Source organism: Thermophagus sp. OGC60D27 (assembly GCF_052400625.1).
Classification (GTDB): domain Bacteria; phylum Bacteroidota; class Bacteroidia; order Bacteroidales; family Marinilabiliaceae; genus Thermophagus.
The window spans coordinates 1-85,938 of sequence record NZ_JBQTGH010000014.1 but is presented as its reverse complement, the minus strand read 5'-3'; the positions used below and the strand labels follow the sequence as shown (position 1 = coordinate 85,938).

Here is an 85,938-nt window from a genome sequence, read left to right as displayed (position 1 = left end):
ATATAACACACGATTTAAAAGATACTCTGGAAAACCTGTGGCATTTTCAGCTTACAAACCTTAACTAAACGACATTGCCTGGCCCGGGTAATAGCAAAGATAGGATCACATGAAAAAATTGAAGGTCCTGCCATTTTGGGAGTGAGTGAAATAGAAAACCGGTCGGTATTGGAAGACCTTGTTCAATCCGAACATCTCAGAAAACTAAAATACCAAATCGTCCATTACGATTCGCCCGACAGAAGAGGAGTGGATGTGGCACTGCTTTATCAACCCCGATATTTTAGAATTACCGGTGCCCGGCATGTTCCTTTAATCGTTACCGGAGAAGATGGAGAACGCGTTTACACCCGTGACCAGCTGGTGGTATCGGGAAAATTTGACGGAGATCCCATGCATATTATCGTCAACCACTGGCCATCCAGATATGGCGGGGAAAAAATTTCGGAACCCCTACGCATTGCCGCCGCAGAGCTTTCCCGTTCTCTGGCCGACTCCATCCTGGCCCTCCATCCTGAAGATAAAATTGTGATTATGGGTGACCTCAATGACGACCCAATGGATAAAAGCGTAAAAAAACATCTTCAAACCTCGGGGAAACCCAAAAGAATCAAAGAGGGACAACTCTACAACCCCATGGAGAAACTCTATAAAAAAGGTATCGGCTCTTTAGCTTATAACGGCAAATGGAACCTGTTTGATCAAATCATTATAACCCCCAACTTCCTCGAAAAACAACAGGAAGGGTACCGCTTCCACTCAATACGGGTTTTCAACGATTCTTTTTTATTGCGGGAGACCGGGAAGTATAAAAAATATCCGCACAGAACCTTTGTGGGAAATGACTTTCAGGGTGGCTACAGCGATCATTTACCGGTTTATATGATTGTAACCAAAACCATCCAATAAAATTTGTCGTTCAAATCATAAAAAAGCCTGCAAATCCTATACAAAAGGGATTTACAGGCTTTTTTTATAACTAAAAACCAAGGACGATGTGCTAATCAATACCTCTCATCAGCTTTTTGAGCCAAGGAGAAATCAGGAACATCAGCAATGCAGCCGATCCGGAAGTAATCACCAGGAAGAGGAAAAGGTTCATTCCGGGGAGATAGGTTTCCAGAATACTTTTGAGTGCTCCTGCCAGGTAGTTGGCCAAGGCGGTAGATCCAAACCAGAGCCCCATCATCAGGGAGGTGATCTTTGGAGGCGACAACTTACTAATCATACTCAATCCAATAGGACTTAAGCAAAGCTCACCCATGGTATGCAGCAGATAAACAGCCACGAGCCACAAGGGACTTACCAAGTTGTCGGGAGAAGCTTTCGTATCGGCCATAAACATCACCACAAACCCTATAGCCAGAAGTGAAAGTCCCAACCCAAATTTCACGGGAGTATTGGGATTTAACCGTCCCAGCCAGATCCACAACATGGAAAAGACAGGTGCCAGCCCTACAATAAGAGCCGCATTTACAGACTGAAACCAGGATGCATTAATTTCAAAGCTACCGATCATTCTGTCGGTCAGGTCGCGTGCGAAGAGGTTAAAAGTACCACCTGCCTGCTCAAAACCCGACCAGAAGAAAATGTTGAAGAAACAGAATACCAGGATGGCACCAATGCGGCTCCATTCGGTCTTTCCGGTAGTGTTTTTAATCACCATATAGGCAATCACCGAGATGGCACCGAGGGCAACAATTCTGACGATCCATGAAGTAACCGCTTCGGGCATGATCCACCATGTTTTGACGAAAAGAAAGATGAATCCGGCAATGGCCAATACCCAGATCCAGACTTCACCCCAGTCGCGCAAATTCAACTTTTCCACTTCACCTTTGAACTGCCGTTTGGGACCAAAGCCAATGGTACCCAGTTTTCCTTGTTCCAGCCAGAACCAGATAACACCCAGCACCATACCTACCGATACGGAACCAAAGCCCCAGGCCCAACCAACCGATTCGCCCAGATAACCGGCGATAAAAGGAGCCAGAAAAGCACCCAGGTTAATTCCCATATAGAATATGGTGAAGGCAGAATCTTTTCGCGGATCTCCCTCGGCATAGAGCCGGCCTACCATGGTGGAAATATTGGGTTTAAAGAATCCGTTACCAAGAATCAGAAGTCCCAGACCAATAAAGAGCCAGAACTCACGAAGCGTCTGAATGGCCTCTCCGCCGCCCGGCACGGCAATATACTCTGAATAGGCCATCGCTGCCTGTCCCATAGCCATCACGATACCTCCAATGAAAACGGATTTACGTTGTCCAATGAAACGGTCGGCAATAATACCCCCCAATATGGGCGTCAGATAAACCAGTCCGGTAAAAATTCCGTAAATCTCGAGGGCATGATTCTCTGCGTAAGCAAAGCCGCCATTCATAATACTCGTGGTCAAATACAATACCAATAAGGCACGCATACCGTAATAACTGAACCGTTCCCACATTTCGGTGAAAAACAGTACCCATAACCCCTTGGGATGTCTTTTTGAAGATGTGTCCATTCTTTTGTTTTTTAAAATTGGTTTATTTGCATTGCAATTATTTTTTTTGTTACATTGAAAAAGCCGGAGGTTCAACCTCAATCAGAAAACAAACCCTTCTCAACACCTTTTCGAGAAGCATATCATGCGACCCCATGTAACAAATCTATATTCAAAAAGAGACGAAAAAATCAAAAAGTCTGATACAAAAATACATTTTGTAATTAAAGTTAAAAGCATCTTTTCTCATATTGTATGAAAATTCTCACTTCGTCACAAACAGGAGAGGTCGATCGTTTCACCATAGAAAACGAACCCATCGCTTCCGTCGACTTAATGGAAAGGGCTGCCACACAGGCGTATCGATGGATCTCGGATCATTATCCTTCCGCATCGTTCAGTATTTTTGCCGGACCTGGCAACAATGGTGGGGATGCCTTGGCCATTGCCCGCATGCTTTTGCAGGAAGGCCGAAAGACGGAAGTCTTCTTATACCGCTCGGAAAATCTATCACCGGATGCGACCATTAATCTGGAAAGACTTCGAAAGCTTCCGTCTGCAAAAATAACAGATTTATCGAAACAACCTTTTCCGGGAACCATTTCCTCCACCATGGTCGCCATTGACGGGCTCTTTGGGTCGGGACTGAACAGAATTCTTAACGAGCGAGCTGCTGAAATCGTATCCCACATCAATCAAAACTATTCTCAAAGAATAGCCATTGATGTTCCGTCGGGTCTCTTTTGTGAAGACAACAGCCAGAATAACCGCGACCGAATCGTAAGAGCCACCTATACCCTCACCTTCCAGATGCCCAAATTGGCTTTTCTATTTCCCGAAAACCGGGAACAAGTGGGCCAATGGATTGTGCTTCCCATCGGCTTAAATCCCCGAAAAATAAGAGCTACTTCCACCCCGTGGCGGCTCACGCGTGAGGATGAGATCCGGCAATGGATTGTCCGCCCCCACCGCTTTGCTCATAAAGGGACGATGGGCCATGCATTACTTATTGCCGGCAGTTACGGCAAAACAGGTGCCGCACAAATGGCCTCCAAAGCCTGTTTGAAATCGGGCGTGGGATTACTCACCGCCCATGTTCCCAACTGTGCCGTGGCGGCCATGCAAACGGCGCTGCCCGAAACCATGATAAACCCGGACCGATCGGATATCATCATCTCCGAATACCCCGATCTCTCGGCCTTTAGTGCTATCGGTGTGGGCCCCGGACTGGGAACAAAAGTCAACACTCAAAAAGCCCTGCGTCAGCTCATCATGGAGGCCCACGACAAAAAAATGATCCTGGATGCCGATGCCCTCAACATCCTGGCCGCCAACAAAGAGTGGTTGAATGATCTTCCGCCCCAATCGGTGCTAACGCCGCATCCCAAAGAGTTTGAGCGACTGGCGGGCCCCTCCCCAAATGACTTCCACCGTCTGCAACAGGGAATGAAGTTTGCCCAAACCTATAACGTCGTTTTGGTGTTGAAGGGTGCCTATACCGCCGTTATAGCGCCGCAGGGCGAAGTAGCCTTCAATCCTACCGGCAATCCGGGGATGGCCACCGCCGGCAGTGGAGATGCTCTGACAGGTGTTATTCTGGCCCTGTTGGCCAACGGTATCGAACCGGTTAATGCCGCCCGGGCAGGCGTTTATGTCCATGGCCTTGCCGGTGACTTGGCGGCGCAAAACGGCCAGCGAGGAACCATTGTTTCCGATATCATTGAAAAACTGGGACCTGCATTTGCCCTAACAACAGAAATGTAGCTTTCTATTCCTTATTTTACTAACTTTGAGAACCAAGAATCCCAAAAGGTCGTTTTTAAGTTCCAAACAACAAAGGGAATAATGGATCCTTAGGGGTATAATATTCAATCAATTTTATTTCCCGAGGGCCTATATGGTGGTGCACGAAGAAGAATATGACATATAATATTTGGATCACATCCGTTGGTTCGTTATAAAAATCAGACAAACGATAATTTTATAATTCATCAAACAGAATAGACTAAAACCGGAAAATTTGAGACTGATGAAGAATATACTTTATGGAATTTTTTTACTGGGTTTAATCTCTTGCCATCCCCAACAGAAGGTTTCGCAGGCGGTAGTAGTTCCTGCAAATCAACCGCTTCAACAAGAAGGCATTTATTACCATTTACCGGCAACGGTTATCAACGTGGAGGTGACAGCACGCAAAACAGTGGAAAAAAGAGGGCCATATTACCGCTACTCCCAACGATTTCTAAATCTGAATGATATCATCACAGAAGACCGTACCGAATGGGAAATTGTGGAGGCCCGTATTTATACTTCCGGAACTCCGGATCCAGAACGAATCTTCAGGATCACCTCCGAAGGCACTCCTTCGGCCGCAGCTGTTGCTCTAACTCCCGATGGCATTTTAAGGGGGCTTAACCTTTGGAACACGGCCAATAATGAGCCGGACAACCCAATGGCTTCATTGAACCCTCTGACATCGGATGGCCTCTCCTTTGATGATGTTCCCTTTACGGAGGAGCAGCTCATCAAAACATCCAGTGCTGCCACCGCCGAAGAAGTTGCGGCAGAGATTTATCGTTTGCGCGACGCCCGCAGAAGACTTCTGGAAAGCGACCTGGAAACGCTTCCTCCCGACAACGGAGCTTACGAAAGAATCCTCAACGGGATAAATAAACTTGAAAATCAATACCTCTCACTCTTTAAAGGGAAAAAAGAGATATTTACCGTCACCCGCACCTTCACAATAACACCTGCGACCTCAATGCCGGCGAGTCAGGTCCTTTTCAGATTCTCGGAACGAAAAGGCTTTACCGATAATCTGGACATGACCGGAACACCCGTTTACATAGAAATTGAAAATGACCCGGAAGTTAAAAAAGGCACCATCCGTCTGCCGGAAAAAGAGACGGAACGGATGGGACTGGTATATTGTAAACCTGCCCGGGCCCGAATCAAGGTTATCGATCGTACGGTTTTGCTTACCGAAGCAGAGGTGCTAATCGGTCAGTTCGGCACCCTTCACCAGCTTCCTGCCACGCTGCTCGACGACCCTTCGGTTTCTGTAAAACTGGATTCCCGCACCGGGGCTTTGCTAAAAGTAGAGACTTTATCATTTGACTAAATCAAAATAAACAACCAAAAAATGAACACCAATATTTCAAATCTGACGCCCCAAAATCTATGGCACTATTTTCATGCTCTGACACAAATTCCCCGGCCTTCCAAAAACGAAGGGGAAGCAGTTCGCTTTGTCGAAAAGGAAGGAAAAGCTCTGGGACTGGAAACATTCAAAGATGAAATTGGAAATGTCATAATCCGAAAACCCGCCACCCCCGGGATGGAAAAGGCGAAGGGAGTGGTTCTTCAGGCGCACCTGGATATGGTACCACAGAAGAACAGCGACAAACAACACGACTTCACCAAAGATCCCATCGAAGCCTATGAAGAAGAGGGATGGGTCAAAGCCAACGGCACCACGCTGGGAGCCGACAATGGTATCGGGGTGGCGGCAGCACTGGCCGTATTAGCCTCCAAAGAGCTGAAGCACGGCCCCATCGAAGCCCTCTTTACCATTGACGAAGAGACCGGCATGACCGGCGCCAACCATCTTAAACCGGGAATCCTGAAAGGCGATATTCTCATCAACATGGATTCGGAAGATGAAGGCGAACTCTATGTGGGATGTGCCGGTGGTACCGATGCGAATGCGGTATTTACCTTTATGGAAGAAGAATTCCCAGAAGATTATAAGGGGATGAAAATCAGGCTGACCGGTTTAAAAGGCGGCCATTCGGGCATGGATATCAACCTGGAACGGGGCAACGCCAACAAACTGATGTTCCGGCTACTGAAATATCTGGTTGCAAACGAAGAAGTCAGGCTCTCATCCATTGAGGGAGGCTCCCTTCGCAATGCCATACCTCGTGAAGCTTTTGCCATTGTTGGCGTACCCAAAGAGAAAGTGGAGAGTGCCCAAAAAACCGTTGCCAGATTCAAAGCGATTTATCTCGACGAGTTAAAAAGCGTGGAGCCTCATCTGGAATTAACGATTGAGCCGACCCAAGCCCCTGCCTTTTTGATGGATGAGATGACCCAGGATGATCTGATCAACGCCATCCAGGCATGTCCAAACGGCGTGATAAGGATGAGCACCGACATCCCCGGCCTGGTTGAGACCTCATTAAACCTGGCGATTGTTCAAACCATCCATAAAGAAGTGCATGTAAAAGCCTTGATCCGTTCCTCCGTGGATACCGCAAAAGAAGATGTGGAATCGACCCTGGAGAGCATTTTTCTGCTGGCCGGTGCCAATGTTTGGTTCGATGGTCAGTATCCGGGCTGGAAACCCAATCCCGATTCGGAAATATTGAAAACCATGCAATCGGTTTACCAAAACAAATGGGGAAAAACACCGGAAATAAAAGCGATCCATGCCGGACTGGAATGTGGGATTCTGGGCAGTGCCTATCCCAACTGGGACATGATTTCGTTTGGACCGACCATTAGGTTTCCCCATTCCCCAGATGAAAAAGTTAATGTGGAGACGGTACAAAAATTCTGGGAGTTCTTGATCGCAACACTGGAAAACATCCCCAACAAATAACCATTTTATGCTTATAAAATTTAAGCAATTCATTGGGCTGATGGAACTCGCATGACCATGGTTTATACATTTACTTGTTGTAACCACCTTGATTGGTCATGCCCGTTTTATCATTGCAAGCGATTTAACCTTGCTTTTATGAAAAAGGTATAATCATATGAACAATGTCGCCTTTTAAGGCAATCAGGTTATGATTAATCCTTTTTCAAAAGAGCAAGGATAAATCGTTTTCAGTCTTCCAACACAATTTAACACGCCAATTTTGAATTTCATTCTCTAAAGCAATACCTTTGCACTTCGAAAATTGGAATGAAATAAATGCCTGATGACCAGAAATCTTCACCTTACTTGCCAAGGCCATTCCGACAAACACTTTTTTCCAACAGATAAGACGGACACAAAAAATATTTCAGAATCTCCAAATGGAAACAGCATCTAAACTATTAGGACGATTTTTAATCTGGCGTGTAAAACACCTTTCACAAAAACATCTTACTCTGATTCTAAGTTTTATAATTGGTATCGGGAGTGGACTGGCGGCGGTAATTTTAAAAAACACCATCCATTTTACCAATCAATTATTAACCGAAGGATTTAATCTAGACAATCAAAATTTACTATACCTGGCCTATCCGCTTCTTGGGATTACGCTAACGGTATTGTTCACGCGATTTATTGTAAAAGACAAAATCAGTCACGGCATCACCAAAATTCTATATGCCTTTTCCCGGAAAGGAGGGTATTTAAAACCGCACAATTCCTACACCTCCATCATCGGAAGTACTTTTACCATTGGTTTTGGAGGGTCGGTAGGTGCGGAAGCCCCTATCGTATTAACGGGTGCTTCCATTGGTTCTTCGTTGGGAAGGATGTTTCACCTCAACCAGAAAACCATCACCTTGTTGGTAGGTAGCGGTGCAGCGGGTGCCATTGCCGGTATTTTTAAAGCCCCCATAGCGGGTTTGGTATTTACCCTGGAGGTCCTCATGCTCGACTTGACCATGGCCTCGGTCATTCCGCTATTAATTTCGTCGGTCACCGCCACCACCATAGCCTATCTCTTTCTGGGTAAAGGCGCGGAATTTGCCTTTCACCTTCAGGATCCGTTTTTACTCAACAATCTCCCCTGGTATGTGGTATTGGGCATTGTGGGCGGACTCATATCGCTTTACATGACCTGGGGTAGTATGTATATGGAAGGAAAAATTTTAAAGATTAAGAATCCCTTTCTACGGTTGCTAACAGGAGGCGCCATTCTCAGCCTGCTGATATTTCTTTTTCCGCCGTTATACGGGGAAGGCTATACCACCATCTCGGCGTTACTCAGTGGGAACGCCGATGCTGTACTGGAAAACACATTTTTCTATCATTTTCGGGATAGCAACCTGGTCATATTGGGTTTTCTGGGTCTTCTCATTGCTTTCAAGGTTTTGGCCACCGCGGCCACCAATGGGAGCGGCGGCGTGGGAGGAATATTTGCCCCCACCCTTTTCACGGGGGGTGTCGCCGGTTTTTTTATGGCCAGACTGTTGAATCAGATGGGTTGGGTCAATTTACCGGAAGCCCACTTTGCTTTGGCAGGCATGGCGGCATTGATGGCCGGAGTAATGCATGCACCTTTGACCGCCATCTTTCTTATCGCTGAAATCACCCACGGATACGCCCTCTTCATTCCGCTTATTCTAACCTCCACGGTATCGTATCTGACCATCATGTACTTTGAGCCACACTCCATTTATACCAAACGGCTTGCCAAAAAAGGAGAACTACTCACCCACCACAAAGACAAAGCGGTATTGACCCTTATGCGCCTCAACAAAGTCATTGAGACCGATTTCAAGACCGTGAGTCCGCAACAAACCCTGGGCGAACTGGTGAAAGTTATTGCCAAAGCCAGAAGGAATATCTTCCCCGTATTAAACGAAGAAGGGAAACTGCTGGGTATTGTATTGTTGGATGACATCCGGGAAATCATGTTCAATAACGAACTCTACAACCAAACAAAGGTGGAAAATCTCATGACCATCCCCCCCGCTTTTATTGAGGCCAACGAAAGCATGGATAAGGTGATGCGAAAATTTGAAGAGACGGGGGCCTGGAATTTGCCGGTAGTAGAGAATGGAAAATACCTGGGGTTTGTCTCCAAATCCAAAATCTTCTCTGTTTATCGCAGAGTATTAATTCACTTCTCCGATGAATAATGAATAGACGGCAGGTGAATCAGTTCGCAGCAAATTAAACTTTTCGCATCCTCCTTCAAACTACATTTTTAAATAGTTTTTTACCCCGACGCTGAAAGTTTTTGTTGCCTCTTTTCAAAAAGAGAGTGAAATGTTATACGGAAATATTGAAGCCCTACGGTAACATTTTGGGAATAGTGAAATTGCTGTAAGAATTGCCGATAAAATAAATGGAATTCTTTACCTTTGACAAAAATTATCAATTTATTTTCCGGCCTTTCATAATAGTAGATTGGTATTAACGCAGCAACATTAGAATTCATACACTTTTTCGCCGGAGGTTTTTCTTACCTCCTAAAAAAACCATCCGGTTCCGAGAAGAAAAATCGCTCAATGTTGTTCCCCTCATTCTTCAATCTATCATTAAAGGCATCAAACGATACAAAACTATGAAGAGAGACGACAAAATCTTTGCACTGATCGAAAAAGAGCATCAGCGACAGCTTAATGGCATCGAACTGATTGCCTCCGAAAATTTTGTAAGCGACCAGGTAATGGAAGCCATGGGTTCATGCATGACCAACAAATATGCGGAAGGTCTCCCCGGGAAGCGTTATTATGGGGGTTGTCAGGTCGTGGATGAAAGTGAAACGCTGGCCATTGAACGATTAAAAGAACTCTTTGATGCCGAATGGGCCAACGTACAGCCACACAGTGGTGCCCAAGCCAATATGGCTGTATTGATGACCGTTTTGAATCCGGGGGACAAATTTCTGGGTTTGGACCTGGCACATGGAGGTCACCTCTCTCACGGTTCACCGGTTAACAGTTCGGGAAAACTTTATCAACCCATTGCCTATGGCGTGAAAGAGGATACCGGACTGGTAGATTATGACATGATGGAAAAGCTGGCGCTGGAACATAAGCCCAAACTGATCATTGGCGGTGCCTCGGCCTATTCACGTGACTGGGATTATGAACGTATGCGTGCCATTGCCGACAAAGTGGGTGCGATCCTCATGATCGATATGGCACACCCTGCCGGACTTATTGCTGCCGGATTATTGAAAAACCCGGTAAAATACGCGCATATCGTCACCTCCACCACCCACAAAACACTGAGAGGTCCTCGGGGGGGAATCATCCTGATGGGGAAAGATTTTGACAATCCCATGGGCATCAAAACCAAAAAGGGAGAAATCAGAAAAATGTCTTCGCTGCTCGATTCTGCAGTATTTCCCGGTATTCAGGGTGGACCGCTGGAACACATCATTGCCGCCAAAGGAGTAGCATTCTATGAAGCGCTGCAGCCCGAATATAAAGAATATCAAAAACAGGTGCAGAAGAATGCCAAGAAAATGGCAGAGTGTTTTATTGCCAAAGGCTACAAAGTGATTTCGGGGGGAACCGACAACCACAGTATGCTCATCGATTTGCGGACCAAATTTCCTGAATTAACAGGAAAAAAAGCTGAAAACACTCTGGTATTGGCCGATATTACCATCAATAAAAACATGGTGCCATTCGATGATCGTTCCCCCTTCCAAACGTCAGGAATTCGTGTAGGAACGGCCGCTCTGACCACCCGCGGGTTGAAAGAAGAACATATGGTTCCCGTTGTCGATCTCATTGATGAAGTCTTGAGCAACCCCGATAGTGAAGCAACCATTGCCTCGGTTAGAAAAAGGGTGAATGAAATGATGAAAGATTTTCCCATTTTTAAATAATATATAATGGTTGGATGGTTGATGTGCTGATGATGAAGAACGGGAAGTCAGAGGCCGGAAGCCAAAAATCGTTTGGATACAGGTAGAAAAAATAGAAATATATTAGTCCATTGGCCTATTGGTCTAATTGCCTGGTAGCCTTATTGCTTGGATCAAGTTCGTTTCAATCATAACAAAAGTGTCGTGTACCGGCACTTTTTCTTTTTAGGCGACATGATCATACGCAGTATACATTCAATAAAACCATTCAAGAGCCGGCGGAAGGTCATAAGATCACATAAAGAGGTTTAAATTTCGATAGATATGCCAACACTGGAACCCATCAACGCCCTGTTATTGATATTGGCCGGATTGGCTGCGGGTGTGATCAACACCTTTGCCGGTAGTGGATCATTAATTACATTACCGTTATTGATGTTCATGGGCCTTCCACCGGCCATTGCCAACGGCACCAACCGCATCGGTGTGGTGGTACAAAACCTGGTTGCTACGGGTAATTTCGTACGACAAAAAGAACTGCAACCGAAAAGAGAATGGGCACTGATTTTCCCGACCCTTTTCGGTTCTTTGCTGGGTGCTACCTTGGCGGTTGAAATAGAAGAAGATTTTCTCAACTATTTCATTGGTGGACTATTGGTCGTAATGTTTTTTGTGATTTTACTGAAGCCCTCCAGTTGGATTAAAGGGAAAGCGGGGACAATGCCAACCACCAAGTCGAGATGGATCAACACCATTCTCTTTTTTTTCATTGGCATTTATGGTGGATTTATTCAGGCAGGAGTAGGTCTCTTTTTGCTGGCCGGACTGGTTTTGGGTGCCGGCTATGATTTAGTCCGGGCCAATGCCGTAAAAGTACTGATGGTTCTAGCCTTCACACTGGTGGCCGTGGCCGTATTTCTAAAGGCCGGGCAAATTGTTTGGAGTTACGGATTGTGCTTGGCAGCAGGCAATGCCGCGGGGGCCTGGATCGCGTCGAAATATGCAAGTAAGATCGGCGCCAAAAACATCAGATATATTCTCCTGGCAGTGGTATTATTTTCCGGACTAAAAGTATTAGGGCTGCTTTAAAAGGAAAACTTCGGAGGGTGTTCAGAGTCATTGGGGGATACTTCTATGGCTCTCATAAATTAATTTAAGTAATTGACCGAATGGAACTCACACGAACAATTAAGTTTCGAGGTAATGGTTTTAAGTTCAGAGTTCCCGGAAACCACTCTGTCGCAGTTCCGCAGCCACCACTCAACCATCCTACCAATTCCCTTTCGACCCTAACCGCCTCATCCCTTACCTCTAAAGTGACAAACTTCCATTATCATGCTCATTTCATTGTTTTGTTCCCCAGAATTAAACAGAATTGTTAAAAACTCACCGACGAGAATTCTTTTTACTTCATTTTCACTATTCCAAACTGAAATGATAAGTAATGGTTCCCACTTGTTTTGCGGGAGCATTGGGATCGGGATTAAAACGAGCCTTCATGGCTGCAGCCTTGGCCACTCTCCACAAATATGAGTTTTGCGTAGTGGTGCCTTTGAGAATTGGTACTGCATTTATAACATTTCCGTCAGGATCCACAGTAATTTGCACCACAACGATACCTTCTTCCTGAATATTATATTCGGGTTTAGGCAATGATCCTTTCAACGAACGTCCTCTCAAATCATACCCTGTCCCACTTTTTCCTTTTCCGGTACCGGTGTATGTTCCCACACCGGGTTCACCACCTGGGGCTCCTTGGTTTCCGACACCGCCGGCTTCACCCTGGGAAGCGCCAGTACCTTCTGTTTTACTGAAGGCATTAAGCACATTGTTTCGAGCTTCCTGAGCTTTTCGTTCCAGTTCTTCTTGTCTTTTTCTTTCTTCTTCCAGTTTTCGCTGCCGTTCCAACTCTTCCTGCCGTCTCTTCTCCTCTTCGATTCGTTTTTGTCGTTCTATCTCCTCCTGACGTTTGCGCTCCTCTTCCAGTCTTTTCTTTTCAGCCTCTTGTTTTGCTTTTTCTTCTTCACTGATGGAGGGAGCTTCTTCAAAATCCTGGGTGTTAACAGTCTCCTCCGCGGCTTCAGGCGAGGTGGTCGGGGGTGGACTCACCGGCTCGGGCTGACTGGTCGGTTGTTTGTTTTGCACACCTGCCGGCTGGCTGAGAATGGGTTCCGATGCTCCCATCCCGGTAGGGCCATCACCGAAATCGACCAAAATACCTTCCTCTTCCCTTGGCATACTGGAAAGCCCCAATACCATAAGAAGAATCAATAGAACCACATGAAAAATGGTGCTACCGATAACGCCTGCTCTTTTATCTTTTTTGGATGGATTGGTCATCTTCTAAAAATTATTCCTCTAAAAATAACAGTTCTAATTTTTTCTTGGCCTCTTTCTCAACAACTCTGTCAATACGAACTAATCGTCCTATAAACTAGGTTCTTGGAATAGTCAAAAGCCGATACAAGCTAACGACTAAATCTACCACTAAACCGGTTCCCTGCCACTCTACCTAACCTTTTTTTATAATATATCACAGTCCACCAACGCGTCCGAAATCTTTCTTGATATAAACGCACTAATTACATAGCGCCGATCTCATCCGGGCCAATGAGAAATGAATGAGAACAACTAAAACCCTAATCCTTAAAAGGCACTCTTTCATTAATGGCTTTCCTATCAAATAGGGCCCAAAGTTATTTCGCCCGAGTTGCCAAAATCAACTTATACTTATTGCGTTTGGCAATATTCATCACTTTCACCACTTCTCTCATAGGAACGTTTTCATCCACATGAAGAGAGATGTAAATATCGGGATTTTGTCCCACTTTTTCTTTCAATATGGGTTCTATCTGACTGAAACTGACTCTTCGGTCTTCCACATAATATCTGAGATCACGGGTGATGGAGACAGTGGTCTGGGGTTTTGCCGCCGTCTGGTTGGCACTTTGCGGCAATAATAATTTAAGCGCCGTAGGATGCACTAATGTGGATGTGATCATGAAAAAGATCAACAACAGAAAAACCACATCTGTCATCGACGACATACTAAATGTTGGATCTATTTTACTTCTTGACTTTAAAGCCATGACCTAAATTTGTTTCCGTTAATTAACCTACAGTCCGTCAAGGCACTGCCATCTACTATAACCCGACCGCTAACCGGCGGGTTCATTCAAAAGGTCCATGAATTCCATGGTTCTCGCTTCCATTTTAAAGACCACACTTTCAATCCGGGCCACCAGCCAGTTGTAGGCAAAATAGGCGATAATTCCCACAATCAGACCTGTTACAGTGGTCACCAGGGCGGTATAAATACCACCGGCAAGCATGTCCACTTCAATGTTACTTCCTGCATTGGACATCTCCCAGAACGATTTAATCATACCAATAACCGTACCCGTAAAACCAATCATGGGCGCCCCCCCTGCTACGGTGGCCAACACCGGCAATCCTTTTTCCAACCTGCTGACTTCCAAATTACCCACATTCTCGATGGCGGTATTGACGTCATTTAACGGCCTGCCGATTCGGGTGATCCCTTTTTCAATCATCCGAGAAATAGGATTGTCATGCGATTGACAAAGCGCCAGTGCTGAATCAATCTTTCCCTCATGGATATAGTCTTTTATGCGATTCATAAAGCTTTTATCTTCTCTGGATGCCCGCTTTATGGCCAGATATCGTTCAATAAAGATGTAAACGGCAACAAACGACAGCAAAAAAAGCGGAATCATAATCCAACCGCCCTGAATTAACAATTCGAAAAGATTAATGGTTGCTTTTTCTTCACCACCTGCCATTTCGCCCGCTTGGGCAGCGGCCTCACCGGCAGCCTGTATCATCAAAAACAGATTCATATTCATTCTTCTTGATAGTTCGACTCAATTTGTTTTGCCCGCCAAATTAGTGATTTTTTGGTACACTGAAAACAGATACATCTAATCAATATCCACTAAACGCTTAAAATTGATAAAATACTATTTTGAAGCACCACTAAAGTTTAGCAAAAAAACGCCTGGATATTACGCATATCCACAATATCGCGTCGGTTCCTGAGATTTAATTTTCAAAAAGGAAGGTACGCTTTTCTCATTCATATCTGATAGCATCCACCGGATTGCTTGTTGCAGCCTTCCAGCTATGCCAGCTCACTGCCAGCAATGCGATTAAAACAGCAATGACGGCGCTAACCATGAAATAGAGTGGTGTTAAATTGATTCTGACAACAAAATTTTCGAGCCATTGCTGTAAAACAAAATATCCGCTTAAACAGGCAATGGCAATGGCAATACCGACCATCGTTAATGTCTCGGACAAAAGTGTACGAACGACCTCTAATTCTGTGCTTCCGACCACTTTACGAATTCCGATCTCCTTTGTCCGCCGCGTAATACTCAGAATGGAAAGGGCCAACAAACCAACAAAACTAATAGCAATGGCCATCGCGGCTCCCGCCAAAACCAATTTCATCACACGTTCTTCGCCTTCAAACTTATTGGCATAAACATCGGTCATATCAAATTGCCCATAAATAAAGTCCGGCGAATAATTTTTAAATATTTGTGCGATGCGGGCTTGCTGTTCACCGGATAACTTACCACGAGTCCGGAGATAAACATTTCTGACATAAAACCAATAATTAGAAAGCACCAAAGGAGCAACGGGATCACCGGGATGGTCCTGAAAAATAAAATCTTTCGCGATGCCTATAACCGTCAGGGGCTCTCCGTGCATATCCACCAGACTTCCCACACCAATATCTCCACCCAGCATTTTCACGGCCGCCTGGTTAAGGATAACCCCCATTTTATCGGCTTCGGAGTTGGTAAAATATCGGCCTTCCACCAATTCAATCTGCATGGTTTTGTCAAAGCCGGGATTGACACGATATTCTCTAATTCCCAAATAATTGCCAGGAGCACCATACTTTTTTATGGCTTGTCCACTAGACCCATCCCCCATACTATGGGTTGAAGACCCCACACTTTCAACGAAGGGGAGCTGCCGCAATTCGTTTTCGATGGCATCGATGCTTTGAACAATTTTCTCATCAAGATTGGTTATTCCGATCACATTCTCGGGATTAAATCCAAGCGGCTGTTTTTTTAAAAAATTTGTTTGTGCCACAACAACGAGTAAAGCCGAAATCAAAAAAACAGAGATGGAAAATTGCAATATTACTGCAATCCGGGACAAAGTACTCTTTCTTTTAACTTTCAATGATTTTCCTTTTAAAGCACTAACCAAATTAAGGTTTGACAAATAATAAACGGGATAAGCACCGGACACAATGATTAAGATTGCCAGGATTGACAACACAACCAATAATCCGGACCATGAAAATATATCGGCATAGGTTATCCGACTTTGCATAATTTGAGCAAAAGAAGGCTGAAAGAATGCAGTAAGAATAACAGCCAATACAAAAGCAATCAGGGCGATGATGCCGGTCTCGGTAAAAAAGAGTTTTGCCAGAGTGGCCTTGGTGGCTCCCAGTGCCTTGCGGGCCGCGATTTCAGCAATCCTTTTTTCACCATGCAGAATATAAAGATTAATAAAATTGATTAGCGCAATCAGCAGAATAAAAAACGCGATGAAAGCCACAATGCTGATATGGCTTAAATTTGCCTTCGCCGATAAATCCATTCCAACAACAGAATGCAAATGCAGGGTAGGCAATTTTTCCACGCCGGAACGAACGGTGGCATTGAACGGTTTGGCCCAGGGTTTCATGATCCTATTATTGGCTTCGGCAATCTTTGCTCCGGCCATTTCGATATCGGCATTTTCTTTAATCCGAAAATAAGTAAAGGCTTCTAAACCACCCCACTTTTCCGGTTTAATGGTAGGCATCGAAACCAACAAATCGAATCTGAAATGGCTATTGCCGGGTAAATCTTTAATGACCCCGGTGACAATTATTTTTTCATCCGATAGGGTAATCACTTCTCCAAGACAATCGGTACGGTTAAATATTTTCTTGGCGGTTGATTCGCTAATCACCACCTTCCCGGATCCATCCAGTGCTTCATCAGGACTGCCGTACATCAATTCCAAACCAAACACATCAAAAAACGCCTTATCGACATACAAAACCCGAAAATTGAGATAACGTACTTTGTTGTAATCAACAATCGTCTCCCATCCGTTATAAATCTGAGTTGCAGATCTAACCTCCGGGACCTGGGATGGTATTTCAGTATAGGCGCCTCTTAAACAGAAGCCCATTTTTCTGGTCTGACCGTTTCTGGTTACGGCATTGTATAATCGCACTACTTGGTCTTTGGTTTTAAAATGCTTGTCAAAACTTAATTCATGTTTCAGGTAAACCGACAGTAGCAGTATAGCACTTAAACCAATTGCTAACCCTGGAATATTGACAAAGACCAACAGCGGATTGCGTTTTAGCATTCTAAAAATAAAAGAAAGGTTTTTCATTTTGTTGTTCTTTATTTTTTTCCACAATGATCATTATTCATACCGTAAAGATTTTACTGGATTCCGCATCGCAGCTTTGACGCTCTGCCAACCAACCGTCAATATTGCAATTAAGAGGGCCAATAGGCCTGCCAAAACAAAAATCCACCAGCTTAATACTGTTTTATAGGCAAAGTTTTCAAGCCATTGACTCATGGCATACCAGGTTATGGGGGTCGCAATAATGACAGCTAAGCCAACCCATTTTATGAATTCTTTACAAAGCAATTTGAGAATATCGCTTTCACTGGCACCATTCACTTTTCGAATGCCAATTTCTTTCGTTCGACGATCCAAAACATAATAAGTCAAGCCTATTAAGCCGAAACAAGACAGTAACAGCGAGATAAAAGTGGAATAAGAAAGTATCGACTGAAATTGAAAATCCTTGGCATAATGATCTTCCCATGATTGTTTAAGGAAATGATACTCAAAAGGAAAATTAGGAGAATTCTGATTCCAGGCCTTCTCCACCTGATTGATGGTCGCGTTAAACCTAGAGAAACTGCCGCGATTAATCTTAAGATACATTACTTCGTCGCATTTCCCGGAACATAGATAACCAGCCGCCCTGATAGGTACGTGCAAAGATTCGAAATTAAAGTCTTTAGCAATCCCAACAATTTTCCCATTTTGAGGTTCTGAAACAGCGATTCTTACATCAGAAAGATTGCTAATACTAAAATTTTTCCGTGCTGTTTCATTGAAAATAAAGTCCTGCTTTTCATCCGAATGATTATCAAATCCCGATCCCTCAACAATTTCAATTCCAAAGAAGTTGAAAAAATTGGGCGCAACCGAAAGCTTGGAAAAAAATACGTCGTCTTTCTCTCCTTTATTGATCATTTGCATCACCCAATTTTGACCATTATTTGTAAGCAGGGATTCAGAGAAGGTATAGTCCAAAACACCGGGAATTCTCTCTAATTCATTTTTAAAAACATCGATATTTTTATAAATATCATCATTGAGGATAAAAAACAAAATATTCTCCCTGGCAAACCCCGGATCTCGACTTTGCAAAAAACTATTTTGGCGATGAATGACAAGAATTGAGGCAACGAGTGCAACCGAAACAGAAAACTGAAATATCAGTAGAGTGTTTCTGAAAAAATTCCTTTTCTGCCCTAATTGCTTTTTCAATAAAAGAGAAGGAGATTGTTTGCTAACAATATATCCCGGCACAATACCCGTTAAAAAAGCCATAAATAACAACATCAATATCGGAATAATCAGATATTTCATTTGTAGCAACCCGGAAAGGGTAAATTGAGAATTGGTGAGATGATTCAATTTACTTAACGACATCCCACCAACAATAACCGAAAAAACAAAAGCCAATAGCAATAAAAGGACCGTTTCGGTGGTTAACAATCCAATGATGCTGATGCGACTACCCCCCAAAGTTTTCAGAAGTCCCACATTTTTATACCACTTTTCCCGTTGAGCGGTTATGATATTAATGTAGTTTACACATGTCAAGAGTAAAATTAGCATCCCTGTAATGCCAATTATTGAGAGAGTTATTCGATTGCCATGCTTTAGCAGGCTTAGTTCAGGTAGATCAAAGTAAACACGCGAAAACGGGAACAAACTAAAGCTAATTTTTTCAACAAAATCGTCGGGGACTTTATCTAATGAGATACTCTCAAGTTTTGCCTTAATTTTATCCAAAGAGGTATTCGCCCCTATTCTCACAAATCCCTTATAATTTCTTGTACCCCATTCCTTGACATGTTCATCATACCATTCAATTTTAAAATTGGTTTGGAATGATATGACGGCCTCAAAATCCCAAGAAGAATTATGTGGCAGATCTTCCACTACAGCGCCTATTTCCAATTCCTGGTTCTGAAGATAGGTGGCATTGTAAATAACGGATTTCCCCACCGGATTCTCATCTCCAAAAATCTTTTTGGACAATGACCGGGTAATAACCAATTTGTTAGCACTATTCAAGGCATCGACCGGGTTACCCCATACCGATTGGAACTGAAAAACTCGAAAAAAACAGGAATCGGCAGTTAGCATTCGGTCCACTTTATAACTGCGATTATCCCTTTCTAGAAAAATCTGAGGAGACCAATCTACCGTACAGAAAGTAACACTTTCCAATTCAGGAATCTCCTCTTTTACAAGGTTTACCATATTGTATGACAGATAAGTATCTCCTCCATTTGTCAGACAAAACACCTTGTCAACCTCCGGGATATATTCATCAACGCTCCGTTCCTTGGTGACAAAAATAAAAATCATCAAGCTCACCGTAATTCCAAGCGTAAGACTCAGAACATTAAACAGGGCAAACGTTTTAGATTTACTTAGACTCCTATAGGCCAGCCATATAGTCTTAAAAATCATGCTATTGTGATTTACAATTACATTCGTAAAAAATTAATTTAAGTTATTGGGCCAATGGAACTCGCATGAGCAGGAGTTTCTAGTTCTTAGTTCTTAGTTTCTAGTTCCTGATTCTTAGTTCCTACATTTCCACGATAAGCCTAATCATCTAATGGTCTAATAGCCTATTAACCTTACAACCAACCTTTTTTTCCTTCTGCCTGCGCACTCTATACATAATTCTTATCGTGACAATCCTACATTGGCAGGCTCGTTTTATTAGGTATTAAACTATGCTCATTCTTCATAATGCCATTCGTTTTTGTGCTCATCTATTCATCCCTAAGAGCATCTACCGGATTTTGGGTAGCGGCCCTCCAACTTTGCAAGGCTACTGTCATCAACGCAATAATCAGTATTAGGATTCCGGCACTCAAAAATATTGAGATGGTTAAGTCGATCCGAAAGGCGAAATTTTGTAGCCAACGATTCATCGTCCACCACGAAAGAGGAACCGCTATTGAAAATGCAATGCCACCTGAAATAAGAAAGGGCTTAATCAAACGTGTAACGATACTGAAAACCGGCTCCCCAATACATTTTCGGATTCCAATCTCTTTGGTTCTTTGTTCTGCCATAAACATAATCACCCCCAAAAGACCTAGAACAAAAACTATCACTGAAAAACCGGAAAAGACACTAACCAACTTTCGCAAATTACGTTCGGAGGCCAACATTTTTTCAATTTCTTCCTCAAAAAATCCATACGTCAGGGGTATATCCGGTTCAAACTTGCGGGCTACTTCCTCTATATAATTAAGGGTTGCATGAATGTGGTATCTATTGGTCTTAACAACAATAAAATTGGTAGACATCTGATCTCCTATTGCCTGAATGGCAAGCGGTTTTATATCTTCTGAGAGCGTATTGAAATGGATGTCTTTGATAACGCCCAGAATTGGAAGGGTCGTGCCATAAGCTTCAATATTTTTACCTTCAAACTGATTCCACCCGATCATATTGGCAAAAGTTTCATTGATAACAACCCCCTTTTGATCATTATTCCGGAAGAAAGTACCTTCCTTCAATTCAATTCCAAACGTCTTAAGCAAATCCGTATCGCCCTGCCAGTCTGTCACAAGCGGTTTAAAAGAGGGATCTTTCCCATCCCATTTCCATCCTTCGCCGTTATTTCCTATCGAAAAGGGAAGATGAGAAATGACGGTAGACGATTCAACATTTGTGTTTCGGTTTATTTCCTGTTTGAAGGCCTGATGACGATTTTTTAACTTTCCATTCAGATAGACATATATTAATTGACTTCTATCATATCCCAAATCCATATTTTGAAGATAATCGGTTTGTTTGGAAATGATAAATGTTCCACTAAGGAGCAACAGGGAAACAATAAATATGGCCACGACCATCGCATTTCGAAACCACCCCTTCGCCTTTACGGATCTGAAACCCGATTTCATGGTAATAGCGGGTCGAAAACCGCTAAGATAAAAGGCAGGATAACTTCCGGCCAGAAAAACTGTAAAAAAATAGATCGCCACGATGGCCAAAAGAGGCTCCCACGAAAATACAAACATCGGATCTATTGGCCTTCCGATGAAAGAAATAAACAGGGGAAGTCCCGCAAAAGCTAAAAAAATGGAAATAATAAAAGCCAGCAAACAAACCACCGCTATATCGGTATAAATAAGTCGGATCAGGCTCCATCTGGTGGCTCCCAAAGTTTTTCGAAGTCCCGACTCTTTAATCTGATTCACAGAACGGGCCGTATTAAGATTAATGAAATTCAAAGTTGCTGTTAATAATACCAGGAAGGCAATCAAAATAAAAATACGGACGTTTCGGATATTGTTATCTTCAATCAGATATTTATCTTTCCATTTATAGGCCCTGAGAAAATTGGTGGATTCAGGAAGCTCTTTTTGAATTCTATTGGTGATCGAAGAGGCCACTTTTTCGAAATCATCAGGAGATCTCAAGAGCCCAAACGTTGTAAAAGCATTATTATACCAAGTAAAAAGAAAATCATCGCGCTGAAAGAAGATCCTTGTTTTCTCTAATGGCATCAAAGCGGAAAAAGAAATAGAAGAATTCTTCGGGATGTCTTTGATCACTCCCACAACAATCATATTATCATTGTTATTGAATTTCATCACGCGTCCTACAGGATTTTCCTCTCCAAAATATTTACGGGCAGCTGTTTCGGTTAACACAATCTTGTTTTCAACATTTTCTTCGCCCCTGTTCCCGTACTTAAAGGGTAAAGTCATGATATCGAATAGGGAGAAATCGGCAAAGGCCGTTTTTTCCAGATACTTTTTATCTTCATATTGAAGCAAAAATTCCATGTAGGGCGGAAGAAATCGAGCGGTCCGAATCACCTCCGGATATTCGCTCGCCAAGGATGGCGCAACCGCCGGTGGACATCCCCTGAAAGGAACCTTTTCGGTGCCCCCTTCAAGAAAGGCATGCACTACGAAAATACGATCAAGCTTATCATTATATCTGTTGTATTGGATTTCATCCACAATCCAAAAAAAAATAAATAACACACAAACCAGGCCCGCCACCATACCGGACACACCTAACATCATTGCTGTTTTGTTCTTCTTCAGTCGCCTGAATATCATCAAAAGGGTCTTCATTAACGCAATTTTAAAATTGGTGGAATAAAGAGCCGCTTCGCTCCCACCAATATGTTTTTTTATTCTACTCTACACGCCGGCCTTTTAAAAAATCATCTCCCCCAGTTCCTTTTTCATCTCTTCGGTGATGATATGCCCATCAAAAAGGTTGACCACCCTGTGGGCATATTCGGAATCCCGTATGGAGTGCGTAACCATCACAATGGTGGTGCCTTCCCCATTCAGCTCCGAAAGCAGATGCATCACTTCTAATCCGTTTTTGGAATCGAGGTTACCGGTAGGTTCATCGGCCAAAATCAATTTGGGATTGGCCACCACTGCGCGTGCGATGGCAACCCTTTGCTGCTGGCCCCCTGACAGCTGTTGCGGGAAATGCTTTTTTCGATGTCCAATATTCATTCGGTCAAGGACTTCTTCCACCCGTTCTTTTCGTTCTTTGGCTTTATACTTAAGGTAGATCAGCGGCAGTTCCACATTCTCAAAAACATTGAGCTCGTCAATCAGGTTAAAACTCTGAAATACAAAACCGATGTTTCCCTTTCTCAGTTTGGTGCGCTGGCGCTCTTTTAAACGGCCCACTTCCGTTCCATCAAAATAGTATTCTCCCCCCGAAGGATTGTCCAGCAATCCAAGGATGTTGAGCAAAGTAGATTTGCCACAACCCGAAGGACCCATAATGGCCACAAATTCACCATTCTGAACATGCAGATTAATCTTGTCAAGTGCACTGGTTTCAATCTCTTCAGTGCGAAATACTTTGGATAAGTTGTTTGTTTTTAGCATAGTCTAAATATTGCAAAGAGCATGGGGCATGGGGCTTAGAGAAGGCTACCCTCACTAATGTTTATCCATACCTTCATAGCTCATGGTGATTATATATAAATCAATTCTTATACAGTTGCATAGGGGATAGGGAACAGATCATTAAATATGATATTATTCACCCTTATTCAACGTGCCATATCCTTATCTTTTTTTTTCTTCATTCATTCTTAATCTCATTCTTAATTTTGAAATCTTACGACTTAAAACATCCAAATCTAGCAACAGGCTATTCAAACAATTCGTATCAATATAACTTTGTTGATGAGCAATAAAAACAAGATTAGCCGTCTCAAATACAGAGCGCCTTGCTATGTTTAAAAAATTAGCAAAGTCTCTATCGGAATAAGATCCCGCACCCTCCGCTATATTATTGGATATACTTAACGAGGCTGCTCTTAGCTGCTCAGCAAAACGAAAACTTTTCGCATCACTTATTTCATCTGCCAAACTAAATAACTTTTCATTCAGGGTTATAGAATCTTTCCATATTTCTAATTCCATAAATCTAAATTGCGGCATAACCTACATAATTTAAGTCCTAACAATTTAGTATTCGGCGAATTGCATTCTTTCCAAAAATAAAAAATTCATAATATACAACATTGGATGACCTACCCTAAATTTCTTCCGTCTTCTTGCTCAATCTACTCTATGCTCTTTGCCCTATGCCCTGAGCAATTATCTTATTTCCAACCTCTCATTATCTCCAAACATCTCGTAGCCGGAAGTGATTACTTTTTCGCCCGGTTCAAGGCCTTCCAGCACTTCAAAGTAACGTGGATTCTGTTTCCCTATCTTCACCGGCCGTTTGTATGCCGCGGTTTCGGAATCATTTAAAACAAAGACCCACTGTCCGCCGGTACTTTGGAAGAAGGCGCCACGAGGTATTAACACTGCACGGACCGACTGCCCCAATTGCATTTTAATATGGTAGGTTTGACCTGTACGAATGCTTTTCGGTTTTTGGTTTTGAAACACCATATCAATTTGAAACTGTCCATCTCGCACTTCAGGATAAACTTTTTTAACAAGTAAGGAATATTCAGCCTCATTTCTGTTGAAAGAACAAGGCAGCCCGGTTTTGACTCGGTCGATATAATGCTCATCCACACTAGCCTTTACCTTAAAATCAGATAACACATGAATCATACCGATTCGCTGTCCCTGCGCAATGGACTGGCCAAGTTCCGCGTCGAGCATTCCCAGCTGTCCGTCCACCGGAGCTCTCACTTCCAGATGGTCCAGTCGTTCCCGAACAAGCCCCAACATCTGTCGCATTTTTTGCAAGTCATTGTCCAACGTTTTCATATTGGTCATTAGCATAATGGAATCGTTTTTGGCCTTTAAACGATTAATTTCCAACAAATCTCGCTCATATTCATAATCTTCTTTTGCCTGCAAATACTCCTCTTTAGCAATTAATTTTTCCTCGTATAACATTTGGGACTGCTCATAATTTCGTTGTTTTCTTTGTAGACTAAATCTATTATCCAGCATGTTTCGTCTTGATTGAATCATTTCCGCTTCAAAGCTAATGCGAGTATTGCGCAAATAATTTTCTTTTTCGGCCAGAGCTGCTTCACTGTTTAATATGGTTTGATAGAGCTGCCTGTTTTCCAGACGAAGAATGACATCCCCCTTTTTTACCATGGCCCCTTCTTCAATAATTTTTTCCTTTATCCTTCCACCCTCTATGGCATCCAGATAAATGGTAGCAATGGGCTCTACCTGACCGATAATGGTAATGTAATCGTTAAACAGCCCCTGTTCCACAGTGCTAATGGTCAACTTATCCTTATCCACCCGCATCACCGAACTATGATCGGCCCAAATAATCTGGTATATAAAAAACAGAAACACTAAACCGCCCATTCCCAAATACACATGTGGTTTTCTAATCCTCTTTCTTTTTTCAATTACTCGATCCATTAACTTAACGTTCTAAAAAATTTCAATATTCAGATATAGCATAATATTTTTTAACCAATCCACCTTTCCAACCGCTCACCTTTCAACCATTCCATATTCCACAACCATACCAAAACGATCAAAACACACACCCTCAAGCCTATAAAAAAACGCACAACCATCTTGGGTGTAAAAATTTCACACGCCAAATTGTAAAATAATTTGACACCTCGTTGAAATCCCATCCCCAAACTTCTACCTTTGAACCATCTTAGAATCACAGGCCGGAAATTGCCCCTGTTATTCGAAAGCTTTAGTCCCGACACAACTGCACCCCCCCATATATAAGCTATATTTTTAAACTCTAATAAAAGGATTAATGTCAAGTGGTAATATTTTAATCGTTGACGACAACAGGAGCATACTGACCGCATTGGAATTGTTGTTATCTTCCGAATTTGATCATGTGGAATGTTTAACCAATCCCAACCGGATTACCTCTTTTCTGGAAAAATATCCATGTAACCTTGTCCTCTTGGACATGAACTTTAAAACCGGCGCCAACACCGGAAACGAAGGTATTTACTGGCTTCAGCAAATAAAGGCCAAATATCCGCATATATCGGTGGTGATGATTACCGCTTACGGGGATGTGGAATTGGCGGTAAAAGCCCTGAAAACAGGCGCTACCGATTTCGTTTTAAAGCCATGGGACAATACCAAACTCCTGGCCACGGTTAAAGCGGCAGTTCAGCTCAGTCAATCCAGGAAGGAAGTTAAAGCCCTTAAGCAAAGAGAGAAAGATTTGAAAAGCGGTCTTAGGGCTCCGCAAAAACACATCATCGGCTCCTCACCTCAAATCATGCAAGTATTAAATTTGGTTCGCAAGGTAGCCAAAACCGACACCAACATTCTGATAACCGGGGAGAACGGAACAGGAAAAGAATTGATTGCCCGGGAAATACACCGTTTGTCCCATCGTAAGGATGAAATGCTCATCAGCGTAGACATGGGAGCCATTAGCGAAACGCTCTTCGAGAGTGAGCTGTTTGGACATGTAAAAGGCGCTTTTACCGATGCCAAAGAAGACAGAGCCGGCAAATTCGAAATTGCTAACCACGGAACCCTTTTCCTCGATGAGATAGGCAACCTTCCGCTGCATCTTCAGGCAAAACTATTAACCGCATTGCAAAACCGACAGGTGACACGTGTAGGGTCGAACCACCCCGTTCCTGTAGATATCCGGCTGATCAGTGCCACCAACTGTAACCTTCCGGCCTTGGTAAAGGAAGGTTTATTTCGGGAAGATCTCCTCTATAGAATCAACACCATACATATCGAAGTTCCGCCATTGCGAGACCGGGGTGATGACATCCTTGCTCTGGCCAACTTTTTTCTGAAAAAATATACTGCAAAGTATCATAAACCTCATTTAAAAATCAATCATCAGGCAGAAGAAAAACTTTTGAGATACCAATGGCCCGGCAATATTCGCGAATTGGAACATTCTATCGAAAAAGCCGTGATCTTAAGCGAAAGTAACATTCTCAAACCCAATGATTTTTTTCTCAAACCGGTAACCGGCATCGGACATGCCATGATCGCCCCCCCTCTCAACCTTGAAGAAATGGAAAAACACCTCATCCTTACTGCCTTGGATAAATATCCTTCCAATATTACTGCTGCCGCAGAACAATTGGGAATCACCCGACAAACACTTTACAACAAAATGAAAAAGTACAATATCAAATAAAATAAAGCATGATAATTTTGAATGATTGAGCATTAGAACTATTTCCTCTACCCCATGCCCAGCTATTAACTGACATATCCGGGCATTTATTCTCCGCATTCGATTATCATGAGAAGGATAGAAATCCGTTAAATCAGACAAATGATACTTTTATGAAACTCCCTTATCACATACACAGCCTATTGCTCTTATTACTAACTGTTGTTGTTTCAGTCTTAACGGGTTGGGCCATCTGTGGGCTGAAATATATTCAGGCCGGCCTCTTTGGCGGTTTCATCATCGTTTTTCTAATGGTTCGCTGGTACTCCTTACAGCAACGCTTGTTCAGAAAAATCAACTATTTCTTCGAAGCCGTTAAAAACGAAGACTCTGCCCTTTCGTTCCCAAATCCGACCCAAGACAAAATGATGAATCAATTAAATCATCATCTGCAAAAGTTAAACAACTATCTGCAACAATTAAAAACCGAAACCAGACAACACGAACAATACCTGCAAGCCATTATCGAACATGTGGATATCGGGATAATCATATTCGACTCCGGTGGATTTATTCTCAATGCCAACAAGAGTATAAAACAACTATTAAATCTGAGACAACTCACCCATGTAAGACAGCTGAAAAAAAACAATCCACAACTGGCCAATGTGATCGGGTCCATACAACCTAACCAACAAAAAGTGCTAAAACTGGAATTAAACAATCAAAAGGTTGCCAATCTCCTGATAAAAGCCACCATTTTTAAAAAAGGAGACCAAACTCTGAGGCTGGTTTCCATGCAAGATATCAACGATCAGCTCAACGAAAAAGAGCTGGATTCATGGATGAAGCTTATTCGTGTTCTGACGCACGAAATTATGAATTCCATCGCGCCGGTGACCTCTCTTTCCGAAAATCTGAAAAACTATTTTATAAAAGACGGAACAACTATTTCGCCCTCCGCGGTCAGTGAAAAAATGATCCAAAACACCGTCAAGGGACTTCAGGTTATCGAGCAGCAAGGAACAGGGCTCTTAAGTTTTGTAGAAAGCTACCGTCAACTGACACGGCTCCCGAAACCCAATCTGAAACCGGTTAAGATCTGTCAACTTACCGAAAACACCATCTATCTCCATCAGTCCGCCTGGCCAGCGATCCAAATCTCACTAAAATGTAATAACCCGCAAATAACAATTTTGGCCGATGAAAAAATGATTGCACGGGTATTGGTCAATTTGATAAAGAATGCAGCAGAAGCCATTGATGACCAAAAAGAGGGTAAAATTTCCGTTGACATCTCCCAAAACACGGCACAAAAAACTGAAGTTCAGATAAAAGACAACGGCCCCGGCATAACCCCCGACCTTTTGGAAGATATCTTTGTTCCGTTCTTCACCACCCGCGAGAAAGGCAGTGGAATAGGCCTTAGCCTGGCACGGCAAATCATGCGTATGCATGGTGGCCAAATCAATGTTCGTTCCATCCCCACAAAAGGAACGGTTTTCAGTTTGGTCTTTCCGCCGACCGTTTCTTAAACTTTCCTTATCGGCCTTATGCGTACAAGATTAATTTATGTTTATAGTCAAATAAAACTATAATATTTGTTCTTAAATTTTCGTTCATCGTTTCTGGTGGCTGGTTAAGTCGCAGTTGGGGGCAAATTACCGTTTTGTCGGTGCCCCCCGGCTTCCATTCCTCCTTTCTCCCTTGATCCCCGTGCGCCATGCCATAGGTCCCACGCAATCCATTGGCATATCTGCTCACGATCCAATCAATTCCACTCTGCCTGTATCTTTTAATATTCGTTTTTTTAGGCGTCAAACATTGCTGTTCTCGATTCATTTTCATTTTTAATGCAAACTGCCATACACTGGCTGCGTCGCCATAAGAGATGTCTGTAAAACATCTCACGCTTATTATATGGCCATCAGAACGCGGTAAAAACACCCTGACACTCGACACAAACCCTTCCGCGCTGAAAAGGAGATCTTTCTCTGCCTACCCCAATATTATCTACGCGAACTGTATACCCATTTTCGATGGTTGCATTACCTTCCGCATAGGCTGCAAGGCCATCTGCATTAATTGCAATCCTGTCTGCATTAACTGTAAACCCGGTTACATCGGTTGCAAAACCACCTGCATTGGCTGCAAAGCCTTCTGCAAAGGCTGCAAAACCATCTGCACTGACTGTAAAACCTTTTACATCGGCTGTAAGGCCATCTGCATTGATTGTAAAGGCTTCTGCATTGGCTGCAAGACCATCTGCAATGGTTGCAAAGCCATCTGCAACGGATGCAAAGCCATTTGCATTGGCTGTAGAAACATCTGCAACGGTTGCAATGCCATCTGTATTGGCTGTAGAAACATCTGCAGCGATTGTAATGTTATCTGCATTGGCTGCAAAGGGTGCCGCACTGGTTGCAAAACCCTCCACATTAATGGCATTACTATACGCACTGGTTGCAATCTCTTGTCCTGAGAATATTCACGGAACTGTGTCCCCATAAAAATAATCAGGACACAGATTGATGAACACTCCCTCAAAATTTATCGTCAACTGGAAATTCGGGCACGATAAATGTATATTTGATACTATTCTTTATTATTGTACTTCGAAAAACTTTCAAAACAGAATGATATGAGAACAATAGTCCTGTTTATCACCATTTTGGTTTTCACGTCGCTTCAGGCGGGAAATTTAAAAACTGTAGAATCGGAAATAAAAGAGGTTGTGGTTTACCTGAACGGCGCCCAAGTAACGCGGATGGCCCAAGTCAGCGTTCCTGCAGGAACCAGTGAGTTGCTCTTTAAGGGACTCACCTCACGACTTAATACCAATAGCCTGCTGGTGGCCACCGGGAAAGAAATCACCATACTATCAGTCAATCAAAGCTTCGATTATATGGAAGAAGCCACTTCCGATGCCCGGATTGACCGACTCACCAGACAACGGGATGCATTGAAAGACAGCATAGATCTGATGCAAAATTCCCGCAACGTTTTTGTGAAAGAACGGGAAATGCTTCTCAGCAATCAGACCATTGGTGGCGCAGAAACAGGCGTTGATGTGGACCAGCTCATCAAAGCGGCCGATTTTTTCCGGAAGCGGCTCACCCAAATAGAAGAATCAATATTTGCCAATGTGCAAACGACCCATAAAATGCAAGAACGTCTGGAGAAGCTGAACCGTCAGCTTGGTGAGCTGAACGCCACAAAGAACCAACCTACCAGTACGGTAAAGGTGGCTGTGTCGGCACCCCGGGCTGTAACTACTTCAATTCTTCTGACCTATACCGTTCGAGATGCGCACTGGCAACCGTTCTATGATATCCGCGTGGATGACACCAATGAACCGGTAACACTGGTCTATAAGGCAAAAGTATTTCAAAACACACAGGAAGCCTGGAACAACGTAAAGCTGACGCTCTCCACCGGCAATCCCTCAATCAGCAATTACAAACCTGAACTGCAACCCTGGTTCCTGGATTTCCAAAGACCTGCTCCCATGAAATCGATCCAGGTGACAGATGACGCTATGGAACTGAACGAAATGACTATTACGGCCGATGCCAAAAAAGGAAAGCCATTGCTCATTCGCGGTACCACCCCATTAAAACGTACCAATGTTACCGTTGCCCGCCAACCAACCACTACGGCTTTCCAAATCAACATTCCTTACACCATCCCATCCGATAATCAAGGTTATGATGTGGCAGTGCGTGATTACAGGATAGAGGCCGGTTATCAGTATGCGACGGTCCCCAAATTATCACCCCATGTTTATTTGCTGGCTCATATTTCTCAATGGAGTGATCTCGACCTGTTGCCCGGTGAAGCCAATATTTATCTCCATCAAACCTATCAAGGCAAAACCTTTCTCGATCCGTATACCTCAGAAGATACCCTAAAAGTGTCGGTGGGCCGCGACCCGGCCATTGTGGTTAAACGTGAGCTGTTGAAAGATTATTCCTCCAAATCGTTTTTGGGAAACAACCGCAAAGAGACCAAAGCATGGAAAATAACGGTTAAAAACACCAAAGACAGCCGGGCAAAGATTATGGTAGAAGATCAATATCCGGTATCCTCAAACAGTGAAATTAAAATAGATTTGGAAGAAAGCAGTGGCGCACGGGTCAACGCTGTATTGGGTAAGATCGCCTGGGAATTGAATCTGGCACCCGGCGAAACCAAAGAGCTGAGGCTGATCTATTCGGTAAGGTATCCTAAAGACCAAAATTTGATTCTGGAATAACATCGATTTGACACATAAAAGATTAGATGTTAGATGTTAGAATATATTTCGGAGAATAACACTGAGAACCTGGTTTTTAATACATTGACACCCCAAAACAAATATTATGGGATTGAGATTTTACCGAATATTTAGTAGTTTCGGCAAACTAAAAATAAAACTAAGATAGAAATGCGAATATTAGTGATAGGCACCGGTGGTGTAGGCGGTTATTTTGGAGGCCGTTTGGCGGTTGCCGGAAATGATGTAACCTTTATTGCACGTGGGGCCCACAAAGCGGCCATGGAAAAGGATGGACTGAAAGTAAAAAGCATCAATGGCGATATTCATGTAAAGCCGGTGAAAGTAACCGATAAGATCAGTGAAGCCGGCACCCCCGATTTGGTGATAATCGCCGTAAAGGCTTGGCAGGTTAAAGAAATTGCCCGCCAACTGGCACCGGTTATTCATGAAAAAACCATGGTATTACCGTTGCAAAACGGGGTATTGGCCAGCGATGAATTAAAATCCTTTTTACCTGAAAACAATGTACTTTCCGGACTATGCCGCATCATCAGCAAAATCGACGGGCCGGGAATCATCAATCATTTTGCCGTTGAACCCACCATTGTCTTTGGGGAATGTGACAGTTCTCAGACGCAAAGGGTTGCAGATCTTCAAGCGGTTTTTGAGAAGGCGGCTATTCAATCGGTTGTTTCAAAAGACATACAGGCGGATTTGTGGCGTAAATTCCTGGCTATTTGTGTCAGCGGACTCCTAGGGGTAACCCGTGCCACCTATGGAGAAGTGCGCGAACAGCCCGAAACACGTCAGATGATGCGCAACCTATTTGAAGAGATAGCACAGCTCGCCAAAGCCCTAAAGATCAATCTGGAACCTGAATTGGTGGACAAAACCATGGCATTTATTGACTCGTTTCCTTATGAGTCCACCTCTTCTCTCACCCGTGATGTATGGGAAGGCAAACCATCCGAACTGGAATATCAAAACGGAACCGTGGTAAAACTGGCCGACAAAGCCGGAGTGGATGTCCCGGTAAACCGGTTTGTCTATTATTCATTATTACTGATGGAAAAAAAAGCCAGGCAAGCAGAGCGGGATTAGAAATACAAATCCCTCTCCCCTTTTTTTATGCGATCCAGCCGTTGGGATAATTTTTCACGAAACTGTTCGTCCCGGTAGTCTTTCAGGTTTTCTTCGATCAGGTGATATCCCATCTCTTTTGTTTTCTGAGGCGCATAATCCTCAAGATATTCGGCCATGGTAAGTATGGCATTGGGCTGACAAAACCGTTTGATAAATCCGGGGACAGAGAATTCCATAAAATGTTCCCCGGTCCGTTTCAGTCGATAGCATGCGGTACAAAATGAGGGTAAATATCCATGGCCTATTAATTCCTCCATCACCTCGTTCAGGGAACGGTTGTCTCCGATGGTAAACTGTTCCTGATCGAGGTCTTGCTGATTCTTTTGTTTGGAATAGCCTTTCATTTCAATATTGGTACCGCCATCGATTTGTGAAACGCCAAATTGGAGCACCTCATCGCGGATATGTGCCGGTTCCCGGGCCGTAAGGATTAATCCGGTATAGGGGACAGCCAATCTTAGGATGGCCACTAAGCGCGTAAAATCCTCATCGGAGACATTGTAATCATCTCTGACTTTAAATCCTGATGCGGTTTTAATACGTGGAAAAGAAATGGTATGGGGACCGACATTATAAACGGCCTCAAAATGGTTTACATGCCGCAGCAGCCCCATCACTTCAAATCGCCAGTCGTAAAGCCCCAACAAAGCCCCAATGCCTACGTCATCTATTCCGGCCTCCTGAGCACGGTCAAGGGAGGTAATGCGCCAGTCATAGTCCCGTTTTTTTCCACCCAGATGCACTTTCAGGTAAGTATCCCGGTGATAGGTCTCCTGAAACACCTGATAGGTTCCGATGCCGGCATCTTTAACGGTTTTAAACCCATCCACGTCGAGGGGTGCGGCATTGATGTTAACCCTTCTGATCTCACCATTCAAATGTTTTACTTTATAAACCTGACGAACCGTATCGGCGATAAATTGTGGATCGTATTTGGGATGTTCGCCAAAAACCAGAATTAGACGCTTATGTCCGGCATCTTCGAGCATGGTCACCTCATCTCGGATTTCTTCGGGCGAGAGAGTCATGCGCTTTTGCTTTTGATTATCGGCCCGGAAACCACAATAAGCACAATTATTAACACACAAGTTTCCAATATACAGGGGCGCAAACAACACGATGCGTTTTCCGTAAACTTTCTCTTTCAGTTGGCGGGCCCCGTTTTTTATTTCTTCAATCAGCTCCGGGGTATTGGCATTGATCAGAACAGCGGTTTCATCCAGCGTAAGCCGGTTCTTATCCAAAGCCCGGGCAATAACTTCGCGCACTCTTTGGGGATCCGGATTTTCATTACGTTTGAGGATGTCCCATATTTCATTGGCATCCAAAAAATTCTCCATTGGACGATCATCAAGCTTATATTGCTGCGGATCATAAATATTAGGCATAGCTTAATCTTTAAAGGGATAAAGGTACGATGATTGCCGGGTAATGGAAACAAATGCGCCGAAAAAGAATGGGACATCTTTAGCACCGAAAAATGTCAGGCCCCCTGTATCAGGAACATAGTCTCTATCGCCGGTTTTTAATACTCATCCAGAATTTTCTTTACATCTTCAGGCGACACTCGTCCGTACACTCTTTCTCCGATGGTAATGACCGGGGCAAGGCCACAGGCACCGACGCATCTCAGGCAACTGAGGGAAAACTTTCCGTCGGGGGTGGTTTCACCCACTTTGATATCGAGCCTTCGTTTAAATTCATCCAATACTTTTTCCGCGCCACGGACATAACAGGCCGTACCCATACAGATGGAAATAGGATGTTTTCCTTTGGGCAACATGGAGAAAAAGGAATAAAACGTCACCACCCCATAAACATGAGCCACCGAAACATTTAATTCTTCAGCCACGATCTCCTGCACCTCGGCAGGAAGATAACCTAATAGATTTTGAGCCTGATGAAGAACATTAATCAGTTCTCCCGGTTCATTGTTGAACTTTTTACAAATGTCTTTCAGTTCTTGAACTTTATTATCGGGTATTTTGATTTTTGCCATATCGCAAGTTAATTTTCAATTACCAATGATCATTTAGCAGGTTAGAATTTAGATCCCTCCACAGTCCACCGTTATTCGATCTCTGTCTTTTTCTTCCGGTTGAAATAATGAGTATGTAATAATTCATGCGACAGATCACTGAGCGGTTTCCCGAGGAATTGGGCATATAATTCCTGAATAAAGGGATTTTTGTGAGATTTTCGGATGGTTTTTCCTGCATCTTCGGCATAAATGGCGCGTTGTCTTTTTTTAAGGATCTCCACATTGCCGTGATGATAGGGCTGTCCGCCCCCTCCGATGCAACCACCGGGACAAGCCATAATTTCAATGGCGTGGAAATCAGACTTCCCGGCCTTTACATCCTCCAATAATTTACGCGCATTTCCCAGTCCGTGAGCAATTCCGATATTTAGTTTCATACCGTTAAAATCCACGGAAGCTTTGCGCAGACCATCCATACCTCTGAGCTCCTCAAACTCTACTTTTTCAAGGTTTTTACCGGTATGCAACTCATAGGCAGTGCGCACGGCAGCTTCAATGACACCGCCGGTGGTTCCGAAAATTACTCCGGCGCCGGTAGATTCACCCAGCGGTTGATCGAATTCATCGTCCTCAAGGGCAGCAAAATCGATGTTGGCGTTTCGGATGAGCTGTGCCAGCTCGCGGGTAGTAACAGACACATTCACATCGGGGTCACCGTTTACGGAAAACTCATCACGTGTGCACTCATATTTCTTGGCCAGGCAAGGCATCACAGATACCACCACCAGGTCTTCTCGTTTCTTTTTAAGGATTTTGGCAAAATAAGTTTTGGCAATGGCCCCAAACATTTGCTGAGGAGATTTGGCCGTAGAGGGGATCTCTAACATTTCCGGAAACTGGTGCTCAAAAAACTTGACCCAGGCGGGACAACAGCTTGTCAGGATTGGCAATTTAACGCTTTGATCACCATTCAAGAAACGATTTAGCCGGTCGAGAAACTCGGTACCTTCTTCCATGATGGTGAGGTCAGCAGCAAAGTCGGTATCAAACACATAATCGAACCCAAGTTTTTTGAGTGCCGACACCATTTTCCCTGTAACCAGAGTGCCGGGTTCCATCCCGAATGCTTCTCCCAGGGCAGCTCTTACTGCCGGTGCGGTTTGAACCACCACCGTTTTTTGAGGATCGACCAGCGCATCGATCACCTTCCATGTATAATCGCGCTCGGTTAAAGCGCCGGTGGGACACACAGCCACGCACTGGCCGCAATAAGTACAAACCGAATGGTCCAGATCCATCTCAAAAGCGGGGGCTACCACCGATTCAAAGCCACGATTGACGGCCGACAAGACACCAACCGTTTGTACTTCGTTGCAGATGGTTTCGCAACGACGACACATAATGCATTTGTCCATTTCCCGGATGATGGCAGGGGACCGATCTCCTTTGTAATGAGATTGTGCGCCGGTATAGTGAATTTCCCTGATTCCCAAATTCTGAGCCAATTTCTGCAATTCACACTCTCCCGATTTGGCACAGGTCAGACATTCGGCAGGATGATCGGAAAGTATGAGTTCCACAACGGTACGACGTGCATTTATGACTCTCACGGTATGCGTTTTAACAATCATTCCTTCGGTACATTCCGTTTTGCAGGCAGGGGCAAGATTCCGGCGTCCTTCTACTTCCACCACACACACTCTGCATCCTCCCGGTTTGTTTTCGAAATTTAGGTCTTCCATCTTCATATAACACAACGAAGGAACGTTAATTCCGATGGATTTGGCGGCTTCCAGAATGGTAGTTCCTTGCTCTACTACCACCGGCTTGTCATCTATGATTAATTTTACGATGTTCATCTTAATACGATTTTCCAATGATTAAAACTCAGGCTACTGAACACTGATGGCACCGAACTTACATTTTTCCATGCAAGCCCCGCACTTGATACAAACCAGACTATTGATAAAATGAGGCAATTTTTTACTGCCGGAAATAGCATCGACAGGACAAACCCGGGAGCACAGAGTACACCCAACACATAAGTTTTGGTCGATCACATACTGCATGAGAGCCCGGCATTGTCCGGCCGGACATTTTCCATTTTTAACGTGTGCTTCATACTCATCGGGGAAATTATCCATGGTCGATAACACCGGGTTGGGGGATGTCTGTCCCAATCCGCAAAGAGCCGTATCTTTGATCACATTTCCCAAATTTCTGAGTCGGACCAGATCGCCCTCCTCGCCTTTCCCAAGGGTTATTTTATCGAGTAATTCATAGAGTCTCTTGTTTCCGATGCGGCAAGGAGAACATTTCCCGCAGCTTTCTTCCACGGTGAAGTCGAGATAGAATTTAGCGACAGAGACCATGCAATCGTCCTCATCCATAACAATCATCCCTCCTGACCCCATCATGGACCCATTGGCCAGCAATGTCTCATAATCGATGGGCAGATCCAGGTGTTTCTCTGTCAGACATCCGCCTGAAGGCCCTCCGGTTTGAACGGCTTTAAACTTCTTTCCGCCCTTAATACCGCCACCGATATCAAAAATCACTTCCCGTAAGGTAGTACCCATTGGCACTTCGATAAGTCCCACATTGTTAACCTTTCCGGCCAGCGCAAACACTTTGGTTCCCGGACTTTTAGGCGTCCCAATATTTCTAAACCAATCGGCTCCTTTCAAAAAGATGACAGGAATATTGGCAAGGGTTTCCACATTGTTGACATTGGTGGGTTGGCCCTTGTAACCACTTTGTGCGGGAAATGGTGGCTTTACGGTGGGTTCGCCCCGTTTCCCTTCCATGGAATGAATGAGTGCCGTTTCTTCGCCGCATACAAAAGCGCCGGCACCATAACGAATGGTCACATCAAACGAAAACCCGGAACCGAAAATATTATCACCAAGCAAACCATATTGTTGGGCCTGATCAATGGCTATCTTAAGACGTTTAATGGCCAGGGGATATTCCGCGCGGATATAGATCAGCCCTTTATCAGCCCCAATACAATAACCGCAAATAGCCATAGCTTCCAAAACAGAATGAGGATCACCTTCCAGTATTGACCGATCCATGAAGGCTCCGGGATCGCCTTCATCGGCGTTACAAACAACAAATTTTTGATTGGCATTTGATTTTCGGGTCAGCTCCCACTTCAGTCCGGTGGGGAACCCCCCCCCTCCTCTACCTCTGAGACCGGACTCCTTAACCACCTCAATGGCTTTTTCGGGGGAAAGTTGTTCCATAACCATTCCAAGGGCAGAGTATCCGTCCCGGGCGATGTATTCCTCTATATTTTCTGGATCAATAAACCCACAATTTCTTAAAGCTATTCTCAATTGTTTTTTGTAGAACTCCATATGTTTGGAATCGCTCACCGAAGCGTTGGTTTCAGGATCGACATAGAGCAGTCTGTTAACTTTTCGTCCTTTAACCAGATGTTCGAGCACCAACTCTTCAGCATCCTGAGGTGTCACCTGCACGTAAAAAGTATTGTCGGGGACCATTTTCACCACGGGTCCCTTTTCACAGAAACCGAAACAGCCGGTTTTGATCACCTGGACGTCGTTGGCAAGATTGTTATCCGCCACCGCCTTTTTGAGATTGGCGACGATGGCATCGCTTTGGGAAGCCCGGCAACCGGTACCTCCGCAAACCAGAACATGATACTTGAATTTGGCCATAGCTAAAAAAGGGTTTATTTATTGTCGATTGTCTTATAAGTGTCGGGAATGATGCCATCCACCAATTCCCCATTCTTAATGTATTTATCAATGATTTCTGCCGCTTTAGCCGTATCTACATAACCAAATACCACAGGTTTTTCACCGGGCAAAGTCACTTCAATGGTAGGCTCGGCATAACAATACCCCATGCATCCTGTTTGGGTCACTACAGCATCCACGTCCTGCTTATCCAATTCATCAATGAGGTAGTTCATGGTTTCGCGTGCGCCAGAGGCGATACCGCAAGTCGCCATCGACACTTTTATCTGCACCAGTTTTTCCGGGGCATTGCTTTTCTCACGCAAAAGAATTTTTCCTTTGAGTTCATCCCTCAAATCCCTGAGGTCCTGAAGATTTTTAACTTTATCACTCATATTCAACTTCTTTTACTTAAACAATTTCATTCAACATATTTCGAATCAAAACATTCACTTTTGGATGAGAAACAGGAATGCCATCCAGTATTTCCTTTATTTCCCCTGATGATATTTCAAAGAATTGATTTTCTTTAATAATCCTGATCTTGAAATCGATAAGTGGATTTCCGGAAATTATCAGGGCCAAAGTTTTTGCCAGATCCCCTTCCGGGATGCAATCGATGTGACTGGTTATAAATGTGGCCGCAATGGTGGTTCCTTTTTGAGGTTCGGAGAGAACCGTCACCTTTCCTCCCGTCCGCTCGGCGTTCATCTTTAAAAAGGAAAGCCCCAGCCCCACGTTCCGAGATGTTCTGGAAGTAGTATAAGGATCTGTCACACGTTCAATCATAGCAGGATCTATCCCGCATCCATTGTCACGGATGGTCATCTCCAGAATGTTACCGCGATAATTCAGTTGCACTTCGACATGGGTTGCTCCGGCATTTACTGAGTTGTCAACAATATCCATAATATGCATTGCCAGATCCTTCATAAGCTTCCTTTATTTGTTGGGAAGAGCCAGGACGCCACGTCCCATCTCACCCTTAAGCGCTTTTTTAAACTCATTCAGCGTTCTATTTTTCATTTTCAAAAGCGTAATGCCTGTTCCCAATTGTTCGGGATAGTGGGCATCCGAACCACCAATAAGAGGTTTAATGCCTGCCCATCTCATCCTTTCAATGGTCTCACCTTTTACCCCTTTGCAAATCTCCAATGCATCAGCCTTTATATCGGGGGATACAAACCCTAACTGACTGATCAGGCTGTAGCTTTTTCGGTTGATATGAGCCGGGATAAAGATGCCACCCAGCCGATGCACCTCATCATATGATTGTTCCATACTCCGATCCAACGCAGCAATCAGCAGGCGGTCTTCCACCCCCAGAATATTTTCCTTTTCGTCGACCCATACCTGATGCCCGAAATAGTCAGGCTTGTTCCGTATCACCGTGAGCCACCGGTCCAGCCATTGCTGAAACGCCTCCAGTGCCTTCCAATCATCAAACAGTGCCAGACAGTGCACCTCCTCACGGGTATTAATTTCGGCCCCACCCCACACCGTTATTCCGGCCTTTTGCCCCAATTCCATAATCACCTTACACTGTCGGGTCGAATTATGATCGGTAATTCCCAATATGTCAATTTGCTTTTCTCTGGCTTCGCGAATAATCCTTACCGGACTCATATCCAAACTGCCGCAAGGTGACAAACAGGTATGGACATGCAAATCGGCCCGAAACACACAGAGATCATCCATTCTTATTTTTTAAGGAATTCATAAAGTTGTCCGGCCACTTCAAAAGTTTCCAATGTGGTTCCCAACAGAGGGATCCCCTCCTTTTGGCTTTGGGCAAGGGTGTCGGCATCCGGCTTCAAGCCTTTAACCAGTATCACTGCCGCCACCTCCTTCAGGGAAGCCACGGCCATTACATTTTTATGGGTTTGAAGAGTAATCCACACATCCCCTTCGGACGCATTTCCCATCACATCGCTCAATAAGTCGGACACATAACCGCCTGCGATGGGCCGATGAAGGCCATTTTCACCGCCAAATACGGTTAATCCCAGTTTATTGATCATCTCACTGACTGTCATTTTCGGCTCCTTTCTTATTACAGTTTTTATCCAATCGGTTTTCCCCCCAGATTTTTTCAATAATTCTCAACGCATGGTCACCACTTAATTTTCGATGCTTCTCCATCATTCGTTGAATAAATACACAGGCCGAAAGCTGGGCTGTGCCTCTTACAACATCCTGTGCCAAGCTCTGACAATTAGGTGCGCCACATGCGCCACAATCAATCCCCGGCAAAAAGCACATCAAGTGACGTACCTGCTGAATCTTTCTTAATGCTTCGCCCACATCCGGATCCAAAGCCAACATTGAACGAGGTTTTAGCTCGTCCCGTGCAATGCTGTTACCGCCCAAAAAACCGGAATAGGCTTTAATGTCTCCCGGTATGTCGGCTACCCCTTGAAAACGATGCGCCCTTTTGTTGAGTCGTTCGGTGGTCAGGAATCGGTTTCCTCCCACCAATACACCTCCTGCACAACTCTGATCGCAGGCTCTGAGTTCCAGAAAATCGAGATCGCTGAATTCATCGTTTTCCAGTTTTTCCAAGAATTCAATGACATTATGAATGCCATCAATGGCCAGGCAGCGTCCTTCCATAGCGTTTGCCTCTCCTCCCGTCAAGCTGTATTTTATGGATCGCGGGCTAAGTAACGGAAGCATTTCACCAGGTGAAATACTGTTTCTGTTTTTCCGGTTTTTAATCAATCTGTATATTCTATTGTAGATGAAGTCCATATTAATCACGCCATCCAAAGAGGATCTTTTCTCACCGACAGGACTTTTCACTGCAGCAATCTTGGCGGCACAAGGGGTGACATAAAAAATGCCTATATCGTCGGGATTGTGTCCTTCATCTTCCAGCCGTTTTCTAAAATAGAGTGCAGAAACATCGATGGGGGGTTTTATTCGCATGACCTGATGCAGCAAAGCAGGAAATTTAATTTGAATCAACCGGACGATGGCCGGACAAAAGGAAGAAATAACCGGTTTATCCTCTGTGTCCCGTGCAGCTTCAAGCATAGATTTAATGATGGACCCAGCGGTGTGTTCGGTTTGGAACACGTGGGTAAACCCCAGTTCGCGCATAACCGAGAAAATTCCGGCTTCAGTCACTTCGGACGGAAACTGGCCAATTAATACCGACGGCACGAGAGCGACTCTGCACTTGAAACGAAATATCCGTTCAAAATCGTCTTGCTCAACAAAGATGGCGTCCACCGGACAGACGCGCATACACTCGCCACAGTCCACACACCAGTTGTCCAGAATCAATGCTTTCCCATTTCGAATCCTGATGGCCTCCACCGGACACGCATTCAGGCAATGGGTGCATCCGTAACAAAGGTCTTCATTCACCTTCAAAGCGTGATAAATTCTGACATCGGCCATTAATTTTTTTTATTTAAAAAGATTGATATTTCTACCACCGTACCTTTTCCCACTTCGCTGGAAATATTCAATAAGTCTGCATTTTTCTTCATATTGGGGAGTCCCATACCGGCTCCAAATCCCATTTCCCGAACTTCCTGGGAAGCAGTAGAAAAACCTTCCTGCATGGCCAGATCGATATCGGGAATTCCGGGACCCTGATCTTTTATAATTACATAAATCCTCTCCGGCTCAATCTCCACACAAATCCATCCTTTCCAGGCATGTGCCACCACATTCACTTCGCCTTCATAAAGGGCCACGACGAACCGTTTTATCGTTGCCGGAGGTACATTAATCTGTTTTAAAATTTTTTTCACGGCGCTGCTGGCGTTCCCGGCTTTTGAAAAATTTCCTCCCTCTATTTCATATTTTAAAATCATACTCCCATCCATTAGTATACAGGTTTCAATCCTGCCTCACTCAGTCTGGCAACAGCCCTGAACATGGAAAAGCGGCATTCCACAAGCACCATTTGATGTTCAAGGGCAACGTCAATCATCGGTGGATGGATACGCTTATTTCTTGCAAAAACAATACATTCAATATCTGCCATTTCTGCCGTCCGAATGGTTTGTAAATTATTCAGTCCGGTTATCAAGACAAGCTTATCAATGTCCAAGGTCAACACATCGCTCATTAAATCGCTGGCAAAACCATACTCCACTTCTCTTTCGAGAAATTCCTCTCCACAAACAATCTTTCCTTCCAGTATTTCCACCAACTTTCTAACTTTCATACGTCTACATATTGATAAAAACATTCATTCACCTCCTGAACCACAGCCACTTCACAGAATTAATTCATTTAAAGAATTTTTTCTATAATACATATACGAAACTACAATTTTTAACGAATTAAAAAAATGGAAAAAGACATTTTAGACAATCAATACTCAATCTAAATAACTTTAACAGTGATAACTAGAACACATCATCACAGCACAATTGCAAGGCAACAACCGATTTACAAAATTATCTTCTTTAAACACTATTTTATCTAAATTAACCCCACATTTTCCGGACTAAAAAACGGTTCCTCATAGTCAGCAAAAACTCCAAACCAATATTTTCTCAGCCCTCTCTCAAGCATAAAATTTACCCTTTTCACGGATCGAATGGAACGAACACGACTTGACCTATAAATTAATCCAATTAATACCCCATTCCCCTGTCATCGTCTTTTTTTAATTTGTAAACTTGCCAATTGGCAAGAAAAAAACTTTTTCTTCTTCTAGCTTCTGCAATTTTCCATATTTTTGACCGGGAGGAGCATTGCTGCTTCAAATCACGAAAGGTTCAGGCAACAGCAGATTAAATCTCAAACTTCCTATTATCATGAGTGCACTTCTGGTTATTCTAAGTCATAAGGAATCACAACCAAAATCCATTGTAGAGCTGGGGCGTCGTTTGGCAGGCATTTTGAATTTCAAACCTTTATTCACCACCTGCGACGATAAAAACCTACACTTTCAAAAGCAATTGATAAAAGAAGGATATGATGTTTCGGGATCGGAAGAAACCTTTTTTCAAACGCTTAAATGGCAAACCGAGCATGCCGATACTGAGCTCTCTCTTGTGATGGTTTCCCAATCGCTTGTGCACCTCGAAAAAAGATTTAAAGCAACCCGGTTTTTCACACAATGTCGAATGTTAAAAATACCCTACCTTATATTACCTGAAAAACCGGATGTTAGCTGGAACCCACAACAAATATTTTTTCCGGTTTGCGGCCGTGAAGGTGAAAAAGAAGCCTCAGCCTGGTGCTTGTCATGGAGCAGGGCCTACAACAGCGAACTCACCATTTTTCATCCGGAATTCAAAAATAAAGAAAGCCAAAGGAGACTAAAACAATTGCTCCGTTTCACAACCCGATTGTTGGACCATTCAGACAATGCCTGCAAAACCATGAAATGCGTCACTTCCAAAAAAGAAACAATTAAAACGGCTGTAAAAAATGCGCAAATCACGCCAAACAGTCTGCTTATCATGCCGGCCACCCGCTTAAACTCTCCGGAATACGTATTTACAGGTCCACCGGAATTGAAATTGCTAAAGCAACGAGGCAATACCCCGATCCTGTTTGTCAATCCCCGTCACGATTTGTATTTACCTTGCAATTAACACATCAATCCATCAAAATTCATCATCAAGTTATTTCCGCAAGAAAGCGGAAAGCATCATATTGATTCTGGAACAAATAAAAAATCAACCTCCTTGCCCGAGAAAAAGGATATTTCATTTTCCTCAATATTTTCCCGAACTTTGCCAACAAAACTGCAGAAAAAGGTGAATCGCTATTTGAAAAAGAGAATTGCAGAAGGGGAACACCAGCAACAGGATTTCAAGTATGCCATCAACGACAGCAAAAAGATAGCTCGCTCACTGGCAGCATTTGCCAATACGGATGGCGGACGTTTACTGGTGGGTGTAAAAGATAACGGCCGCATTGCAGGGGTATCATCAGACGAGGAGTATTTCATGGTGGAAGCTGCGGCAAAACGTTATTGCAGGCCTCCAGTCGACTTCGAAGTGAAAGAATGGCATTCAGAGGGAAAGACAGTGATAGAGATCATCATACCGAAGAGTGAAAACAGACCACATAAAGCGCCTACCAAAGAAGGCAAATATAAAGTCTATGTCAGAGTAAAAGATCAGAATCTACTAGCGAACAGAGTATTGCTTAAAGTTTGGATGAGAGAGAAAAGAAGTCATGGAACTTTTGTTCAGTTACAAAAACCGGAACAAACGTTACTTAAGTGGTTCAATGATGAAAACAAGTTCATCACCCACTCAAAACTCTCCCGAATAGCTAAAATTTCCAGAAGAAAAGCCGAACAAATTTTAGTTAATCTTATTGTTCTCGGAATTTTAGATATAAAAGTTACCGAAAGGGGTGTGTTTTATATGCTTAAAGAACCACCCCTTGAAAATACTGAACAAGACCACACAAGAGCATCCAAAATCTGATCCGAAAGGAACAAGAACGGCCATTCTGACCACTGAGGCAACATTCGCTCGTGGTCAAATCCCATCGAAGCATGCGATTGTGTCGCATCGAAGTTAGGTATCCGTCGATGAATACGCAGATGTTCAACGTGCCCGGATGACACTTAAATATCAGGTCTTTTGTTTTTTCACGTTCCTTGCAGTTTCAAATTCCCGGCGTGATAAAATATTGACCCCATTCATAACACCATAAAATAACATAGTCCGTAATTATTTAATTGCCACACCTGATCATAAAAAGGATGGTGAATTTCCCAAGAATTATATATATTGGTGCTACCTATTCTCAACAAAGTTGAACAACTCAATATTTACACATCATGAAGAAAATGAATTATTTATTATCATTTATCTCAATAGTGACAGCAGTCATCGTTGTATCCTGTTCAACGGTTCCGATTACCGGGCGAAAACAGATGAACCTTTTGCCTGAATCGGAAATTATGGCTATGAGTTTTTCGCAATATGAAGAATTTTTAAGTCAAAACAACCTATCGAAAGACAAGGAAACAACTGAAATGGTGAAAAGAGTAGGGCAACGAATAGCCAATGCTGTCGAAACCTATTTTAAGAATCACGGAATGAGTGACCGGTTGGCAAATTTTGCCTGGGAATTTAACCTGGTAGATGATGACACCCCCAATGCCTGGTGCATGCCCGGAGGAAAAGTGGTAGTTTACACAGGCATATTACCTGTAACCCAAGATGAAACAGGACTGGCCGTAGTGATGGGGCATGAGATTGCCCATGCCGTAGCCCGGCACGGCAACGAACGGATGAGTCAACAATTGGCGGTTCAAGGACTTGGAACGGCTATATCGGTTGCTCTGGATGAAAAGCCCGAGCAGACCAAAAACATTTTTCTTGCGGCCTATGGCATCGGCTCCCAAGTGGTTTATACCCTGCCCTATTCACGGACTCATGAGACAGAAGCCGATAAAATGGGACTGATCTTTATGGCCATGGCAGGATATAATCCCCGGGAAGCTGTTAATTTCTGGAAACGTATGTCGCAACTGGGCGGCCAAAAACCGCCAGAATTTTTGAGCACTCACCCTGCTGACGAAACCAGAGCCAAGAATTTAAATGATTTTATGCCTGAGGCTCTTAAATACTATAATCCGCCGCAGAATTAATCTTCAGAACCGTTTCCCTCAGAATGGACAATTGGGTCATCAGACGATCCAGATGATTCAAATGCAACATATTGGCACCATCACTTTTTGCATTTGAGGGATCAAAGTGGGTTTCCAGGAAAATACCATCACACCCTGTGGCAATACCGGCTTTGGCGATGGTTTCGATAAGTTCCGGTTGACCTCCGGTCACGCCACTAGATTGGTTGGGTTGCTGCAGGGAGTGGGTAATATCCAGCACTACCGGCACATCCATTTTTTGCATTACCGGAATACCTCTGTAATCAACGATTAAATCCTGATAGCCGAACATGGTTCCGCGATCGGTGACCATTACATTGTCATTTCCGCTATCACGCACTTTATTAATGGCAAAAATCATTGATTCGGGTGCCAAAAATTGCCCTTTCTTTATATTAACCACCTTCCCGGTTTTGGCGGCTGCCACCAGGAGATCTGTCTGGCGACACAAGAACGCAGGAATTTGCAAAACATCTACATATTCGGCCGCCAATCGGGCTTCATCAGCGGAATGAATATCTGTAACGGTTGGAATATCGAATGTCTCAGAAACTTTCCTTAGAATTTTCAGCGCCTTTTCATCGCCGATACCGGTAAAAGAATCAATACGTGAGCGATTGGCTTTACGATACGATCCTTTAAATATGTATGGAATTTTCAATTTATCGGTAACACGCACAGCTTTTTCGGCAATTCTCAGGGCCATTTCTTCGCCTTCGATGGCACATGGTCCGGCCAACAAAAAAAACTGATCACTGTTTCCATGTTTAATTTTGGGTATGGTATTAATATTCATATCCGGAAAATTTATTCAAGTTAAAATAAAGTTCTTTGTTATGGGCTAATCTCTGTAGCACGACACATACATGCTATTTTCGTCCCTTCCACAATTTCTTCATTCGCTCAGCTATTTTGACTTCCTGCGGGTTGTCTTGCGGATGAAATAATTTGGTATCGTTCAGCGCTTGGGGCAGATAATCCTGAATCACAAAATTATCGGTGAAGTCATGGGCATATTTATATTCTTTCCCGTAGTTAAGTTCTTTCATCAATTTGGTAGGTGCATTTCTCAGATGCAAAGGAACCGGCAGATTACCTGTTTTTTTCACAATTTCCTGAGCCTTATTAATAGCCATATAAGCCGAATTACTTTTAGGACTGGTGGCAAGATAAATGGTTGCCTCGCTCAAAATAATTCTGGCCTCAGGCCATCCAACCTTATTGATGGCATCAAAAGCTGTGGTGGCTAACAACAAAGCATTTGGATTGGCCAGCCCTATATCTTCGGATGCAGATATGATTAACCGACGGGCAATAAATTTGGGATCTTCACCTCCTTCCACCATTCTGGCCAGCCAGTAAACGGCAGCATCCGGATCGCTCCCTCGAATGGACTTGATAAAGGCAGAAATGATATCGTAATGAATTTCACCGTTTTTATCATATTGAGCAGGATTCTGTTGAAGTTGTTTGGTTACATTCTCGTTCGTTATTTCAATGGTCTCATTATCATTAAACGAGTTGCAGATCAATTCAACAATATTGAGAAATTTTCTGGCATCTCCGCCGGCAAATCTAAATAACGCCTCATCTTCCTTTAACTCAATGTTTCTCTTTTTTAATACAGGATCATCTTTACATATCCTCTCAAACAACACCATTAACTCCTCTTTCTTCAAGGGCTTTAATACATAAACCTGACAGCGCGAAAGCAACGGGGAGATGACTTCAAATGAGGGATTCTCGGTGGTTGCACCGATCAAAGTAACGGTTCCTTCCTCCACAGCGCCGAGCAGGCTATCCTGTTGTGACTTACTGAACCGATGGATCTCGTCAATAAACAATATGGGAGAATCGGAATTGAAAAATCTTGCTTTTTTGGCTTTCTCAATCGCCTCGCGAACATCCTTTACCCCTGAGCTCACAGCCGAGAGAACAAAAAACGGTCGTTCCAGTTGCTTAGCAATAATTCTAGCCAATGTTGTTTTGCCTACTCCCGGTGGCCCCCATAAAATGATGGACGAGAGTCTTCCCGATGTAACCATCTGATAAAGAACAGCCCCCTTTCCGACCAGGTGTGTCTGACCAATATATTGATCAAGCGATTGAGGCCGCATACGTTCTGCCAGAGGGGGATATCCATTCATAGATCAATTAATTTTTTCAGAATAAGATCACAAAATTAAGAAATAAAACCCAGAAGGATAAAAGTATTTCAGTTGTCAGACAGAAGATCTAAGAGAATTGGTTTTATATTCGTTAGATAAACCACAAAACCTAGGATACTATTGATTTTCCAAATATCCGCATTGCCTTAATGAATCATAGAAAACCTGTTGTACCGAAGTTCTTATGTTCAGATCGTATATTTTGGCATTGTTACGAGTGGGAAACACCCTGTTCGACAGAAAGATATACACTAGATCATAATCAGGATCTATCCAAAAGAAAGTACCCGTAAACCCGGAATGGCCATAGCTAGACGGACTAACCGAGGGTGCAGGATACGCCTCTTCCAACGACAAACCTGAATTTTTCAACAACGGTTTATCAAACCCCAATCCTCTACGGTTATTATTTTCAGGAAATTGAACCTCAGAAAACTCCTGAATAATTTTGGCATCGATAAACCTTTCCCCGCCATAACATCCTTCATTGAGATACATTTGCAACAATTTTGCCAGGTCGTTTGCATTGGAAAATAAGCCAGCATTCCCACTAATGCCGCCCAGCACGGCAGCGGCCTCGTCATGGACATATCCATGAACCAGCTTTTTTCGAAAATAACGGTCATATTCCGTAGGAACAATACGTTCTTCAGAGACTCTCTCAAGCGGATTATACATAAGAAACGAAGCTCCCAAAGGACGAAAAAAGAGCGAGTCTAGGTAATGCTCATAATCAACCCCTGTTAAAGTGCTAATCATCTCGGGATATATAATAAACGAAAGACCTGAATACTTATAGTCCTTACTTTTCAACAAATCACTCTTACGCACCGATCGATAGATTTTTCGTTTAAATCGGGGTTTTAAATAAAGATGATCATCCACTTTCACACCCTCATTAAAATCAAACCACCGTCGTGAATACCTCCCATCTTTTAGTGCCATCTTCCAATAGGCGATATAGGGTATTAAGCCCGCCTGATGGGCTAAAACATCTCGAAATATCAAGTTTTCCTTATTAGAACGGTGTAAAAAACCCGACTTCCAATCCGGGAAATATTTACTGAGTGGATCATCCAAATTGATAATCCCATCTCCGCATAATTTCATTAGCACCGGTAACGGGCCTGTTGCTTTCGTAACCGATGCCAGGTCGTAAAGGTCATCCAGTGCTACCGACTGACGTTTTTCGTAAGTATGATACCCATAAGCTTTATGAAAAACCACCTTTCCATTGCGGGCCACCAGAACCTGGCATCCCGGAAAGGCCTTTTCTTCAATTCCCCTGTTGATAATGGAATCCACCTTATGAGAAATAGAGACACTACTCATACCTACCTCCTCCGGCATAGTGTATTTTAGTCTTATACCTCCCGGGGTGTCAACTCCTTGTCCACCATAAAAAACATCCCCCACCGAAACCGGCAGTCTTCCGGTGGCACCAATGCCACCAAACAGTACCTGGGCAGATACATCCTGAGTGATTTCGTTATTTTGATAGGCAATGAGCAATCCTTTCACTTTATCTACATGATTCCATGCGGCCAATTGGTAAGGGTTATCCAGAAAAGCCACAAGACTATTTTTTCTCTGAAGTAAATCTATTAAATCGCTTCTCTGATCAGGCGCTAAGAAATCCCAATCGTCTCCAATAGCCACCACTAAACGGTCGTATTTTTCCAGATGATCAAGAGTGCTTTGAAATAGCTGAGGTTTGGCAGAGGAAAACCTGAAAAACGGCATCTCTTTATAACTCAAAACCCTGTTCTCAAAGTGAGGAAGTTCACCAACCGTGACACCTGCGAAATGGCCATCTTCAAGACTTTTTACCGGGATGGATTGCTCATGATTAACGACCACCGTCATAGCAGCCTCATACAGTTGCCGTTCCAATAATGCTGCAAAGGGAGTATTGACACGTTCAGAAAGACTATCCGATTGGATTTCAGGAGTATTATTCAATCCAAAAAAATACTTAAACGCCAAGACTTTTTTACATTTTACCTCAATATCGTTCCAACTCATTTTTCCTTTAGCAATGAAGTCTTTGACGGTCTTAATAGCTCCCGGAAGGTCAGCCGTCAACTCAACCACATCGTTACCAACTTGCAGTGCAATAGCATCTACGACCCCAGGCCGCCCCATCGTCTTGGCTCCTTTCATCGTGATCGCATCAGTGATAACCAACCCTTTGAAATTTAAAGAATCCTTTAACACTTTCCGAACAATATTCTCTGATAAGCTGGCGGGGACACCTCGCGAAGGTTCCAATGCCGGCACCTCCAGATGGCCTGTCATTATGCCCCAAACGCCGGATTGTATTAATTGGGAGAAAGGTTTAAGTTCTGTTTTCTCAAGATGTTTGCGAGAATGTGGAATTAAAGGTAAAGATTTATGAGAGTCCATATTGGTATCCCCATGGCCCGGGAAATGCTTTGCAACAGCCATAACGCCGCCATCCTGAAGACCTCCCATATAGGCATTGGCCTTGGTGGAGACCTTACTCGGGTCTTCACCGAAAGAACGGCGTCCGATGACGGGATTATCAGGGTTATTGTTCACATCAACAACAGGGGCAAGGTTTACGTGAATTCCCACCTCTTTCAATTGTCTGGCAATCTCCTTCCCCATTTGATAAATTAATTGATCATCCTGAATGGCACCAAGCGTCATCGCATAAGGATAAGATATGGTTTCATTAAAACGCATTCCCAGGCCCCACTCCCCATCTACTGCAACAAACAATGGAACTTTGGACAGCTCTTGCAAATAATTGGTCATGGTTACCATCCGGCTTAAATCACTGCGAAAATAAATAACCCCTCCCGGTTGCCATTTTTTTATAAATTCAGCATCCTCATCCATTTTAGCAGGGTTTCCTGAGGCATCCCCCCTTATCCAAAACAATTGAGCGATGCGTTCGTCCGGAGTTAATGTATGATAAACCGAATCGGCCCAAGATTTACCATACTGTATGATGGATGATGGATTATTGTTTTGAGCCAAAAATGAATCCTGACCCCATAAAACAAGCAAAAAAACAGTCAGGACTCTAGAATATAAGAACTTAGTCATTGGATTTAATTAATATAATTTCACGGTCTGATTCACAAAAATTTATGCCTGACCAGCAGGTCCAAAACTCATAGGCGGGAAACCACCCTGATCATTATTAGCTCCAATATTTTTGATTGTCCCATAAATCTCCTCAAATCTGGCCACATTATCGCTCAACGCTTGAAGTAAACGCTTCGCATGTTCCGGAGTTAGTACTATTCTGGACTTCACCGAGGCCTTAGGGATGCCGGGCATAATGCGTGCAAAATCAATCACAAATTCGGAAGGAGAATGGCTAATGATAGCAAGATTGGAATAGATCCCTTGTGCAACATCGGGATTCAGTTCAATCTTCATTTGACCTTTTTTATTATTATTTGAATCGTCCATAATGTAAAGCTTTATAAGATTTTTTACATAAAACAGGTTAAAGATATTGATTTTGGATGAATTCCCCTATCTGTAGGATACAATAAAAGCGCGGCTCCCTAAAGGAAACCGCGCTTTTTTTAAATTACTTATCAGTTAAAATCCGATTTATCGGTCCGTTACTTGTTCTGATTCACGTTTACTGACAAGTTTATCGTACTCTTCCTGAGAGCCAACGATAATCTTTTCATATTCACGCAATCCGGTTCCTGCCGGAATCAAATGGCCACAAATCACATTTTCTTTAAGACCATCTAACTGATCCACCTTACCTTGAATGGCAGCTTCGTTAAGAACCTTGGTCGTTTCCTGGAAGGAAGCGGCAGACATAAAGCTCTTGGTCTGCAATGCAGCTCTGGTAATTCCCTGCAGAACCTGACTTGAAGTAGCAGGGACCGCATCTCGTGTTTGTACGAGTTTCAGGTCTTTACGCTTAAGCTGGGAGTTTTCATCGCGAAGGCGACGGGCAGTAACGATTTGACCGGCACGAAGCGATGTTGAATCACCGGGATCCACCACAACTTTCTTACCCCAAATCTCATCGTTTTCCTCCATAAACTCAATCTTATCCACAATCTGTCTTTCAAGGAATTTGGTATCACCGGGATCGTCGATTTCAACTTTGCGCATCATTTGTCGTACAATGATTTCAAAGTGTTTATCGTTAATCTTCACACCCTGCAAACGATACACATCCTGAACTTCATTCACGATATACTCCTGAACGGCAGTAGGACCTTTAATGGCCAGGATATCAGCAGGCGTGGTAGCACCATCAGATAGGGGTGTACCCGCTCTTACATAATCGTTTTCCTGAACAAGTATCTGTTTTGATAAAGGCACCAGATACTTCTTCACTTCTCCGTTTTTAGAGGTAACAATGATCTCACGGTTACCACGTTTAACTTTTCCAAAGGCCACCTCACCATCAATTTCTGAAACCACAGCCGGATTGGAAGGATTACGAGCCTCAAACAACTCAGTAACTCTGGGCAAACCACCTGTGATATCACCGGCCCGTCCCATAGCTCTAGGAATTTTGGCAAGGGTCTCACCTTGTTTGATGCTATCCCCGTCATCCACTGAAACGTGGGCACCAACCGGCAAGTTATAAACCTTAATCACATCGCCATTGGAATCTGTAATATGAACAGCGGGGTTTTTCGTTTTATCCCTGCTTTCAATAATTACTTTTTCACGATACCCGGTTTGTTCGTCAGATTCCTCTTTAAAGGTAACACCGTCGATCATATTTTCAAACGTAATGGTACCTGCTTTCTCCGTAATGATCAACGCATTGAAAGGATCCCATTCACAAATAAGATCGCCTTTTTTCAGCTCGGTACCATTTTTTATAAAAAGTTTGGCACCATATGGAATCGGTTGGGTAGTAAGGGCAATATTGGTATTTTTATCAATAATCCTCAATTCGGCAAGTCGTCCAATTACCACATCAACATCAACACCTTCATCTGTGGTATAGGGTACCGTTCTCAATTCATCAAACTCAGCAATTCCCTCATAACGGGCCAACATATTGTTTTCGGATGTCACGTTGGAAGCAGTACCCCCGACGTGGAATGTCCGCAGTGTCAGCTGTGTTCCCGGTTCACCGATAGACTGTGCAGCAATCACACCCACAGCCTCCCCTTTATGTACCATTTTACCGGTAGATAGGTTACGACCGTAACATTTGGCGCAAACACCTTTTTTAGATTCACAAGTCAATACGGAACGAATTTCAACTCTCTCGATGGGTGATTCTTCAATAATTCGTGCTGATTCTTCATTAATTTCCTCACCACTCTTTACAATAACCTCTCCCGTATTGGGATGATATACATCATGCACAGAGACCCGTCCTAGAATACGCTCATACAATGAAGCTACCACTTCCTCATTACTTTTAATGGCAGTAGCTGTAAGTCCCCGCAAGGTTCCGCAATCCTCTTCATTAATGATGACATCCTGCGAAACATCTACCAGACGACGTGTCAAATAACCGGCATCTGCTGTTTTCAACGCAGTATCCGCCAACCCTTTACGAGCACCGTGTGTAGAAATAAAGTACTCAAGTACAGAAAGTCCTTCTTTAAAGTTGGAAAGAATCGGGTTTTCAATAATCTGTCCTCCCTCTGCACCTGACTTTTGAGGCTTAGCCATCAAACCACGCATACCGGAAAGCTGTCGTATCTGTTCTTTAGATCCCCGAGCTCCGGAGTCAAGCATCATATAAACAGAATTGAAACCATCCTGGTCGGAACTCAATTGTTCCATAAGAGTTTGGGTTAACTTGGCATTGACATGCGTCCAGATATCAATAATCTGATTATATCGCTCATTGTTGGTAATAAATCCCATGTTGTAGTTATTCACTACATCTTCCACTTCCTTATAACCCTCATTAACAAGCGTTGCTTTTTCAGCCGGAATAATTACATCCTGGAGATTAAAAGAAAGACCTCCTTCGAATGCCATACGATATCCCAGAGATTTGATATCATCAAGAAAGGCTGCAGTCCTTGGTGTACCGCACACTTTATGCACTCTACCGATAATATCCCTTAAAGCCTTTTTCGTCAATAAGGTATTGATGTATCCTACTTCTTTAGGAACGAATTCATTGAATAATATTCTTCCGACGGTAGTTTCGATCATCACCTTAGCCAATTCCCCCTCTTCATTCAGGTCGAGAGTTTTAACTTTTACCTTTGTGTGCAATTCTACTTTGCGCTCATTATAAGCGATTTTGGCTTCTTCGGGTGAATAGAAAACCAACCCTTCATTTTTTGCTCCAGGTCGAGCCTTGGTCATATAGTACAAACCAAGAACCATGTCCTGTGAAGGAACTGTAATAGGTGCACCATTAGCAGGGTTAAGAATATTTTGACTACCCAACATTAACATTTGCGCTTCCAAAATGGCCGCATTTCCCAACGGTAAATGAACCGCCATCTGGTCACCGTCAAAGTCGGCGTTAAAGGCAGAACATGCCAGCGGGTGAAGCTGGATAGCTTTTCCTTCAATTAATTTGGGTTGAAACGCCTGTATCCCCAATCGGTGCAGCGTTGGGGCCCGGTTCAACAGAACGGGATGTCCCTTCAATACATTTTCAAGGATATCCCAAACAACGGGATCTTTTCTGTCGACAATCTTCTTCGCCGATTTAACGGTTTTTACAATTCCTCGTTCAATCAGCTTTCTAATGATGAAAGGCTTGTAGAGTTCTGCTGCCATCTCCTTAGGCAAACCGCATTCGTGCATTTTAAGTTCGGGTCCTACAACAATAACAGAACGAGCCGAATAATCCACACGTTTCCCAAGGAGGTTTTGACGAAAACGACCTTGTTTACCCTTCAAACTATCACTAAGAGACTTCAATGGTCTGTTCGCATCCGTCTTGACGGCATTCGATTTACGGGAATTATCAAACAAGGAATCAACTGCTTCCTGAAGCATCCGTTTTTCATTCCTCAAAATTACTTCAGGAGCTTTTATTTCGATCAATCGTTTCAACCGGTTATTCCGGATGATTACTCTTCGATACAAATCATTAAGGTCAGAAGTGGCAAAGCGACCACCATCCAATGGAACCAATGGCCTTAACTCAGGTGGAATAACCGGGACCACTTTCACGATCATCCACTCGGGACGGTTAACTCCTTTGGATTCACGAAACGACTCTACAACCTGCAATCTTTTGAGTGCTTCATTTTTACGTTGTTGGGAAGTTTCTGTATTTGCCTTATGGCGAAGGTCGTAGGACAATTCGTCCAAATTAAGACGTGATAAAATCATATGCAACGCCTCAGCCCCCATTTTGGCAATAAACTTATTGGGGTCGTCATCGTCCAGATGTTGGTTATCTTTCGGCAAACTGTCGAGGATATCAAGATACTCCTCTTCAGTAAGGAAATCCATATATTTTATACCATCAGCGGCAGCGACTCCAGGTTGCACAACAACATAACGCTCATAATATATTATCGAATCAAGCTTTTTAGTTGGCAATCCCAACAAATAACCTATTTTGTTAGGTAAGGAGCGAAAATACCAGATATGTGCCACGGGCACAACAAGGGATATGTGTCCCATACGTTCCCGACGCACCTTCTTTTCTGTCACTTCAACCCCACACCGGTCACAAACTATGCCCCGATAACGGATCCGCTTATATTTTCCACAATGACACTCATAGTCCTTTACAGGACCAAAAATGCGTTCGCAGAACAACCCGTCCCGTTCGGGTTTATAGGTTCGATAGTTAATGGTTTCAGGTTTTAGCACTTCACCACTTGATCTCTCAAGAATTTCTTCCGGTGAAGCCAACCCTATGGTTATACGAGAAAAATTACTCTTGACTTTCTGATCTCTTCTGAATGCCATATATAGCCGAGTATTAGAAATTTAAAACTAAAAGAGGCATAGTGCATGGCCTGTTAACCATGCACTGCCGGCGTACTATTCAAGATTCACACTCAATCCAAGACCACGCATTTCATGGAGCAATACATTGAGCGATTCGGGAATTCCAGGCATTGGAAGGGGGTCTCCCTTAACGATAGACTCGTATGCTTTGGCTCGTCCCACAACATCATCTGATTTGACAGTAAGGATTTCCTGAAGAATATGGGAAGCACCAAATGCTTCGAGTGCCCATACTTCCATTTCACCAAACCTTTGACCACCGAACTGTGCTTTACCACCCAACGGCTGCTGAGTAATCAGAGAATAAGGTCCGATAGAGCGAGCATGCATTTTATCCTCTACCATGTGTCCCAATTTCAACATATAAATGATACCTACCGTCGCTGGCTGGTGGAATTTTTCACCGGTACCACCATCATAAAGGTAAGTCTTTCCGAAATCAGGTAAACCAGCTTTTCTGGTCCAATCCAAGATATCTTCGTTACTTGCCCCATCGAAAATTGGTGTAGCAAATTTCACCCCAAGAACCTCACCAGCCCATCCCAGCACGGTCTCATAAATCTGTCCAAGGTTCATCCGTGAGGGTACCCCCAATGGATTCAGGACAATGTCGACCGGTGTTCCATCTTCAAGGAAAGGCATATCCTCTTGCCGGACTATCCTGGAAACAATCCCCTTATTCCCGTGTCGACCGGCCATTTTATCTCCAACAGTAATTTTCCGTTTCTTGGCAATGTAAACTTTGGCCAACTGAACAATTCCTGCAGGGAGTTCATCCCCTATTGTAAGATTATACTTTTGCCTTTTTTCCTTAGCTTCAAGCTCTTTATATTTCATCCGGTAATTATGAATTACCTTTTGAATGAGCTCATTCTTTTCCTTGTCAGTAGTCCACTTATTAGGATTTACCGCATTATAATCCAATTCCTGAAGAATCTTCTGAGTAAATTTAGTTCCTTTTGAAATTAAATCAACCCCTAAATAATCCTTAACACCTTGGCTGGTTTTTCCATTAATTAAAGAGAACAATTTATCAACCAATCGTCCCTTTAACCCTTCGGCAGCCCGATTAAATTCTTCATCAATTTTGGCAAGTGCGGCTTTATCACTCACGCGATTCTTACGATCCTTGATTACACGAGAGAACAATTTTTTATCAATAACCACACCGGATAAGGAAGGCGATGCTTTCAGAGAAGCATCCTTTACATCTCCAGCTTTTTCGCCAAAAATAGCTCTCAGCAGCTTTTCTTCAGGTGTAGGGTCACTCTCCCCTTTGGGGGTAATTTTTCCTATTAAAATATCCCCGGGCTTAACACGAGCACCCACCCGAATAAGTCCATTTTCATCCAGTTCCTTGGTAGCTTCTTCACTAACATTGGGAATATCTGCAGTCAGCTCTTCCAAACCACGTTTGGTATCCCTCACCTCAAGAGAATACTCATCTATATGTACTGAGGTAAAGATATCATCTCGCACCAACTTTTCGGAAATAACAATAGCATCCTCAAAGTTGTATCCTTTCCAAGGCATAAACGCCACTTTCAAGTTGCGCCCAAGTGCCAACTCCCCATTCTCAGTTGAATAACCTTCGGTAAGGATTTGCCCCGGAGCAATCCGGTCGCCCTTTTTAACCAAAGGTTTCATATTGACGCAGGTACTCTGATTAGTTTTTTGGTATTTTATAAGATTATATCTCTTTGTTTCGGGTTCAAAACTTACAAATCTTTCCTCTTCCGTAAGATCATATCGAACCACAATTTCCTTGGCATCCACATATTCGACAACGCCATATCCTTCAGATACAACTTGCGTCCGGGAATCTCTGATAAGCTTTCCTTCCAAGCCTGTTCCAACGATAGGAGCCTCAGGACGCAACAAAGGCACTGCTTGACGCATCATATTGGATCCCATCAAGGCACGGTTAGCATCATCGTGTTCCAAGAAAGGAATGAGTGACGCAGCAACAGACGCAATCTGATTCGGCGCTACGTCCATCAAATCAATTTCTTCCTTATCAATTAAAGGAAAATCACCATCATGACGAGCTTTAACTTTATTATTAATAAAATTACCTTCATCATCGAGTGGTGCATTTGCCTGCGCAATAGTTTTAGCTTCTTCCTCTTCAGCAGTAAGATAGTAAACTCCATCTCCGGAAAGATCCACTCTACTGCTTTCTACCTTACGATATGGCGTTTCAATAAACCCAAGACTATTAACTTTTGCAAATACGCAAAGTGATGAAATCAAACCAATATTAGGTCCTTCCGGCGTTTCAATAGGACAAAGTCGCCCATAGTGAGTATAATGGACATCCCGAACCTCAAACCCGGCTCTTTCACGTGACAATCCACCAGGACCAAGAGCTGACATTCTTCGCTTGTGAGTAATCTCTGCCAATGGATTGGTTTGATCCATAAACTGAGACAATGCATTGGTTCCAAAGAAACTATTAATAACAGACGAAAGCGTCTTGCTATTAATCAAATCGATTGGAGTAAACACCTCATTATCTCTAACATTCATTCGTTCCCGAATGGTACGAGCCATACGTGCCAAACCAACGCCAAACTGGTTGGCCATTTGTTCTCCAACAGTACGTACTCTCCGGTTACTCAGGTGGTCGATATCATCCACTTCCGTTTTAGAATTAATCAGCTCAATAAGGTACTTAATAATGGCGATCATATCGTCACGAGTAAGCACCTTGGTATCCAAATCAATATTTAGATTGAGCTTTTTATTCAGCCGATATCTTCCCACATCCCCCAAGTCGTAGCGTTTATCCGAGAAGAATAATTTATCAATAACATCCCGTGCAGTGGCTTCATCCGGGGGCTCTGCATTACGTAATTGTCTATAGATGTGAACAACCGCTTCTTTTTCAGAGTTACATGGATCTTTCTGAAGCGTATTGTATATTATGGCATAATCCGAAAGGTTTTGATCTTCTTTATGAAGAAGAATAGTCTTTGCACCGGAATCAATAATTTCTTCAATATGTTCATCTTCAAGAACAGTTTCCCGGTCTATAATAACTTCGTTTCGTTCAATTGAAACCACCTCCCCTGTATCTTCATCCACAAAGTCTTCAATCCATGTTTTCAATACCCGGGCGGCCAACTTCCTGCCAACTACTTTTTTCAAAGCAGCTTTTGAAACTTTAATTTCATCGGCTAGGCCAAAAATCTCTAGAACATCTTTATCACTTTCATATCCAATAGCACGCAACAATGTTGTAACCGGTAATTTCTTCTTCCGGTCAATGTATGCATACATAACATTGTTGATATCAGTAGCAAATTCGATCCATGAACCCTTAAATGGAATAATACGGGCAGAATAAAGCTTGGTACCATTGGCATGCACGCTCTGGCCAAAAAATACGCCAGGTGACCTATGTAATTGTGAAACAATAACACGCTCAGCTCCATTAATAATAAAGCTGCCTTTGTCGGTCATATAGGGAACTGTACCCAAATAAACGTCTTGCACGACAGTGTCAAAATCCTCGTGTTCAGGATCGGTACAATATAATTTCAATTTAGCTTTCAGAGGGACACAATAAGTCAACCCTCTTTCAATGCATTCTTCAATGGTATAGCGGGGCGGATCCACTGCATAATCCAGAAACTCCAGAACGAAATTGTTCCGAGTATCGGTAATGGGGAAATTCTCCATAAAAACCTGCCATAACCCCTCATTTTTCCTTTCCTCCGGGGTTGTACCCATTTGAAAAAATTCACGGAAAGATTTCAATTGGATTTCCAGGAGATCGGGATAATCCAACTGGTTTTTAATGGAAGCAAAGCTTATCCTTTCGGTAGTAATTGGAGTCATCTATCAACAAATTATTTGAACTTAAACATATAAGCATAAAAAGGTTTAGGATCTCATAAATGAGTTCCTAAACCGTAACCATATTCCAGGTAAATTTGTCCTGATTACTTAAGTTCAACTTCCGCTCCAGCTTCTTCTAATTGAGTTTTAAGACTTTCAGCTTCTTCTTTAGAGACTTTTTCTTTGATTGGAGCAGGTGCTTTATCTACAAGCTCTTTAGCTTCCTTCAGACCAACACCGGTTACTTCTTTAACCAATTTTACGATGGCCAGTTTAGAACCACCTGGAGACTTCAGGATAACATCAAATTCACTTTGTTCAGCAGCGCCACCTTCTTCACCACCAGCAGCACCACCAGCAACGGCTACAGCTGCAGCAGCAGGTTCAATTCCATATTCTTCTTTTAAAATATCTGCAAGTTCATTTACTTCTTTTACAGTCAAATTTACTAATTCTTCTGCAAGTTTCTTAATATCTGCCATTGTCTTAGGTATTAAAAAATTTCAATTTCAGTTTGTAAAAAATTATTCCTTTTCACTAAGTGTTTGAAGAATCCCGTGGATTTTAGTTCCACCGGACTGAAGGGCGGAAATAACATTCTTCGCAGGTGACTGCAGAAGACCAATAACCTCTCCCAACAATTCTTCTTTAGACTTAATTTTAGTAAGTACTTCCAGCTGATCACTGCCTACATAAACCGACTCTTCAACGTATGCTCCCTTAAAAAGGGGAAGTTCACCGGTTCCTTTTTGAAAATTTTTGATCAATTTGGCAGGAACATTTCCTGTGTTACAGAAAAGAACAGCTGAAGTTCCTTTAAAGGCTTCATCAATCCCCTCAACCTTTTTATCGCTTTGCTCCAGCGCCAATTTAAACAGTGTGTTTTTAACCATCACCATTTTGACATCTTTACTGAAGCACTCACGACGCAAATCGCTGGTTTGAGCGGCATCCAAACCAAGAGTATCAGTCACATAAAAGTGATTATACTCATTGATTTTTTCCGATAGCTCTTTAATAAGTGCGCTTTTATCTGTCTTTTTCATGATTCCTAATACTCTTCAGTTAACATTAAATTTAAACCTCAACCGACTTGGGTTCAATACGAATACCGGGACTCATGGTACTGGAGAGCGCAATGCTCTTAATGTAGGTTCCTTTAGCTGATGAAGGTTTCAGCTTTTGAATCATACCTACAAATTCACGCACATTTTCAGCGAGCTTTTCAGGAGTAAAAGAGACCTTACCAACAGTAGAATGGACGATGCCAAATTTATCTACTTTAAAGTCAATTTTTCCAGCCTTTACTTCACTCACGGCTTTAGCAATATCCATGGTAACAGTACCACTCTTGGGGTTAGGCATTAATCCTCTAGGTCCTAAAATACGACCCAACGCCCCAATTTTAGCCATTACACTAGGCATAGTAATAATGACATCCATATCCAGCCAACCTTCCTTGATCTTTTCAATATATTCATCCAGACCAACATAGTCAGCACCTGCAGCTTTGGCTTCATCCTCCTTATCGGGAGTACATAAAACCAAGACTCGAGTTTCTTTTCCGGTGCCATTAGGAAGCGTTACCACGCCACGTACCATTTGATTGGCTTTTCGGGGATCAACTCCCAGTCGGATATCAATATCAACAGATGCATCAAACTTGGTAGTTGTGATCTCCTTCACCAATTTGGCAGCTTCTTCAATGGGATATTGCTTTCCGGCATCGATTTTTTCTAACGCAAACTTTCTATTCTTTGTTAGTTTTTTTGTCATTGTTGCAAACGGATTTTAATGGTTAACCGGAAAATCACCATCAACAGTGATTCCCATACTTCTGGCTGTGCCAGCAATCATCCTCATTGCAGAATCGACAGTAAAACAATTCAAGTCGCTCATTTTGTCTTCAGCAATTGCCTTAACTTGTTCCCAGGTTACCGATGCCACCTTTTTACGGTTTGGCTCAGCAGATCCTGATTTTATTTTGGCAGCTTCCATCAACTGCACTGCAGCCGGAGGAGTTTTGACGACAAAATCAAAGGATTTATCCTTATAAACAGTAATAACAACCGGTAATACTTTACCAGCTTTATCCTGCGTGCGAGCGTTGAATTGCTTACAGAATTCCATAATGTTCACCCCTTTTGCGCCTAACGCGGGCCCAACAGGGGGTGAAGGATTTGCTGCACCACCTCTAATCTGAAGTTTGATTAAAGTTTCTACTTCTTTAGCCATTGTAGCAATTCATGATATTGGTTATTAATAAATCGGTCTATCAAGAAATAAAATCTAGTTTCATTGGTATAAGGTAATTCTTAAAAATCACCTTGGAAGCATTACTACTCAATGAGAAAAATTTTACTCTTTAACGACCTGTAAAAAGCTTAACTCAAGAGGTGTTTTTCTCCCGAAAATTTTGACCATTACTTTTAGCTTTCGTTTCTCTTCATTTACTTCCTCAATTACGCCATTAAAGCCATTAAACGGTCCATCAACCACTTTCACAGTTTCTCCCACATAGAAAGGATTGTTAATTTCTTCTTCGTTTTCGATCAATTCATCAACCTTCCCTAACATTCGATTCACCTCTGATTCGCGCATTGGCGTAGGATGATCACCTCCCAGAAAACCTATTACATGTGTAATATTTTTAAGGATATGAGGAATTTCACCAACCAGGGCAGCTTCTACAAATACATATCCGGGATAATAATTTCTTTCTTTACTAATTTTTTTCCCATTACGTATCTGAAACACTCTCTCGGTAGGGATTAAAACTTGGCTGACATAGTCCTGAAGATTTTTACTGGCAATTTCCCTCTCAATAAATTCTTTGGCCTTTTTTTCCTTTCCAGTTACTGCCCGGACTACGTACCATTTCTTCTGGATTTCTTCACTCATTGGTACTTGTTCCTTCTTTCCTTACTAATAAAATTGTTCATAAATCCACTGTAACAAGTGGTCAAAAGAAAAATCCATCAGATATACCACAGCTGCAATAATCACTGAGGCAATCATCACAACGATAGCGCTATTCTGCAATTCTGACCATGTTGGCCACGAAGTCTTATTAATTAATTCGTGATGAACATCTTTTAAATAGGCCTTTATCTTTTCCATGCTTTAGCTTGTACTTTTTACTGCTCTAACCGGTAATTTCACTTTTGCACGGGAGGAGAGACTCGAACTCCCGACACCTGGTTTTGGAGACCAGTGCTCTACCAACTGAGCTACACCCGTATTCAAGGGAAAGAGCAGACCTTAGGACTGCCCTACCCTATATCATATTTCGTTATTACTCTACAATTTCAGTAACCTGACCGGCACCTACGGTACGACCACCTTCACGAATAGCGAAACGCAGACCTACATTCAATGCAACAGGATAGATCAATGATACAGTAATAGTAACGTTATCACCAGGCATAACCATTTCAGTCCCTTCAGGCAAAGAAATTTCACCTGTTACGTCCAAAGTACGCAAATAGAATTGAGGACGATACTTATTATGGAATGGGGTATGACGACCACCTTCTTCTTTTTTCAATACGTAAACCTCAGCTTTAAATTTAGTGTGAGGAGTAATTGATCCGGGCTTAGCCAATACCATTCCTCTTTTAATCTCCTTCTTATCAACCCCACGTAACAACAAACCTACGTTGTCACCGGCTTGTCCTTCGTCCAGAATCTTACGGAACATTTCAACCCCAGTACATACGGTTTTCTTTCCTTCTGCACCAAGACCAATAATTTCCATTTCGTCACCAGTATGGATTACACCAGTTTCAATACGGCCAGTGGCAACTGTTCCACGACCAGTAATAGAAAAGATGTCCTCTACAGGCATCAGGAACGGTTTCTCATTATCACGAGGAGGAAGCGGAATCCACTCATCAACAGCTTTCATCAGATCCATGATTTTAGCCTCCCACTTCTCATCACCTTCCAATGCTCCAAGTGCAGAACCTTTTATAATGGGTGTATTATCACCGTCAAATTCATAGAAACTCAAAAGATCACGAACTTCCATTTCTACCAGTTCGAGAAGTTCTTCGTCATCAACCATATCCACTTTGTTGAGGAAAACAACAATTTTGGGTACGTTAACCTGACGAGCCAACAAGATGTGTTCACGAGTTTGGGGCATCGGACCATCAGTTCCTGCAACCACCAGAATCGCTCCGTCCATCTGCGCAGCACCAGTCACCATGTTTTTCACATAGTCGGCGTGACCAGGACAGTCAACGTGTGCATAGTGACGGTTTTCTGTTTGATATTCTACGTGAGATGTGTTAATAGTAATACCCCTTTCTTTCTCTTCGGGAGCATTATCAATTGCATCAAAATCTTTAATTTCGGACAAACCTTGTTTCGCCAGCACTTTTGTGATAGCAGCAGTCAGAGTAGTTTTTCCATGGTCTACGTGACCAATAGTACCGATATTAACATGAGGCTTCGTCCTTTGAAATGTTTCTTTAGCCATAACTCGAAATTATTAGACAATTAGATATAAATTGAAACCACTTATTTTTAGAATTTTCTCTAAATTACAGACATTAACTATTAAACCTTCTTCTTTTCGGCCAACCCAAATTACGGGCCATAAAGATAAACATTTTCAAGGGAATAATCTACTTTAACAATTCTTTTTCCCGAAAAATCAGCCAAATAACAAGCTGTCTTAATTTAAAAAGGAATATAATAAAATCCTAAAACCCGCTTCTCCTATCATTTTAATAGGCTGATTATCAACAATAACCAGCCTATTAAAACAATTCTGACAGCATATTCCGCCACCAAAACGGTGTGCAAATGTATAATAATTTTCAAATTGCGCCAAAAAACAGTCCTCTTTTTTAATTATTTGACTTTTAATTTTTCCTTTCTTTTTACCAACTGCTTTCGAAGGGCTTCGCAAGCTAAATCAACAGCTTCCTCGAATGTCTTACTTTGCTTTTTGGCAAACAATTTGTTGCCCGGAATGTCCAACTCAATCTCGGCCAGTTTATTCTCGGATGTCTCTGACTTATCGAGTCTAAGAGTAACAACAGCAGTAATAATGTTATCGGAAAACTGATCCAATTTTCCAACTTTTTGATGAATAAAGCTGTCAAGTCTTGAAGATGCATCGAAATGCACCGTTTGAATCGTAATATTCATAAAACTCCCTCCATTAATTTAGGCCCTAGGGTGGGCCTGGTTATAAATTGCCGATAATTGCTCAAATGTATTATGGGTATATACCTGAGTAGCATTCAAATTGGCATGTCCAAGTAACTCTTTAATGGCATTGATATCAGCCCCACGATTCAACAGTATGGTTGCATAGGTATGGCGTAAAATATGGGGACTCTTTTTCGTCATAGTAGTAACCTGTTGAAGATGTTTTCGAACAATTCGATATACCAATTTTTGATAGATAGGCTGACCTTTATCGGTAAGAAAAAACGAATGAAACTGCTCACCACCAAAAGTGTCATTTCTAACTTTTATATAATCTGTAACATTACGAACCGTACTTCGGTTCATTGGAACAAGACGTTCTTTGTTTCTTTTTCCCAAAACCTTAACCAAACCTCCATAAAGATCAAAATCTTGATCTCTGAGTCCAACCAACTCAGACAGTCTCATCCCTGTTCCATAAAAGAGATCGATGATGGTATGATCACGAACCCCAGAATAGTCACTTGAAAATGGGACCTCATCAAGGAGAAAATCCATTTCCCTCTCTTTAACAAAATCAGGTAAATTTTTTGCTAGTTTAGGGAGAATAACACCATCAACCGGAGAGGTTTCAATTATTTCTTCCCTTAGCAAGTGTTTAAAATAAGATCTGAGTGCTGCAATTTTTCTATGAATCGATTTGGGTTTTAAATGATTATAATGCATCACCACCACCCAATCACGAACGAACCGAGTATTTATTTCCCGTTCATCAATAACTCCCCTTTCTTTCATATACTCCTCGAACTGCCTCAAATCAATTTCATAAGCAACAAGTGTATGATGGGAGCTCCGTTTTTCGTATTTAAGATAATCTAAAAAGGAATCAATATATTGCATAAAAAAACGCCTGACATTTCATCTTATCGTGTTAACGAATATACGAAAAAAGACTGAAAAGTCAGGCGTTTTAGGAAAGATTTTCTCCTATTCGCTATCTTGCTGTAATTGCTGAATATAAATAGCCTTTTTAATTTCTTCTCTGCGTCGAACAGATGGTTTAACAAAGGCTTGACGCGCACGTATTTCACGCATTGCGCCGGTTTTCTCAAATTTACGCTTAAATTTCTTTAACGCTCTTTCTATGTTCTCTCCCTCTTTAACAGGAACTACGATCATAATTTATAAATTTTAATATCCTAACAATAAAAAATATTTTTTACACTCTTTTCGGCAAATATACGATATAAACAATATGCCGTCTAATAAACTTTCCTTAATTCTTTATCTCACACAAAAATAAAAAACAACAACCTCCAATCTTTTAAATTTCAGATTCCTATCAATTCAATTAAGCTTCAAAAATTGCGGTACAAAGAAAATGAAGATTTCTGATTGAAACAAGTTAATTCTCAATTTTTTATTTATCTGTCCCAAAATCTATATAGGGAATAATCTTTTCTAGGGTTTGATCATCCATTGACGGAATGAGTTTTAACTCTTTTGCTGAAGAAATGTTTCCGTTCTTTTTTCTATATTCAATAATGTCCCGAGCCTGATAAAAATTAAGATAGGGATGTGATTTTAAATAACGAACCGATGATCTGTTTATAGCAATTTTCCTGTATGGGGCCCCCTCAACAGTCAAATATTGACGAATATTGTCATACAATGGAGGAGATATTCCATACACTTCCAAGACCTGATCACTGGAATAAAATCCTCCTAACAAATCTCTATACTTAATAATTCTTTGAGACAACACCTCTCCAATTCCATTTAGTCTTTTTAAGTCCGAGGCAACAGCGCTGTTAAGATCGATAATAAACGTATCCGCAACCACCTCGTTTCCCCCTCTTCTATCCATTTCTTGATCCTTTTTTTGGAGATTTGGATATACGTCGTGGGCAAAGGTTGAATCTATATTATCAGGATGGATCACTCGGTTATTCCTAAAATCTTCCTGCCTATCCGGAAAAAGCACATAGGCACTCAATTTTTGGGCAAGCAGGGAGTCCAGTCCATAAATTTTAGCAATATCACCGGGCTGCTTGAAAGTCCCCCCAGCCTCAAGGTATTTCATCCAATTAATGATCACATAATGAGGTAGCCCCATCTCATCCAAATCGGTAACAGTAACCTCATTGGGATTAAAGGTCTTGAACCTATATTGCGGTCCTTCAGAGCGTTCTTTTTCCTTTGCTTCCTGACGCTTGTCAATCCCCCTTTTGTACTCTATAAACTCCGTTGCATCTTTTTGCACTTCCACTGCCGGAGGTTTCCATAGAAATGTCATTAAAATTCGTCCAACGACAAACACAAAAAGCAGGACGGCAAGAATAATTATTCCATATTGTTCTTTGCGGGAAAAAGCCAGCCAGTCTTTCCACATAGCTTTTGATCGTTATGTAAAAATACCGAAAGGAAACCAACACTTTTCAAATCCACCCCAGTCCCTTTAAAAAGACCAAAGCAATAGCAACTGGTGCAACAAACTTAATTACAAACAAAAATCCATTGTAATAATGAGCCTTACGGCCATCAGCCTCTATTTCTTCCCTAGGTTTCTGGGCTCCCATTATCCAACCCACAAATATAACAATCAGCAACCCGCCCAGTGGCAATAACACGTTGGAAGAAACCTTATCAAACACATTAAACACCAAAGAATTGAAAGCACATATAACAGCCAAAACACCAATTATTCCGCAGGCTATCCAAGTTGCCTTTGGTCTTGACAAATTTAACTCTTCAGTAAAATAGGCCACAACCACTTCAAGCAAAGAAATAGATGAAGTAAGAGCTGCAATGGTCAGCAGAATAAAAAACATCAATCCAAAAATATATCCCCCTACCATCTTATTGAATATATTTGGTAAAGTAATAAAAACAAGTCCTGGTCCCTGATCGGGTGCCATATCAAAAGCAAATGCCGCAGGAAAGATGGCGATACCAGCAAGCACTGCAATTAATGTATCGGCAAGAGAAACCGATAAAGCGGTTCCTCCAAGACTTTCAGTCTTTTTGATATATGACCCATAGGTAACAATAACCCCCATACCGATACTAAGAGAAAAAAAGGCTTGGCCCAGTGCCTCCAAAATCACATCGGATGTAATTTTAGAAAAATCTGGGTTAAAAAGAAAATTCAAACCTGCAGAAGCACCGTCCAGAGTCAGCGCACGAATAATAAGCACCAAAATAATTACCAATAGCATTGGCATCAACACCTTTGTATATTTCTCTATTCCTTTTTCAATACCGGACCTTACAATGTATGCTGTTCCCCCTAAAAAAAGAAGTGTCCAAAATACGGAAATACCCCCGGATTGCTGGACATTTTCAAACACAGCTTTCAATTCAACAGGCGTCCTTCCACTCAATGCATTGGTTAAACTAAGATAAACATATTGCAAAGTCCATCCGGCCACAACCGAATAAAATGCAAGAATTAAAAAGGCAGCGCCAACCCCCATTACCCCAACCAGATTCCAGTATCGATTTGGAGCTAGTTTTCTAAATGCCCCGAAGACATTAAGTTGAGCTCTTCTTCCAATTAACAGCTCGGAGATCATTACGGGGACCCCAATAATAATAACAAACAATATATAAATCAACAAAAAGGCTCCTCCTCCACTTTCTCCTAAAACATAAGGGAATCTCCAAATATTTCCCAAGCCAATGGCAGAACCTGCCGCTGCTGCTATAATTCCAAACTTATTGCTAAAACTATCTCTGGTCGGAGTGTTGACTGACATAAAACTGCTTTTTTATAAACATCCATTAAAAAAACCCCCATACAAATGGGGGTTATTATCAATAAAACTACAACAAAGATTACAATACATCCACACAATTAAGAGCCTTAAAGGCTTCCTGAAGACGGCTTATCATTGACTCTTCTCCCGCACGCAACCATTTTCTGGGGTCATAATACTTTTTGTTGGGCTTGTCCTCCCCTTCCGGGTTTCCAATTTGAGCCTGCAGGTAATCGTGGTTTTTAGCTTCATACTCACGAACGCCATTCCAAAATGCCCATTGAGTATCCGTATCAATATTCATTTTTATAACACCATAACTCACTGCGTCCCTAATCTCTTCCAAAGATGAACCAGAGCCACCATGGAAAACAAAATTCACTGGTTTTTCGCCGGTACCGAATTTCTCAGAGATATACTTCTGTGAATTCTTCAATATCTCCGGACGAAGAACCACATTCCCTGGTTTATAAACCCCGTGAACATTTCCAAATGAAGCTGCAATAGTAAAGTTTGGGGATACTTTGTTCAACTCTTCATAAGCAAATGCAACATCTTCGGGCTGAGTATAAAGCATGGCATTATCAACATTAGTGTTATCAACACCATCTTCTTCTCCACCAGTAATTCCCAACTCAATTTCAAGAGTCATTCCCATTTTGCTCATACGCTCCAGATATTTTTTACTAATTTCAATATTATCCTGAAGCGTTTCCTCCGAAAGGTCAAGCATATGAGAGCTGAACAATGGTTTCCCGGTTTCTTTGAACCATTTTTCGCCTTCGTCGAGCAATCCATCAATCCAAGGCAATAATTTTTTTGCAGCATGATCGGTATGAAGAATTACGGGAACTCCATAAGATTCGGCAAGGTAATGAACATGTTTTGCAGCGGCTACAGCCCCTTTGATAGCCAATTCTTGGCCTTCGCCATTGGCACCTTTTCCTGCATAAAACGATGCCCCACCGTTAGATAACTGGATAATAACCGGTGCTTTCGCAACTTTAGCGGCTTCCATTACAGCATTTACAGAATTAGATCCGACAACGTTTACAGCTGGAATGGCAAATTGATTTTCACGAGCTATGCGAAAAATTTCCTGAAGATCTTTGCCTGCAGCAACACCAGGTTTTACCGCATCTAAAATTTTTTCTTTCATGACAATAATATTTGATGAGATATAAAAATTAAAAGCGTTTTGAAAACATTTTTCAACAAAACGTAACCATATAACACAAAATCATTTACAAATTCATGCAAATTTAAGAAATAAATAGAAAATAAAGCAATGGAGTAAATAAATCACCATTCAGAAAGGGTATCCTATTGCAAAGTTGAAGCTTGCATCGGTCCATTCCCAAGGTCGGTTCAACGGGATCCATCTTTCCCCTTCCAAAAGAGATGGGTCACGTGTTTTAAGCCCCATATCAAGGCGAAAAATAAAATAATTGAAATCAAACCGGGCACCAATACCTGTCCCCACTGCAATCTGTTCCAAAAACTTATCCGCCTCAAAAAGTCCCCCTTCAGGACTGGAGCTTTCCCGAATCCCCCATATATTACCTGCATCAAGGAATAATGCGCCCTCCAACACCCAAAACAATTTAAATCGATATTCAAGATTCATTTCCAGTTTTATATCTCCTGTTTGATTATAAAACCGGTATTCTTTTTCGCTATAACTTCCCGGACCTAAAGATCTGACAGGCCAGGCTCGAATACTGTTGGCCCCACCCGAGAAATATTTTTTTTCAAATGGTAATACATTTAAATTACCATAGGGTAAACCTACTCCTGCGAACAGACGCCACACGAGGGAAGTATATTTGTCAATTCGATTATGAAACCTCAGGTCAATATCTGATTTTACATATTGTGCATACCTAATTCCAAAAAGTTCGGCATAATTATCACTTCCCCCCTCGTCCCATGGCGACATTATCGCTGAAAGCAAATTCCCCGCCGATTCCACATTGGCCCGAAAGTACCAAAAATCGGAACTCTGTCCCAATGTTTGCTGATTGAGTAAAAAAGAATAGTTCATACCCACAATCAGATGGTCTTCGTAAGTATATTCCAAATAGGTATCCTTAATCGTTTCTTTAAAGTCATCACTCAATTTCGGAATATTCACAAGATTAAACTCCAACGGATAAAATGAATGCGATATGTAACGCGAAGACCGCCAGTTGTATCCTAAACGAGCATTGGCAAAAGTCCGCGTATAATCAGGCCGGTGCTGATAATTGTAGGACAATGAAATGTTGGTTTTGGGATTATATCGTTGGCGAAATTCACGTGCCCGTAACGGGAGCCAAAACCTCGGTACAACAACCGATGCTTCACCCCCAATTTCTAATGTATTGAATTCTTCAGAAGATGATCTCACAAATTGATTTTCCCGTGCTAAACGAGCATTCAGCGTAAAATACTCTCCCCCTTTCAATAAATTCTTATGTTGATAGTTAAAACTCCCGGCGGCTCCTATATTGCCGGATGAATTTGTCCCTTCAATATCAATGGAAAAAGATTGAGGTTTGCCTGGAGAAAGACCAATTATACAATCCAGTAAGGGTTCGTTCCTTTCATTGGTATTACCGGTTTCTCTGAATCGAATATTAATATATCTAAACAATCGAAGGCTACTAAGGGACTGATGGGTCCGTTCCACCCGAGCCGCATGATAATAATCCCCAGGTTTAATAAAGCTGGAACTGATAAGCAATTGTGGTTTAAAAGGCAACTCTCGATCAAACACAATTTGGATGCCTTCAAATTTGAGTGTATCAAAACCGGAAGAAATTTTTCCCGAATCCTCTTTCAAAATTTCATCGGTTCCAATTCCAACCTGGAAAAGGACTTTGTTAATTCGATATTTCTGATGATGCTTTTGACCGGAAATATCTTCCGGAGTCATAACAATTACCGAATCGTTTACAAGGTTTTCACCAATGGTCGTATCGGACACGAAATAAATAAACTCTTCCGAAAACTTATAAAACCCGCTATTTCGCAGGTTCTTGCTAATTCGTTCCCGTTCCTTCTCATGGATTTCGACGGTAAAAGGTTGATCTTTTCGCAGAAATGTCTTCAGGGTATCACCTAGTACCGCATCTTGAATACTATCATCTTCAACACTATAGGTTACATCATTAAGATAATATCGTAATCCGGGATTAATGGAATAAATCACTTTTGCCTTTTTCTTCCCCTGATATATAACAGTATCATTCACTGAAGCCTGAAAAAAACCTTGGTTATTTAAATACAACTTCATCTGACGAGCGGATTGTGTCACCAGATAGGGATCAAAAATCACCGGTTCTTCACCAATACTTCGCAGCCATCGATTTATTCCTTTATCTTCATTTCGCCCTGAAAGATTATATAATCCTAGATAAAATTTCCAGAACCCCAGCAATTTGGTATTTTCAGTTTGTCGGACATAAGGTTTAAGTTTTTCTTTGGTAATGTCCCTGACCCTACTTTTTACCTTAACATTTGTCAGAAGATATTCATTTTCCGGAACAAATCTCGTTGTAGAACAACCTGCCAGATAAAGCAGGAGCCATCCCGACAATAGTGTCAGGACAGCATAATCAAAACCTTTATGTAAATTTTTCAGCTGTTTCACTCTTATTCCGGGTTCAGTTCACTCTTACCATGCAAAGAAACCAAATTTATCCGTTATATATTATATTTTTGTATTCAAAGACAACGCCAAAATGATTGGAAAAGCAAAAAAAAAACTGATATCTTCCCTTTCGCATAAAAAATACCGTGACAAAACTGGGCTTTTTGTGGCCGAAGGTCCAAAACTAGTCAAGGATCTGCTAATAGCAGGGATGGAACCTGAATTGATTTTAACGACAAACAGTGCCCTTTTTGAAGCCGCACCAGACCAACCATCCACAGCTATCATTGACAACAGGGAATTAAAGCAACTGAGCTTTCTGAAAAATCCACGGGAAGTAATTGCCATATTTCGAAAACCAAATTTCAACTTTACCTTTGGTGAACACTCCGAAAGCCTTACCCTCTGTTTGGATGGGATCCAAGATCCCGGCAATATGGGAACCATATTGAGATTAGCGGACTGGTTTAGTATTCCCAATGTTGTTTGCAGTCCCGACACGGCCGATGTCTTTAATCCTAAGGTAGTGCAGGCCTCTATGGGGGCCTTTGCTCGAACCAAGGTTCATTATACTCCGCTTTCCACTTTCTGTCAAAGATCGGCCGAAGAATTAAATCTTGAAGTGTTTGGAACTTTTATGGAAGGTGAAAATATCTATTCCTTATCGTTACCACGTAAAGGAATAATTGTTTTGGGAAATGAAGGAAATGGCATTCGTCCCGAGACGGAAAGAACCATTACCACTCGCTTAACCATCCCCAAATTTGGCAATCCAACGGCCCATTCTTCTATGGAATCCTTAAATGTAGGAATGGCAGCCGCCATAATGTGCTCAGAATTCCATCGTTCTATATTTTGACATACCGGCTGACCTGAATAGCACATTGTTCACCGTCCATCGCTGAAGACGCTATACCTCCGGCATATCCGGCTCCTTCACCACAAGGGAAAAGACCTTTAACAGAAACATGCATAAAGGTCTCTCTTTCGCGTGGTATTCTCAAGGGAGAGGATGTTCTCGACTCAGTTCCCAAAACGACGGCATCGTCACTCAAAAAGCCTCTGGCGCGTTTACCAAAGTATGCAAATCCATCCCGCAACCGGGAAGAAATATGCTCAGGCAAAATAAAATGCAATGGAGCAGCTACAACGCCCGGGACATAAGATGTTTCGGGCAAATCGTAAGATAACCTCCCCTCCACAAAATCAATCAATCGCTGGGCAGGCGCGATAAGCCCCTGACCCCCATTTATATAACAAAGTCGCTCAACCTCCTGCTGATATTTCAAACCGGCCAGAACCCCAAATTGTTCATATCCCTTCAAATCTTCGGGGCGTATCTCCACCACCATTCCACTGTTTGCAAATGGTGAATTTCGTTGCGAAGGAGACATCCCGTTGACAACCATCTCTTCCGCTCCGGTCATGGCCGGAACGATAAAACCTCCAGGGCACATACAAAACGAATAAACACCCCGGCCCGCCACCTGATGCGTAAAACTATAAGAAGCGGCCGGCAGAAAACTCCCCCTCCCATTATTCGTGTGATATTGAATGCGATCAATCTCTTCCTGAGGATGTTCTACCCTAACACCCATAGCCCAAGTCTTGGCTTCCAAGTCAATCCCCTTTTGGTGCAAAAGCTGGTATATATCTTTAGCCGAATGACCAGTAGCCAAAATCACGGCTTCACCCCTGATCTCCGAACCTTCGGCCAATGTTACCCCTTGAACAGTGTCACCTTCCATTATAAAATCCACAACACGTGAATGAAATAAAAATTCCCCACCAGCAGAAATGATGGTTTTCCGAATATTACGGATCACTCCCGGTAATCTGTCGGTCCCAATATGAGGATGAGCATCGATCAATATATCCTCAGATGCCCCATGAAAATGAAGAATTTCAAGAATATTGCGAAAATCGCCTCTCTTCTTACTTCGTGTATAAAGCTTCCCATCCGAAAAGGTTCCGGCACCCCCTTCTCCAAACGCATAATTGGAATCTTCATCCAGCTGTTCATTGCGATTAAGAAGGGCGATATCTTTTTTCCGATCTCCAACCTCTTTCCCTCGCTCAACAATAACAGGTTTCAATCCACACTCAATAAGCTTTAAGGCAGCAAATAAACCGGCAGGACCGGCTCCTACCACCACCACTTCCGGGGCCGAAGCCACAGAAGGCCAATGGAAACTTTTGGGTTCAAAACCTGGAATCGGTTCATCACTCCAAATAGCCACCCTAAGTTCAACCATAACCTGTCGCCTGCGAGCATCTATTGATCGTCGAACCACTTTAAATCCCGAAATTTCTCTATCTGACATACTCAGTTTCCGGGCTGCACATTTTTTTATTGTCTCTTCTTTAGAAGCCTCCTCAGGCGTAAGACGCAATTCTATTTGCTGATACATTACTCAAAATAAAAAGTGAAAACAAATATCCGGGATGTCAACCGCTCCAAAATATCGGTATACAATAGATCTTCCGGTTCACCGGTGCCCGAAGGATCCAAAACATTCATCATACCAACCGATAATTTGGCTTCTGTCGAGAGTCTGAAATAATTCAGATACAAATCCAGACCGGCGCCAATCTCCAAGTATATATCGCGTGATTTCAGGTCAAGACCTAAATTTTCAGATTTGGACAGATCAAATCGGGGATTGATTCCACCTATCAAGTAGGGTTTCATATTAGTCATCCTGTCTCCGCTGAATTTCAACAGTAATGGAAACTCCAAAAAGGTGGATTTGATTTGGAGTGGAGTTTCTTCCGCTTCTCCATCCTGAATGTAGAGCAAATCACGCTGGCCAAAGCTGATGCCGGGAAGAAATCTCAAGTTGAAATGTTGATTAAGTCTTAAACTTGAAACAATACCGATATTAATACCCGGAGACAATCTCACCACCTCTGCATAGCGGTTTTCAAGGCCTTCGGGACGATCCAAGGGAATTTTATGCACCACCCGAAAATCCATAGCATTAAAACCTATCAAAAAACCAAAATGTAAAGGTCTGTAATCAAAGGCCGGAAGATTGGGCACACCTTTTCCCTCTCTTACCTGTCCGTTAACAGGTAAAATAAAAATTAAAACAAAAACAATCAGATTCAATAATCGCAAGGGAAATGATTTTTTGAACCAAACGCAAAGAGGCTCAATTTATTGTCATCATCTTTTTACAGCCACATATATAGTGGCAATGCCAAGAGTTTGAGCTATTCCTTTTTGCCATTCAAATCCTGCATTTTCCAACTCACGTCTAAATTCTTTTCCTTCCGGAAACTGCAAGGCCGACTCCGGCAGATAGGCATACGCTTGTTTATCTCGGGAGATAATTCCCCCCCACCAAGGTAATATCCGACGCATATAAAAGTAAAACAATTGTTTAAAGGGAAACACTTTGGGACGGGAAAACTCCAAAACCACCAAACGTCCACCGGGTTTCAGAACGCGTTGAATTTCACTCAACCCTTTCTGAAGGTTTTCAAAATTTCTGACCCCAAATGCCACAGTTGCTGCATCAAAAAAACGATCTTCAAACGGCAGGGCTTCTGAATCACCTTGTTTTAGCTGGATCGTCATATGAAGCCGTTTCTTTTCAACCTTTTTTCTGGCTATATTCAGCATCTCCGCTGACAAATCAACACCATACACCGCCACCGGATCTATTTTGGCAATTTCAATTGCCAAATCACCCGTTCCGGTCGCCACATCAAGAATTATGGGTGCAGTAAGTCCCCCTAGTTGTTTAACAACATTCTTCCTCCATATTTTATCAATGCCAAACGAAAGCAAATGATTTAATAGATCGTAGCGAGGCGCAATTTTGTCAAACATGGACCGGACTTGTTCTTTCTTACTACTCTCAAGATCTTTATATGGCTTTATCATCCTGTAAAAAAATTTTAGCCCAAAAATACAAAGATTTTATCACCTATTGGTAATTCCCAACCGCAACGACATACTAATTTTTCTCAGATCTTCCCCTCCATCCACCACTTCAAACGGTTGTCGAATTTCGTTTTCAACTCATCAATAAAACCATACGATTCGTCATCCACACGTATTTCTCCTCTGGTAACATGTCCCAAAACCGAAAAGGCAAGCTCTTTTCCCACCATGAAATCCACAAATTCATCTTGTTTTTCAGGCGACACCGAAACAATTACACGCCCTTGAGCTTCCCCAAACAGGAAGGCGTCCCGTCGAACCTCCGCATCGGTGGTAATATCAAATCCATAATCCATGGGAAGAGCACTTTCCAGTAAGCTAAAAAAGAGTCCCCCATTGGACACATCATGTACCGACCTGACCAATCCTTTATCAATCATATTACTAAGTACCGCAAACAACTTTTTCTCCTCCTCTTGATTAAAATAGGGAGGACGCGATTTTTCAACTCCATGGATAACTCTCAGGTATTCCGATCCATTTATATCGTTACGGGATCTCCCCAGTAAAAAGATCATATCTCCTTTATGCTTAAAAGAAAGTGTGGTATGTTTTTTCACATCCTTAATAACTCCCAACGCACCGATCACTGGGGTAGGAACAATTGGAATAATTTGTCCTTCGACCGATCGTTGATTATAAAAACTAACGTTCCCACTGACTACTGGCAATTCAAAAAAACTACATGCATCGGCAAGCCCTTTAACCGTTTCCGCAAAATCTGAAAAAGCAGCAGGATCATAGGGATTGCCAAAATTAAGACAATCGGATACAGCAATTGGGGTTCCTCCTGAACATACAATATTTCGAATAGCCTCAGCAACAGTTATACGCGCCCCATTATACGGATCTGAGGTGAAATAGGCAGGGTTACTGTCTACAGTCGCTAACAAAGCCTTGTTTTTTTGGCCGAGTTCAATAATCCCTGCATCGGATGGATACTTAGTACTGGCCGTTTCGCGATTCAACGTTTTGGAAAATTTCTTGGTCAGCCATTTTTTAGATGTGACATTCAAGGATTCAAGCATCTTATCAACCACTGCAGGATAATGATCCGGCTCCTGAACATCTTCCACTTTAATACTATCCGGCAATTCTCTTTCTACCTCTGCTTTCCGGTCATATACGGGGGACAAATCTCCAAGTCCCAGGTATTTCACAGGAATTTCAACTTCAACCGACTCATTTTTACTGCATTTTAAAATCCCAGTCTCATTGACTTTTCCAACTACCCCAAAGGTGAGCCTATTTTTTTCTGCAACCCCTTGTATTTTCTCCGTATTCTTCGGGGCAAAACAAATCAACATCCTACCCCAGGTCTGAGAAACCAAGATTTCACGCATATCCATATTCTTCTCACGCAGAGGGATATCATCCACAAAAAAATCAATGCCGCTGTTTCCTCTTGAAGCCATTTCGGTAATAGCGCCGATAATGCCCTGACCACCAATAGTTTGAACACCCACCAATAATTCGTCACTAATTAATTTTCGGATCGTTCGGTAAAGATGCACTTCCGATTGTATGTCACGCATCTGATCAAAAGAGATACTTTTAGTTTCTCCCTCAGGTACCATGTCGACGCCAAAGGCATCTCCTCGAATCCCGTCTTTTCCTGTAGGCACCCCGATCACTGCAACAAGATTACCAGCTCCTTTTGCCACACCCGATACCAGCTCTTTCTCTTGTGCCACTCCAATTGACATAGTGTTAACGATGGGACTGGTATTATAAGCATCATTAAAGAACACCTCGCCCCCAATAACAGGAATCCCAAAACCTTTTTCAAAATCGGCGATGCCATTCACCACCTCCTCAAACAACCATCGGGCAGTATCACGATCTGAATTACCAAAACGTAGCGAATTGAGAAGAGCTATGGGTTTGGCTCCCATGGAAAATATATCCCGATTCACCACCCTCATTCCGGTAGAGGCCCCCAAGCGCGGCTGCACGGCACAGGGATGGTTGTGCGACTCCAGTTTAAAGATGGCAACCTGATCATCACCTATATCCACTACACCGGCACTCTCTTTGCCAGCCTCAACCAATACATGAGCTGCCTTCCTTGGTAATTTTTGAAGCCATTTTCGGGAATTTTTGTAACTGGCATGCTCTGACCATAAGATGGAAAAAATTTCTAGCTCAAGCTTATTGGGACGACGTCCCAGAATCTCCTGAATTTTCTCATATTCCTCGGTGGTCAAATTCAACAAATCAACATCTTCCACGGGATTGCTTTTATTTTTATTCATAAAACTTGAATTTACATTATTTAAACTTAATTGCATTTTGATAAACAAATATCATCCAACCCTTGTCGCTCTTCATTTCCGTTTTATCAAAACCTTATTAATTTTGAGTTGAAAAATAACAAAAAAAACGCATAAAACAAATCGCACAAAACTATGAATAAAAGAGCAATGATCACCGGTGCCTCCTCCGGAATAGGAAAAGCTACAGCCCTCATGATGGCCCGCAACGGATACAACCTCATCATCACAGGAAGACGAGAAAAACGACTTCATGAACTCGCTGATCAACTAAAAAAATCTGAAATTGAAGTTAAAATAATGCCCTTCGATATCCGCGACCCTCAAGCCACCCGTAATGCATGGAATGCTTTATCAAAGGAATGGAAACAATTAGATGTTTTGGTTAACAATGCCGGTCTGGCCGCAGGTGCCGATCCCATTCAGGAAGGCCGATGGGAAGATTGGGAACAAATGATCGACACCAACATCAAAGGATTACTCTCTATTACGAGGCTGGTAACTCCAGAAATGATAAAAAGAAATAAAGGACACATCATTAATGTTAGTTCCATTGCCAGTTCAGAAGTATATGCCAATGGGAATGTTTATTGTGCTTCCAAACATGCAGTTCATGCACTGACAAAAGGAATGCGGATAGATCTGTTACCGCACAACATCAAAGTTTCATCTATCTCACCGGGAATGGTAGAAACAGAATTTTCCATTGTCCGATACCATGGTGATAAAGGAAAAGCAGATAAAGTTTATGAAGGATTAACACCCCTTAATGCCGACGATGTGGCAGATGCCATAGAGTTTATGATAACTCGTCCTTCACACGTTAATGTGAATGACATGCTATTGATGCCCACAGCGCAGGCAAGTGCAGTCTATAATCACAGAGAATAGAAAATAGGGCCGTTTCCAAACCAATAAATTTGCCCGCCTCCTGCCGCGTTCCTTCAAAGAACTTTCCTTTCCAACCCGGCAAGAGGTGGGCACACTTATATATTTTTGACTTCCCCCCAAAAAGATCTTATCTATACATAAGTTTTTTCTTTTATCCTCTATGCGACTCTAATCTTTCTACATTTTTGATTCTCATTTTTTCAACCCAATCTCCATTAAATCTAAACCTCCGGTCTAAAAGAAATAGCTTGCCTAAACTTATTCCCTGATTCTTATGACAACCATCTTCGGCATACTTATTTCAATGGGGCTGAAAATTTTTTTAGTAATTCATAAATAATCAACCATATTCATTTAGAATATAGTTGATGCTTTGCTTCGCAGAGAGTATTCCCAATTATTAAACCCATATGACACGCCCAGTACGTGCATGGCTATTTTATAAAGGATAGTTGAAAATGTATTCACCGGAACCTAACTTAAGAGATACCCCTTTTTCATTCTGCCAAGCTTCTATTTCGACAATACTTTTCAATGACGAACCATTAAACAGTACATCTTCCAACAATGCTGACGGTAACGTAACTGTGGCAGTGGTATTGACAGGTATCTTAACTTCATAATTCATCTGATTATCTTCTATATTCCATTGCGATCTAATTTCGCCGTACATAGATTTATAAACCGCTTCGGCATAAGTTAACCCCCCTCCCAAATGAGGTGCAAGAAAAAAATGTTTGTATCCGGGAGCTTTCGGATCGATTTGGATTCCTGCTATATAGTTGTATAACCATTCCCCAATAGCCCCATAAGCGTAATGGTTAAAACTGTTCATCCCAGGATCCTGAAAAGTGCCGTCGGGCTTTTGTCCGTCCCAGCGTTCCCAGATGGTTGTAGCACCTTTAGTAACAGGATAAAGCCACGATGGGTACTCTTTTCGCATCAGAAGCATAAAAGCCAAATCTTCATAGCCATTATCCGACAATGCTTTGCAGAGTAAAGGAGTCCCAACAAAACCGGTGGTTAAGTGTTGAAACTTCCGAACATCATCGGCCAGATTTGCAGCCACTTGGGGGATCGACTTATCCGGAAGAAGATTGAATGCCAAAGCCAGAGAGTAAGCAGTTTGTGTTTGTGAAATCAGGTCACCCTCTGTGGTTACAAATTCATTTACAAAGGCGTTTTTCACCTTTTCCGACAATAATTCATATTCTTCGGCATCCTCTTTTTTCCCTATTACTCGGGCGGTATTGGCCAGCAATTGGGTTGAATAGGCATAATAAGCGGTAGCTATGAGGTCTTTTTCAGTGGTGGATTCCTGCGAACCGGAGCGTTTAATAGGGAATGCCAGCCAGTCTCCAAAGTGGTTGTCCCCGATCCAAAGATAATTATCTCCAGCCCGATTTTTCATATAATCGACCCATGCTTTCATACTGGAATATTGAACTTCCAGTATTCGTTTATCCCCATATGCGAGGTAAGTATTCCAAGGGACGATTAAAGCTGCATCGGCCCAGGCGGTAGAGCCTCCTTCTCCTCTTAACACATCAGGTATTACATGTGGAACTTTCCCATTGGGAAGCTGATCGGCAGCTAAATCTTTCATCCATTTGGTATAAAAAGGCGCCACATTAAAATTGAAAGCTGCAGTAGGACTAAACACCTGTGCATCACCGGTCCACCCCAATCGCTCGTTCCTTTGGGGACAATCGGTAGGAACATCCAGAAAATTGCCTCGTTGCCCCCATTGAATATTTTGTTGCAATTGATTGATTAACGGATTGGAACAGGTAAAATGACCTGTTGGTTGCATGTCGCTATGGACAACAACTCCTGTAATATTTTCCAGACTCGGCGTATCAGATAACCCCTCGATCTTAACAAACCTAAACCCGTGAAAAGTAAACCGAGGTTCATAAACCTCTTCCCCTTCTCCTTTTAGGACATAGGTATCGGTTACTTTGGCTTCCCGAAGGTTTTCAGTGTAAAAGTTGCCATCTCTATCAAGCACCTCGGCAAATTTAAGAGAAACAACGTCTCCGGCATTACCTTTGACCTTTAGTCTCACCCACCCCACCATATTCTGTCCCATATCAAAAACGGTTTCTCCCTTTGGTGTAATAATAATTTTTACAGGGTTGATTTCCATAACCGCTCTAACCGGGTCACTTTGAGGCGCTACCAAAACATTTCGAGAATGATCCTTGATTTCAACGCGACTCCAAAGACTATCATTGAAGCCTGGGCTGGCCCATCCCGGCATTTCCAGGCGTGCATCATAAGTTTCCCCGTTATAAATATCAGACGAAAGAATTGGCCCGGTAGTGGCTTTCCATGAGTCGTCCGTAACAATGGTTTCCACCGTTCCGTCGGTATAGGTGATGCAAAGCTGTACGATAAGCGCTAATTGGTCTCCGTAATAATTATGCTGTTTATTGAAACCAATATTTCCACGATACCAGCCATCCCCCAGAATGGCTCCCAACACATTTACTTTCGACCGAACCATTTCGGTTACATCGTAAGTTTGATACTGAATGCGATTTTTATAACTGGTCCAACCGGGCGTAAAAAGCTCATCACCGACCTTTATACCGTTTAGATATAGTTCGTACAACCCCAAAGCCGAGACATAAACCCTGGCTGATCTAACTTTTTTGGCTATTGCAAATTCCCGTCGCAAATAATGGCATGGTTTTGATTCTTCTGCTTTTTTTTCATTTGGCATCGTAATCCATGAGGCTATCCATTGTTCGGAATGTAAAATACCGGTTTCCCAAAATGCCGGTTCACTCCATGGAGTTGCTTTGCCTCGGTGGTCCCACACACGAACTTGCCAATAAAGGCGCTGCATAGATTTTGGCTTGGGGCCGTTATACTCTATGTTTACAGACTGTCCGCTGTTCACTTTACCAGAATTCCAGACTAGCGCATTCTTCTTTAGGTTAGAGGGTAATTCTGCGACTCTGATTTGGAATGCAGATTGAGTCACATTTTCACGGTCTGAGAATATTTTCCAGCTCAAACGTGGCTTTTCGACATCAATCCCAATCGGATCAGTGTGATACTCACAGACCAACTCCCCAACCCGGGTTGCTCCGGCAACAAAGTTTCCAATACCGCTCATTAGGAGTGCTGTAGTTAATAGTTTGAATCCATGAATTAATCGTTTCATAGCAGTTTCTTTATAGCAGAATCCTTATTTTTTGATGGTTGTTCATTGGTATCAAAATTACACATATATTCAATCTATCTGATACACATTTTGGCAATTGTGTTTAACTTTTTGACACCATCGGTTGAACTTAAAATACTTAAACCCTCCTAAGTATTTAATACAAAAACACATTGTTAAGTTTTCCACATAATTATAGATACAGCATTTGGAATTCCAAAACTTTAAAAATTTTATTCATTTACTGGAAAACAATTTGCAATCTTCGAGATACAAAGTTTTATCAGCCCCATAAAACAAAACTTAACTTTCTAACTAATAATGCTTGAAATCCCATTAAACTGCTACTATTCTTAAAAATATCATGAACTTTCTATTACTTAAAAACCCATACTTTAAGACACCAAAAACGTAATAGCTCATTAAGCTTCAATATACAACAAAACAATAATAGCAATTCTCAATTGGATTAATATCATATATAGAGTGAATATTCACTGAATACAAAATCAATCCTTCCACAAGATTTACCGCACTATTACCTAGAATTTTAATAATTGCCTACTATACCCCATTTCATCTTAACCCCAACCATTAAAACTGCTTTTACTATTGATCGAATATTTATTCCTTCGGATTCTCAATCTTTCCGGAAAATAAAATGGCACCGCTTTTTTCCTCTGTAATGGCAAAAAAGAAGGGACGATCAAATTTCATAGTCACAGTTGATTCCGGTGAAACGGATGTCAGTTCCATCCCCACACTGGTCACGGCTGCCGCTTCCGTTCCCTCTTCATCCACTTTTAGATAAGTCTTGTGGTTAACCTCACTGATATATACCGGGGCATCGACCATATTTGAAAAGTTGGCTTGTGACGCATCAAAAGGCAATTCCATTCCCATATTTTTCAATACATCATTTAACTCATATTTGCACGCCACCTCAAAACGAGGCAGAAAAAGTGCGATGGTTTGTTCGTGCATATTATCAACAATGGCCTCCCATTTGCCCACATCCATATTCTCTATCAATTGATCTACATCCGCATCTTCAACCGACTGAATAAGAATCATGTTAAACGAACCATTACCGTAAGGCAACCTGACCGCCCGAAGACCATTGTCACCATAGTAAGGTAAGGTTTGCTCCATATTCATCATCGGAACCTCTATAACCGATCCATCCGACAAATAGAAATTTTCATTTTTTGTAGCCGATTCATCGAACTGATATTTCCACTTACCCAAAAAATAGACGGCATTGATTAGAAACATATATTGCTGATCGCTAATTTGGTCTATTATCGTAGGAATCTTTCCACGAGTCTTTTCATCAACCCACCCGTTAATCATCTCTTTGGCCTTTTCAGAATCAGAAAAATCGACCCCCTTAAAGACCGCATCATAATAGGTTTCCACCGTATCTTCAAAACTTTTTTTAGCCGGCAGCGACTCCAAATACCACACCGAGTTGGCCACCTCAATATTCACCTGAGAATCGGAAGAACTTAATACATCCCGAACATCCCGAAAGGCATCGTTCATCGCTGAAACATCGCCAAAATCCAGAACCTCTAACATCTGCTCCAGGGTTTCCCCTGCTGCACCATTGGTCGTCATCCCCAGGGCCTGCGCCACACTCAACGATGAGATAACAACATTTTCACCGGGTTTGGCTTCTTCATTGACAGTTTTCAAAAGCTCCCAACCAAAACGGTCGGTAGCCGACAATACTTCCAGCGACTTTAAATCAAATACCGGGCTTTCCGGCTCTTCATCATTATTAAACCAGCTACAACCGGTAAGCAGAATCACGAAAATCATGAAAGAAAGAATGCGTTCCATTATGAATCTTTTTTAAAATTTATAAAAATGACAGCCTACCACTTCAACAGAAGTTTCTGAACAGGGCTATCCCAAGGGAAAAGAATAGAGGGTTACAATTCTGGTCATGTACGTTTCTGTTAAACAAATATCATTACCAAATTATAATCAAGATGGAAAGATAACCAAAAGGTTGCTCATGTCTCCGCTAAAAAATTGTACTTTTGCATCCGCTAACAAATGATATTTCTTAAATGAAACGAGCATGACCAAAATGGTTTGTCACAATAAGAGCATGTATAAACTTTAGGTCATGCGAGTTCCATTCGGCCAATGACTTAGATTAAATTTATACGAATGAAACTTTATTCATCTTCTTACCTGAAACAATTCACCAAAGAGATATTTCTAAAAATGGGTGCCACCCAGGCACAAGCCGAAACAGCAGCCTCCGTACTTATTGCGGCAGACCTCAGAGGTGTTGATTCGCACGGTGTGGCCCGGTTATCCGGCTATGTACGTTTATGGGAAAAGAAAAGGCTAAACGCTTCACCTTCACCAAAGATTGTTTACGAGACCCCTTCTACCGCCGTCATGGATGGTGATCTTGGGGCCGGATTAATGGTAGCGCCGGAAGCCATGAAAACGGCCGTTGAAAAAGCCAAAACCGCCGGTACCGGCTGGGTGGCCATACGCAACAGCAACCATTTCGGTATTGCCGGCTATCATGCCATGCTCGCCCTGGAACACGATATGATTGGTATTTCCATGACCAATGCCAGTCCTTTAGTTTCACCCACCTTTTCCAAGAGCCGCCTCCTGGGCACAAACCCTATAGCCGTAGCCATCCCGGCACTGCAACAGCCACCCGTGGTTATCGATATGGCCACAACGCCTGTCGCCAACGGAAAGCTGGAAGTACTTCAGAGGAAGGGCGAAAACATCCCCGAAGGATGGGCGCAGGACAAAGATGGCAATGCCTCCATCGATGCTGAAATATTAAAAAAAGGTGGGGCCATGCTTCCTTTGGGCAGCGACCGAATACATGGCAGCCATAAAGGCTATTGCCTGGGTTCTATGGTGGATATCTTTACCGCTGTCCTTTCCGGTGCCAACTACGGACCGTGGGTACCCCCCTTTGTAGCATTTCTTGACCCTCCGAAAAATCCTGTTGGTGAAGGCATAGGCCATTTCATCGGTGCCATGCGCATCGATGCTTTCAGACCCGCCGAGGAATTTAAAAAACATATGGACAACTGGATAGAAACCTTCCGCCAGGCCGAACCGGTCGATCCCAACCAAAAAGTGCTCATCCCCGGCGACCCCGAACGGATGCTGGAACAGGAACGTCAGGCAAATGGAATACCCTTGCTGGACCCCGTGGTGAAAGATCTCACCAATATCGGAAAAGAATTGGGGGTGCAATTTAAAAAGCACTGATATTGTAGTGCTCCTTTATTCTAAGTCGCATCCTCTTACAGTTTCCCCTCAAACTCGATATTTACTTTTCCTGTTTTAGATTATTGCGAAATACCGAATAGGCAAAAATAGAACATTGGACATAACCCTCTTCGTCTGTTTTCTTTGAAAATATTGGAGTTATACTTAGTCTCTCTTTAATTTCCTGTGAAAAAAGAGTAAGTTTCTTTATACATATCTGTGGGTCCTTCTTATAAAAAACAATAGATACACTAACAATTTTACCGGAAGGCAGAATCTTACA

The 85,938-nt window shown here is 42.5% G+C and carries 65 protein-coding genes, 1 tRNA gene and 1 pseudogene; 17 read left to right on the top strand and 50 right to left on the bottom strand.

Translation table 11 applies throughout. The features are described 5' to 3' along the window. The first annotated feature begins 21 nt into the window (after window positions 1–21). Window positions 22–909, top strand: a complete 888-nt coding sequence (locus ACT29H_RS15000; protein ID WP_444822465.1) for an endonuclease/exonuclease/phosphatase family protein — start codon at window positions 22–24, stop codon at window positions 907–909. Window positions 910–1,000: 91 nt separating this feature from the next. Here ACT29H_RS15000 and ACT29H_RS14995 read toward each other — a convergent pair whose 3' ends face one another. Then, window positions 1,001–2,506: a peptide MFS transporter gene (locus tag ACT29H_RS14995; RefSeq protein ID WP_444822464.1), complete on the bottom strand. Its 1,506-nt coding sequence runs from the start codon at window positions 2,504–2,506 to the stop codon at window positions 1,001–1,003. 234 nt (window positions 2,507–2,740) lie between these two features. On the opposite strand from ACT29H_RS14995, the gene ACT29H_RS14990 reads away from it, so the two are divergent. The 6 genes from ACT29H_RS14990 to ACT29H_RS14965 all read left to right on the top strand — a co-directional run bounded on the left by ACT29H_RS14990 (window position 2,741) and on the right by ACT29H_RS14965 (window position 12,063). After that, a complete protein-coding gene (locus ACT29H_RS14990; protein ID WP_444822463.1) occupies window positions 2,741–4,249 on the top strand; it encodes an NAD(P)H-hydrate dehydratase in 1,509 nt (502 codons plus the stop codon). A 265-nt stretch (window positions 4,250–4,514) separates the two neighbouring features. Further along, window positions 4,515–5,606 carry a DUF4831 family protein gene (locus ACT29H_RS14985; protein ID WP_444822462.1) on the top strand — a complete coding sequence of 364 codons (1,092 nt, stop codon included), beginning with the start codon at window positions 4,515–4,517 and terminating at the stop codon, window positions 5,604–5,606. A gap of 21 nt (window positions 5,607–5,627) precedes the next feature. After that, window positions 5,628–7,088, top strand: a complete 1,461-nt coding sequence (locus tag ACT29H_RS14980; protein ID WP_444822461.1) for an aminoacyl-histidine dipeptidase — start codon at window positions 5,628–5,630, stop codon at window positions 7,086–7,088. A gap of 422 nt (window positions 7,089–7,510) precedes the next feature. Next, window positions 7,511–9,289 carry a chloride channel protein gene (locus tag ACT29H_RS14975; protein WP_444822460.1) on the top strand — a complete coding sequence of 593 codons (1,779 nt, stop codon included), beginning with the start codon at window positions 7,511–7,513 and terminating at the stop codon, window positions 9,287–9,289. A 428-nt stretch (window positions 9,290–9,717) separates the two neighbouring features. Continuing rightward, on the top strand, window positions 9,718–10,995 hold the full coding sequence (gene glyA / locus ACT29H_RS14970; RefSeq protein WP_444822459.1) for a serine hydroxymethyltransferase: 1,278 nt from the start codon (window positions 9,718–9,720) through the stop codon (window positions 10,993–10,995). Window positions 10,996–11,298: 303 nt separating this feature from the next. Then, on the top strand, window positions 11,299–12,063 hold the full coding sequence (locus ACT29H_RS14965; protein ID WP_444822458.1) for a sulfite exporter TauE/SafE family protein: 765 nt from the start codon (window positions 11,299–11,301) through the stop codon (window positions 12,061–12,063). A 330-nt stretch (window positions 12,064–12,393) separates the two neighbouring features. Here ACT29H_RS14965 and ACT29H_RS14960 read toward each other — a convergent pair whose 3' ends face one another. From ACT29H_RS14960 to ACT29H_RS14920, 9 genes are all read right to left on the bottom strand, one after another. Beyond that, on the bottom strand, window positions 12,394–13,314 hold the full coding sequence (locus ACT29H_RS14960; protein WP_444822457.1) for a TonB family protein: 921 nt from the start codon (window positions 13,312–13,314) through the stop codon (window positions 12,394–12,396). Window positions 13,315–13,670: 356 nt separating this feature from the next. Continuing rightward, on the bottom strand, window positions 13,671–14,063 hold the full coding sequence (locus ACT29H_RS14955; protein WP_444822456.1) for an ExbD/TolR family protein: 393 nt from the start codon (window positions 14,061–14,063) through the stop codon (window positions 13,671–13,673). A 69-nt stretch (window positions 14,064–14,132) separates the two neighbouring features. Continuing rightward, window positions 14,133–14,834: a MotA/TolQ/ExbB proton channel family protein gene (locus ACT29H_RS14950; protein WP_444822455.1), complete on the bottom strand. Its 702-nt coding sequence runs from the start codon at window positions 14,832–14,834 to the stop codon at window positions 14,133–14,135. Window positions 14,835–15,066: 232 nt separating this feature from the next. Next, complete coding sequence (locus ACT29H_RS14945) at window positions 15,067–17,415, bottom strand: ABC transporter permease (protein WP_444822454.1); 2,349 nt, start codon at window positions 17,413–17,415, stop codon at window positions 15,067–15,069. A 33-nt stretch (window positions 17,416–17,448) separates the two neighbouring features. Continuing rightward, the gene (locus ACT29H_RS14940) at window positions 17,449–19,815 is read right to left on the bottom strand and encodes an ABC transporter permease (protein WP_444822453.1); all 2,367 of its coding nucleotides are present in this window, start codon (window positions 19,813–19,815) and stop codon (window positions 17,449–17,451) included. A gap of 311 nt (window positions 19,816–20,126) precedes the next feature. Further along, window positions 20,127–22,457 (bottom strand): FtsX-like permease family protein, encoded by a 2,331-nt coding sequence (locus tag ACT29H_RS14935; protein ID WP_444822452.1) that lies wholly within the window; start codon window positions 22,455–22,457, stop codon window positions 20,127–20,129. An 84-nt stretch (window positions 22,458–22,541) separates the two neighbouring features. Continuing rightward, a complete protein-coding gene (locus ACT29H_RS14930; RefSeq protein WP_444822451.1) occupies window positions 22,542–23,240 on the bottom strand; it encodes an ABC transporter ATP-binding protein in 699 nt (232 codons plus the stop codon). Window positions 23,241–23,423: 183 nt separating this feature from the next. After that, window positions 23,424–23,801, bottom strand: a complete 378-nt coding sequence (locus tag ACT29H_RS14925) for a four helix bundle protein (RefSeq protein WP_444822450.1) — start codon at window positions 23,799–23,801, stop codon at window positions 23,424–23,426. 159 nt (window positions 23,802–23,960) lie between these two features. Then, a complete protein-coding gene (locus ACT29H_RS14920) occupies window positions 23,961–25,211 on the bottom strand; it encodes an efflux RND transporter periplasmic adaptor subunit (RefSeq protein ID WP_444822449.1) in 1,251 nt (416 codons plus the stop codon). A gap of 358 nt (window positions 25,212–25,569) precedes the next feature. Between ACT29H_RS14920 and ACT29H_RS14915 the strand changes: the two genes are divergently transcribed. Both ACT29H_RS14915 and ACT29H_RS14910 read left to right on the top strand, forming a co-directional pair. Further along, a complete protein-coding gene (locus ACT29H_RS14915) occupies window positions 25,570–26,943 on the top strand; it encodes a sigma-54-dependent transcriptional regulator (RefSeq protein ID WP_444822448.1) in 1,374 nt (457 codons plus the stop codon). Window positions 26,944–27,095: 152 nt separating this feature from the next. Beyond that, window positions 27,096–28,457 (top strand): sensor histidine kinase, encoded by a 1,362-nt coding sequence (locus ACT29H_RS14910; RefSeq protein WP_444822447.1) that lies wholly within the window; start codon window positions 27,096–27,098, stop codon window positions 28,455–28,457. A 392-nt stretch (window positions 28,458–28,849) separates the two neighbouring features. Here the strand turns inward: ACT29H_RS14910 and ACT29H_RS14905 are convergent, their stop codons facing one another. Then, window positions 28,850–29,359: a hypothetical protein gene (locus tag ACT29H_RS14905; RefSeq protein ID WP_444822446.1), complete on the bottom strand. Its 510-nt coding sequence runs from the start codon at window positions 29,357–29,359 to the stop codon at window positions 28,850–28,852. 204 nt (window positions 29,360–29,563) lie between these two features. On the opposite strand from ACT29H_RS14905, the gene ACT29H_RS14900 reads away from it, so the two are divergent. Further along, entirely contained in the window at window positions 29,564–31,177 is a 1,614-nt protein-coding gene (locus ACT29H_RS14900) for a DUF4139 domain-containing protein (protein WP_444822445.1), read from the top strand. Window positions 31,178–31,348: 171 nt separating this feature from the next. Next, the gene (locus ACT29H_RS14895; RefSeq protein WP_444822444.1) at window positions 31,349–32,281 is read left to right on the top strand and encodes a ketopantoate reductase family protein; all 933 of its coding nucleotides are present in this window, start codon (window positions 31,349–31,351) and stop codon (window positions 32,279–32,281) included. On the opposite strand, the gene hydG is transcribed toward ACT29H_RS14895, so the two are convergent. From hydG to ACT29H_RS14840, 11 genes are all read right to left on the bottom strand, one after another. After that, window positions 32,278–33,711, bottom strand: a complete 1,434-nt coding sequence (hydG, locus tag ACT29H_RS14890; RefSeq protein ID WP_444822443.1) for a [FeFe] hydrogenase H-cluster radical SAM maturase HydG — start codon at window positions 33,709–33,711, stop codon at window positions 32,278–32,280. The genes ACT29H_RS14895 and hydG overlap by 4 nt on opposite strands. Window positions 33,712–33,848: 137 nt before the next feature. Next, window positions 33,849–34,322: an NADH-quinone oxidoreductase subunit NuoE family protein gene (locus tag ACT29H_RS14885; protein ID WP_444822442.1), complete on the bottom strand. Its 474-nt coding sequence runs from the start codon at window positions 34,320–34,322 to the stop codon at window positions 33,849–33,851. 71 nt (window positions 34,323–34,393) lie between these two features. After that, window positions 34,394–36,163 (bottom strand): NADH-dependent [FeFe] hydrogenase, group A6, encoded by a 1,770-nt coding sequence (locus ACT29H_RS14880; RefSeq protein ID WP_444822441.1) that lies wholly within the window; start codon window positions 36,161–36,163, stop codon window positions 34,394–34,396. Between the two features lie 33 nt (window positions 36,164–36,196). Further along, a complete protein-coding gene (locus ACT29H_RS14875; RefSeq protein ID WP_444822440.1) occupies window positions 36,197–37,990 on the bottom strand; it encodes an NADH-ubiquinone oxidoreductase-F iron-sulfur binding region domain-containing protein in 1,794 nt (597 codons plus the stop codon). Between the two features lie 14 nt (window positions 37,991–38,004). Then, window positions 38,005–38,406, bottom strand: a complete 402-nt coding sequence (locus ACT29H_RS14870) for a (2Fe-2S) ferredoxin domain-containing protein (RefSeq protein WP_444822439.1) — start codon at window positions 38,404–38,406, stop codon at window positions 38,005–38,007. Between the two features lie 16 nt (window positions 38,407–38,422). Next, window positions 38,423–38,944 carry an ATP-binding protein gene (locus ACT29H_RS14865; RefSeq protein WP_444822438.1) on the bottom strand — a complete coding sequence of 174 codons (522 nt, stop codon included), beginning with the start codon at window positions 38,942–38,944 and terminating at the stop codon, window positions 38,423–38,425. Window positions 38,945–38,953: 9 nt separating this feature from the next. Further along, complete coding sequence (locus ACT29H_RS14860) at window positions 38,954–39,709, bottom strand: PHP domain-containing protein (RefSeq protein ID WP_444822437.1); 756 nt, start codon at window positions 39,707–39,709, stop codon at window positions 38,954–38,956. Window positions 39,710–39,711: 2 nt separating this feature from the next. Then, a complete protein-coding gene (locus ACT29H_RS14855) occupies window positions 39,712–40,047 on the bottom strand; it encodes a DRTGG domain-containing protein (RefSeq protein WP_444822436.1) in 336 nt (111 codons plus the stop codon). Then, window positions 40,034–41,416: a [Fe-Fe] hydrogenase large subunit C-terminal domain-containing protein gene (locus tag ACT29H_RS14850; RefSeq protein WP_444822435.1), complete on the bottom strand. Its 1,383-nt coding sequence runs from the start codon at window positions 41,414–41,416 to the stop codon at window positions 40,034–40,036. The genes ACT29H_RS14855 and ACT29H_RS14850 overlap by 14 nt, the downstream gene beginning before the upstream one ends. Continuing rightward, on the bottom strand, window positions 41,416–41,838 hold the full coding sequence (locus ACT29H_RS14845) for an ATP-binding protein (RefSeq protein WP_444822434.1): 423 nt from the start codon (window positions 41,836–41,838) through the stop codon (window positions 41,416–41,418). The genes ACT29H_RS14850 and ACT29H_RS14845 overlap by 1 nt, the downstream gene beginning before the upstream one ends. An 11-nt stretch (window positions 41,839–41,849) precedes the next feature. Then, entirely contained in the window at window positions 41,850–42,194 is a 345-nt protein-coding gene (locus ACT29H_RS14840; protein ID WP_444822433.1) for a hypothetical protein, read from the bottom strand. A gap of 598 nt (window positions 42,195–42,792) precedes the next feature. Here ACT29H_RS14840 and ACT29H_RS14835 point away from each other — a divergent pair. The 3 genes from ACT29H_RS14835 (at window position 42,793) to ACT29H_RS14825 (ending at window position 45,599) form a co-directional block, all read left to right on the top strand. Next, window positions 42,793–43,578 carry a hypothetical protein gene (locus tag ACT29H_RS14835; RefSeq protein ID WP_444822432.1) on the top strand — a complete coding sequence of 262 codons (786 nt, stop codon included), beginning with the start codon at window positions 42,793–42,795 and terminating at the stop codon, window positions 43,576–43,578. Window positions 43,579–43,755: 177 nt separating this feature from the next. Next, window positions 43,756–44,424, top strand: a complete 669-nt coding sequence (locus tag ACT29H_RS14830) for an AlbA family DNA-binding domain-containing protein (protein WP_444822431.1) — start codon at window positions 43,756–43,758, stop codon at window positions 44,422–44,424. 359 nt (window positions 44,425–44,783) lie between these two features. Continuing rightward, on the top strand, window positions 44,784–45,599 hold the full coding sequence (locus ACT29H_RS14825; RefSeq protein ID WP_444822430.1) for a M48 family metallopeptidase: 816 nt from the start codon (window positions 44,784–44,786) through the stop codon (window positions 45,597–45,599). On the opposite strand, the gene kdsA is transcribed toward ACT29H_RS14825, so the two are convergent. From kdsA to tamL, 21 genes are all read right to left on the bottom strand, one after another. Further along, the gene (gene kdsA / locus ACT29H_RS14820) at window positions 45,571–46,416 is read right to left on the bottom strand and encodes a 3-deoxy-8-phosphooctulonate synthase (RefSeq protein WP_444822429.1); all 846 of its coding nucleotides are present in this window, start codon (window positions 46,414–46,416) and stop codon (window positions 45,571–45,573) included. The genes ACT29H_RS14825 and kdsA overlap by 29 nt on opposite strands. Window positions 46,417–46,489: 73 nt before the next feature. After that, the gene (locus tag ACT29H_RS14815) at window positions 46,490–47,767 is read right to left on the bottom strand and encodes a replication-associated recombination protein A (protein ID WP_444822428.1); all 1,278 of its coding nucleotides are present in this window, start codon (window positions 47,765–47,767) and stop codon (window positions 46,490–46,492) included. 138 nt (window positions 47,768–47,905) lie between these two features. Further along, window positions 47,906–50,863 carry a glycoside hydrolase family 3 N-terminal domain-containing protein gene (locus ACT29H_RS14810; RefSeq protein ID WP_444822427.1) on the bottom strand — a complete coding sequence of 986 codons (2,958 nt, stop codon included), beginning with the start codon at window positions 50,861–50,863 and terminating at the stop codon, window positions 47,906–47,908. Window positions 50,864–50,905: 42 nt separating this feature from the next. Next, window positions 50,906–51,235 (bottom strand): DUF3467 domain-containing protein, encoded by a 330-nt coding sequence (locus ACT29H_RS14805; RefSeq protein WP_444822426.1) that lies wholly within the window; start codon window positions 51,233–51,235, stop codon window positions 50,906–50,908. A 147-nt stretch (window positions 51,236–51,382) separates the two neighbouring features. Continuing rightward, window positions 51,383–55,660, bottom strand: a complete 4,278-nt coding sequence (gene rpoC, locus ACT29H_RS14800; protein ID WP_444822425.1) for a DNA-directed RNA polymerase subunit beta' — start codon at window positions 55,658–55,660, stop codon at window positions 51,383–51,385. 75 nt (window positions 55,661–55,735) lie between these two features. After that, a complete protein-coding gene (gene rpoB, locus ACT29H_RS14795; protein ID WP_444822424.1) occupies window positions 55,736–59,545 on the bottom strand; it encodes a DNA-directed RNA polymerase subunit beta in 3,810 nt (1,269 codons plus the stop codon). A gap of 104 nt (window positions 59,546–59,649) precedes the next feature. Beyond that, complete coding sequence (gene rplL, locus ACT29H_RS14790) at window positions 59,650–60,027, bottom strand: 50S ribosomal protein L7/L12 (protein ID WP_444822423.1); 378 nt, start codon at window positions 60,025–60,027, stop codon at window positions 59,650–59,652. 42 nt (window positions 60,028–60,069) lie between these two features. Continuing rightward, window positions 60,070–60,591 (bottom strand): 50S ribosomal protein L10, encoded by a 522-nt coding sequence (gene rplJ / locus ACT29H_RS14785; protein ID WP_444822422.1) that lies wholly within the window; start codon window positions 60,589–60,591, stop codon window positions 60,070–60,072. Window positions 60,592–60,622: 31 nt separating this feature from the next. Next, window positions 60,623–61,321 carry a 50S ribosomal protein L1 gene (gene rplA / locus ACT29H_RS14780; protein ID WP_444822421.1) on the bottom strand — a complete coding sequence of 233 codons (699 nt, stop codon included), beginning with the start codon at window positions 61,319–61,321 and terminating at the stop codon, window positions 60,623–60,625. A 15-nt stretch (window positions 61,322–61,336) separates the two neighbouring features. Continuing rightward, window positions 61,337–61,780, bottom strand: a complete 444-nt coding sequence (gene rplK / locus ACT29H_RS14775; RefSeq protein WP_444822420.1) for a 50S ribosomal protein L11 — start codon at window positions 61,778–61,780, stop codon at window positions 61,337–61,339. 123 nt (window positions 61,781–61,903) lie between these two features. Further along, on the bottom strand, window positions 61,904–62,446 hold the full coding sequence (gene nusG / locus ACT29H_RS14770; protein WP_444822419.1) for a transcription termination/antitermination protein NusG: 543 nt from the start codon (window positions 62,444–62,446) through the stop codon (window positions 61,904–61,906). Between the two features lie 24 nt (window positions 62,447–62,470). After that, window positions 62,471–62,665, bottom strand: coding sequence for a preprotein translocase subunit SecE (gene secE, locus ACT29H_RS14765; protein WP_444822418.1), 195 nt, complete (start codon window positions 62,663–62,665; stop codon window positions 62,471–62,473). Between the two features lie 47 nt (window positions 62,666–62,712). After that, window positions 62,713–62,785 (bottom strand) — tRNA-Trp (locus tag ACT29H_RS14760). A 55-nt stretch (window positions 62,786–62,840) separates the two neighbouring features. Beyond that, complete coding sequence (gene tuf, locus ACT29H_RS14755; protein ID WP_444822417.1) at window positions 62,841–64,028, bottom strand: elongation factor Tu; 1,188 nt, start codon at window positions 64,026–64,028, stop codon at window positions 62,841–62,843. Window positions 64,029–64,405: 377 nt separating this feature from the next. Further along, window positions 64,406–64,705, bottom strand: a complete 300-nt coding sequence (gene hpf / locus ACT29H_RS14750; protein WP_444822416.1) for a ribosome hibernation-promoting factor, HPF/YfiA family — start codon at window positions 64,703–64,705, stop codon at window positions 64,406–64,408. An 18-nt stretch (window positions 64,706–64,723) separates the two neighbouring features. Beyond that, window positions 64,724–65,608: a tyrosine-type recombinase/integrase gene (locus ACT29H_RS14745; RefSeq protein WP_444822415.1), complete on the bottom strand. Its 885-nt coding sequence runs from the start codon at window positions 65,606–65,608 to the stop codon at window positions 64,724–64,726. An 87-nt stretch (window positions 65,609–65,695) separates the two neighbouring features. After that, window positions 65,696–65,887 carry a 30S ribosomal protein S21 gene (gene rpsU / locus ACT29H_RS14740; protein ID WP_444822414.1) on the bottom strand — a complete coding sequence of 64 codons (192 nt, stop codon included), beginning with the start codon at window positions 65,885–65,887 and terminating at the stop codon, window positions 65,696–65,698. A 241-nt stretch (window positions 65,888–66,128) separates the two neighbouring features. Then, window positions 66,129–67,100, bottom strand: a complete 972-nt coding sequence (locus ACT29H_RS14735) for a ComEA family DNA-binding protein (protein WP_444822413.1) — start codon at window positions 67,098–67,100, stop codon at window positions 66,129–66,131. Window positions 67,101–67,146: 46 nt separating this feature from the next. Continuing rightward, entirely contained in the window at window positions 67,147–68,466 is a 1,320-nt protein-coding gene (locus ACT29H_RS14730; RefSeq protein ID WP_444822412.1) for a sodium-dependent transporter, read from the bottom strand. Between the two features lie 79 nt (window positions 68,467–68,545). Continuing rightward, a complete protein-coding gene (fbaA, locus tag ACT29H_RS14725) occupies window positions 68,546–69,625 on the bottom strand; it encodes a class II fructose-bisphosphate aldolase (protein ID WP_444822411.1) in 1,080 nt (359 codons plus the stop codon). 150 nt (window positions 69,626–69,775) lie between these two features. Beyond that, window positions 69,776–72,100 (bottom strand): translocation and assembly module lipoprotein TamL, encoded by a 2,325-nt coding sequence (gene tamL, locus ACT29H_RS14720; protein ID WP_444822410.1) that lies wholly within the window; start codon window positions 72,098–72,100, stop codon window positions 69,776–69,778. Window positions 72,101–72,191: 91 nt separating this feature from the next. Between tamL and ACT29H_RS14715 the strand changes: the two genes are divergently transcribed. Next, complete coding sequence (locus ACT29H_RS14715; protein ID WP_444822409.1) at window positions 72,192–72,959, top strand: TrmH family RNA methyltransferase; 768 nt, start codon at window positions 72,192–72,194, stop codon at window positions 72,957–72,959. On the opposite strand, the gene ACT29H_RS14710 is transcribed toward ACT29H_RS14715, so the two are convergent. From ACT29H_RS14710 to purL, 4 genes are all read right to left on the bottom strand, one after another. Further along, window positions 72,949–74,511 (bottom strand): NAD(P)/FAD-dependent oxidoreductase, encoded by a 1,563-nt coding sequence (locus ACT29H_RS14710; protein ID WP_444822408.1) that lies wholly within the window; start codon window positions 74,509–74,511, stop codon window positions 72,949–72,951. The genes ACT29H_RS14715 and ACT29H_RS14710 overlap by 11 nt on opposite strands. Continuing rightward, window positions 74,511–75,221 carry a type IX secretion/gliding motility protein PorT/SprT gene (gene porT / locus ACT29H_RS14705; protein WP_444822407.1) on the bottom strand — a complete coding sequence of 237 codons (711 nt, stop codon included), beginning with the start codon at window positions 75,219–75,221 and terminating at the stop codon, window positions 74,511–74,513. The genes ACT29H_RS14710 and porT overlap by 1 nt, the downstream gene beginning before the upstream one ends. Window positions 75,222–75,269: 48 nt before the next feature. Further along, window positions 75,270–75,992 (bottom strand): bifunctional demethylmenaquinone methyltransferase/2-methoxy-6-polyprenyl-1,4-benzoquinol methylase UbiE, encoded by a 723-nt coding sequence (ubiE, locus tag ACT29H_RS14700; protein ID WP_444822406.1) that lies wholly within the window; start codon window positions 75,990–75,992, stop codon window positions 75,270–75,272. An 83-nt stretch (window positions 75,993–76,075) separates the two neighbouring features. Further along, window positions 76,076–78,307 carry a phosphoribosylformylglycinamidine synthase subunit PurL gene (gene purL, locus ACT29H_RS14695; RefSeq protein WP_444822405.1) on the bottom strand — a complete coding sequence of 744 codons (2,232 nt, stop codon included), beginning with the start codon at window positions 78,305–78,307 and terminating at the stop codon, window positions 76,076–76,078. 153 nt (window positions 78,308–78,460) lie between these two features. Between purL and ACT29H_RS14690 the strand changes: the two genes are divergently transcribed. After that, on the top strand, window positions 78,461–79,216 hold the full coding sequence (locus tag ACT29H_RS14690) for an SDR family NAD(P)-dependent oxidoreductase (RefSeq protein ID WP_444822404.1): 756 nt from the start codon (window positions 78,461–78,463) through the stop codon (window positions 79,214–79,216). 439 nt (window positions 79,217–79,655) lie between these two features. Here the strand turns inward: ACT29H_RS14690 and ACT29H_RS14685 are convergent, their stop codons facing one another. Together ACT29H_RS14685 and ACT29H_RS14680 are read right to left on the bottom strand one after the other, a co-directional pair. Beyond that, window positions 79,656–82,391 (bottom strand): family 78 glycoside hydrolase catalytic domain, encoded by a 2,736-nt coding sequence (locus ACT29H_RS14685; protein ID WP_444822403.1) that lies wholly within the window; start codon window positions 82,389–82,391, stop codon window positions 79,656–79,658. Window positions 82,392–83,015: 624 nt separating this feature from the next. Beyond that, window positions 83,016–84,236: a serpin family protein gene (locus tag ACT29H_RS14680; protein WP_444822402.1), complete on the bottom strand. Its 1,221-nt coding sequence runs from the start codon at window positions 84,234–84,236 to the stop codon at window positions 83,016–83,018. A 336-nt stretch (window positions 84,237–84,572) separates the two neighbouring features. On the opposite strand from ACT29H_RS14680, the gene ACT29H_RS14675 reads away from it, so the two are divergent. Continuing rightward, on the top strand, window positions 84,573–85,655 hold the full coding sequence (locus ACT29H_RS14675; protein WP_444822401.1) for an Ldh family oxidoreductase: 1,083 nt from the start codon (window positions 84,573–84,575) through the stop codon (window positions 85,653–85,655). A gap of 61 nt (window positions 85,656–85,716) precedes the next feature. Here ACT29H_RS14675 and ACT29H_RS14670 read toward each other — a convergent pair. Further along, window positions 85,717–85,938: pseudogene (locus ACT29H_RS14670) on the bottom strand (hypothetical protein); the annotation flags it as partial.

What these genes read in the sequence shown, in the direction of transcription:
- ACT29H_RS14995 (WP_444822464.1), bottom strand. Translation starts at nt 2,506, where the DNA reads ATGGACACATCTTCAAAAAGACATCCCAAGGGGTTATGGGTACTGTTT.
- ACT29H_RS14990 (WP_444822463.1), top strand. Translation starts at nt 2,741, where the DNA reads ATGAAAATTCTCACTTCGTCACAAACAGGAGAGGTCGATCGTTTCACC.
- ACT29H_RS14985 (WP_444822462.1), top strand. Translation starts at nt 4,515, where the DNA reads ATGAAGAATATACTTTATGGAATTTTTTTACTGGGTTTAATCTCTTGC.
- ACT29H_RS14980 (WP_444822461.1), top strand. Translation starts at nt 5,628, where the DNA reads ATGAACACCAATATTTCAAATCTGACGCCCCAAAATCTATGGCACTAT.
- ACT29H_RS14975 (WP_444822460.1), top strand. Translation starts at nt 7,511, where the DNA reads ATGGAAACAGCATCTAAACTATTAGGACGATTTTTAATCTGGCGTGTA.
- glyA (WP_444822459.1), top strand. Translation starts at nt 9,718, where the DNA reads ATGAAGAGAGACGACAAAATCTTTGCACTGATCGAAAAAGAGCATCAG.
- ACT29H_RS14965 (WP_444822458.1), top strand. Translation starts at nt 11,299, where the DNA reads ATGCCAACACTGGAACCCATCAACGCCCTGTTATTGATATTGGCCGGA.
- ACT29H_RS14960 (WP_444822457.1), bottom strand. Translation starts at nt 13,314, where the DNA reads ATGACCAATCCATCCAAAAAAGATAAAAGAGCAGGCGTTATCGGTAGC.
- ACT29H_RS14955 (WP_444822456.1), bottom strand. Translation starts at nt 14,063, where the DNA reads ATGGCTTTAAAGTCAAGAAGTAAAATAGATCCAACATTTAGTATGTCG.
- ACT29H_RS14950 (WP_444822455.1), bottom strand. Translation starts at nt 14,834, where the DNA reads ATGAATCTGTTTTTGATGATACAGGCTGCCGGTGAGGCCGCTGCCCAA.
- ACT29H_RS14945 (WP_444822454.1), bottom strand. Translation starts at nt 17,415, where the DNA reads ATGAAAAACCTTTCTTTTATTTTTAGAATGCTAAAACGCAATCCGCTG.
- ACT29H_RS14940 (WP_444822453.1), bottom strand. Translation starts at nt 19,815, where the DNA reads ATGATTTTTAAGACTATATGGCTGGCCTATAGGAGTCTAAGTAAATCT.
- ACT29H_RS14935 (WP_444822452.1), bottom strand. Translation starts at nt 22,457, where the DNA reads ATGAAGACCCTTTTGATGATATTCAGGCGACTGAAGAAGAACAAAACA.
- ACT29H_RS14930 (WP_444822451.1), bottom strand. Translation starts at nt 23,240, where the DNA reads ATGCTAAAAACAAACAACTTATCCAAAGTATTTCGCACTGAAGAGATT.
- ACT29H_RS14925 (WP_444822450.1), bottom strand. Translation starts at nt 23,801, where the DNA reads ATGCCGCAATTTAGATTTATGGAATTAGAAATATGGAAAGATTCTATA.
- ACT29H_RS14920 (WP_444822449.1), bottom strand. Translation starts at nt 25,211, where the DNA reads ATGGATCGAGTAATTGAAAAAAGAAAGAGGATTAGAAAACCACATGTG.
- ACT29H_RS14915 (WP_444822448.1), top strand. Translation starts at nt 25,570, where the DNA reads ATGTCAAGTGGTAATATTTTAATCGTTGACGACAACAGGAGCATACTG.
- ACT29H_RS14910 (WP_444822447.1), top strand. Translation starts at nt 27,096, where the DNA reads ATGAAACTCCCTTATCACATACACAGCCTATTGCTCTTATTACTAACT.
- ACT29H_RS14900 (WP_444822445.1), top strand. Translation starts at nt 29,564, where the DNA reads ATGAGAACAATAGTCCTGTTTATCACCATTTTGGTTTTCACGTCGCTT.
- ACT29H_RS14895 (WP_444822444.1), top strand. Translation starts at nt 31,349, where the DNA reads ATGCGAATATTAGTGATAGGCACCGGTGGTGTAGGCGGTTATTTTGGA.
- hydG (WP_444822443.1), bottom strand. Translation starts at nt 33,711, where the DNA reads ATGCCTAATATTTATGATCCGCAGCAATATAAGCTTGATGATCGTCCA.
- ACT29H_RS14885 (WP_444822442.1), bottom strand. Translation starts at nt 34,322, where the DNA reads ATGGCAAAAATCAAAATACCCGATAATAAAGTTCAAGAACTGAAAGAC.
- ACT29H_RS14880 (WP_444822441.1), bottom strand. Translation starts at nt 36,163, where the DNA reads ATGAACATCGTAAAATTAATCATAGATGACAAGCCGGTGGTAGTAGAG.
- ACT29H_RS14875 (WP_444822440.1), bottom strand. Translation starts at nt 37,990, where the DNA reads ATGGCCAAATTCAAGTATCATGTTCTGGTTTGCGGAGGTACCGGTTGC.
- ACT29H_RS14870 (WP_444822439.1), bottom strand. Translation starts at nt 38,406, where the DNA reads ATGAGTGATAAAGTTAAAAATCTTCAGGACCTCAGGGATTTGAGGGAT.
- ACT29H_RS14865 (WP_444822438.1), bottom strand. Translation starts at nt 38,944, where the DNA reads ATGAAGGATCTGGCAATGCATATTATGGATATTGTTGACAACTCAGTA.
- ACT29H_RS14860 (WP_444822437.1), bottom strand. Translation starts at nt 39,709, where the DNA reads ATGGATGATCTCTGTGTGTTTCGGGCCGATTTGCATGTCCATACCTGT.
- ACT29H_RS14855 (WP_444822436.1), bottom strand. Translation starts at nt 40,047, where the DNA reads ATGACAGTCAGTGAGATGATCAATAAACTGGGATTAACCGTATTTGGC.
- ACT29H_RS14850 (WP_444822435.1), bottom strand. Translation starts at nt 41,416, where the DNA reads ATGGCCGATGTCAGAATTTATCACGCTTTGAAGGTGAATGAAGACCTT.
- ACT29H_RS14845 (WP_444822434.1), bottom strand. Translation starts at nt 41,838, where the DNA reads ATGATTTTAAAATATGAAATAGAGGGAGGAAATTTTTCAAAAGCCGGG.
- ACT29H_RS14840 (WP_444822433.1), bottom strand. Translation starts at nt 42,194, where the DNA reads ATGAAAGTTAGAAAGTTGGTGGAAATACTGGAAGGAAAGATTGTTTGT.
- ACT29H_RS14835 (WP_444822432.1), top strand. Translation starts at nt 42,793, where the DNA reads ATGAGTGCACTTCTGGTTATTCTAAGTCATAAGGAATCACAACCAAAA.
- ACT29H_RS14825 (WP_444822430.1), top strand. Translation starts at nt 44,784, where the DNA reads ATGAAGAAAATGAATTATTTATTATCATTTATCTCAATAGTGACAGCA.
- kdsA (WP_444822429.1), bottom strand. Translation starts at nt 46,416, where the DNA reads ATGAATATTAATACCATACCCAAAATTAAACATGGAAACAGTGATCAG.
- ACT29H_RS14815 (WP_444822428.1), bottom strand. Translation starts at nt 47,767, where the DNA reads ATGAATGGATATCCCCCTCTGGCAGAACGTATGCGGCCTCAATCGCTT.
- ACT29H_RS14810 (WP_444822427.1), bottom strand. Translation starts at nt 50,863, where the DNA reads ATGACTAAGTTCTTATATTCTAGAGTCCTGACTGTTTTTTTGCTTGTT.
- ACT29H_RS14805 (WP_444822426.1), bottom strand. Translation starts at nt 51,235, where the DNA reads ATGGACGATTCAAATAATAATAAAAAAGGTCAAATGAAGATTGAACTG.
- rpoC (WP_444822425.1), bottom strand. Translation starts at nt 55,660, where the DNA reads ATGGCATTCAGAAGAGATCAGAAAGTCAAGAGTAATTTTTCTCGTATA.
- rpoB (WP_444822424.1), bottom strand. Translation starts at nt 59,545, where the DNA reads ATGACTCCAATTACTACCGAAAGGATAAGCTTTGCTTCCATTAAAAAC.
- rplL (WP_444822423.1), bottom strand. Translation starts at nt 60,027, where the DNA reads ATGGCAGATATTAAGAAACTTGCAGAAGAATTAGTAAATTTGACTGTA.
- rplJ (WP_444822422.1), bottom strand. Translation starts at nt 60,591, where the DNA reads ATGAAAAAGACAGATAAAAGCGCACTTATTAAAGAGCTATCGGAAAAA.
- rplA (WP_444822421.1), bottom strand. Translation starts at nt 61,321, where the DNA reads ATGACAAAAAAACTAACAAAGAATAGAAAGTTTGCGTTAGAAAAAATC.
- rplK (WP_444822420.1), bottom strand. Translation starts at nt 61,780, where the DNA reads ATGGCTAAAGAAGTAGAAACTTTAATCAAACTTCAGATTAGAGGTGGT.
- nusG (WP_444822419.1), bottom strand. Translation starts at nt 62,446, where the DNA reads ATGAGTGAAGAAATCCAGAAGAAATGGTACGTAGTCCGGGCAGTAACT.
- secE (WP_444822418.1), bottom strand. Translation starts at nt 62,665, where the DNA reads ATGGAAAAGATAAAGGCCTATTTAAAAGATGTTCATCACGAATTAATT.
- tuf (WP_444822417.1), bottom strand. Translation starts at nt 64,028, where the DNA reads ATGGCTAAAGAAACATTTCAAAGGACGAAGCCTCATGTTAATATCGGT.
- hpf (WP_444822416.1), bottom strand. Translation starts at nt 64,705, where the DNA reads ATGAATATTACGATTCAAACGGTGCATTTCGATGCATCTTCAAGACTT.
- ACT29H_RS14745 (WP_444822415.1), bottom strand. Translation starts at nt 65,608, where the DNA reads ATGCAATATATTGATTCCTTTTTAGATTATCTTAAATACGAAAAACGG.
- rpsU (WP_444822414.1), bottom strand. Translation starts at nt 65,887, where the DNA reads ATGATCGTAGTTCCTGTTAAAGAGGGAGAGAACATAGAAAGAGCGTTA.
- ACT29H_RS14735 (WP_444822413.1), bottom strand. Translation starts at nt 67,100, where the DNA reads ATGTGGAAAGACTGGCTGGCTTTTTCCCGCAAAGAACAATATGGAATA.
- ACT29H_RS14730 (WP_444822412.1), bottom strand. Translation starts at nt 68,466, where the DNA reads ATGTCAGTCAACACTCCGACCAGAGATAGTTTTAGCAATAAGTTTGGA.
- fbaA (WP_444822411.1), bottom strand. Translation starts at nt 69,625, where the DNA reads ATGAAAGAAAAAATTTTAGATGCGGTAAAACCTGGTGTTGCTGCAGGC.
- ACT29H_RS14715 (WP_444822409.1), top strand. Translation starts at nt 72,192, where the DNA reads ATGATTGGAAAAGCAAAAAAAAAACTGATATCTTCCCTTTCGCATAAA.
- ACT29H_RS14710 (WP_444822408.1), bottom strand. Translation starts at nt 74,511, where the DNA reads ATGTATCAGCAAATAGAATTGCGTCTTACGCCTGAGGAGGCTTCTAAA.
- ubiE (WP_444822406.1), bottom strand. Translation starts at nt 75,992, where the DNA reads ATGATAAAGCCATATAAAGATCTTGAGAGTAGTAAGAAAGAACAAGTC.
- purL (WP_444822405.1), bottom strand. Translation starts at nt 78,307, where the DNA reads ATGAATAAAAATAAAAGCAATCCCGTGGAAGATGTTGATTTGTTGAAT.
- ACT29H_RS14690 (WP_444822404.1), top strand. Translation starts at nt 78,461, where the DNA reads ATGAATAAAAGAGCAATGATCACCGGTGCCTCCTCCGGAATAGGAAAA.
- ACT29H_RS14685 (WP_444822403.1), bottom strand. Translation starts at nt 82,391, where the DNA reads ATGAAACGATTAATTCATGGATTCAAACTATTAACTACAGCACTCCTA.
- ACT29H_RS14680 (WP_444822402.1), bottom strand. Translation starts at nt 84,236, where the DNA reads ATGGAACGCATTCTTTCTTTCATGATTTTCGTGATTCTGCTTACCGGT.
- ACT29H_RS14675 (WP_444822401.1), top strand. Translation starts at nt 84,573, where the DNA reads ATGAAACTTTATTCATCTTCTTACCTGAAACAATTCACCAAAGAGATA.